This window comes from Haemophilus haemolyticus (assembly GCF_003352385.1).
Lineage (GTDB): Bacteria > Pseudomonadota > Gammaproteobacteria > Enterobacterales > Pasteurellaceae > Haemophilus > Haemophilus haemolyticus_I.
Genome location: NZ_CP031243.1, coordinates 816,201 through 931,543, shown reverse-complemented (window position 1 = coordinate 931,543; position 115,343 = coordinate 816,201). Strand labels below are relative to the sequence as shown.

At 38.3% G+C, this 115,343-nt stretch carries 93 protein-coding genes, 9 tRNA genes, 3 rRNA genes, 1 pseudogene and 1 other annotated feature (2 of these 107 cut by a window edge); of the genes and pseudogenes, 42 read left to right on the top strand and 64 right to left on the bottom strand.

All coding sequences use genetic code 11. The features are described from left to right. The 3 genes from purF to yfbV form a co-directional block, all read right to left on the bottom strand. Positions 1-1,481 carry the 5' portion of an amidophosphoribosyltransferase gene (purF, locus tag DV428_RS04710; protein ID WP_114908857.1) on the bottom strand. Its footprint begins 37 nt before the window's first position, so only the first 1,481 of its 1,518 coding nucleotides appear in the window; its start codon is at positions 1,479-1,481; its stop codon lies off the left edge, out of view. A gap of 10 nt (positions 1,482-1,491) precedes the next feature. Continuing rightward, positions 1,492-1,983 carry a CvpA family protein gene (locus tag DV428_RS04705; RefSeq protein WP_114908856.1) on the bottom strand — a complete coding sequence of 164 codons (492 nt, stop codon included), beginning with the start codon at positions 1,981-1,983 and terminating at the stop codon, positions 1,492-1,494. A gap of 86 nt (positions 1,984-2,069) precedes the next feature. After that, positions 2,070-2,513, bottom strand: a complete 444-nt coding sequence (gene yfbV / locus DV428_RS04700) for a terminus macrodomain insulation protein YfbV (RefSeq protein ID WP_114908855.1) — start codon at positions 2,511-2,513, stop codon at positions 2,070-2,072. Between the two features lie 220 nt (positions 2,514-2,733). Between yfbV and DV428_RS04695 the strand changes: the two genes are divergently transcribed. Together DV428_RS04695 and pta are read left to right on the top strand one after the other, a co-directional pair. Then, entirely contained in the window at positions 2,734-3,939 is a 1,206-nt protein-coding gene (locus DV428_RS04695; RefSeq protein WP_114908854.1) for an acetate kinase, read from the top strand. A gap of 67 nt (positions 3,940-4,006) precedes the next feature. Then, positions 4,007-6,142: a phosphate acetyltransferase gene (gene pta / locus DV428_RS04690; RefSeq protein ID WP_114908853.1), complete on the top strand. Its 2,136-nt coding sequence runs from the start codon at positions 4,007-4,009 to the stop codon at positions 6,140-6,142. A 90-nt stretch (positions 6,143-6,232) separates the two neighbouring features. On the opposite strand, the gene smrB is transcribed toward pta, so the two are convergent. Beyond that, complete coding sequence (smrB, locus tag DV428_RS04685) at positions 6,233-6,736, bottom strand: endonuclease SmrB (RefSeq protein WP_114908852.1); 504 nt, start codon at positions 6,734-6,736, stop codon at positions 6,233-6,235. Positions 6,737-6,865: 129 nt separating this feature from the next. Between smrB and prmB the strand changes: the two genes are divergently transcribed. The 3 genes from prmB (at position 6,866) to DV428_RS04670 (ending at position 9,483) form a co-directional block, all read left to right on the top strand. Further along, positions 6,866-7,810: a 50S ribosomal protein L3 N(5)-glutamine methyltransferase gene (gene prmB / locus DV428_RS04680; protein WP_065249751.1), complete on the top strand. Its 945-nt coding sequence runs from the start codon at positions 6,866-6,868 to the stop codon at positions 7,808-7,810. A gap of 103 nt (positions 7,811-7,913) precedes the next feature. Next, entirely contained in the window at positions 7,914-8,978 is a 1,065-nt protein-coding gene (locus tag DV428_RS04675) for an MFS transporter (RefSeq protein ID WP_114908851.1), read from the top strand. A gap of 112 nt (positions 8,979-9,090) precedes the next feature. Continuing rightward, positions 9,091-9,483, top strand: a complete 393-nt coding sequence (locus DV428_RS04670; protein ID WP_053465326.1) for a hypothetical protein — start codon at positions 9,091-9,093, stop codon at positions 9,481-9,483. 56 nt (positions 9,484-9,539) lie between these two features. Here the strand turns inward: DV428_RS04670 and cysB are convergent, their stop codons facing one another. From cysB to DV428_RS04635, 7 genes are all read right to left on the bottom strand, one after another. Next, positions 9,540-10,511, bottom strand: coding sequence for an HTH-type transcriptional regulator CysB (gene cysB / locus DV428_RS04665; RefSeq protein ID WP_114908850.1), 972 nt, complete (start codon positions 10,509-10,511; stop codon positions 9,540-9,542). A gap of 10 nt (positions 10,512-10,521) precedes the next feature. After that, positions 10,522-11,595 carry a 23S rRNA pseudouridine(2605) synthase RluB gene (gene rluB / locus DV428_RS04660; protein WP_005626292.1) on the bottom strand — a complete coding sequence of 358 codons (1,074 nt, stop codon included), beginning with the start codon at positions 11,593-11,595 and terminating at the stop codon, positions 10,522-10,524. Positions 11,596-11,642: 47 nt separating this feature from the next. After that, positions 11,643-12,266, bottom strand: coding sequence for an L-threonylcarbamoyladenylate synthase (locus DV428_RS04655; protein WP_005638700.1), 624 nt, complete (start codon positions 12,264-12,266; stop codon positions 11,643-11,645). A 120-nt stretch (positions 12,267-12,386) separates the two neighbouring features. Further along, positions 12,387-13,268 (bottom strand): succinate--CoA ligase subunit alpha, encoded by an 882-nt coding sequence (sucD, locus tag DV428_RS04650; RefSeq protein WP_053465323.1) that lies wholly within the window; start codon positions 13,266-13,268, stop codon positions 12,387-12,389. Next, positions 13,268-14,437 (bottom strand): ADP-forming succinate--CoA ligase subunit beta, encoded by a 1,170-nt coding sequence (gene sucC / locus DV428_RS04645; protein WP_114908849.1) that lies wholly within the window; start codon positions 14,435-14,437, stop codon positions 13,268-13,270. Before sucC ends, sucD begins: the two co-directional genes overlap by 1 nt. Before the next feature lie 35 nt (positions 14,438-14,472). Then, the gene (rlmM, locus tag DV428_RS04640; protein ID WP_114908848.1) at positions 14,473-15,564 is read right to left on the bottom strand and encodes a 23S rRNA (cytidine(2498)-2'-O)-methyltransferase RlmM; all 1,092 of its coding nucleotides are present in this window, start codon (positions 15,562-15,564) and stop codon (positions 14,473-14,475) included. Beyond that, complete coding sequence (locus tag DV428_RS04635; RefSeq protein WP_114908847.1) at positions 15,557-16,450, bottom strand: transcriptional regulator GcvA; 894 nt, start codon at positions 16,448-16,450, stop codon at positions 15,557-15,559. The genes rlmM and DV428_RS04635 overlap by 8 nt, the downstream gene beginning before the upstream one ends. Before the next feature lie 475 nt (positions 16,451-16,925). On the opposite strand from DV428_RS04635, the gene DV428_RS04630 reads away from it, so the two are divergent. Next, positions 16,926-17,957, top strand: coding sequence for a branched-chain amino acid aminotransferase (locus tag DV428_RS04630; RefSeq protein ID WP_114908846.1), 1,032 nt, complete (start codon positions 16,926-16,928; stop codon positions 17,955-17,957). Between the two features lie 79 nt (positions 17,958-18,036). On the opposite strand, the gene DV428_RS04625 is transcribed toward DV428_RS04630, so the two are convergent. Beyond that, the gene (locus tag DV428_RS04625; RefSeq protein WP_114908845.1) at positions 18,037-20,994 is read right to left on the bottom strand and encodes an autotransporter outer membrane beta-barrel domain-containing protein; all 2,958 of its coding nucleotides are present in this window, start codon (positions 20,992-20,994) and stop codon (positions 18,037-18,039) included. 193 nt (positions 20,995-21,187) lie between these two features. Here DV428_RS04625 and DV428_RS04620 point away from each other — a divergent pair, with 193 nt between their 5' ends. Then, positions 21,188-21,571 carry a helix-turn-helix domain-containing protein gene (locus DV428_RS04620; RefSeq protein WP_053465319.1) on the top strand — a complete coding sequence of 128 codons (384 nt, stop codon included), beginning with the start codon at positions 21,188-21,190 and terminating at the stop codon, positions 21,569-21,571. 105 nt (positions 21,572-21,676) lie between these two features. Here the strand turns inward: DV428_RS04620 and DV428_RS09630 are convergent, their stop codons facing one another. After that, positions 21,677-21,820: a hypothetical protein gene (locus DV428_RS09630; RefSeq protein WP_005630689.1), complete on the bottom strand. Its 144-nt coding sequence runs from the start codon at positions 21,818-21,820 to the stop codon at positions 21,677-21,679. 375 nt (positions 21,821-22,195) lie between these two features. On the opposite strand from DV428_RS09630, the gene DV428_RS04610 reads away from it, so the two are divergent. Next, on the top strand, positions 22,196-22,951 hold the full coding sequence (locus tag DV428_RS04610) for a Nif3-like dinuclear metal center hexameric protein (RefSeq protein ID WP_114908844.1): 756 nt from the start codon (positions 22,196-22,198) through the stop codon (positions 22,949-22,951). 55 nt (positions 22,952-23,006) lie between these two features. Here the strand turns inward: DV428_RS04610 and ffh are convergent, their stop codons facing one another. Next, positions 23,007-24,386, bottom strand: coding sequence for a signal recognition particle protein (gene ffh / locus DV428_RS04605; RefSeq protein ID WP_114908843.1), 1,380 nt, complete (start codon positions 24,384-24,386; stop codon positions 23,007-23,009). A gap of 280 nt (positions 24,387-24,666) precedes the next feature. Here ffh and DV428_RS04600 point away from each other — a divergent pair, with 280 nt between their 5' ends. After that, a complete protein-coding gene (locus DV428_RS04600) occupies positions 24,667-25,929 on the top strand; it encodes an HlyC/CorC family transporter (RefSeq protein WP_114908842.1) in 1,263 nt (420 codons plus the stop codon). Positions 25,930-25,995: 66 nt separating this feature from the next. Here the strand turns inward: DV428_RS04600 and DV428_RS04595 are convergent, their stop codons facing one another. From DV428_RS04595 to DV428_RS04585, 3 genes are all read right to left on the bottom strand, one after another. Continuing rightward, positions 25,996-27,435, bottom strand: coding sequence for a porin family protein (locus DV428_RS04595; protein WP_114908841.1), 1,440 nt, complete (start codon positions 27,433-27,435; stop codon positions 25,996-25,998). Positions 27,436-27,489: 54 nt separating this feature from the next. Further along, positions 27,490-28,308, bottom strand: coding sequence for a Slam-dependent surface lipoprotein (locus DV428_RS04590; protein WP_053465314.1), 819 nt, complete (start codon positions 28,306-28,308; stop codon positions 27,490-27,492). A 99-nt stretch (positions 28,309-28,407) separates the two neighbouring features. Further along, on the bottom strand, positions 28,408-31,641 hold the full coding sequence (locus DV428_RS04585; RefSeq protein WP_239991105.1) for a TonB-dependent receptor domain-containing protein: 3,234 nt from the start codon (positions 31,639-31,641) through the stop codon (positions 28,408-28,410). Between the two features lie 218 nt (positions 31,642-31,859). On the opposite strand from DV428_RS04585, the gene DV428_RS04580 reads away from it, so the two are divergent. Further along, positions 31,860-32,630, top strand: coding sequence for a threonine/serine exporter family protein (locus tag DV428_RS04580; protein WP_053465313.1), 771 nt, complete (start codon positions 31,860-31,862; stop codon positions 32,628-32,630). Position 32,631: 1 nt separating this feature from the next. Beyond that, positions 32,632-33,111 carry a threonine/serine exporter family protein gene (locus DV428_RS04575; protein ID WP_005628250.1) on the top strand — a complete coding sequence of 160 codons (480 nt, stop codon included), beginning with the start codon at positions 32,632-32,634 and terminating at the stop codon, positions 33,109-33,111. Between the two features lie 44 nt (positions 33,112-33,155). Here the strand turns inward: DV428_RS04575 and DV428_RS04570 are convergent, their stop codons facing one another. Further along, positions 33,156-33,374, bottom strand: a complete 219-nt coding sequence (locus DV428_RS04570; protein ID WP_005628252.1) for an HP1242/YdcH family protein — start codon at positions 33,372-33,374, stop codon at positions 33,156-33,158. A 114-nt stretch (positions 33,375-33,488) separates the two neighbouring features. Continuing rightward, complete coding sequence (locus DV428_RS04565; protein ID WP_114908839.1) at positions 33,489-34,253, bottom strand: hypothetical protein; 765 nt, start codon at positions 34,251-34,253, stop codon at positions 33,489-33,491. Positions 34,254-34,424: 171 nt separating this feature from the next. On the opposite strand from DV428_RS04565, the gene serS reads away from it, so the two are divergent. The 6 genes from serS (at position 34,425) to DV428_RS04530 (ending at position 41,777) form a co-directional block, all read left to right on the top strand. Further along, positions 34,425-35,714, top strand: coding sequence for a serine--tRNA ligase (serS, locus tag DV428_RS04560; protein ID WP_114908838.1), 1,290 nt, complete (start codon positions 34,425-34,427; stop codon positions 35,712-35,714). A gap of 256 nt (positions 35,715-35,970) precedes the next feature. Beyond that, positions 35,971-36,636 carry a fimbrial protein gene (locus DV428_RS04550; RefSeq protein WP_114908836.1) on the top strand — a complete coding sequence of 222 codons (666 nt, stop codon included), beginning with the start codon at positions 35,971-35,973 and terminating at the stop codon, positions 36,634-36,636. 117 nt (positions 36,637-36,753) lie between these two features. Continuing rightward, positions 36,754-37,452, top strand: coding sequence for a fimbria/pilus periplasmic chaperone (locus tag DV428_RS04545; RefSeq protein ID WP_114908835.1), 699 nt, complete (start codon positions 36,754-36,756; stop codon positions 37,450-37,452). A gap of 12 nt (positions 37,453-37,464) precedes the next feature. Then, positions 37,465-39,993, top strand: coding sequence for a fimbria/pilus outer membrane usher protein (locus DV428_RS04540; RefSeq protein WP_114908834.1), 2,529 nt, complete (start codon positions 37,465-37,467; stop codon positions 39,991-39,993). A gap of 11 nt (positions 39,994-40,004) precedes the next feature. Continuing rightward, positions 40,005-40,559: a fimbrial protein gene (locus DV428_RS04535; RefSeq protein WP_114908833.1), complete on the top strand. Its 555-nt coding sequence runs from the start codon at positions 40,005-40,007 to the stop codon at positions 40,557-40,559. 24 nt (positions 40,560-40,583) lie between these two features. After that, a complete protein-coding gene (locus tag DV428_RS04530; RefSeq protein ID WP_114908832.1) occupies positions 40,584-41,777 on the top strand; it encodes a fimbrial protein in 1,194 nt (397 codons plus the stop codon). Between the two features lie 105 nt (positions 41,778-41,882). Here the strand turns inward: DV428_RS04530 and selD are convergent, their stop codons facing one another. The 3 genes from selD to cuyB form a co-directional block, all read right to left on the bottom strand. Then, positions 41,883-42,926 carry a selenide, water dikinase SelD gene (selD, locus tag DV428_RS04525; RefSeq protein WP_114908831.1) on the bottom strand — a complete coding sequence of 348 codons (1,044 nt, stop codon included), beginning with the start codon at positions 42,924-42,926 and terminating at the stop codon, positions 41,883-41,885. Between the two features lie 135 nt (positions 42,927-43,061). Then, on the bottom strand, positions 43,062-44,366 hold the full coding sequence (locus DV428_RS04520; protein ID WP_114908830.1) for an anaerobic C4-dicarboxylate transporter: 1,305 nt from the start codon (positions 44,364-44,366) through the stop codon (positions 43,062-43,064). Positions 44,367-44,380: 14 nt separating this feature from the next. Next, positions 44,381-45,073 carry a cysteate racemase gene (cuyB, locus tag DV428_RS04515; protein ID WP_114908829.1) on the bottom strand — a complete coding sequence of 231 codons (693 nt, stop codon included), beginning with the start codon at positions 45,071-45,073 and terminating at the stop codon, positions 44,381-44,383. Positions 45,074-45,302: 229 nt separating this feature from the next. On the opposite strand from cuyB, the gene hypT reads away from it, so the two are divergent. Further along, positions 45,303-46,190: a hypochlorite stress DNA-binding transcriptional regulator HypT gene (hypT, locus tag DV428_RS04510; protein ID WP_114908828.1), complete on the top strand. Its 888-nt coding sequence runs from the start codon at positions 45,303-45,305 to the stop codon at positions 46,188-46,190. A 1-nt stretch (position 46,191) separates the two neighbouring features. Here hypT and lpxM read toward each other — a convergent pair whose 3' ends face one another. From lpxM to seqA, 7 genes are all read right to left on the bottom strand, one after another. Continuing rightward, positions 46,192-47,148: a lauroyl-Kdo(2)-lipid IV(A) myristoyltransferase gene (lpxM, locus tag DV428_RS04505; RefSeq protein ID WP_114908827.1), complete on the bottom strand. Its 957-nt coding sequence runs from the start codon at positions 47,146-47,148 to the stop codon at positions 46,192-46,194. Between the two features lie 46 nt (positions 47,149-47,194). Then, on the bottom strand, positions 47,195-47,962 hold the full coding sequence (locus DV428_RS04500) for a TSUP family transporter (RefSeq protein WP_114908826.1): 768 nt from the start codon (positions 47,960-47,962) through the stop codon (positions 47,195-47,197). A gap of 17 nt (positions 47,963-47,979) precedes the next feature. Further along, complete coding sequence (gene mepA / locus DV428_RS04495; protein WP_114908825.1) at positions 47,980-48,840, bottom strand: penicillin-insensitive murein endopeptidase; 861 nt, start codon at positions 48,838-48,840, stop codon at positions 47,980-47,982. 334 nt (positions 48,841-49,174) lie between these two features. After that, positions 49,175-50,248, bottom strand: a complete 1,074-nt coding sequence (gene aroC / locus DV428_RS04490) for a chorismate synthase (RefSeq protein WP_114908824.1) — start codon at positions 50,246-50,248, stop codon at positions 49,175-49,177. Positions 50,249-50,258: 10 nt separating this feature from the next. Further along, positions 50,259-53,585 (bottom strand): mechanosensitive channel MscK, encoded by a 3,327-nt coding sequence (gene mscK, locus DV428_RS04485; protein WP_114908823.1) that lies wholly within the window; start codon positions 53,583-53,585, stop codon positions 50,259-50,261. 16 nt (positions 53,586-53,601) lie between these two features. Then, complete coding sequence (gene menE, locus DV428_RS04480; RefSeq protein WP_114909576.1) at positions 53,602-54,963, bottom strand: o-succinylbenzoate--CoA ligase; 1,362 nt, start codon at positions 54,961-54,963, stop codon at positions 53,602-53,604. Between the two features lie 2 nt (positions 54,964-54,965). Continuing rightward, the gene (gene seqA, locus DV428_RS04475; protein WP_005635399.1) at positions 54,966-55,577 is read right to left on the bottom strand and encodes a replication initiation negative regulator SeqA; all 612 of its coding nucleotides are present in this window, start codon (positions 55,575-55,577) and stop codon (positions 54,966-54,968) included. 69 nt (positions 55,578-55,646) lie between these two features. Here seqA and DV428_RS04470 point away from each other — a divergent pair, with 69 nt between their 5' ends. The 3 genes from DV428_RS04470 to fur all read left to right on the top strand — a co-directional run bounded on the left by DV428_RS04470 (position 55,647) and on the right by fur (position 57,530). Further along, on the top strand, positions 55,647-56,429 hold the full coding sequence (locus DV428_RS04470; protein WP_114908822.1) for an alpha/beta fold hydrolase: 783 nt from the start codon (positions 55,647-55,649) through the stop codon (positions 56,427-56,429). A 103-nt stretch (positions 56,430-56,532) separates the two neighbouring features. Further along, on the top strand, positions 56,533-57,057 hold the full coding sequence (fldA, locus tag DV428_RS04465; protein ID WP_053466168.1) for a flavodoxin FldA: 525 nt from the start codon (positions 56,533-56,535) through the stop codon (positions 57,055-57,057). Between the two features lie 29 nt (positions 57,058-57,086). Beyond that, positions 57,087-57,530: a ferric iron uptake transcriptional regulator gene (fur, locus tag DV428_RS04460; protein WP_053466167.1), complete on the top strand. Its 444-nt coding sequence runs from the start codon at positions 57,087-57,089 to the stop codon at positions 57,528-57,530. Positions 57,531-57,636: 106 nt separating this feature from the next. On the opposite strand, the gene gdhA is transcribed toward fur, so the two are convergent. The 7 genes from gdhA to DV428_RS04425 all read right to left on the bottom strand — a co-directional run bounded on the left by gdhA (position 57,637) and on the right by DV428_RS04425 (position 64,430). Next, entirely contained in the window at positions 57,637-58,986 is a 1,350-nt protein-coding gene (gene gdhA, locus DV428_RS04455) for an NADP-specific glutamate dehydrogenase (RefSeq protein ID WP_114908821.1), read from the bottom strand. Positions 58,987-59,341: 355 nt separating this feature from the next. After that, complete coding sequence (tatC, locus tag DV428_RS04450; protein WP_114908820.1) at positions 59,342-60,130, bottom strand: twin-arginine translocase subunit TatC; 789 nt, start codon at positions 60,128-60,130, stop codon at positions 59,342-59,344. Positions 60,131-60,139: 9 nt separating this feature from the next. Next, entirely contained in the window at positions 60,140-60,700 is a 561-nt protein-coding gene (gene tatB, locus DV428_RS04445; RefSeq protein WP_114908819.1) for a Sec-independent protein translocase protein TatB, read from the bottom strand. A 3-nt stretch (positions 60,701-60,703) separates the two neighbouring features. Next, a complete protein-coding gene (tatA, locus tag DV428_RS04440) occupies positions 60,704-60,931 on the bottom strand; it encodes a twin-arginine translocase TatA/TatE family subunit (RefSeq protein WP_005629124.1) in 228 nt (75 codons plus the stop codon). Positions 60,932-61,103: 172 nt separating this feature from the next. Continuing rightward, the gene (locus tag DV428_RS04435; RefSeq protein ID WP_162790773.1) at positions 61,104-62,543 is read right to left on the bottom strand and encodes an alanine/glycine:cation symporter family protein; all 1,440 of its coding nucleotides are present in this window, start codon (positions 62,541-62,543) and stop codon (positions 61,104-61,106) included. A gap of 183 nt (positions 62,544-62,726) precedes the next feature. Continuing rightward, the gene (gene nagK, locus DV428_RS04430) at positions 62,727-63,641 is read right to left on the bottom strand and encodes an N-acetylglucosamine kinase (RefSeq protein WP_053466162.1); all 915 of its coding nucleotides are present in this window, start codon (positions 63,639-63,641) and stop codon (positions 62,727-62,729) included. Positions 63,642-63,704: 63 nt separating this feature from the next. Then, a complete protein-coding gene (locus DV428_RS04425; RefSeq protein WP_114908817.1) occupies positions 63,705-64,430 on the bottom strand; it encodes a phosphatase PAP2 family protein in 726 nt (241 codons plus the stop codon). 69 nt (positions 64,431-64,499) lie between these two features. Here DV428_RS04425 and ribA point away from each other — a divergent pair, with 69 nt between their 5' ends. Next, the gene (gene ribA, locus DV428_RS04420) at positions 64,500-65,150 is read left to right on the top strand and encodes a GTP cyclohydrolase II (RefSeq protein WP_114908816.1); all 651 of its coding nucleotides are present in this window, start codon (positions 64,500-64,502) and stop codon (positions 65,148-65,150) included. Positions 65,151-65,470: 320 nt separating this feature from the next. Here ribA and DV428_RS04415 read toward each other — a convergent pair whose 3' ends face one another. Together DV428_RS04415 and DV428_RS04410 are read right to left on the bottom strand one after the other, a co-directional pair. Further along, complete coding sequence (locus DV428_RS04415) at positions 65,471-67,012, bottom strand: peptide ABC transporter substrate-binding protein (protein ID WP_114908815.1); 1,542 nt, start codon at positions 67,010-67,012, stop codon at positions 65,471-65,473. Continuing rightward, positions 67,005-67,367: a YbaN family protein gene (locus tag DV428_RS04410; RefSeq protein ID WP_114908814.1), complete on the bottom strand. Its 363-nt coding sequence runs from the start codon at positions 67,365-67,367 to the stop codon at positions 67,005-67,007. Before DV428_RS04410 ends, DV428_RS04415 begins: the two co-directional genes overlap by 8 nt. 122 nt (positions 67,368-67,489) lie before the next feature. Here DV428_RS04410 and prlC point away from each other — a divergent pair, with 122 nt between their 5' ends. The 5 genes and pseudogenes from prlC to DV428_RS04385 all read left to right on the top strand — a co-directional run bounded on the left by prlC (position 67,490) and on the right by DV428_RS04385 (position 75,879). After that, a complete protein-coding gene (gene prlC / locus DV428_RS04405) occupies positions 67,490-69,529 on the top strand; it encodes an oligopeptidase A (RefSeq protein WP_114909575.1) in 2,040 nt (679 codons plus the stop codon). 242 nt (positions 69,530-69,771) lie between these two features. Further along, positions 69,772-71,319, top strand: a complete 1,548-nt coding sequence (locus DV428_RS04400) for a type I restriction-modification system subunit M (protein WP_114908813.1) — start codon at positions 69,772-69,774, stop codon at positions 71,317-71,319. Positions 71,320-71,325: 6 nt separating this feature from the next. Next, positions 71,326-72,438, top strand: a complete 1,113-nt coding sequence (locus tag DV428_RS04395; protein WP_114908812.1) for a restriction endonuclease subunit S — start codon at positions 71,326-71,328, stop codon at positions 72,436-72,438. A gap of 33 nt (positions 72,439-72,471) precedes the next feature. Next, positions 72,472-72,710 (top strand): annotated as a pseudogene (locus tag DV428_RS04390) (virulence RhuM family protein); the annotation flags it as partial. A gap of 73 nt (positions 72,711-72,783) precedes the next feature. Continuing rightward, on the top strand, positions 72,784-75,879 hold the full coding sequence (locus DV428_RS04385) for a type I restriction endonuclease subunit R (RefSeq protein ID WP_114908810.1): 3,096 nt from the start codon (positions 72,784-72,786) through the stop codon (positions 75,877-75,879). Positions 75,880-75,953: 74 nt separating this feature from the next. Here DV428_RS04385 and DV428_RS04380 read toward each other — a convergent pair whose 3' ends face one another. The 12 genes from DV428_RS04380 to DV428_RS04325 form a co-directional block, all read right to left on the bottom strand. Further along, a complete protein-coding gene (locus DV428_RS04380) occupies positions 75,954-77,753 on the bottom strand; it encodes an ATP-binding protein (RefSeq protein WP_114908809.1) in 1,800 nt (599 codons plus the stop codon). 112 nt (positions 77,754-77,865) lie between these two features. After that, on the bottom strand, positions 77,866-78,453 hold the full coding sequence (locus DV428_RS04375) for a uracil-DNA glycosylase family protein (RefSeq protein WP_114908808.1): 588 nt from the start codon (positions 78,451-78,453) through the stop codon (positions 77,866-77,868). Between the two features lie 166 nt (positions 78,454-78,619). Further along, positions 78,620-78,735: ribosomal RNA gene (gene rrf, locus DV428_RS04370) — 5S ribosomal RNA — on the bottom strand. 118 nt (positions 78,736-78,853) lie between these two features. After that, positions 78,854-81,863 (bottom strand): 23S ribosomal RNA (locus DV428_RS04365). Between the two features lie 306 nt (positions 81,864-82,169). Then, positions 82,170-82,245, bottom strand: a tRNA-Ala gene (locus DV428_RS04360). Between the two features lie 85 nt (positions 82,246-82,330). After that, positions 82,331-82,407, bottom strand: a tRNA-Ile gene (locus DV428_RS04355). Between the two features lie 79 nt (positions 82,408-82,486). After that, positions 82,487-84,026 (bottom strand): 16S ribosomal RNA (locus DV428_RS04350). The 16S, 23S and 5S rRNA genes sit together here with 5 tRNA genes alongside, the layout of an rRNA operon. 177 nt (positions 84,027-84,203) lie before the next feature. Further along, positions 84,204-84,280 (bottom strand) — tRNA-Pro (locus tag DV428_RS04345). 21 nt (positions 84,281-84,301) lie between these two features. Beyond that, a tRNA-His gene (locus DV428_RS04340) sits at positions 84,302-84,377 on the bottom strand. 26 nt (positions 84,378-84,403) lie between these two features. Beyond that, positions 84,404-84,480 (bottom strand) — tRNA-Arg (locus DV428_RS04335). A 148-nt stretch (positions 84,481-84,628) separates the two neighbouring features. Continuing rightward, positions 84,629-86,764 (bottom strand): bifunctional 23S rRNA (guanine(2069)-N(7))-methyltransferase RlmK/23S rRNA (guanine(2445)-N(2))-methyltransferase RlmL, encoded by a 2,136-nt coding sequence (gene rlmKL, locus DV428_RS04330; RefSeq protein WP_114908807.1) that lies wholly within the window; start codon positions 86,762-86,764, stop codon positions 84,629-84,631. 130 nt (positions 86,765-86,894) lie between these two features. Beyond that, positions 86,895-86,971: transfer RNA gene (locus tag DV428_RS04325), tRNA-Met, on the bottom strand. A 186-nt stretch (positions 86,972-87,157) separates the two neighbouring features. On the opposite strand from DV428_RS04325, the gene mltA reads away from it, so the two are divergent. From mltA to znuA, 3 genes are all read left to right on the top strand, one after another. Next, a complete protein-coding gene (gene mltA / locus DV428_RS04320) occupies positions 87,158-88,270 on the top strand; it encodes a murein transglycosylase A (RefSeq protein ID WP_114908806.1) in 1,113 nt (370 codons plus the stop codon). Further along, the gene (gene tcdA, locus DV428_RS04315) at positions 88,270-89,040 is read left to right on the top strand and encodes a tRNA cyclic N6-threonylcarbamoyladenosine(37) synthase TcdA (protein WP_162790772.1); all 771 of its coding nucleotides are present in this window, start codon (positions 88,270-88,272) and stop codon (positions 89,038-89,040) included. The genes mltA and tcdA overlap by 1 nt, the downstream gene beginning before the upstream one ends. Positions 89,041-89,217: 177 nt before the next feature. Then, complete coding sequence (gene znuA, locus DV428_RS04310; RefSeq protein ID WP_114908804.1) at positions 89,218-90,243, top strand: zinc ABC transporter substrate-binding protein ZnuA; 1,026 nt, start codon at positions 89,218-89,220, stop codon at positions 90,241-90,243. 50 nt (positions 90,244-90,293) lie between these two features. Here the strand turns inward: znuA and DV428_RS04305 are convergent, their stop codons facing one another. Both DV428_RS04305 and mpl read right to left on the bottom strand, forming a co-directional pair. Continuing rightward, complete coding sequence (locus DV428_RS04305; RefSeq protein ID WP_114908803.1) at positions 90,294-90,800, bottom strand: DUF2301 domain-containing membrane protein; 507 nt, start codon at positions 90,798-90,800, stop codon at positions 90,294-90,296. Between the two features lie 107 nt (positions 90,801-90,907). After that, the gene (gene mpl / locus DV428_RS04300; protein ID WP_114908802.1) at positions 90,908-92,269 is read right to left on the bottom strand and encodes a UDP-N-acetylmuramate:L-alanyl-gamma-D-glutamyl-meso-diaminopimelate ligase; all 1,362 of its coding nucleotides are present in this window, start codon (positions 92,267-92,269) and stop codon (positions 90,908-90,910) included. A gap of 146 nt (positions 92,270-92,415) precedes the next feature. Between mpl and DV428_RS04295 the strand changes: the two genes are divergently transcribed. Beyond that, positions 92,416-92,967, top strand: coding sequence for a hypothetical protein (locus DV428_RS04295; protein WP_114908801.1), 552 nt, complete (start codon positions 92,416-92,418; stop codon positions 92,965-92,967). Between the two features lie 48 nt (positions 92,968-93,015). Here the strand turns inward: DV428_RS04295 and metC are convergent, their stop codons facing one another. After that, on the bottom strand, positions 93,016-94,203 hold the full coding sequence (metC, locus tag DV428_RS04290; protein ID WP_114908800.1) for a cystathionine beta-lyase: 1,188 nt from the start codon (positions 94,201-94,203) through the stop codon (positions 93,016-93,018). Positions 94,204-94,340: 137 nt separating this feature from the next. On the opposite strand from metC, the gene DV428_RS04285 reads away from it, so the two are divergent. The 5 genes from DV428_RS04285 (at position 94,341) to DV428_RS04265 (ending at position 96,048) form a co-directional block, all read left to right on the top strand. Further along, complete coding sequence (locus tag DV428_RS04285) at positions 94,341-94,943, top strand: peroxiredoxin C (protein WP_114908799.1); 603 nt, start codon at positions 94,341-94,343, stop codon at positions 94,941-94,943. A 100-nt stretch (positions 94,944-95,043) separates the two neighbouring features. Continuing rightward, complete coding sequence (pgsA, locus tag DV428_RS04280) at positions 95,044-95,601, top strand: CDP-diacylglycerol--glycerol-3-phosphate 3-phosphatidyltransferase (protein ID WP_114908798.1); 558 nt, start codon at positions 95,044-95,046, stop codon at positions 95,599-95,601. Between the two features lie 154 nt (positions 95,602-95,755). Beyond that, positions 95,756-95,831 (top strand) — tRNA-Gly (locus DV428_RS04275). A gap of 4 nt (positions 95,832-95,835) precedes the next feature. Beyond that, positions 95,836-95,922 (top strand) — tRNA-Leu (locus DV428_RS04270). A 50-nt stretch (positions 95,923-95,972) separates the two neighbouring features. After that, positions 95,973-96,048, top strand: a tRNA-Lys gene (locus DV428_RS04265). A gap of 210 nt (positions 96,049-96,258) precedes the next feature. Here the strand turns inward: DV428_RS04265 and thrC are convergent. The 3 genes from thrC to thrA are packed head-to-tail and all read right to left on the bottom strand — an operon-like array spanning position 96,259 to position 100,980. After that, on the bottom strand, positions 96,259-97,533 hold the full coding sequence (gene thrC, locus DV428_RS04260) for a threonine synthase (protein ID WP_114908797.1): 1,275 nt from the start codon (positions 97,531-97,533) through the stop codon (positions 96,259-96,261). Positions 97,534-97,575: 42 nt separating this feature from the next. Beyond that, positions 97,576-98,520: a homoserine kinase gene (thrB, locus tag DV428_RS04255; RefSeq protein ID WP_114908796.1), complete on the bottom strand. Its 945-nt coding sequence runs from the start codon at positions 98,518-98,520 to the stop codon at positions 97,576-97,578. A gap of 12 nt (positions 98,521-98,532) precedes the next feature. Then, the gene (thrA, locus tag DV428_RS04250; protein ID WP_114908795.1) at positions 98,533-100,980 is read right to left on the bottom strand and encodes a bifunctional aspartate kinase/homoserine dehydrogenase I; all 2,448 of its coding nucleotides are present in this window, start codon (positions 100,978-100,980) and stop codon (positions 98,533-98,535) included. 35 nt (positions 100,981-101,015) lie between these two features. Further along, positions 101,016-101,134, bottom strand: a sequence feature (Thr leader region). Positions 101,135-101,304: 170 nt separating this feature from the next. Here thrA and DV428_RS04245 point away from each other — a divergent pair. Next, a complete protein-coding gene (locus tag DV428_RS04245; protein ID WP_114908794.1) occupies positions 101,305-102,006 on the top strand; it encodes a YggS family pyridoxal phosphate-dependent enzyme in 702 nt (233 codons plus the stop codon). Positions 102,007-102,068: 62 nt separating this feature from the next. On the opposite strand, the gene DV428_RS04240 is transcribed toward DV428_RS04245, so the two are convergent. From DV428_RS04240 to DV428_RS04210, 7 genes are all read right to left on the bottom strand, one after another. Beyond that, positions 102,069-102,824 carry a class I SAM-dependent methyltransferase gene (locus tag DV428_RS04240; RefSeq protein ID WP_114908793.1) on the bottom strand — a complete coding sequence of 252 codons (756 nt, stop codon included), beginning with the start codon at positions 102,822-102,824 and terminating at the stop codon, positions 102,069-102,071. A gap of 132 nt (positions 102,825-102,956) precedes the next feature. Next, positions 102,957-104,102, bottom strand: coding sequence for an N-acetylglucosamine-6-phosphate deacetylase (gene nagA, locus DV428_RS04235; protein WP_114908792.1), 1,146 nt, complete (start codon positions 104,100-104,102; stop codon positions 102,957-102,959). Between the two features lie 57 nt (positions 104,103-104,159). Then, positions 104,160-104,963: a glucosamine-6-phosphate deaminase gene (gene nagB, locus DV428_RS04230; RefSeq protein ID WP_009500377.1), complete on the bottom strand. Its 804-nt coding sequence runs from the start codon at positions 104,961-104,963 to the stop codon at positions 104,160-104,162. Positions 104,964-105,141: 178 nt separating this feature from the next. Then, positions 105,142-106,020: an N-acetylneuraminate lyase gene (gene nanA / locus DV428_RS04225; protein WP_114908791.1), complete on the bottom strand. Its 879-nt coding sequence runs from the start codon at positions 106,018-106,020 to the stop codon at positions 105,142-105,144. A gap of 10 nt (positions 106,021-106,030) precedes the next feature. Continuing rightward, a complete protein-coding gene (locus tag DV428_RS04220; protein WP_005625613.1) occupies positions 106,031-106,897 on the bottom strand; it encodes a MurR/RpiR family transcriptional regulator in 867 nt (288 codons plus the stop codon). Continuing rightward, on the bottom strand, positions 106,890-107,792 hold the full coding sequence (locus DV428_RS04215; RefSeq protein WP_114908790.1) for an N-acetylmannosamine kinase: 903 nt from the start codon (positions 107,790-107,792) through the stop codon (positions 106,890-106,892). The genes DV428_RS04220 and DV428_RS04215 overlap by 8 nt, the downstream gene beginning before the upstream one ends. Positions 107,793-107,836: 44 nt before the next feature. Then, the gene (locus tag DV428_RS04210; RefSeq protein ID WP_005646238.1) at positions 107,837-108,523 is read right to left on the bottom strand and encodes a putative N-acetylmannosamine-6-phosphate 2-epimerase; all 687 of its coding nucleotides are present in this window, start codon (positions 108,521-108,523) and stop codon (positions 107,837-107,839) included. Between the two features lie 358 nt (positions 108,524-108,881). On the opposite strand from DV428_RS04210, the gene DV428_RS04205 reads away from it, so the two are divergent. The 5 genes from DV428_RS04205 to DV428_RS04185 all read left to right on the top strand — a co-directional run bounded on the left by DV428_RS04205 (position 108,882) and on the right by DV428_RS04185 (position 115,090). Beyond that, the gene (locus tag DV428_RS04205; protein ID WP_114908789.1) at positions 108,882-109,868 is read left to right on the top strand and encodes a sialic acid TRAP transporter substrate-binding protein SiaP; all 987 of its coding nucleotides are present in this window, start codon (positions 108,882-108,884) and stop codon (positions 109,866-109,868) included. Between the two features lie 71 nt (positions 109,869-109,939). Further along, entirely contained in the window at positions 109,940-111,790 is a 1,851-nt protein-coding gene (locus DV428_RS04200) for a TRAP transporter large permease subunit (RefSeq protein WP_114908788.1), read from the top strand. A 123-nt stretch (positions 111,791-111,913) separates the two neighbouring features. Next, positions 111,914-113,041: an N-acetylneuraminate epimerase gene (locus tag DV428_RS04195; protein WP_053466063.1), complete on the top strand. Its 1,128-nt coding sequence runs from the start codon at positions 111,914-111,916 to the stop codon at positions 113,039-113,041. An 87-nt stretch (positions 113,042-113,128) separates the two neighbouring features. After that, positions 113,129-114,592 carry an N-acetylglucosamine-specific PTS transporter subunit IIBC gene (gene nagE / locus DV428_RS04190; protein WP_114908787.1) on the top strand — a complete coding sequence of 488 codons (1,464 nt, stop codon included), beginning with the start codon at positions 113,129-113,131 and terminating at the stop codon, positions 114,590-114,592. A gap of 63 nt (positions 114,593-114,655) precedes the next feature. Further along, the gene (locus DV428_RS04185; protein ID WP_114908786.1) at positions 114,656-115,090 is read left to right on the top strand and encodes a methyltransferase family protein; all 435 of its coding nucleotides are present in this window, start codon (positions 114,656-114,658) and stop codon (positions 115,088-115,090) included. A gap of 42 nt (positions 115,091-115,132) precedes the next feature. Here the strand turns inward: DV428_RS04185 and hflC are convergent, their stop codons facing one another. Then, positions 115,133-115,343: the end of a protease modulator HflC gene (hflC, locus tag DV428_RS04180; RefSeq protein ID WP_005639909.1), read on the bottom strand. Its footprint extends 677 nt past the window's final position; only the last 211 of its 888 coding nucleotides appear in the window; its start codon lies beyond the right edge, outside the window — the gene reads right to left on this strand; it ends in the stop codon at positions 115,133-115,135.

Here is a 115,343-nt window from a genome sequence, read left to right as displayed (position 1 = left end):
TTTTCACGTTTTTTCTTTGCACTATCGTTCCGTTGACTTGCGATTTTCTCTAAATATTCTGGCGTAATGTCACCTGTAATGTATTCGCCTGTGAACACTGAACAATCAAACCCTCGAATAGCTGGATTTTCTAATTGAACAGATTCGGTAAGTGCGGTCAAATCTTGGAAAATTAGTTTATCAACGCCAATCAAATGCGCAATTTCATCAACATTTCGACCGTAAGCGATCAATTCATCGCGGCTCGGCATATCAATACCATATACATTCGGATAACGAATTTCTGGGGCTGCAGAGGCAAAGTAAATTTTCTTCGCGCCAGCTGAGCGAGTCATTTCAACAATTTGCTCAGAGGTTGTACCGCGAACGATAGAATCGTCCACCAATAAGACGTTTTTATCTTTAAATTCAGCTTTGATGGTATTCAATTTGCGACGAACAGAACTAATACGCTGTGCTTGTCCAGGCATAATAAACGTACGACCAACATAGCGATTTTTCACAAATCCTTGGCGATAAGGTTTCCCTAGTACACGAGCTATTTGTAACGCAATATCTGTGGAAGTTTCAGGAACAGGAATCACCACATCAATATTATCAATTTCATCTGCCCATTCTTTTGCAATTTTTTGTCCGAGTTTTTCGCCCATGTGAACACGTGCAGCATAAACAGAGACGCCATCAATTGTTGAATCTGGGCGTGCGAAATAAACATACTCAAAAATACAAGGATTTAACACCGCACTTTCGGCACATTGTTGCGAATAAAGCTCGCCATCAAACGTCACATAAACGGCTTCACCTGGGGCAATATCGCGAACAAAATCAAAACCCACAATATCTAAGGCTACTGTTTCAGAGGCAAACATATACTCGGTTTTGCCATTTTCTTCACGTTTACCCAACACCAAAGGACGAATACCCAAAGGATCACGAAACGCAACCATACCATGCCCAATAATCATCGCTAAGCAAGCATAAGCACCACGAACATCGTTATGAGTTTTACGAACGGCATAGAAAATATCTTGTGGGTCAAGGTAAGCTTGAGAAATATGATCGAGATGGTTGGCGAGAATATTAAGAAGAAGTTCGGAATCTGAATTCGTGTTTACATGGCGACGAGCTGTTTTAAAGACTTTTTCTTTTAACTCCACTGAGTTGGTTAAATTGCCGTTATGCACCAAAGTGACACCATAGGGAGAATTCACATAAAAAGGCTGCGCCTCTGAGACGCTAGAACTCCCCGCTGTAGGATAGCGAACATGCCCTAATCCAGCATTTCCTTGCAACCGTAGCATATGCTCTTGACGGAACACATCACTCACTAAACCATTAGCTTTACGTAAGCGGAAACGATTTTCATCGTCAAGCGTCACAATGCCCGCAGCATCTTGCCCACGATGTTGCAAAAGAGTTAATGCTGCATAAATAGATTCATTAACCGGACTTTGGCTAACAATACCGACAATACCACACATTTTGTGTTCCTTATTGATTAAGCGTTGAATTTAAAAAACTTGAACTCGCCTGAAGTTGTTGAAAGAACCATTCAATAATAAAACCAAAGTGCGGTATTAATTGAGATTCTTTCCACCAATCAGTTTGTTCAAAATTGGTGAAGGTATCCATGAAAAATAATAACGCAGCCACAATCAGTGCACCGCGCACTAAACCAAAAGCCGCACCTAACACACGATCTGTGCCACTTAAACCCGTCTTATCTACTAATTGACTAACCACATAATTTACTATGGCACCCACGATTAAAGTCAGTACAAATAAAATCCCGATTGCGGTTCCATTACGAATATACATTGATTCAATTTGCGTAAGATAAGCGGCAAGATAAGGATAGAACTGACTTGCTACAATAAATGCTACAACCCAGCTACCGAGTGAAAGCACTTCGCGCACAAAACCGCGTAATAAACTGACAAGAATGGAAAAAGCGATAATGCCAATAATAATGTAATCGATCATTAAAAAATCTCTCAATGAAAAACGGCCGTTTAAAACGACCGAGGTATTCTACAAAAATAAAGCTAAAAAGAAAACGTTTGCGTAAACTAAATTTCCTGCCAAAAAGCACGTTCAAATTTGCTTTGAGCTTTCTTTAAGACTTCTGCTAAATGTTGGTATGTCGGTTGATCTTGCACAAAAGGCAAGGGTTCATGTCGTTGTTTTAAGCGTTCGCAAATATCATAAAACCATACCGCACTTTGATTTTCTAATGGCGAATTCGCACGCTTGCCAAGCCAATAAAGACCTTGAAAAGGAATAAGCAAGGCAAAAAGTGCGGTCAAAATTGCAATAGAAAAGGCCATCAAATCATTTTTTGCATAAATCTGTTGCCACACCACTGCAAATACAGCAACAAAGGGCATGAATTTTTGTGCAAAATTCGTGGCTTTCATAATGCGGTTTTCAGGGAAAATAACCCCTAACTTAGCCTCCTGCGGCCAAGTATTAAGATAAATCTGTCCCTGTTTTAAAATGGAAAAAAATGCCATAAAAACACCTTTAAAAAACAACCGCACTTATCATACCCCAGTTTGCCTGAAATTGTCACCTTACTGAAAAAGTTTAATTTTTCAAAAAGTTCCATAAATCGTTGTCTTTTTATGCTCGGATGAATTTATTTTGTTTAGCAAAAGGTGTATCCTATGCCAGATTTTTTCAGTCTATCTACAAGATGGATTTCCATTAACTTTAATCAAATATAGGGTTCCCATGTCAAAACTTGTTCTTATCCTTAACTGTGGTAGTTCTTCACTAAAATTTGCAATTCTTGATCCTGCAACAGGTGAAGAAAAATTATCCGGCTTAGCGGAAGCATTTTTCTTACCAGAAGCTCGTATCAAATGGAAACTCAATGGTGAGAAAGGTAACGCAGATTTAGGTGCAGGCGCAGCTCATACAGAAGCACTTAACTTTATCGCGTCTAATATCATGACAGATGAGCTTAAAAACTCTATCGCGGCAATTGGTCACCGTATCGTACATGGTGGTGAAAAATACACCCAATCAGTTATCGTAACGGATGAAGTCGTTAAAGGTATTGAAGATGCTGCACAATTTGCGCCACTTCACAATCCAGCACACTTAATCGGTATTCGCGAAGCATTCAACGCATTCCCACACTTAAAAGATAAAAACGTGGTAGTTTTTGATACGGCATTCCACCAAACCATGCCTGAAGAAGCATTCCTTTATGCCCTTCCATACTCTTTATATAAAGAACATGGCGTTCGTCGCTACGGTGCACACGGTACTAGCCACTACTTCGTTTCTCGTGAAGTCGCTGAATATGTAGGTAAACCTGCAGACCAAGTCAATACGATTATTTGTCACTTAGGTAATGGTGGTTCTGTTTCTGTTGTGCGTAACGGTAAATGTATCGATACATCAATGGGCTTAACTCCGTTAGAAGGTTTAGTCATGGGCACTCGTTGTGGTGATATCGACCCTGCAATCGTATTCTACCTATACAAAACTTTAGGTATGTCTATGGAACAAATCGAAGAGACTTTAGTGAAAAAATCTGGTCTTTTAGGTTTAACTGAAGTAACAAGCGACTGCCGTTATGCTGAAGATAACTACGATGACACATCTAAACCAGAAGCAAAACGCGCTTTAGATGTATACAGCTATCGTTTAGCGAAATATATCGGTGCTTATATGGCTGTATTAGGTGATGATCACTTAGATGCGATTGCTTTCACTGGTGGCATTGGTGAGAACTCAGCACACGTTCGTGAATTGGCATTAAATCACTTGAAATTATTTGGTATTAAAGTGGATCACGACCGCAATCTTGCGGCACGCTTCGGTAAAGATGGCGTAATCACCACTGATGATTCAGCATTTAAAGCGATTGTTCTTCCAACTAACGAAGAATTAGTTATCGCACAAGATACCGCGAAACTTTGTTTCTAATTTAACAACAAGCTGCCGAATTTTTCGGCAGTTTTTATTTATAACATATATACATTAAGGTTTAACTATGTCTCGCACGATTATCCTTATCCCTGTAAGCACAGGCGTGGGTTTAACTAGCATTAGTCTGGGATTAATCCATTCTCTTGAACAAAAAGGCGCAAAAGTTGGTTTTATGAAACCTGTTTCTCAACCAAGCACAGGTGAAGATAAACTGGATCGTACAACCTCTATCATTCGCACCAGCACTACCCTTGAAACTTCTGAACCGTTTATGTTAAGCGTTGCTGAATCATTAATCGGTCAAAATCAATCAGATGTGTTGTTAGAAAAAATTGTGGCAAATCACCAACAATTAACTAAAAACAACGATATTGTTGTGGTTGAAGGCTTAATTCCAACAAGAAAACACGGTTACGCAAATAGCATCAACTATGAAATTGCACAAGCATTAGATGCTGAAATCGTATTAGTTGCAGCACCTGCAACTGAAACCCCAACCGAATTAAAAGATCGTGTAGAAGCTGCAGCCTCTCTATTTGGTGGTAAAAACAATCCAAATCTTTTAGGCGTAGTTGTAAACAAATTTAATGCACCCGTTGATGAATCTGGTCGTACACGCCCTGATCTTGCTGAAATTTTTGATTCATTCCAACATAGCCATGCATGTGAAGCAGAAGTGAGCAAATTATTTGCAAATAGCTCAATCAAATTATTAGCTTGTGTGCCTTGGTCTGCAGATTTAATCGCAACACGTGCGATCGATTTAGTGAAATACTTAGGTGCATCCATTATCACTGAAGGAGATATTAACCGTCGTATCCGTGGTATCACTTTCTGCGCAAGAAGTTTACCAAATATGGTTGAGCATTTCCGTGCAGGTAGCTTATTAGTCGCTTCAGCAGATCGTCCAGATGTACTTGTGGCAGCCGCTCTTGCAGCGTCAAATGGTATTGAAATCGGTGGCCTTTTATTAACTGGTGGTTACAAAATTGATGCTCAAATCAATAAACTTTGCCAACCGGCTTTTGAAAAAGCAAAATTACCAATCTTCCGTATTGAAGGTAACACCTGGCAAACAGCATTAAATTTACAAAACTTCAATCTTGAAGTACCCGTTGATGATAAAGAGCGTATTGAAAACATCAAACAATACACTAGCCAACACTTTAATGCTGACTTTATCAATAACTTAGTTGCGGATTCTACTCGTTTACGTCGTTTATCCCCGCCAGCATTCCGTTTCCAATTGACCGAACTTGCTCGTGCTGCGAAAAAACGCATTGTGCTTCCTGAAGGTGATGAACCTCGTACCATCAAAGCTGCCGTACTTTGTGCAGAACGTGGCATTGCGGAATGTGTGCTTTTAGCAGATCCAGCATCCGTTCAACGTGTTGCAGAAGCACAAGGTGTTAAATTAGGTAAAGGCATTACAATCATTAACCCAGCAGATGTTCGTGAAAACTATGTTGCTCGTTTAGTTGAATTACGTAAAGCTAAAGGTATGACTGAAACTGCTGCTCGTGAACAATTGGAAGATACCGTCGTGCTTGGTACCATGATGTTAGAAGCAAATGAAGTGGATGGTTTAGTATCTGGGGCCGTTCACACGACTGCAAACACCATTCGCCCACCAATGCAAATCATCAAAACTGCACCAGGTAGTTCAATTGTTTCTTCTATCTTCTTTATGTTATTACCAGATCAAGTACTTGTTTATGGTGACTGTGCGGTAAACCCAGATCCAACTGCAGAACAACTTGCTGAAATCGCAATTCAATCTGCGGATTCAGCGAAAGCATTTGGTATTGATCCAAAAGTCGCGATGATTTCTTACTCAACGGGTACATCTGGTAGCGGTGCTGATGTAGAAAAAGTGAAAGAAGCAACTCGTATTGCGAAAGAAAAACGCCCTGATTTATTAATCGACGGCCCATTACAATACGATGCGGCTGTGATGGAAGATGTAGCTCGCTCTAAAGCACCAAATTCACCAGTAGCAGGTAAAGCAACAGTATTCGTATTCCCTGACTTAAATACTGGTAACACCACTTACAAAGCAGTACAACGTTCTGCAGATTTAGTGTCTATTGGCCCAATGCTTCAAGGTATGCGCAAACCAGTCAATGACTTATCTCGCGGTGCCTTAGTTGATGATATTGTGTACACAATTGCCTTAACCGCAATTCAAGCGACACAATAGTTCAAGTAAAAACATAAAAGAAAATACTGCACTTTGCCACTGGCAGTAAAAGTGCGGTATTTTTTTATAACGTTTTTTTATAACGTTTTTTTACAAATCAACCAAAATCAAAATTGCGGCTTCACCGCCCCATTCTCTTGGCGCTTGATGTAATGCCCGCACTTTAGGATGTTGTACTAGCCAACGTGGAATTTGTTTTTTCAATGTAAAGGTGCCATAGCCCGTCATTATACTGGCACAATCAACATGCTCATTTTCACAAGCCAGTAAAAGTGCGGCTAATTCTTGCTTAGCTTGTTCACGGGTTAAACCATGTAAATCTAAAAACAATTCTGGCGAAAAATCTCCACGACGAAGTTGTTTTAATAAATGGGAATCTTCCCCATCACGTAAATATTTCACAACGCCATCATGCTCATTCAGTAACGGCTCATATTCATCAGAAAAATAGAACAATGTATCTTCTTTCGCTCGTAATTCTTTCAATTCTATTTTTTTCTGATCACGTTTTTGACGAGGGGTAACAAAAGTATCTTGTTTAATTGGCTTAATGCCTTTGGTTTCCGCACGGAATAAATCAAATTCGTCTTGCATTTTTTCTCATTAATTTCAAATTTTGCGTATCATATCATAGTTCTACATTCTCATCTGTGGTATAACTACGCCAAATTTTCATACCGAATTTTATGCTAACTTTTCTACTCACTTTTATGGAGAAATGCGATGGAAACCTCACATAACCAAGAATTAGTTGCAACTATCTTGGAAGATAATGTTGCAAACGAACTGCAAACCATCCAAGATTTTCTGCGTTGGACGTATAGCATTCTCAATCGATCCGATATTTACTTCGGGCAAGGGCACGATAATCCTTGGGATGAAAGCCTGCAACTCGTTTTAAGTGGCTTACATTTACCGATTGATTTACCTACCGAATTATTTAACAGTCGATTAACCCCATCTGAAAAAGAAACCTTAGTTCAACTTGTATTAACCCGAATCGAACAACGCGTACCGGTGGCATATTTAACAAATAGTGCTTGGTTCTGCGGTCACGAATTTTATGTCGATGAACGAACCATTATTCCGCGTTCTCCAATTAGTGCTTTAATTCAAGATCGCTTTGAAGATTTAATTTCACAAGAGCCGAATCATATTCTCGATCTATGCACAGGCAGTGGCTGTATTGCCATTGCTTGTGCTTATGCTTTCCCAAATGCGGAAGTAGATGCTGTCGATTTATCAGTTGATGCACTTAATGTCGCTGAGATCAATATTTCACGCCATCAATTAGAACATCGCGTATTCCCGATTCAATCAAACTTATTTGAAAATATTTTGGGACAAAAATACGATCTTATCGTGACCAATCCACCTTATGTGGACGAAGAAGATCTCGCCGATATGCCAGAAGAATTCCATTTTGAACCAGAGTTAGCCTTAGGTTCTGGTCATGATGGCTTAAACATAACCAAACAAATTTTAAAACAAGCGCCAGATTACTTAACTGAAAATGGCGTGTTGGTGTGTGAAGTGGGCAATAGCATGGTGAGCTTAATTGAGCAATATCCAGATGTACCATTTGAATGGGTAGAGCTTAAAAATGGCGGACTAGGCGTATTTGCTATTCAGCGTAAAGATTTAGTGAAATATCACGATCTGTTTTAATCTTTCAAGTGCGGTAAAATTTTAATATCAATTTCAACCGCACTTATAAAATTCACGGCGCGCGTTATTCAACGCGTGCTTTTCTTTTTTATCATTTGACTCTATGAATTTACAAAAACTTTTACTTACTCGGCGTTTCTTTTCCACCCTTGCATTTTTTTCTGTGCAAACGGTATTTCTGATTTATCTACAAAGTAAAGGATTGAGCAACAGCGAAATTGCCTTTTCCTTATCACTACTCTTTTTCTCAAACCAAGCCCTTTCCATTCTTGCCGGTATTTGGGGCGATCGTTATGGTTTAGCCAAAATGATGTTGCTCGGCTGTTTTTTAGATGTAATAGCTTATATTTTCTTTCTCGCAGCAGATAATTATTTATTGCTCCTTATTGCGACCACTTGTTTTGGTTTAGGTAGTTGCTTATTTGGAACCAATGCCAAAGCCTGCTTACTTGTGCTGGCTGGGGATGAATACAAAGAAAAAACGCGCTTGCAAGGGAAATATCTAAAAGTGACCTCCATGTCATCTATGTTTGCGCCGCTTTTAGTCATTCCATTTATTAAATACGAACATATCGACTTACTCATTTGGGTCTGTTTTTCAATGGAAGCCATATTATTTGCCTTAATGGTGAAGCCTTTCTATCAAATTCAAACCTTACAAACGTTGGTAAAATTTCGCTTTACACAAATCAAAGAAATTATTACAAAAGAATTTCTCATGGTGCATTTAATGCTCTTTTTACCTCTTGCCATTGCGAGCTCTTTCTTTGTCATTTTTCCTTTTTTATTTAACAATAAACTTGGCATGCCTGAACATTCGCCGATAGCACTATTTGGCAACGGCTTACTCACCGTGCTATTACAAAGCTATTTTTCCAGAAAAATTAATTTAACGATCAGACAAGCAGCATGGGTTGCCCCTCTGTTGGCTATTGGAATTATCGTACCTTGGTTTATCACTTTACGTTATCTTTCCGTATTTTCCGCCTATGCCTATCTTGTCATTTTTACAGTCATTGAAGTGTATGCCCTCACGGCGATGGCAAACTTATTAGTGAAATTTGATAATGGCACTAATCGTGGTTTTATTTTTGGCGCATCAAGATTATTACTTTCTATCGCGACAGTGATCGTCATGAACTTGGTACCACATTTATTTTTATTGTAACAAGTGCATTAATCAAATATGCACAATACACCTTTATACATAAATAAATTGCACTTATTTACGATGTAAGTTAGACTGAGGGAGACTATAAATTCAAGAATAAGGAGATACCATGTCATTTTTGTCTAAGACACTTGGTGGATTATCAAAAGCTTACTATACTCGACAATTTCTATTTGGTTTAATATTCTTTATATTTATAGTTGCTATAAGCTATAACGGATATAATCACACTGGGAAAATATCTATTCTTGTAACAAATGCAATCCTAGGATTAATCTGCTTATTATTATATCCTTATTCTAGATTCGTTTATGAAAGTATTATCGAATATATTTTAGGTGATAATGTTTTTTTCGTTAATGCACCTTTAATGCTTGTAACAAAACTAATCACAATGGCGATTTGTTTTATATTCTCAATTTTTATTGCACCAATTGGTTTAATATATCTTTATTTTTATCATTCAAAACAAGAAAAACTTCAAAATCAGAATGAACAATAAGAGTAAGAAAGGACGTTTAACGTCCTTTTCTCTATCACTTAATTTCAACAATTAATTTATCTAACGTCTAATTTCACGTTATCAAATAATTTTTTCACTGAATTGTTATCACGCAAACGCTCGGCTTTTTCCACGACACTACGAGTTAAGTGCGGTGAAAAATATTCCATGAAATCGTACATATAATTACGTAAGAACGTGCTATGTTTAAATGCAATATTCGTCATACTCGGGCGGAACAAATGACTCGCATCAATTGCCACAAGATCTGTATCTGATGGCGTATGAGCCATAGATGCCATAATGCCCACTCCTAAGCCTAAGCGCACATAAGTTTTAATAACATCAGCATCGGTAGCCGTAAAGACTATATTCGGCAAAATTCCTGCGCTATTAAATGCGTAATCTAAGTCAGAAACACCTGTAAAACCAAAAGTGTAGGTCACAAGCGGATATTTACCTAATTCCTCAATCGTCAATTCTTTCACTTTGGCAAGCGGATGCTCGGGCGTAACAATCACTGCACGATTCCACCAATAGCATGGAATCTGAACCAAATCATCAAATAAATAAGGCGCTTCGGTAGTAATCGCCAAATCCACTTCACCTGACATTAATGCATCATGAATTTGTGTTGGCGAACCTTGGTGAATATGCAAACTCACATCAGGATATTTTTTAGAAAAACGTTCAATCACACTTGGCAGCATATAACGTGCCTGAGTATTTGTCGTCGCAATACGTAATACACCATGATTTGGCTGAGTATATTCATCGGCAACGGCACGGATACCTTGCGCTTTAACAAGTAACTCGCGTGCAATCGAAATAATCTTTTTCCCTGCTGGCGTAATTGATTTTATATGCTTGCCATGACGCTCAAAAATTTCTAGACCTAATTCATCCTCCAGCAACCGCACTTGCTTACTAATTCCAGGCTGTGATGTATAAAGCGCATTAGCCGCCTCAGTTACATTTAAATTATGGTTAGCGATTTCAACAATATAGCGCAGTTGCTGCATTTTCATAAAAAAGTCCTTATTTTTTATAACGTTTGCTCAGTTCAGAATAACGTTTTACCGCTTTACGAATTTGTCCTGATTTTGGACGACGACGTGGCTGTGTAACATCTAATTTCGTTTCGGTTTCAGCTGGTAATCCCACAAGTTCACGCAAGTAATTGACGTTTTCAAGATCCATTTCTTCCCAGCCACCACGAGGCAAACCTTTCATCAGTTTAATATTTCCGTAACGAATACGAATCAAGCGGCTGACTTGGATCCCTTGTGATTCCCACAAACGGCGAACCTCACGGTTACGTCCTTCCATCAAGGTTACGTCATACCATTGGTTAATACCCACACCGCCTGTAAATTTAATTTCTTTAAAATTAGCAGGGCCATCTTCAAGCTGAACGCCTTTACGTAAACGCGCTAACATTGCATCATCAACTTGACCAAATACACGCACAGAATATTCACGTTCCACTTCACGACTTGGGTGCATTAGGCGATTTGCCAGCTCACCATCAGTAGTGAAAAGTAATAAACCCGATGTATTAATATCTAAACGCCCCACCGCAATCCAACGAGAGCCTGTTAAACGCGGCAAACGATCAAACACAGTGGCTCGCCCTTCTGGGTCGCTACGCGTACAAAGTTCGCCTTCAGGTTTGTAATACATTAACACGCGGCAAATTTCTTTTTGTGCGTGGCTAAGATTAATGATTTGGCCATCAATACGCACTTTCACGCCAGAATGTACGTCAATACGATCGCCTAAAGTCGCAATTTTACCCTCTACACTCACTCGGCCTGCGGCAATCATCGTTTCAATTTCACGACGAGAGCCTTGTCCAGCACGCGCTAAAACTTTCTGTAATTTTTCGCCCTCTGCTTTAGGTTGATTAGAGGCTTTTACAACAGGTTTCGCTTTTGGCTTAGATAAAAATTTGTTGTCAGAATTAACCGCACTTTTTTTCGTATTTGTCGTTTCTACGCGAGCAGTACGAGATACTGAACGTCTATCATTTTTAGCTGAAAAATCACTTTTCTTTGCTGAATCTTTGGAAAAGTGCGGTTGTCTTTGGGTTTGTTTTTGACTAGGTTTCATTGTTTTCCTTAAATAATGGAAAGGTCGCTTTCACAAGCGTCTATAAGTTAAATAAAAGGAGCAGTACTTCCACTTCCTTCGCGCAAAATCACTGGTGATTCTTCCGTTAAATCCACCACTGTTGTAGGCTCTTGCCCTAAATATCCACCATGAATAATTAAATCGACTTGGTGTTCCAAACGATCTCGAATTTCCTCAGGATCAGATTGCGTAGTATGTTCTTCACCTGGCAACATTAACGAACAAGATAAAATCGGCTCACCTAAGGCTGAAAGTAAATCTAAAGCGATCTTATTATCTGGTACGCGTAAACCTATGGTTTTACGTTTTGATGTCATTAAACGACGCGGTAATTCTTTCGTTGCAGTAAGAATAAAAGTATAACGCCCTGGCGTATTATTTTTAATCAAACGATAAGCGGTATTGCTCACTGTTGCGTAAGTTGAAAGTTCCGACAAATCACTACACACCAACGTAAAATTATGTCCTTCAGGCAATTTACGAATCGCTACAATACGATCCATTGCATGTTTATCGCCCATCATACAGCCTAAGGCATATCCCGAATCCGTCGGATACACAATCACACCGCCTTTTTGTAAAATCTCTACGGCTTGATTAATCAAGCGCGCTTGTGGATTTTCAGGATGGATATAGAAAAATTGGCTCATGTGTTTCTTCCTTAAAAAGTGTGCGCTGATTATAGCAGTTTTGCGCTCACTTTATAATGGCGAGCATATAAAAATAAAGGCGTAGAGAGTCAATCTACGCCTTGTCAAACTAAAGTGCGGTTAATTTTTAGATGATTTTAATACCTTTCTCAAGGCTGCACCAATTTCAGCGAGACTTTTTACACAGGTCACACCTGCGGCCTCAAGCGCTGCAATTTTTTCTGCGGCAGTGCCTTTTCCCCCACTAATAATGGCCCCCGCATGTCCCATCCGTTTACCTTTTGGCGCAGTGATACCCGCAATATAGGCAACTACTGGTTTAGTGACGTTATCTTTTATGAAGGTTGCCGCTTCTTCCTCTGCGGAACCGCCGATCTCGCCAATCATCACAATGGCTTCAGTTTCGGGATCTTGCTGAAATCTTTCGAGAATATCAATAAAACTAGAGCCTGGAATGGGGTCTCCACCAATACCCACACAAGTCGATTGTCCAAAGCCTTCATCGGTGGTTTGTTTTACCGCTTCATACGTTAAAGTACCAGAACGAGAAACAATCCCCACTTTGCCTTTTTTATGTATGTGTCCCGGCATGATACCGATTTTACATTCATCAGGTGTAATTACTCCCGGGCAATTTGGCCCAATCATCACAACGCCTGTTTCATTTAATTTTTGTTTCACCTTAAGCATATCCAATGTAGGGATGCCCTCAGTTATGCAGACAATTAACTGAATCCCTGCATCAATGGCTTCAATTATGGCATCTTTACAAAATGGTGCTGGCACATAAATGACTGTCGCCGTAGCCCCCGTATTTTCGACAGCTTCACGAACCGTATTAAATACAGGCAAACCAAGATGCGTGGTTCCACCTTTATTTGGTGATACGCCACCGACTAATTGCGTTCCGTAGGCTAATGCTTGTTCAGAATGAAAAGTCCCTTGTCCACCAGTAAAACCTTGGCAAATCACTTTGGTATTTTTATCAATTAAAATCGCCATTAGTGTTCTCCTTTTGCTGCATTCACGGCTAATTCTGCGGCTTGTTGTAAGCTGTGTGCGGTAAGAATATTAACGTCGCTTTCCGCTAAAATTTGGCGACCGATTTCAGCATTGGTACCTTCTAATCGCACAACCACTGGCACTCCCACGCCCACTTCATTTACTGCAGCAATCACGCCTTCAGCAATCAAATCACAACGAACAATGCCCCCAAAAATATTCACTAAAATCACTTTAACGGAAGGATCGGTTAAAATGATTTTGAACGCTTCAGCAACCCGTTCTTTCGTTGCACCACCACCCACATCAAGAAAATTCGCAGGCTTCCCACCATAGAGTTTCACAATATCCATGGTGCCCATTGCCAGCCCCGCCCCATTTACCATACAACCAATATCGCCCTCTAAAGCCACATAGTTTAACTGGAATTTTTCAGCTTCTGCTTCACGAGCATCATTTTGAGTTAAATCTTGCAGTGCTAAGAGATCTTTATGGCGAAATAAAGCGTTATCATCAACAGATATTTTGGCGTCTAGACAAACCAAATTGCCTTGTTTAGTTAGAACAAGTGGATTGACTTCCACTAAAGATAAATCTTTTTCTAAAAACAAACGAGATAAGCCCATAAAGATATCGGTAAACTGTTTGTTTTGCGCACCACTTAACCCTAATTTAAACGCCAATTCACGGCCTTGATAAGGCAATCCTCCAAATAAAGGATCAATGGTTACTTTATGGAGTAAGTGCGGTGAATTTTGCGCAACTTCTTCAATATTCATTCCACCAGCAGGAGAAGCAATAAACACCACTTTTTGAGAGGCGCGATCAACAACCGCACTTAAATAAAATTCTTTATCAATATCGCAAGTTTCTTCAAAATAAATCTGGTTTACTGGCTGACCCGATTTATCCGTTTGAAAAGTGACTAAACGTTGCCCTAGCCATTTTTCTGCAAAAGAGCTTGCTTCCTTTACATCGCGCACTAATTTAACGCCACCTGCTTTACCACGCCCACCAGCATGAACTTGGCATTTCGCCGCCCACTTATCGCCTGAAAGTTGAGCAAGTACCAAATCTACTTCATCAATAGATTGACAGACCGCCCCATTTTTTACGGGTAATCCATGATGCTCAAATAGTTGTTTTGCTTGGTATTCGTGTAAATTCATTCGCGACGTCCTTTTTGGTTATGAAAACAATTCACTCAAGATTTTAATGCTATATGTACCGTAATTTCTTCACGATCGTGATATAAATGCTTTGCTTGAATATCAAAATTAAAATTCTGCTCCGCCAACATAACAGCCAAGTTTTCTAAACATAATATCACTTCTTGATAACGTTTTTTCATGGGTAATTTTAAATTGAAGATGGTTTCTCGGCACCAACCATTCAACAACCATTTGCCAATCAATAACGAAATACGGCTTGGTTGTTCCACCATATCACAGACTAACCAATCCACTGTTTTCCTTTTTGGGGGTTGAAATTTAAAACCATCTTCCGCGCAATGTTCAATGCGCCCCGTATCATGCAAACTCGCCGCCATTTTTCCGTGATCAACTGCATAAACAAATAAACCGCGTTTGACCAATTGATACGTCCAACCACCAGGGCAAGCCCCTAAATCAACGCCAATCATATTTTCATTTAAACGTTTATTCTCTTCTTTACGCGGAATAAAAGTCAAAATAGCTTCTTCTAGTTTTAACGTAGATCGACTCGGCGCATCTGCTGGAAATTTTAAACGAGGGATTCCCATAAAATGGGGAGAATGATTATCCACATAAGAATATCCCACATAGCAGCAATTCGGTTTTACAAAAAAACAATGTAAAAATTGACCGCTCTTTTGAGTCGCTTTTGCCGAAAGCCAGCCTTGTTTTTTCAATGCCTGACGTAAAGGCACGGTAAATTTACGACAAAAAGTGGAAAGCTCCTTCGCTTCATTTGTATCTGCAGTTTCTACAAAAAGCTCGCTAGATTGAGCAAAATTAATTTGTTGTGATAATTCTTCAAACGCCGCCACGATGGGACTAATACGATCAGCAGGATCTAAATCTTCCAATAAATCGGAAATAACTATCATCTGACGAGCAAAAATCAAACGGTTAAAAGGAATGTCTCGAGCAAGGCGATCAGCTTCATCAGGTTGATAACATTCAAAAATGACATAGCCCGAATTATCTTGTACTCGTGCAAAACCAAATACACCTAAATTACTTGCTTGATCGGTGATCTCGGCAGCAACTTCTTTCTCAAAACCTGGGCGACAATATAATGCGAGTTTATTCATTTTCTTCTTGTTTAATTGAGTTAATAATCCACTGACGGAATGCTTGAATTTTTTGATCATCTAGGCGATCAAGATGATTGACCACATAAAATGATTTTGGATCAGGTAAATTGGTTGGCAATACCACTTTTAATGAGCCATTTTCAATTTCTTGCAAAGCTAATAAGCGATTCGCTAATACAATACCTTGCCCATGAATTGCTGCCTGTAACGCCATAAATGTATGGCTAAATAACGGCCCTTGCTGAATATTCAAATCATCTAACTGTAAATGATTTGCCATCGCTTGCCAATTATCACGTGTATGAATGTGAATTAATGTATGTTTTTTTAAATCTTCAGGCTGAATAATTGGATTTTCGGCTAACAATTCGGGCGAGGCTAAAATCAATAAATTTTCTTCACCAAGACGATCCACTTGAAGATTCTGCCAATTTCCCAAGCCATAATAAATAGCAAGATCAATTTCTTTATTTAACAAACCTTCATCTTGATCCACGCCTGTTAAACGAACCTCAATTTGCGGATAAAGCTGATTAAATTCACTTAAATGTGGAACTAGCCATTGAATACCAAAAGTTTGTGGCACGCTAATATTTAAATGAGGATCCGTTTTTAACGTTAACAATCGCTCTGTTGATTCATTTAAACGACGTAGAATTTTATTAATATCAACAAAATAAGCTTTTCCAAGCTCTGTTAATTCTAAAGAACGATTCTTTCGCTTAAATAATTCAATTCCTAAGAACTCTTCTAATAATTTAATTTGATGACTAACTGCCGCTTGTGTGACACAAAGCTCATCCGCCGCTTTAGTAAAACTTAAATGTCGAGCAGCCGACTCAAAAGATTTTAGCGAATTCAATGGTGGCAAACGTTTATACATAGGTATTTCCATTTATGAAATTTTCGTCTATAATAGGCAAGATTTAATTCGGATTAGTTTTTCTAATACCTCAAATAAAAAAACGTCATTTGTCCTTTCTAACCCTTTTTCTTAAAATATCGCCATACTTAATGATTGGTAATTCCTTACTAGTTAATGAGTTTCGGACTTAAGTATGATGTTGTGTTTGCATATAGTTCGGGTAACCGAACTTGAGTAACAAATGTGTTACTCATTTACTTCCTGTATATTATTAAACCGATTTGGTTAAACGCTGCTTTCATTGAGTGGCGTTTTTTTCATCCCGATTTTAGCATAACTATATCTTTATTTCCTGCCCTGTTTCCAAAATTTCATTATTCCTTTTTAATTGACTAAAAATTGCATAATTTCGAGAATTTATTATTTAAATCACTTCTGGAATGGTGTAGATTAAACAGCATTTCATTCAAAAAAATAATATTAAGGAAGTAAAATGAAAGATTTAGACTGGAATAACCTTGGTTTTAGTTATATTAAAACAGATTACCGTTTCATTGCGCACTGGAAAGATGGTAAATGGGACGAAGGCAAACTCACCACAGACAATACCTTACATATTCACGAAGGTTCTACCGCACTTCACTACGGTCAACAATGCTTTGAAGGCTTAAAAGCTTACCGTTGCAAAGACGGTTCAATCAACTTATTCCGCCCACAAGAAAATGCAAAACGCATGCAACATACTTCGGATCGTTTACTCATGCCACAAGTGCCTACTGAATTATTTATCCGTGCATGTAAAGAAGTGGTGAAAGCGAACGAAGAATGGGTCGGACCTTACGGCTCTGGCGCAACCTTATACTTACGTCCATTTTTAATTGGTGTGGGTGAAAATATCGGTGTGAAAGCTGCGCCAGAATTTATTTTCTCGGTATTCTGCTGCCCAGTTGGTGCCTATTTCAAAGGTGGTTTGACACCATCTAACTTCATTACCACCGAATACGATCGTGCAGCACCTATGGGAACCGGTGGCGTAAAAGTGGGTGGTAACTACGCTGCAAGCCTTCTGCCACATGTATTAGCGGCAGGACAAGGTACGCCAGAACGTAAATTCGCTGATGCCATTTATTTAGATCCAAAAACTCACACTAAAATTGAAGAAGTCGGTGCGGCAAACTTCTTTGGGATCACAAAAGATAATAAATTCATCACACCAAAATCAGAATCTATTTTACCAAGTATCACCAAATACTCTCTTTTACATATCGCAAAAGAGCGTTTAGGTATGGAAGCAATTGAGGGCGATGTTTATATCGATCAACTAGATCAATTTGCTGAAGCGGGTGCTTGTGGTACTGCAGCGGTAATTTCACCTGTTGGCGGAATCCAGCATAAAGGCAAATTCCACGTGTTCTATTCTGAAACTGAAGTTGGCCCAGTAACACGTCGCCTTTATGAAGAACTCACAGGCATCCAATTCGGTGATGTCGAAGCCCCTGAAGGCTGGATTGTGAAAGTAGAATAATTTTTCCTGAAATAAAAAAGCGATAACTCTCCTAAAAGTTATCGCTCTATTTTTATGGAACGTAAATATGAAACATTAATTAGAACAAGTATCTTACACCAAGATGAGCTTGCCAATTTTGTTTAAAGTTATGCGTTGAAGAACGTTGTGCCTCGAAATAGAGTTGCGTATTTTTCGCTTTATTCATATAAGAGAGCCCAAAACCATAAACCCACCAACTCCCTTTATTACTGAATCTCTCAACTGCAACTTCATTAAATGTGTGTTGCATTTCACCTAAAAATTCTCTTTCATACATTAGCTTGACATAAGGATGTAGATTTTTTTCTTTGAAATAATCTATCCCCGCACGAAAACCAATTCTCCCCACTAAACTACGCATTCTTTCTGTTTTAACGCTTGCATCATGTGAGGTTTTAAATGAATAGCCATTCGTAGCGTGATAACTTAATTGTGCTTCTGGTTGGAAATAAATAACACGTTCAGCATTTTGGCTTAGGTTAAAACGTTTCCCCATTTCAGAAGAAAAAATGTATGTAGACGCCATGATGTTTGGAGATGTAATGTCTTTATTTGAATAATTAATTACATTATAGCCACCACGATATCTAATAGCTTTTGCCCAAAAATCCAAATACAGATCGTTTTCTTTGTTTAGCCAAGCAGAATATAAACCTAACTCTTTACCATAAATATGAATTTTTCCACCAAATGTGTTCAATCGTGCAGTTGAATTGATGTATCCAAATGAGAGCCCGTTGTAATTAATCCAATTTCCTCTTGCTTTAATCCAATCATAACCTGCTTTTAATCCACGATAACGATTTGTGTATCCTCTCACTTTCACAGTTTCTGTTCCGACATATTCGCCACCAAGAGATTTAACCCAAACATTTTGTTGTTTAACAATCTCTTTATTGAAATGAACCTCTCCCAAACGTTGATGTAAACTTTCAGTTAAAGTTAAATTAGATTGATAGATTAAATCATTCAACACCACTGCAGCCTGAGCCCATGAACTCAAAGTGGCTGGATAAAGATAGAAATCGTATTTATTGTCAGCCTTAATATCGACTATTTTAGAATCTGTAGATTCGCCTATGGAAAAACAGTAAGCCCCTTGTTCGGTACAGCGGACATTCAGTTTATAAATCGCTTTGTTATCTTTTTTATCGCCTCTATTTTCAACAAGTTTAAGGTATTCCTTTCCTGTTGTTTTCGCAGTCGCTTTATCTTTATCTTCATATTCAATAATATGCGTTCCTTCGCTGCCTTTCCGGGTAATCAGCTTGTCCGATTCGCCTTTGACGATGTCGCCGTACATTTTGAACACGCCGCCGTCGCCCTTGAGCTTGCTCACGGACACTTTGACGAATTTGTTGCTGTCGCTAAATTCAACCTGCGCGCCTTCCGACAAATCCAACTCTTTCAGCATCGAATCATTGGTAACCGTCCAGCGCGCGCCGTTGCTCATTTTGAGGTTGACGGTGTTTTTTGTTTTGTCGTCGATAACGCTGTCTTTAATCCAACCGTTTTCATCGAAGAACTCTTCAGATCTTTTGATTTCTTCTTCGAGTACCGCAACCCTTTCTATGTCTTCTTTTAGACGTTCTATTTGCCTTTTTTTGCTCTGAATTTTGTACTCTAACGATTTTACTTTTTTTTCTAGTTCTTTTCTCTTTTCATTTTCACCTGATTCAGCCAATTCTTTATTTAGTTCAGCCAATTCTTTATTTTCTTCATCCAATTTTTTATTTACGTTATCCAAAGTTTTTTTTCTGCTTGGCAATACTTTCTGCTTAGCATTCAGCTCTTTCTTTTTCTTTTCAATCGAATTTGTATCGGGGGCTAATTCATATCCGTCCGCATCCACGGTTAAGGCGAACATATCTTTCCCTTTGGCAAAGCTCCTTTTCCCGATATGGGCTTCCCCTTCAAAATAAGAATCTTTGTTGGCGAGGTTCACGCTCACGCTGCCGCCGTTGTAGGCGAAAATATCGCCTTTGATTTTGACAACCTTGTCTTCCCCGCCGATAACCTCGACTTTGCTGTTTTTCCCGTCAATCGCAAACGCGCTGCCTATGCTTTTGGGCCTGCCTTGCTCGTCATAAACCGGCGTTGCAACGATATCGACATTTCCACGGAAAATCGCTTCCATTTTGGAGCCTTCCGGAATCTGCTTCTTATTGCCTAGTCTGCGGCTTGAATAGAAGCCAAAACCGTTTGCTTCCGCCTCTTCCTGTCCGTTCCTATCGATTTTAATGTTTACATCGCCCTTGAACTCCATCGTGGTGATGCTTGGAGAAGCGTTGTTGAGGTTGATGCCTGAGTTACCATAGTGGTTGGCGGTAATGCCTTGTCCTCTATCTTTTCCTGATTTGATGTTGATATTCAGCGTCGAGCCTTCTTCGGAAACAAGACGATATTCCCCCACTTTTTCACCATTATTAAGCAATGTAATACCTTCGACCCCGGGATTGGCATTCGGGTCCGCGTCTGCATTGATGGTATTGCGCCCTTTAAAGGTAAGCGTCGCCGGCGCCAAGCTTTCGGATTTTTGCGTATTGATTCTGTCATAAGACAAAATGCCGTAAGGCGCGTTATGGGCGGCTATGGTTACGTTTTCAAAAGTGATGTTGTTTTTACCCTCATAGCTTTGATCCGCCAACATCACCGCGCCGCCCCTATGATATCCCGGTCTGTACGTTTCGTGTAATGTGTACGAATAACCGTTTGTGTTTATATTTCTTTCAATCGATTTATTGTCAATCGTCGGCGAGGCATCGGCAGAGCCGTCTGCCAATTTGCCTTTTATCGTAATGTTATTCGTACCGCCGTTGGCGGCAATAATGAGGGAATTTAAGGGTTTGTCTTTGGTAGCGGCATCGTAGGTATATTCTATTGTATCCCCTGTTTGTGAATGTACTAAGGTATAGCCCGACTCTTCAATGACTTTTCCTTGTGCAACTAAAGGAATTAAAAGAATAAATAAGATTTTTCGATTTCTCATAAGAAGGGAATTTTTACAATGTTTCATTATTTTTTACTTAAAGATGAAATTTTTTCAGGTGGAATAGAATTACCTTACCCTGATTATTAATCATCAAAGACTCCATAAAATTTTGGATAAAAATTGTCTAAATGATATACTTCAAGGAAATTTTTACCATAAACAAGTAATATTAAAAACTAACCTAACAATGTGTAAAACCGCACTTTAAGGAAATAAAATGGAAGTCTACGATAAAATTCGCGTAATGAGAGAAATCAATCAATGGTCGCAAGAAGAAATGGCGGAGAAGCTTTCAATGTCACCGAATGGATATGCCAAAATTGAGCGTGGACAAAGCAGCATTAATTTAGATAAATTACAGCAAATTGCGAATGTGTTTAATATTGATATGGGCGAGTTGATTACTGCCCAAGATAAATCATTTTTCTTTAGTATTGGTGATCACACAAATAATAATAGTTATTTTGGTGTAAGTAATATTCTTGCAGCAGAAAATAAAAAATTAAATAGTTTACTGGCAATGAAAGATACCTTATTAGCTCAAAAAGACGATGAAATTAAGGCATTAAAAGAGATTATTGAGCTATTAAAATCAAAATAAAATTATGAAATTTTATTGATAGCCGCAATAAGTGCGAAAACTAAAAAATCTAAATAATAAAAGCCTATCTACAATGTAAAATAGGCTTCTTTATAACCGCACTTTTTATTGATTTAGTCCCCATTGACGAGAATCTTTATCAAATTTAACACCTGAATGAGAGCCTTCCGCTCCGTTAAAATACACGTCTTTATTTGCACAAGCTGAAATAATCAACGCGCCTGCAATAATGAATAACCATTTTTTCATAAGTAAACCTTTTTGTTAAATTAAAAAACCCGCGAATTGTAGCACAACGATGCCACATCCCAACGAAATATTTTACTTTACTTGCTATCATTAACACCTCTCACCAAAGCCAAGCTTCCCTTCTTTGCTGACAAATTTGGCTTATTGAACTATTAAAAACACAAGAAATTTAAACTGCACTTTAAATAAAATAAAAAATTTCTTATTTCCTCTTGATCGCTATAAATTTATGTATATAATGAATCCTGTTTTAGATACTAGATAGTAATTTAATAGTAATGAAACTTGGCTAGTGCATTCCCCCACTCCTTCGCACTAGCCATTTTTTTTGGAATTTTGTACCATATCCCAACTTTTTCCAATCAACGATCCATTATGAATAATCTCGAACTTGAACAACTCATTAATCAAAAACTTTCTTCCGATAAAATCAATGACTATGCGCCCAACGGCTTACAAGTCGAAGGTAAAACAGAAATCAAAAAAATCATTACTGGCGTAACGGCGAGTCAGGCTTTGATTGATTACGCAATCAGACAAAATGCCGATGCGATTTTGGTTCATCACGGCTATTTTTGGAAAAGTGAAACCCCTTGTATTCGAGGAATGAAAGGCAAGCGAATTAAAGCGCTTTTAGTGAACGACATTAATTTATATGGCTATCATTTACCATTAGATGTGCACCCAGAATTAGGCAACAACGCACAATTAGCCAAACTGCTCGACATTGAAAATTTACAACCATTAGAAAAAGGCGCTGTGAGTATTCCTGTTTGGGGCGAATTAAAAGAACCGATGACAGGTAAAGACTTTGCAGAAAAAATAGAAAAAGTGTTAAATCGAAAACCGTTAATTTGCATTGAAAACGGACCGCACTTAATCCGAAAAATTGGTATCTGCACTGGTGGCGGACAAGGTTATATTGATCTTGCGGCAGAACAAGGCTGCGATGCGTTTATTACTGGTGAAGTGTCAGAACAAACAATCCATTCTGCCCGTGAGCAAGGATTACATTTCTTCTCTGCAGGCCATCACGCAACAGAACGATATGGCATCAAGGCATTAGGCGAATGGTTAGCGAAAGAATATGGTTTTGATGTAGAATTTAAAGATATAGATAATCCAGCGTGAAATGCAAAAGTGCGGTAAAAATATTTCTTTTTTACCGCACTTTTATCTTCTGAAATTATCGTTTAAACATTCCGCCAAGCCCGCCTAAGCCTCCGCCCATTAAGCCTTGCATTCCACGCATCATTTTAGCCATGCCACCTTTACGCATTTTCTTCATCATGCGTTGCATTTCATCGAATTGTTTAAGTAATTTATTAACATCTTGCACTTGAGTACCAGAACCTAATGCAATACGACGACGGCGAGATCCTTTGATAATATCTGGGTCTGCACGTTCTTTTAAGGTCATGGAGTTAATAATCGCTTCCATTTTGACAAACATTTTGTCATCCACTTGATTTTTAACGTGCTCAGGCAAATTTTTTGCACCCGGTAATTTCTCAAGCATAGACATCATGCCGCCCATTTTTTTCATCTCGATAAGCTGCTCGCGGAAATCATCTAAAGTGAAATCATCGCCTTTCTTGAATTTCTGCGCCATTTTTTCTGCTTTTTCACGATCAACAGAACGTTCAAGATCTTCGATAAGGGAAAGTACATCGCCCATGCCCAAAATACGGGAAGCGACACGATCAGGATGGAAAGGCTCAAGCGCTTCTGTTTTCTCGCCCACACCCAAGAATTTGATTGGTTTACCTGTGATTTGACGAATTGATAACGCTGCACCACCACGCGCATCACCGTCCACTTTCGTCAAAATAACACCGGTAAGCGGCAATGCTTCATTAAAGGCTTTTGCCGTATTGGCCGCATCTTGACCTGTCATCGCATCAACAGTGAAAAGAGTTTCGATTGGATTTAATGCTGCATGGACTTGCTTGATTTCGTCCATCATTTCTGTATCAACGTGCAAACGACCTGCTGTATCCACAATCAACACATCGTAGAATTTCAGTTTTGCATCAGCAAGTGCCGCTTTAGCAATATCAACGGGGTTTTGTTTGACATCCGATGGGAAAAAATCCACGCCAACGGATTGAGCCAAGGTTTCAAGTTGCTTAATCGCAGCAGGGCGATATACGTCAGCAGACACCACTAACACTTTCTTTTTATGGCGTTCACGCAAGAATTTTGCCAATTTACCCACGCTGGTAGTTTTACCCGCACCTTGTAAACCTGCCATTAAGATAACCGCTGGTGGTTGGGTTGCAAGATTTAAACTCTCATTGGCTTCGCCCATGGCTTTTTCAAGCTCACGCTGAACGATTTTTAAGAACTCTTGCCCCGGCGTTAAGCTTTTATTGACTTCTTCCCCAAGCGCGCTTTCTTTTACTTTTGCGATAAATTCACGCACTACAGGCAAGGCAACATCAGCCTCAAGTAATGCCATACGCACTTCGCGCAAGGTTTCTTTAATATTATCTTCCGTTAAACGACCTTTTCCTGTGATATTACGTAAAGTTTTGGAAAGGCGATCCGATAAATTCTCAAACATGGCTAACAATCCTGTTTTTCTTAAAAAATTGCGCTGATTATACCGAAATTTAGGCGTTTTTCATCATTTCAAATGAAAATGGCTTTTTGAGTAGGCGATTTCATAAAGAAAGCATAGGAGATAAGGAAAAAGAATGATTATTTAGCCAATTTCGGGTATCATTCTGCCCACTCTTGGCTATTTGAGTAGCCATTTGATTTAGCAAAATCAAATAACAGGTAAAAAGTGCGGTGAAAAATGACCGCACTTTTTGTTGATTAACGAACAAAAGGATTTTCCCTTGGACAGTATTCCCCTTAGTACTTTATTTATTATTCTCATTATCTGTTTAGTGTTATCTGCCTATTTTTCCGGCTCAGAAACCGGACTACTCTCTCTCAATAAATATCGTCTTCGTTTTCTATCCGAACAAGGCAATAAAGGCGCACAAAAAGCAGAAAAACTGCTCGAAAAGCCTGATACCTTGTTAAGCTTTATTCTTATTTTTAATAACCTTGTGAATATCAGTGCATCGGCAATTGCGACCATGATTGGTATGCGTTTATACGGTGATGCCGGCGTGGCGATTGCAACGGGTTTGCTCACTTTCGTGATGCTTGTCTTTTCTGAAATTTTCCCCAAAACTGTGGCAGCGATGCACGCAGAAAAAGTCGGTTTCATTTCCAGCCATATTTTGACAGTATTACTTAAAATCTTCTATCCGCTAGTTTGGCTGATGAATATTTTTACCAAATCATTAATGCATTTGGTGGGATTAAAACCCGATATGCAAAAACAAGTAATTAGCCGTGAAGAACTTCGTAGTATCGTATCAGAAGCGGGCGAAGCGACGCCTGATGAACAACATCCACAAATGTTGCTTTCTATTTTAGATATGGAAACCGTCACCGTTGATGACATTATGGTTCCACGTAACGAAATTGGTGGCATTGATATTGATGATGACTGGAAAGCCATTATGCGCCAGCTCAATCATGCAGCACATAACCGCGTGGTGCTTTACAAAGGCAGCCTTGATGAACAAGTGCTTGGTATTTTGCGCGTGCGTGAAGCATTCCGCTTACTGCTGGAAAAAAATGAATTTACCAAAGAAACCTTAATTCGTGCCGCAGATGAAGTGTATTTCATTCCTGAAAGCACGCCATTAAAAACGCAACTTGCAAATTTCCGTACAAATAAAGAGCGAATTGGCTTAGTTGTAGATGAATACGGTGATATTAAAGGCCTTGTGACGTTGGAAGATATTTTGGAAGAAATCGTTGGTGATTTTACCACTTCCACCGCCCCAAGCATTGACGAGGAAGTAACGCAACAATCCGATGGTTCCATGATTATTGATGGCTCTGCCAACCTACGCGATCTCAACAAAATGTTTAACTGGGAATTGGATACAGAAGATGCCCGAACCTTTAATGGTTTAATCCTCGAACACTTAGAGGAAATTCCCGATGAAGGCACGGTTTGCGAAATTGATGGCTTGCAAATTACCATTCTTGAAGTGGGCGATAATATGATAAAACAGGCGAAAGTCGTCAAACTTTAATCATAAAAAACTCCGCTAAATTGAACCGCACTTAGAGTTAAATATCTCTCAAAGTGCGGTTTGTTTTTAAAAGTTTTTTTCAAATTTCAATACCACTTCATTCTGTTTATAGCGATATAACATTTCTACGTTACTCTGATGATTTGTATGAATAAAATTGATACTAGGCACAATATCGTAAAATTTGAATTTAGGAATGGCAAAGGTAAACAAATATTTTTGTTCATTGTCTTTTCTTGTTTTTCCTAAAAGGGCATTATAATCTTGATAATCTATTTTTCTAAAAATACCTTGCGCAGTAATATCAATTCCGCTTTCAAAACTTTTATTAATACCTATTCTTAACCCCTTTCTAGTATATTGATCAATTTTTGATTCTGTTGAAAACTTTTTCGCATAATCCAATCCACCAAATAAAATCCAATCATTTGGTAAGCTATAAACTAAAGTAGAAAAGAAAGAGAGAATTTTTCCATCTTGATAAGATAAATTACGATCTTGATATTTTTCCCATTTATATTCTGTTTGCAAAGAAAAGTATAAATTCGGATTTAAAATCGTTGAATAAGAAATATTAAACCCTTTTCTTTCGCTATACCAATGATGATAGGCTCTTGTTTTTTCAATTAAAGGATAAAGATCTAATTGATTTTTTTGATCTTTAAAACGGTATCCTAATCCAAGTGAAATATTATGTTCAGTAAATTCTGATTTTTTCGGATAAAACTCACCATAAGCTAATCCTTTAAAAATAATACCTTGATTATTTAATATTTCAGTATATTTATTTAATACCGCTTCATAACTAAATCCTGTGCTTTTTTGAATAGTTGGTCTAGTTCGTGTAAATTCTAATGTACCAAGATAAGGATTTTCGACAATTTCTTTACTAGTTTCATTACCAGATTGATTTAAATTAGAATTATAAATTGTGCCAAAAGAAAAAGATCCTTGCCACGATTGGCGATAATCAAGTTGTGATAAATATTGGTTTACACGTGCCATTACATTTGGTTGTTGCGGCAATGCTATCTGATTAAAAAGAATTTTAGATTGATTGTTTTGCCAGTTTAGAAAATAGAGTTTAGCTAAATCTAATTTTCCGCGTGTGAAATCAGGTTCTTGTTGAACAAGTTGCTCGTAAAGTTGAATGGCTTTTTTGGTATTTCCTTGATTAAATGCAATATTCGCTTCTGCAAATAAAATCATTCCTCGTTCTGCTTGTGGAAATTGTTTATAACGGATTAATAAATGTTCAATATCATTCGTTTGTTTGTGATTAATCGCGAGAAAAAGAGCGGTCATTATTTCTTCTATATTATCACTCACCTTAAATTCTTGGTTGTTTATTGTTAATGTAGTAAAGAATTTATCTTGTTGAATAAATTGTTGTTCTTGTCGTTGTTGATTTAATTGAGATTGTTGCTGTAAGCGGAAATCTTTTTCTTGATTTTCGGCAAGAACCAAAAAAGGAATAAAAAGAAAAATAAAAGGGAATTTCGACATAAAACATCCTGTTTACAATAAGGCTTGCTTTCGCAAGCCTTTTGTTTATTAAACTTAATTTTTAGTACCGCCAAAGGCTGTGTTGTATTCAGGTTTTGAAGCAAAGGTTGCCATACCTGCCAAGCCTTCAGCTTTAGCACCATAGAAACGACCTTCTGATTTACCAGTGATACCTTCTGCTGTAGCTTCACCCTCAAAAGTGGCTTTAGATTTATTGATTTGGCTTTGAATAGAGAGTTTTAAATCAGGTTTAGATAGAGAACCCTCAATAGTTCCAGCATCAAAATCAACATTGAATTTACCTGTCATTAGTGCCCTATTGAAGTCATTATATTGATTAATACCTTTAACTTGATAAACAGCTTTACCTTTTGGTAAACGTTTTGTCGGATTAGAACCAGCATAATAAACACTGACATTTTTTTCTTGGGTAGTTTGACCACTCACATTTTCCCATTCACCATAGTAGGTATCTAGATTACCAACTTGTTTAAAGGACAATCTTCCTAACCCAGTATGATCTGGCATAATTAAAGTCAATTTAGGCATTTTGTATAATTTTGCCACAACTACGCCATTGGAATCTTTTTTAGCAACGCCAGTAATATGCGAAATCCATTTGTCTGCACGCTCAGCCATTAAAGCCATTGATTGACCTTTATTATTTGCTGTTTTACTTAAGACAGCGGGATCATTAGGAATACTACTGTCATATATTTCAACGCCAGCCTTTCCATCTTTTTCTCCTGCCTTGATTTTTATATATCGAGTTTGATTTGTATCAGTTGATACATTTCCCACTACCTGCGCTTGTGTAAAACCAACAACCCCACAAGCCATTACTGCTACTGCAATTTTACTTAGTTTTTTCATAATAATTTCCTTATTATAGAAGGTTTATAAAATCAAGACATTAATCGTCTTGAGCCAAAGTCATCATATCACAAAAACGAATATGATAATTATTTTCATTTAAAATTTTGCGGTGAAACCTAATTTGATCGTTCTTCCTGGTGCAGGCATACTAGAACGTGTGAGTGGATCAAGATAATAACGATCAGTAATATTTGTTCCCACCAATTCTAATTGAAGGTTTTCATTTACTTTATAGGAAGCATAAGCATCAACCACTAATACTGGATTCCAGCGATTGGTTTCAGAGCTTCCTAAGAAGCCCGCATCTCTTAATGATTTTGCACGGCTGTCTTTTACTTGAGAATGATAAAGCCAGCGAGTACCTAATTCTAAGCGCTCATCAAATGCTCGAATACCTAAATTTGCAGTAATAGAATATTTTGGTGCAATTGTATGTTTTAAATATCCATTATTATTACCACCATTTACACATTCAGGAAATGCTCTAGTTCTTTTTCCTGTAAGTCCGTTATAATCCCAACCTCCTCTATCTAAAATAGTAGAGTTTTTATCACAAAATTTATTTTTTAGATTATAAACTACACCTAAATTAGCAAAGAAATTTCCTTGATCATAACGAGCTTGTAATTCCAACCCAGATAAAATTCGTTTGTCAAATTGTTTTAGTTCATAATTTATATCTCGATCAAATACATTTTTAGTTAAATTATGAAAATAATTTAAACGAATATCTGCACGACGAGCGTTAGATAATAAGTTGCGTAAATCTTGTACATAACCTACTTCAATATTTTTACTATGTTCTGGTTTTCGCTTATAGAATGGATGGAGTTCTATAATTGAATAGCCAATTGTATCTTCAAAAATACTTGGCATTCTTTTAGTCTCAGTATAACGAGCATATAAACGAATATTATCTTTCACTAAAATAGTTATCCCCAAAGATGGAGACCAAGCATGAGCACTTCGTTTTGCCTTTTTCATTCTTTCCCATTGTTCAGGTGTTGGATTTTTCTTAACCAAAGTTGATGAAAGAGTAATATTTTTTATAACTTTTTCCATTTTTCCTGTATCTTTATTATATATTTCTTCATCAAGTTTATCTTTTGGGAAATACTTGTTTATAGTAGATTCATTAAAGTTAAAGTTTCCATATTCATCTCTCTCAAAGAATATACTTCTGTATATAGGCTCAGAATTTCTTACTGCTTTATCGATCGCATGATCTTCTTCTGTAGGTCTATGTAAATTCTCTTTTTCTAATTTTTTATCAACATATTTTTCCATTTCATTAAGCCAATTGTCATAAGCACTGTCATCATCAGGTGGTGGATTCTTTGCTTCAAATTCATCTTCATATTCTAGTTTCTTATTGCTTGCTATTTTATAAGTATTTAGTCTCTTTCTTATCTCATCGTCTAATTTCACAAAACCATAATAACTTAATTCTAAAGCGGCAGGATAAAATACTTCTTCCCTTTGTTTATCTTGAATTTGTTTTCTTAATCCATCATCACGAGATTTATAATGAGTATATTTCGCGCCTGCATCTAACACTAACCAATCCACAGGGCTATATTGGAAATTAAAGCCTACATTTAATTCTTTACGTTTTCCGTGACGTTCGCCACTCATATAATAATCCCAACTAGGGCAATATATTTTACTGTTCTTCTTACCGCCACCAACCCAGCCACCACATACCTCGTTTGCAAGTGGCGTGTTTTTAGTAAATTCATTTTCAGAATTTAGATTCTCCCATTTGTAATTACTCATTACATCAAAATTTAATTTTGGAGTAACTTCAAAACGGTTGCTGGCATAAACACCATAGTGATTATCTTTTGACCATTGTGCTTGCGCTTCTTTGGTATCAAAAACCCCCTTAATATTTGGTGTTTTATCATTGGAATTAGCGTATTCTTTCCATTTTTTACGCATTTGTTTTATATATTCGGCTTTATCTATTAAATATTTTTCATAACCTTCTTCCCCTGGTTGTTTAATTTCAGGTGCAACAAGATCAGTTCCTACAGAATTAAATCCCATATCATCAAAAATAATATCGGAAGGGCTTCCGCCTGAAGTATTGGTTTTGGCATGATTAAATACAGCATAGGCTCCAAGGCGCAAATTCACCCATTTATTATTTTCAGGGTTATATTCAAAATCTGTATTCACTGCGGTTTGTTTTACATTGGCAAGCGGCCATTGTAGAACTGTGCCTTGTTGATAGCTGGTTTGCCATAAACGAGAAGGCATTATCTCACCATAATGCATATCGCTATGGCGCAAACCAAATTTCCATTTTGTATGATCATTAAATTTAATTGTGGCTTTGCCTAAATAGGACTCGGATTCAAAAGACGTATTTGGGACTTCTTTTTTCGGATGATAAACAATCGCTATCCAGGGAATATAAGGATCATCACTTCGATAATAATCAGGATTAATATCATGGGCCTTTGCGTATTCATCTAAAGTTTTTCCCTCACCATAATTATGACCACCCTTTCCACCAGAAAAATAATTGCCTTTGTTACGATAAGCATAAGCAAATAATCCTTCAAAATGCTCATCTTTTGTTGCTATAGCTAGTCGATAGGCATTATCATTAAAAAATTTATTGCGTCCTTTGGCACGCGCAGGATAACGATCGGATGTTCTAAAATAAGCTGAAATAGCACCTAACCCCATATCTTCAGGATGATCGAGTTTTCGGAAATCTTGACCAACAGGAATAGGATAACCACGTTGCTTAATAGAATTGTTAGCTGTTTCAGCTTTAAATTCGATACCAAATTTTTCACCTTTTTTAATAATGTCATCAGGTTCTAATGTGCTTAAACGAATAGTGCCCGCTGCGCCACTATCTAAAGTGCGGTTTAAATTTGGGCCTTTTTCAACAGTGACACTGCTAATTAAAAATGGATCAAGATAGTTACGGTTGCTCACCCCCGCAAAACCACGCCAAACAGTGATCGCTTGTTCTGTGCCATCAACTAAAACGGGAATTCGACCTTGTCCCTGTACTCCACGAATATTAGGATCCAATGCACCGCTATTGCGTGCATCACCACTATATACGCCCGTTGTGCCTGTTAATAAATCCGCTACAGAATGACCTTTGTAAGTTTCAATTTCTTTTTTGCTTTTATATTCAGTTACTTGGTTTTCTGAAAACATTTTATCTTTACCTGCTTCGGCTTTACTTTCAGAAGTACCCAAAACAGAGATCGTATCAAGCTGATTTATTTGTGGGGAAGCATAGATAGTTTGATGAATAAGCAAGGCGAGAGGGCATAGTATAAAGGAAAATTTATTTTTCATTTTTTTAATCTCCATATTTAACGATAACAATTATCATTTAAATACTAGTCCTATTTTTTTATATCAGCAAAGAAAAATTGTTTATTTTGTGATCGATGTAACAAAATTTTTCACTAAAAAGTTTTGACTTAAATCACAAGTGCGGTTCTTTTTTGCGCATTTTTCAGAAAACATTTTTATAATTCTTTCTAGGTATATTTTGATAGAAGAAGAAAGATATGGAACACGAATATCAACGTGAGGTGACTCGCGTGTGCGTACAAACGGCACTGCTCTTGTTACAACATGGGGCAGAAAGCACTGTGGTAGTGCAAATGGCGCAGCGTTTAGGCGTAGCACTTGGTGTAGAAAGCGTGGAATGTGCGCTCACGGCAAATGCAGTGGTGCTGACGACCTTATCAGATAATCATTGCATCACCACCGCACGAAAAAATACAGATAAAGGCATTAATATGCAAATGGTCACTGATGTTCAGCGCATTGTGATTGCCGTTGAACACCATTTGTATGACTTAGAAATCGCACAAAAAAAACTGGATCAATTAAAACCGCTTAAATACAACCGATGGTTAGTGGTGTTTATGATTGGCTTATCTTGTGCAGCATTCGCCCATTTATCTGGCGGAGACGGGGTGATTTGTGGCATCACCTTTGTGGCGGCAGCCATCGCCATGTTTGTGCGACAAGAATTTTCTAAACGGCACTATAATCCCCTTATCGTCTTTTCCATCACCTCTTTTGTCGCCTCGCTGATTTCTGGCGTGAGCTTAAAATATAACTTAGGTAACGATCCTCAAATTGCCTTAGCATCTAGTGTTTTATTACTTGTGCCAGGGTTTCCTCTAATTAATTCTTTGGCGGATATATTAAAAGGTTATGTGAATATGGGATTAGGCCGTTGGACGATTGCGACTATTCTCACTTTTGGCGCATGTCTTGGCATTGTATTCGCATTAAGCCTATTACATATTACAACTTGGGGGCATTAAAATGTTATTAGATATCACAATATTTATATTGAAATTACTTGATGATATGTTATTTGCCGCAATTCCAGCTGTGGGCTTTGCTTTAGTATTTAATGTGCCGCCAAAAGCCTTAAAATATTGCGCAATTTTAGCCGCACTTGGGCATGTGACACGCACATTATTACTGCATATTAATATGCCTATTGTATTTGCCACCTTCTTTGCAACTTGCGTGATTGGATTTTTAGGCGTACATCTTTCCCATCGTTATTTAGCCCATCCCAAAGCCTTCACCGTTGCCGCTATTATCCCCATGATCCCCGGTGTTCATGCCTATAAAGCAATGATTTCAATGGTGCAAATTCATCATTTTGGCTTTTCTGATGCATTATTTGAACAGATGATTAGTTCCTTTATTAATACCAGTTTTATCCTAGGCGCAATAGTATTTGGATTGGCTTTACCGGGCCTATTGTTTTATCGACAAAAACCTGTTGTGTAACCTAAAACAGTGCAACAAAAAAACCGACATTTGTCGGCTTTCTACTATTCTTGTGATTTTTTCTTGAGGTATTCATAAAGCTCATCTTTAATCCGTAATTTTTCTTTTTTCAAAGCCTCAATTTCCATATGAGTAGCGAGCTGAATGTTTTCCTGCATATTCTTAATTTCATGATCTAATTCGTTATGCTTTTCAAAAAGACGATCGAAATAAGCATCATTACTTTTAAGTTTGGTGATTAATTCCCTGTATTCTGGAAACATAAAATCGCTCCTGTGTTAGTTAAAATCGATCTTGAGTTTACGCTTTTCTTTACAAAGAAACAAAATTCAATCTTAAAAATTTGACCGCGATCACAAAAATTTATTCTGAACGAATTATTTTTGCTCATTTACCTTTTTATTTCTTCCAGCACCTAAAATCAGCATGGCTAACAAACTAAGAATAATTCCAAAGCCAGCACCAATACCCGTTGAGATAACATAAGGTTTCTCAGCCATTACGAGATTAGGCTGTTGAATAAAATGGAATGCCACCAAATTATTATCTAACGGTTGAACAGATTGCATCATTTTCAATTTGTTTTCCCAAGAAACGTCAATTTTGGCGTCCGCCGCATTTTTCACTTGTTCAAATAACGATTTCCATTTTGTAATCAATTCATTATTTAACGTTTGACGCGCTTGATTATTCACGTAACGAATGTATTCCACAAAAAGTTGATCCACTTCTTCACGATCAAAAGAAGACAGGATGAATTGATCAAGATTATTTTCTTGGGAAAATTTAAAATGTGAGGCGATTTGCTGAATGGTTTGATTTTCAACTTTAGCTCTAGCTTTCACAAAATCAGATTGATTTAAAAAAGCCATTAATTGAGCGGGAGAACTCAGAATTTTTGTAAATTCATGATACGCAGAATCTGTCGCCTTACGCTCAATTTTTACCATATCAACGGCATCAGCATCACCGCTAACTAAACTGTATGTAGAAAAAAGAGAAAAATAATTACCCAATTCATTCATTTTTGGCGCTTCAAATTGCGCGCTAACCTGCCATTTTGTCGGGTGAAAATGCACCCCCGCAAAACCAAGTCCACCACCGATAAGCATAAACAGAAAAGAAAGAATAAATTTTCTCATAATTTACCTAAAATTCAGACTAAACGAAGTGTGGATTCTAACACAAAGTGCGGTTTATTTTTGCTTTATTTTCAGAATCTCGCTTTTCCCTTGGCTTTTAACTGGTTTATTTGAATAAAGCACGCTAGAATAAAGTCATTTTCATTTCAACGAAAAAAGTAAGGAAATTCTATGATCGATCCAAATTTGCTCCGTAATAATTTAACGGAAGTCGCAGAAAAATTAAAAGTAAAACGTAACTTTATTCTTGATACAGAAAAACTCATCTCATTAGAAGAACAACGCAAGAACTTACAAGTCACCACCGAAAATTTACAAGCGGAACGTAATACTCGTTCAAAAGCTATTGGTGCTGCGAAAGCACGTGGTGAAAATATCGAACCATTATTGGCTGAAGTGGATAATATGGGCAATCAATTGACTGAAGCAAAAGCACAATTAGATGCGGTACTTGCGGAAATCAATCAAATTGCATTAACTATTCCAAATCTACCCGCAGACGAAGTGCCATTAGGCAAAGATGACACCGAAAATAAAGAAATCTTACGTTGGGGCACTCCGCGTACATTTGATTTTGAAGTGAAAGATCATGTCACTTTAGGTGAGGAAGCAAATGGCTTAGATTTTGCCGCAGGGGCTAAATTAGCTGGTGCTCGTTTCGCCGTAATGAAAGGTCAAATCGCAAAAATGCACCGTGCATTGGCGCAATTCATGTTAGATCTTCATACTGAACAACATGGCTATTTAGAAACCTATGTGCCTTATTTAGTCAACCACGCCACACTTTATGGCACAGGTCAATTACCAAAATTTGGGGAAGATTTATTCCATACTTTAGCCTTAGAAGGCGAACAACCTTACGCATTAATTCCAACCGCAGAAGTGCCCGTCACTAATTTAGTGCGTGACGTGATTATTGATGAAACAGAATTACCAATAAAAATGACCGCACATACGCCATGTTTCCGTTCTGAAGCTGGCTCTTACGGTCGTGATACTCGCGGTTTAATTCGTATGCACCAATTTGATAAAGTGGAAATGGTACAAATCGTTGATTCAGATAAATCAATGGAAGCACTTGAAGAATTAACCGGTCATGCAGAAAAAGTATTGCAATTATTAAATTTACCATACCGTAAAGTTTTACTTTGCACAGGCGATATGGGCTTTGGTTCTTGCAAAACTTACGACTTAGAAGTGTGGGTGCCTGCACAAAATACTTATCGCGAGATTTCTTCTTGCTCAAATATGTGGGATTTCCAAGCTCGCCGTATGCAAGCACGTTGTAAAGCGAAAGGTGATAAGAAAACGCGCTTAGTGCACACATTAAATGGTTCTGGCTTGGCTGTTGGTCGTACTTTAGTGGCTGTGCTTGAAAACTATCAAAATGCTGATGGTTCAATCACCGTGCCAGAAGTGCTACGTCCATATATGGGCGGATTAGAAGTTATCGGCAAATAATCCTTCTATAAAATAAAAAAGCGTGGATTTTAAAATTTCCACGCTTTTTTTTATGGAAAATATAGGGCGTTAAGTCATTATTGTGGTTTAAAACACGCCATTTTGCTGCCAAATTTTTTTCTTCGGCATCTTGTATTTTTTTTTTTTTTTTAGAATGGGGAAGTTTTTGCGCTGTTAAAAATGGCAAAAACATCAATATTGGAGAAATCCATTATTTGTCGTCATTTTTTATTAAACATTTAAAAAAGGAAAATATATGAAAAAATTAGTATTGGCAACAGCATTAGTTGCGGCATTCTCAAGCCAAGTTATGGCAGCATCTACATCTACTGTAGGTGGTACTGTAGCAGGAAAAGCAACTGATGGTTCTACACCAGGTGCAAACAGCGGTATTGTTCGTTTTAAAGGTAAAGTGGTCGATCAAACCTGTACTATTGATGGCAATAGCCAAGATCAAATTGTGGTGTTAGATACGGTTTCAAAAAATCGTTTTACCGCTACAGAAAAGACAGCAATGCCAACACCATTTGAGATTAAATTAAGTGGTTGTACCCTACCTACAGCTACAAACGGCAAAGCACCAAAGGTGAAAGCGCGTTTTGCTTCTGTGGCGAATGTAGATACAGCTAACAACTACACTTTAAAAAATACTAAAGCTGTTGCCGCAGGAGGTGCTGCTAACGTTAATATTCAATTATTTAATGAAGATGGCACTACAGCTATTTCTCCTATGAAACGAGTAACAACTCCTGCTACAACAACTACTCCAGTTACACATAAATCAGATGATGGTGCAATCTTCAAAGATATTACTGCAGAAAATCAAACGCTTCGTTATGTAGCTAAATATTATGCTACTACAGCAAGCGTTGGCGTAGGTGAAGTTGAATCTGCGGTTGATTTTGAATTAACTTATGAATAATTCTTTTGGCTAATATTATTAGCTTTTATTTCACCGCATTGTTAAGACAATTTTAGCAATGCGGTTTTAATTATTTGGTGGTATCACCTTATTTATGAATAAAGTTGAGAAAAAATGATGTTTAAGAAAATTGTATTCGGATTAACCGCACTTTTTACCTTTTCTGCCCAAGCGAACGTCGTCATTATCGGCACCAGAGTAATTTACCCTCAAGATCAAAAAAATATTATCGTGAAATTAGAAAATAACGGTAAAAATGCGGCATTAGTGCAGGCTTGGTTAGATACGGGCGATCAAAATGCCGATCCTAAAAATATTAAAACGCCTTTTATCATTACTCCGCCAGTAAGCCGTGTTGAGGCAAAATCTGGTCAGAGTTTACGTATTACTTATACAGGCAGCCAATCTTTGCCACAAGATCGAGAAAGCCTCTATTATTTTAATTTACTTGATATTCCGCCTAAACCAAGTGCGGAGCGTTTAGCTGAAAGTCCAAACTTTTTACAATTGGCTATCCGTTCCCGTTTAAAATTCTTTTACCGCCCAAGCAATCTCCCTATAACAGTAACAGATGCCTATCAAGCGGTAAAATGGATTGCGACGCCAGATGGCATTAAGGTTAGCAATCAAACGCCTTATTATATGAGTTATGTTTCAGCTCAAATCAATAAAACTTCAGTTAAAGACGCTCGTATGGTTGCGCCTTTTAGTGAGGAAGTTTTCCATGTTTCAGGCGCCCGTGCTGGCAGCAAGGTAACTTGGAATCTCATTAATGACTTTGGTGGCGACACAATTGGTGAATCTATTTTACAATAATGGGGAGTGTTTATGCGTATTCAAAAAACATTATCCCATTTTAACCGCTCTTCTCTTGCTATTTTATGTGCTTTAGGGCTTTATGGTAACCACGCTTATAGCGATGAATTTGATGCCTCCCTTTGGGGCGGTAGTTCTGTTTTAGGCGTAGATTTTGCCCGTTTTAATCAGGCAAATGCGGTATTACCTGGGGAGTATCGAGCAGATATTTGGGTAAATAATCAATTAAAAGGTCACGAAACATTACGTTTTGTTGATAATTCGGAAGGTCGAGCTGAACTTTGTTTAACGCCAGAACTACAAGATGTATTAGATCTAAAATCTGCGGCGATTATCAAACAAGGAAGTGATGAAGATTGCGTATTTGTTAAAGATGCAATACCAGAGAGCACCTTTGTTTATAAAACTGGCGAACTAAAACTAGATTTTGAAATACCGCAAGCTTTAACTGTTCAACGACCTCGTGGATACATTTCGCCAAAACGTTGGCAAAGTGGGACGACGGCGACCTTTTTAAATTATGATTTAAATTACTATCGCTATCAAACAGAAAGCACTATAAGTGACAGCCTTTATGGCAATGTGAGAGCGGGCTTGAATATCGGTTCTTTAGCTTTCCGCCACACTGGTTTTTATAACCAAGTTAATAGCCGAAGCAAAGAAAATTCTTTCCGTTATACCTATTCTAAATATCAGCCAAGTGAGACCTATGTTCAGCGCGATTTTGAACTATTGCGAGGAAATGTCACCTTAGGTGATTTTTATACTAGCGCACAGGTTGGGGAAAGTTTTGGTATGCGTGGAGTGCGCATTGCTTCTGATGATCGTATGCTAAGCCCTTCACAACGTGGATTTGCGCCTGTTGTACGAGGTGTGGCAAACAGTAATGCCAATGTCACTATTAAGCAAAATGGCAACATTATTTATCAACTTTCTGTGCCTGCAGGGCCTTTTGTTATTTCTGATTTATACCCAAGTGGATATAACGGTGATCTTCTAGTAGAGATCCAAGAAAGTGATGGTTCTGTCCGCACTTTTACGGTGCCATTTTCTAATGTCGCTCCTTTGATCCGTGTTGGGCAATATCGCTATCAAATTGCATCAGGTCGTTATCGCCATTGGAATAACGAATACGTCGATCCAATTACTCAAGCCACTCTACAATATGGTTTGTTTAATAATTTGACCTTAAATGGTGGCGTAATTTACAGTAAAAATTATCGTGCTGCTTTATTTGGTTTTGGTTTAAATACGCCGATTGGTGCTTTTTCTGCAGATTCTACTTGGTCACATGCCATTTTCCCAGAAGAAAAGGAAAATAAAAAAGGTTATAGTTTACACGGAACTTACAGTATTAATTTTAATAGCACAGGTACTAATATTACGTTGGCAGCCTATCGCTATTCATCCCGTCATTTCTATACTTTACGAGACACCTTGGCAATTAACCATCGTGATTATATTTACGATGAATTTATTAATGTACGCACTCAACGTCCAAAAAGCCAATATCAATTCTCTATCAATCAAACCTTAGGGGATTACGGCGATTTGTATTTGGTCGGGCAGACTTATAATTATTGGGGCGAAAATGGAACAAATAATGAATACCAGATTGCCTATGCGAATAGTTACAAAAAATTGAACTATAACATTACGTTATCCCAAACGACTAATAGCGAAAGTAGCAAACGAGATACTGCTATTTATATCAATCTAAGTTTACCACTCGGCGAAGGTAAACATACAGTTAGCTCTTCTTATTCTCGTAATAATTCTGGATACAGCTACAATCGAATTGGTGTTAGTGGCACGATGGGAGAGCAGAATCAATGGCATTATGGTGTAAATGCATCTAAAAATAATCAGCAATATAGAGCTATTGGAGCCAATGCTGGCTATACGGGGCGTTTTGGTAGCTACCGTATGAACATTTCGCAAGAAAAGAACCATAACCGTCAAATAGGATTAGGCGCAAGCGGTTCTATTGTTGCTCATAAATATGGCGTGACATTAGGGCAACAAGTGGGAGATAGCTTTGCTATTGTACGAGCCAAAGATGCATCTGGCGCGTTAATTCAAGGCAATAATCAACGTATTGATTATTTTGGCAATGGTATTATTCCTTACACTATGCCTTATTCAATCAACTATGTTCGCATTGATCCGAAAGATATTTCTGGCAACATTGAATTTAATGCTACTGAACAACAAATCATTCCACGTGCTAATGCGATTAATTTAGTAGAGTTTAGCACTCATAAAAATGTGATGGTGTTGTTTAATTTAACTCAATCCAACGGTGAAAATGTGCCAATGGCAGCGACTGCACAAGATGATAAAGGCAATTTTGTGGGGTATGTGGTGCAAGGCGGTATGTTATTTGCTGGTCAATTACAACAAGAAAAAGGAAGACTTACAGTCAATTGGGGACCAAATCATAATGAGCAATGCTATTTTGATTACCAAGTTAATTTAGAAAATCTTGATAGCTTAGAAGCTCAAACATATGACGCAATGTGTTTACCCATAAAAAAATAAAGGAATTTATCATGAAACAAAGAATCAGCTCTTATTTAGTGCTGTTTACCATGTTACTGGCAAGTACTACTTGCAGTCATGCCTCTTCTACTGGAACGATTTCTTTTACAGGATTGGTAAAAGATGATGGCACCTGTAAAGTAGAAATTGGTAGCGACGATCAATTAGTGGTACTTCCCACTGTGGCGACTAACCGTTTAGCTGTTGCAGGGCAAACTGCAGGTAAAACTAAATTTACTATCAAACTTAAAGAATGTAATGCTGAAGATAATGGCAGAGCACAGATTAAGTTTAAGAATGCAAATGCCACAAATGGATTATTAAATAATCTTACTACAGCGGGCGCACAACATGTCTCGATTCAATTAATTAATGCAACCAGTAATCAAATTATGCCACTTAATGGTACAACTGCCGATTCTGCAAAAACTGCAAATACAGGTATTCAGCTTGGGGGAAAAATCATTCAGCCCCAATTTGATTATTATGCTCAATATTATGCAACAGGGAGTGCTACTGCTGGCGAGGTTACCGCTCGAGCAGAATTTGAAATTAGTTACCCTTAAGATTAAATAAATAAGGAAATAAGAATGAATAAATCCGTTTATAAAATAGCCACAACTATTTTACTGATGCTAGGGATGCGGGAAACATTTGCTTGTATTCAAGTAGACGCTCCTAGAAGATATGGTAATAGCATGACATACGAGATTAGAGGTAATAATGGTTCAAATTTAAATTTAACAACTCAATATTTTAGAAAAGATCAAGATGAATTTATTTCTGACTGGTTCTCAACACCAGAAACAGGCACCGCTTGCTTTGATTTAAGTCAGCTCACCAATGAAAGAGGAACAGATGTCTTAGATCCGTTTACCATTACGATGAAATTAGTTATGCAAAGTAACCTCACATCAACTGGAAGAACTTATGATGGTTATACAATATACAAATTAAATAGTAATCCTAACCTAGGCTTGATCTTTGATGCCAGAATGAGAAGTAATTTATGGTCTCTTTCTCCTGTTAAAGTGAATGATCGAGAAACAGTTATTGGCCAAAATCAAATTCGATTTAGTCGAAGTACTGGCTCATTTGGAGCCGTCGTCAGAGCGCGTTATATACTATTGAATAAACCAGCTAGCGGTACAAGTTACACAATTCCAGTAATAAATGAGCCTATTTTTCAAATAAAAACGGAATCTAATACAACACGATTAAAAAAACCACCCTATACGACGTTTAAGTTAGATGACAGATCAAATGCATTGGTTAATCTCTCAACAAATGGACTCGTAATTTCAAACCCTATTAAATCTTGCTTAATAAATGGTAGCTCAGATCAAAATATCCCGTTAAGAGAGATTTATAAGAAAGAGATTGACCCCACCGCAAGCGGGAGTACTGGTAGTTTAGAAGCTCTGGGCAAGGATTTTACCCTAGATGTAGATTGTACTGGAGAAAATAATAAAGAAGGAAGTCAGCTTAAGCCCCCAAAAGTATTTGTTACTTTCACAGGACTAAATGGCACGACTAACGATGGTAATAATGATTTATTAAACATTCAAACAGGTACAGGAAAAGCGCAAGGGGTTTCCTTACGCTTAAAACAACACGATAATAACACTTCAATTAAATTTGGTAAGAAATTCCAAATGGCAGATGCCACAGGAAGCGGTCATTCTATAAACAATTTCGACGTATATTATGTTAATAATCAGAGTGTTCCCGTTGCAGGCGGTGAAGTAAAAGCCGCAACGACGTTTACACTATATTATCAATAAACTCACTAAAATGAGAAGAATGTAAAATATTCCCAAAATAAGGAAACCAAAGGCTAACTTTCAAAAGTTAGCCTTTTCATTGGACTTTTAAAACTTACATAATCCCTAATAAATATCAATCAAAACCGTTTTTTCTACTTTTTTAGGCTTTAATTCACCCACTTCATATAAATCAATACCCGCATCTTTGGCTATTTCAATGACCGTTTGAACGCTATTAGGTTCAACTGCCACTAATAAACCGCCTGATGTTTGAGGATCACACAAAATCGCTTTTTGTTCTTCGTTTAATAGACCCACTTTATGCCCATAACTTTCAAAATTACGCCCTGTTCCACCTGGGACGCAACCTTGTGCAATATAATCTTTTACGCCCTCCAAGGTTTTAATTTTGTCAGAAAAAACTACCGCACTTAGATTTGAACCTTCACAGATTTCAATTAAATGCCCGAGTAAACCAAATCCTGTGACATCCGTCATTGCGGTGACGCCCTCCACTTGGGAAAATTGACTGCCAATGGAATTCATTTGGCACATAGCAGCAGTGGCTAAACCTTGATGTTCTGGTTTTAGTTTTCCCTTTTTCTCCGCCGTCGTCAAAATACCGATACCAAGCGGTTTTGTCATATAAAGCCTACAACCTGATTTTGCAGACGCATTACGTTTCACTTTTTCAGTGTCAATTACGCCTGTCACGGCTAACCCAAAAATAGGTTCAGGCGAGTCAATGGAATGTCCTCCCGCCAAAGCAATACCCGCTTGATGGCAAGCAAAACGCCCACCATCAACAATTTTCTGTGCAACTTCTGCAGGTAATACATTAGTTGGAAAACCTAAAATGGCGATGCCCATAATCGGCTTGCCACCCATAGCAAAAATATCACTGATGGCATTGGTTGCGGCAATTCGTCCAAAATCAAAAGGATCATCTACAATCGGCATGAAAAAGTCGGTGGTACTGATAATTGCAGTTCCATTACCAAGATCATACACCGCTGCATCGTCAGCAGTTTCATTGCCAACGAGCAGATTTGGATCATAAAATTTTTCCAGTTCTGAATGTAAAATTGTCCCTAACACCTTAGGCGAAATTTTACAACCTCAACCTGCACCATGGCTGTATTGCGTCAGCCGAATTTTTTCTTCCATTTCTTATTTACCTTATTGAATATCTGTTTTTGAGAATCTGCTCTTATATTTACCTGAGATATTATAAGACCTTCTATTATATTTTATCCAAAATAAAATAGGGAGGCTAACCTCCCTACCTAAAATTGGGTTACTTTATTTAACGATTATTGGTGCCCAAACAAATCCAAATGCAACACCAGCTATAACACCTAATAATGCAGGCAACATAAATGGATGATTTAAAATATATTTACCAACTCTAGTAGTTCCTGTCGTATCCATTTCCATAGCTGCCAATGAAGTAGGATAAGTTGGTAAAAGAAAAATACCAGTAACTGCAACGAAAGATCCTAAAATAGCCCAATTAGGTACTCCTAGTGCAACTGCAAGAGGTATAATTAATGGGGTTGTAGAACCTTGGGAGTATAATAGTGCACAAGTAAAAAACAATACTGGTGCAAGTAGCATTGGATATGTATGTAATACATCTCCTGCAATTTCTTTAATATTTCCTAAATGAGCATCAACAAATGTAATACCTAATGTGACGATCCCCAAAATAACCGCTACGGAGCTCATTCCTGATCTAAATGTTGAATTTGTAACAACGGCTTCGGGTTTCGTTTTACTTGTTACTAGCATCAAACAAGCCGAAGTGAGCATAACTACAACGATAATATCTCTTGTTCCCATAGCTTTACCACTTTCATACACAGGTCTTAAAGATGGTAGTGTTGCAAATAATACAATAACAACTGTAGCCAATAAGAAAATTAGTACTGAGATCTTAGCTGATTTAGGTGTATCACTTGTTTTATATTCTGTCTTAGAAACTAATCCATCTTGTAAACGTTGTAAATACACAGGATCATCTTTTAACTCACAACCTTGTTTAGAAGCTACAAATGCAGCTACCATTGAAGCTACAAAAGATACAGGTAAACAAACGGCCATAACTTGGAAAAATGTAACAGAATTATTTTCCATAATAGTGATCATTGCTGCCATTGCTGCACTAATTGGTGAGCCTGCAACAGCTAACTGAGATGATACAACCGCTCCCGATAAAACTCTGGATGGTCTAATTCCAGATTCTTTTGCAACTTCAGCAATGACAGGTAATGTAGAAAAAACAATAAATCCAGTACCTGCAAAAATGGTCATTAACCAAGTAATCATTGGTGCAATAAAATTTATATGTTTGGGATTTTTACGCATCAATCTTTCTGCATAATTAACTAAGAATGCCATTCCCCCTGTAGCTTGCAATGTTGCTGCTGAAAGAGATACAGACATTATGATCAAAATAACATCTATTGGAACAGATCCTATTGGTAGTCTTAAACCCAACGTTAAGATAGCAAGTCCAAGACCACCAAATAAACCAATGGCAATACCTCCAAATCTAAGGCCAAGTACAATAGAGGCTAGAACAACAAAAATTTCAACCCAGACCATAATCATCTCCTTAATCAATGAGTTTGATACCAACGAATAGCGGCTCTAACTAATGCTGCTGTAGAATCCTCATAAAGTGTAGGTTGCTCTCTCATTGCATTTTTTAGGATCAATGGGATTTCCGTACACCCTAGAATAATTACTTCTGCACCGTGACGAATAAGTTCATCACGTTGTATTAACATTAATTCTTCAGCTTTTTGAATCTCTCCGCTCTTATATAAATAAATACTTTCCATGACCGATTTTTGATGTTCTTCATTGGGAAGAAGACAAATTAATCCATATTTTTCTAATGTTTTCTGATATAGCTTTGTTGCTAAAGTAGCATCAGTAGCAAGAATACCAATCTTTGTTTTACCCATTTGTAGAACTTCATTAATTGTTGAATCAATAATATTTAACATATCAACATGACATTTCTCTTTTAGTTCATCATACCAATAATGCGCAGTATTACAGGCAATTAGGATACATTTAGCACCCGCATTTTCTAACCCATAAATGCGTTCCTCCATTGCAAGTAGTGGTGATTCTCCTCCATACAAAATGGAAGTTGTACGATCAGGAATATCAGGAATAGACGAAATAACAAGAGGAATATGTTCTTGATCACAATGAGCTGGTGTAAATTGAATAAATTTCTGAAACATATCTGCCGTTGCTGCTGGTCCCATTCCACCTAAAATACCAATAATGTTCTTCATAAGAAAAATTCTCCTATTTATCTTTGGGTTATTTATTTTTAACAAAATCTAATGAAACAAGAGAAATGCAACAAATCGCACACCAATGCAAATATTGCATAACACAAATTATGCACATTACAAATGCACAAAATAATGATTTAAATCAATATGATAAAAAACATAGAGTGATAAACTATTACATATTTAAGAATAAGGTATGCAAAATTAGCATAAGGAGAAATAATAAATGAAAAATATTGAAACAAAATGGTTAGAAGATTTTTTAATACTAGAAGATACACGTAACTTTTCACAGGCAGCAGAACATAGAAATTTATCACAGTCAGCTTTTAGCCGAAGAATAATTTCTCTTGAAGAATCTATTGGTGTAAAACTCTTCGATAGATCCTCTGTCCCACTTCAACTTACAGAAGAAGGAAAATTATTTCATTCGCAAGCTAGAAACCTTTTAAAACAGTTACAGTATAATCTTGATGAATTATTAGGGCAGAATACACAAAAAAAACCGAATATAACTTTTGCAGCTGCGCATTCCCTATCTTTATCTGTAATGCCAAAGTTAATTCATGATATTGGTCAATCACATCAGAACTTTATTTATTCCGTTGAAGCAATTGATGTTGATCAAACAGTAAAAACTTTGGTTGAAGGAAAAAGTGATTTTATTTTTTCATTTTATGATGATCTATTACGTCAAGAACCTTTTTTATCAAAAGAAATATTAGAATCAAATCTATATCCTGTAAGTGCATTAAATAAAGATAAAGAACCTGAATTTTCTTTTTCTAAAGAAGAGACCCCGTTACTTAATTATACAAAAAATTCTTATATGGGAAGATTAGTAAATAGAAAACTAAATCTCTACTCACATCTTAATTTTAGAACGATTTTTGTTTCTTCTATGAGTGAATTATTAAAAAATATGGTTTTAAACAAGCAAGGAATAGCTTGGTTACCAGAGTACTCAATAAAAGAGGAACTGAGACAGAATAAACTAGTTATTCTTGACGATAATGAACTGATTATTCCAATAAAGGCATATATCTATCGAATAAATACAAGATTAAATATGTATGCCGAGCAATTTTGGAAATCTCTAGATAATAGAAAATAATCTAATCGTAAAGATCCTCACCATCTTTCCTTGTGCGCAATAATTGCAAAATCCAAACATATTGCTCTGGTGCTGGCGTAACAAAAGATTCTATTTCTTCGTTCATTGCTCGGGCTGATTGTTCAGGATCATCACTTAAATTCATTGCTGGATGAATTTCTATTTCATATTTGCCCGTTTCAGCGTTATAACGAGGAAACATTGGAATAACAACGGCTTTAGAAAGTTTTGCCATTTTATTTAATCCCGGCAATGTCGCTTTATAAGTTCCAAAGAAATCAACAAATACGCTTTGCTCCACACCAAAATCTTCATCTGGTAAGTAATAACCCATTTCGCCTTTACGAACATGATTTAAAAAAGGTTTAATGCCATTTTGGCGAGCATGCATTTTTCCGCCGAAACGTTGGCGTGTAATCGTCCAAAGCCAATCCACCAATGGATTACGGTGTGGATTGTACATAGAAGTCATTGGCATGCCTTGAGTATGCAAAATAATGCCCGATGCATCAATCGCCCAGCCATGTGGCACCATAAGAATAATATTCTTGCCTTCAGCTTTTGCCTGTTCGATATGTTCAAGACCGATAAATTCGCTACGTTTTTGCAAATGTTTCTTTGAACGGATAGCAATCTCACCAATGCCAAACATAACTTGTGCAACAACCGCAAACATTTTATCAATGACTTGCTCACGTTGTTGTTCAGTCCAATGAGGGAAACAATATTGCAAGTTAGTTTGTGCACGCGTACGCTGTTTCTTTGCTTTATGCCCAATCCAAATACCTAATTTTCCCGCCAATTTATCGCGCAGACGAAAAGGCACAAATGCTAACAACAATAAAAAGAAAATACCTAGCCAAATTCCCCAATATTGAGGCTTTAAATACGACCATGAAAAGTGCGCTTCATAGCCCACTCTCGCCGTCAAACGTAAATTTTGTTGATTATCCGACATAATAAAATGAAATTAATTTTAACCACACTTTTGCACGCTTTCCGAATTAAAAATGAAACCAACCCTGATCGTAAACCATTTTAGCCGTCATCATGAAAGATATAATAACAACCATTGGGCGAATCAAGGTTTTACCTTTCGTCATCACCATTTTGGCACCTAAGTTTGCGCCTAAAATACTCCCAGCCATCATCACTAAACCTACCTTCCAAAGAATTTGCCCGCCAAATAAGAAAAATATAAAAGCAGCGAAGTTAGAAGTAAAATTCATCACTTTGGCATGCGCCGTTGCTTTCTGAAGATTAAAACCTAGCAAAGTGACGCAAGCTAAACTCATAATTGACCCAGCACCAGGACCAAAGAAACCATCATAAAAACCTAAAAATGGGCTAACTAAAAGACCAAATAACAGATAACTTAATCGTTGTTTCCGATCTTCATCACCTAATTTAGGGGTAAATAAAAAATATAGACCAATGGCTAAAATCAGAAAAGGCAGAATTTTTTTGAAAATCGCCACGTCAATTGATTGAATTAATAATGTACCTAGGGCAGAACCTAAGAAAACCCAAATCAAAATAAACCAAATATCGCGTAAATTGACCGCTCTTTTTCGCAGAAAATAAAAGCTTGCAGATAATGCCCCTCCCACAGCTTGCAATTTATTGGTGCCTAACGCCATTGCAGGAGGCATACCTGTCATAAGCAACGCTGGAATAGTGATTAATCCACCACCGCCAGCAATCGCATCGATAAATGATGCAACAAAACCAACACAAAACAATATTGCTAAAAGATCAATTCCGATATCCATATTGATTTACCTCAATGCTATTCTAACCATTCACTCCGATTCGGTGAGTTCAAAATTTGTTGGCACAAAAACGGCTCTGGTGGTGTAACTTTAGGTTTACTCACTGAAGTGCCTGGTTTTGGTGGTTCAAACCAAGAATATAATTCGTCTCCACAACCATCACCGGCAGGCACAGGTGCTTGATTTTCACAATAAGATGCATCTGCTGGGCAAGTTAAACGAACATGAAAATGGGAGTCGTGTCCATACCAAGGACGAACTTTGTGTAGCCAACCGCGATCATTGCCAGCGGTCTGGCATAATTTTACCTTAATCGCGGGATTAACAAAAATACGTGTCACACTTGGATCTTGCGCGGCTAACTTGATTAACGTCGCATGATTGCTATTCCATACGCGTTCATCCACTCGTTGCGCCTTTCTATCCACAACTAATAAACCTTTACCATCAGAATTCAGCGCATCGGCATCTGACATTTCGCCCATTCTTAACCAAATATCCGCATCTAATCCCATCTGATGGCTAGCATGACCAGTTAAAAATCGCCCGCCACCTGGCATGGCAATATCGCCTACTAACATCGTTGGCAACCCAGCAGCTTTAGCGCGTTGTCCCAAACGTTCAAGATACTGAATCATATTTGGATGACCATAATAGCGATTGCGATTCATGCGAATCACTTGGTAACCTTCTCCTTTCGGCGGTAATGCTTGCGCTCCAATAATACACCCATTGGTATAACTACCTATAGGTTTTGCTTTCCCATCATCACTTGGAATGGGACGTTTCACTTTTTGCCAATCGAGAGGAGACGCAACAACATTCAGAGAGAAAAGTGCGGTAAAAATTATGGTTGTTTTTAATAAAATTTTATTCATTCTAAGGTTTTACCTTGAGTAAGCATATCCTCGGTCTTACCGTGGGTAAGTATATCCTAGGTTTTGCTATGGGTAAGCATATCCTAGGTCTTGCCGTGGGTAAGTATACCCACGGTTAGAAAAATAGTTCCCCTTTGGGGAACTTTACACCTACCCCAAAGGGGTAGCATCAAACTAACCTAGGGTATACCTACCCTAGGCACAGACTCACATATAGGTACACCTACCCTAAGTTCAGCCCCATTGAAGAACTTTACACCTACCCCAAAGGGGTAACATCAAGCTAACCTAGGGTATACCTACCCTAGGCACAGACTCACATCTCATACTAAGATTATTTACACTGTGCCTTAAAACGTAATAGATGATCTAATAAGACAATCGCCATCATGGCTTCTGCGATGGGTACAGCACGAATACCCACGCAAGGATCGTGACGACCTTTTGTTACAACCTCTACGGGTTCTCCATTAAGATTGATTGAACGACCAGGAATCGTAATACTTGAAGTTGGTTTTAGCGCAATTGTGGCGATAATCGGTTGACCAGAACTAATTCCGCCTAAAATGCCGCCTGCATGATTACTTTCAAAGCCATTAGGGGTCATTTCATCACGATGTTCCGAACCACGTTGCTCAACCACCGCAAAACCATCACCAATTTCGACGCCTTTCACTGCATTAATCCCCATTAATGCATGGGCAAGATCAGCATCTAAACGGTCAAATACTGGCTCGCCTAATCCTACTGGAACATTTTCTGCAATAACGGTAAGTTTTGCGCCAATAGAATCTCCTTCTTTTTTAAGTTCACGGATCAATTCATCAAATTTTTCTACCGCACTTTCATCAGGACAAAAGAATGGATTGCTGTTTACCTTTTCCCAATCAATGTCTCCGATGGTCTGCGGCGCAATTTTCACATGACCGATTTGACTTAAAAAACCGCGGACTTCAATACCAAAATGTTCGCGTAAATATTTTTTTGCAATTGCTCCCGCTGCAACTCGCATCGCTGTTTCACGCGCTGATGAACGCCCACCACCACGGTAATCGCGGATGCCATACTTTTGCTGATAGGTAAAATCAGCATGTCCTGGGCGAAAACGATCTTTAATCTCGCCATAATCTTGCGAACGCTGATCACCATTTTTAATGATCATCCCAACACTTGTGCCTGTCGTTTTTCCTTCAAATACACCAGATAAAATTTGAACTTCATCGTCTTCACGACGCGGCGTGGTATATCGAGATGTCCCAGGTTTACGACGATCTAAATCTGGCTGAATATCGTTCTCTGATAATTCAAGATTTGGCGGTATCCCATCAACGATACAGCCTAATGCAATACCATGTGACTCTCCAAAAGTTGTCACACGAAAAAGTTGTCCGATTGTGTTACCAGCCATAATTTCTCACTTATTTTTTTACGTCAATAAAAGGCATTTCTTCGCCAGTATCATTATTTTTGATAAAAACATCAAGTTGGTTAAATGCAATATCAATATTGTTTTCTGCAAAGAGCTCATTAATACGGCGATTAAGTGCATCAATCGTATTTGTACGTTCAGCAAGTTGAGCAACATAAACGCGCAATTCGTGATCCAAGGTGCTGGCACCAAAACTCAAGAAATAGGCTCTTGGTTCAGGATCCTTTAATACTGTTGTCTGCTCATTTGCGGCTTGTAGCAATAATTTCTTCACTAATTCAAGATTAGAACCATAAGCGACACCAACATTGATCACTAAACGCGTCATAGTGTTAGAAAGTGCCCAGTTAATTACCTGCCCTGTTACAAAAGATTTATTTGGCACAATCACTTCTTTACGATCAAAATCAATCAACGTAATTGCACGAATACGAATTTTCGCAACGGTCCCGCTAATGCCATTAATTGTAACGGTATCGCCTACTCGAATTGGGCGTTCAAATAACAAAATAATACCAGAAACAAAGTTAGCAAAAATCTCTTGCATACCAAAACCAAGGCCAACAGAAAGTGCGGCAAATAACCATTGTAATTTTGACCAAGACATACCCAAGGTTGCAAATGCCCACGCGCCACCAATAGCGATAAAAATATAAGTGAGCAACGTCGTAATGGTATAGGGCGTACCTTGTGAAAGATTCACGCGAGAGAAAATCAATACTTCTAAAATACCCGAAATGTTACGTACCAATACATAAGTAATCCCTACGATAACTAAGGCAACAAGAAGATTAAATAAAGTAATGCTTTCTGTCACTGTACCTGCTTCAGTAGTTGTTGTTTGCTGCCATAAGGTCACTTCACGCAAATAACTTGCCACCGTGACAAGATCTGACCAAACGTAATAGAAAATTCCAATCAACGCAGTCCAAATAAAGAGATCAGCAAAACGTAATAATTGACTACGCACTTCATTTAACGCTAAACCTTCTTCTTTTTCATTCAGAACAACAACATCATCGGATGTCAAACCATCATTAAAGCCTGCTTGTTTTTGACGGAGTTTTTCTTCTAAACGACGATGAGCCAAGCGACGAGATGATACAGTAATACCACGATAAATTACTTGGCGAATTAACCACCACACACACCAGGCTATATAAGAATTAATCAGATGCTGTATTAAATTCAACGCAGTGTAATAGTATCCCAATGCGACTAATAGCACTAAGCCAACAGGAATAATCTGTAAACCAAATTGAACAATTTTGACGATAATGTGGTTATGGTTTTTTTTCTCATCTTCGTAAGAACGTAGCACATTCTTGAAACGTGGTGCGATGATAATAATGCAAAACAGCAATGAAACAATCGTATTTACTTGTCCAATCACATCATTTGCTAAACCATAATCAGTTACGTTACTAAATACTGATGTATTCAGTAATAAAACAACCGCTACAACAATACGTTTAATGACACTTTGAAAACGCACCGCACTTTGTTGAGAAAATTCAAAGTGACGGACAAAAATTCCATTCGGGCGAAATAAAGAAAGCCAAAACGTGAAGAACCACCAATAGCCCGCCATACTAAACGACCAATCCCAAAACTCAGTTGGATTTTTCATAAAGAAAAAGCCAAGCATTTGACAAATGGCTAAAAACCATAAAGTTCCTGAAAGCGTTAAAAATGCAGTAAGCAATAAGGCTTGTGGAGTATTCCACTGATTATCATATTTTAATCGGTTAATTTCGCCGTTAATTTTTGACAGACGTTGTTTGATGCGATCTTTAAATTTAAAAATAGCACCACCCACGACAAACAAGCCCAAGCAGTACATCAATAAGTAAGGCAAGTTACTGTAATTTGTGGGTAAACCAATTTTTTTCAAAATACCATCGACTTGCGCTATAAATGCCCTCGGCAATTCAGCAAACCAATCCAAATTTATAGGGCTATTGCTTTTAACCCAGAAACTCTGTTGATCTAGTTTTAATTGAATTTGATCACTTATCTGAGTAATTTGCTGTTGTGTGAGTTCTAAAGAAATGGCTAAATTAAGCTGATTATTCAATGACTTAATTAAGTCAGAACTCATTTTACGACGCTCAGTCAATAAATTAGTTAATTGTATTTTTTCGGCGTTAGTAAATTTTTCACCTTCATCTGATTCGACTTTAGCAATATACGCGTCTAAATCATAAAGCTCATTACGTTTTTGAGTAATATCGAAAATTTGTACTCGTAAATCCGCAATTTGTTTTGATAAACCTTGAATATTTAAGTTAGTCGGTAATTTTTGTTTTTGTTGCTGGATAATACGAGAAAGCACCAACGTACCTTGTAATGCGCTAATTTGCTCCTCGATGGTATGTTGAGTTTGAGTTAGGCTATCAAACACATTACGCATTCTTAAATCATCTTGCGTCAAGATGTTCGTCTTTTCCGTTTGTTGCAACAAATATTGACTCAACTCTGCATTACGTGCCAATTCTTTCTGAATATAAGCATTTTTCGCACTATTTTGTTGCTGTTGCTGAGCTTGTTCGACTTGGTTTTGAGTTTGCGCCAAGTTTTTCTGATTAATCACTTCTTGGATCGCCACAATTTGTTGTTGTAGCAGTTGCAAACGAGCATTCAACAAATCATAACGGCTTTGATAAAGCAATGTCAGCTGATCGCTATTTTTCAATAAATCTTGGTTGTAAGCGTTTTTTAAATCAATCAACTGTAATTCTATTTGATTTTTTTGACGTAAAGTTTTTGTAAGATTGCTATCGGCTAATTGTTGATTAATTTCTTGTGTGCGTTTCAAATTCTCAGTAAGACTGGTTTGTGCACGCTCAGATACAGAACTTTGCCCCGCTAATTGAATATTAGCCTTGCTTAACGCAGTTTGAGTTTCTTGCTGTTGAGCATTAAGTTTGCTTAATGTAGCCTGTAAATCTGCTAAATTTTGAGCTTGATAATCAACTGATTTAGATTGTTCTAACTGCTTCTTAAACACCAATAAATCTGCATTATTTTTCTTAATTTCACTATCAGCATGGGCTAAAACATCATGTAAATCTTCATTATTTTTTTGTTGAGTTTGAATGAGTTGCAATAAATCTAAAGAGGTTTGCAATTCATTCATAAGCGCAGTTTTTACATCACCGTCAGCCATTTTTTGTGCATCGGCTAAATCAGTAGTGAGTTCTTGCTCCGTAGGTAATAATATTTTGCTTTTATTTGCAGCCAATGTTGGATTCACCGTTGCCCAACCAATTAAAGCTGTAGCTAAAAGTGCGGTGAAAAAACGTGATGTTTTCATAAGTTACCTGTATTTTTTATTGTTCGTTTATTTGTTTTGCTAACCAATCGGCAAGCACTTTACGTGATATTTTTATTGCGCCAGCAGATAAATCTACTGGTAATTCATAATAAGCTATTGGCTGTTTAAAGCGAGCCAATTTATCTTGTAAAAATTCAGTGAGTTTTTCGACCGCACTTTGATTAAAGGGTTCATTCAAAGCAACAATCGCAACTGGGCGATAGCCAAATTCATGATCGGCTTTGGGCAAAACAAAAACTTGTTTCACCATAGCATTTTTCAGCATCACTTGCTCTATTTCTTCTGGCTGAATATTTTCACCGCCCGAAATAAACATATTATCAAGTCGTCCGATAATAACCAGTTCGCCCTCTTGCAAAATGCCTTTATCTTTTGTCTGAAACCAGCCATCTCCATTCGTTAATGGAAAAATTTGTCGATCTTTCCAATAACCCATCGCCAAACCTGCACCTTTTAGCCAAATTTCATCATTCATCAAACGATATTCTCGACCTAATAAAGGTAGCCCTACGCCTTGTTTTTCATCAGATTGTTTAGCAAAAACCGTAGACGCCATTTCCGTCATGCCGTAGCCAGAATAGGTTTCGATACCATATTTCACCATTTTTTGTGTAAGTTCTGTGGGAATATGCGCACCGCCCAGTAAAATATGACGTGTAGAAAATGAAATGCTCGGATTTTTCTGTAAATAATCTAATAAACGCTGTAATTGCGTTGGCACAAGAGAAACGTGAGTCGCCTCCAATAATGAAGCGTAAAAATCCGTTTTCGGAAAATGCAATTCAGCACCACAACTCAACCAACGCCAGACAATACCTTGTCCTGAAACATGATATAAGGGCAAAGAAAGTAGCCAAGAATGTTCACTATCGAACTTCATCAACTCGCATACGCCCTTCGCATTATCTAAATGCGCTTGAACATTATGCACTATCGCTTTTGGCAAACCTGTCGAGCCAGACGTGAGCGTCATTGTAGCTGGGCGAAAGAAATCAGCTTTTTGTATAACTACATCAGCTTTTGGAAAATCCCTCAAATCTTCATCATAAAAACAAAAATCGATGTGATGAACATTACACAATTCTGTCATTTTTTCTTGAGGAAACGCCGGATTAATACCTAGAATTTTTGCACCAAGTTGGATTGTAGCAAGATATAAAAATAAAATGTTTTCTGTATTTTTTCCTACAAAAGCAACCGCACTTTCAGGATTTACACCTTTATTTTGTAAGAAGGAAACCATTTGATCCACTTTCTCGGCTACTTGTGCCCAATTAAAAATATCGCCCTGTGCAGTGCGCAAGGCGATTTTATGAGAAAACTTAGGGTGGATAGCAAAGGCTTGCCAAGGATACATCATTAATTTACCGTGAAATATGCCCGCACTTCGTCAATTAAACTTTCAGGCAAATCCATTGATTGCATTGCGCCTTCCAACATCAGCATTTTACGACCACTGTTTGTGTTTGTGATAACCCAATAAGGCGTATCTGGAATTTGTTTTGGTTTTGTATGATTGCCAGTCATTAACAATGTTGCTTCATCGCGCGCAAAATAAACTCGAGTACGGCCTTGTAAAGATTCTGTGGCTTGCGCAAAACTCTCAGGATTGGTGCGATAAAGCACGCGTAGAATTGCTAAGAAACGTGTAACAGCTTTGCCTTCTTCTTGAAATTCTGTCGAGTTCAACAACGTTTGAACTTTTTCTACGATCTGATTAATTGCAGTTATCGGCTGTTTTTTCGTCGGTTTTACACTTTCTGACTTAGCAGGTTCAGTCTGTACTTCTACTTTTGATTCTGTTTTTTCGTTATTTTCAGCCGGAGCAAATGTTAAGTCATCGGCGAAAACACTCGCATGTGCCGGTAAATTAAGCAAACGGCGTAAAATATCCGAAGCACTTTCCCCAATAGAGCGGGTTTGGCTCGCAATGTATTGGTATAATTCTTCATCAACTTCAATGATCTTCATTTTTTTCTCTCTGTTTGCTAGAATTTTTTTAATTATAGCGACTTCTTTACAAATTCTCACGCAAAAATTATGGCAAATTCATTGCTCAATTATCAATTTCATCAAGTAAAACAAACGATTAATTCTCCAACTTTGGTTTTTATTCATGGTTTGTTCGGGGATATGAATAACCTTGGCATTATCGCCAGAGCTTTTAGCGAGAATTACAATATTTTACGCGTGGATCTGCGCAATCACGGTCATAGTTTTCATTCGGAAAAAATGAATTATCAACTTATGGCTGAAGATGTTATCGCAGTAATCCGCCACTTGAATTTACCTAAAGTGATATTAATTGGTCATTCTATGGGGGGGAAAACTGCCATGGAAATCACCGCACTTTGCCCCGAATTAGTCGAAAAATTAATTGTAATTGATATATCTCCCCTGCCTTACGAAGGATTTGGACATCAAGATGTGTTTAATGGCTTGTTCGCTGTCAAAAATGCAGCCCCTAAAACTCGTCAAGAAGCGAAACCGCTCTTAGAAAAGGAAATTGATGATCAGGATGTCGTGCAATTTATGCTGAAATCTTTTGAACCCAATTCACCTGATTATTTTCGCTTTAATCTCACCGCACTTTTCAACAATTACGCTAACATTATGGATTGGGAAAAGGTGCATGTACTCACGCCGACGCTGTTTATCAAAGGTGGAAATTCTTCTTATATAAAAATAGAGAATAGCGAAAAAATTTTAGAACAATTTCCTCATGCGACGTCTTTTACTATTAGTGGTTGTGGGCATTGGGTCCATGCTGAAAAACCTGAATTTGTTATACGTGCGATAGAGCGATTTGTAAATAAGAATTAATTAATTTAAATGAGAATACTTTTGTAGTATACTCCCACACAATTTAGGGAATATCCCCTATTTATAATCAATATGTTAAATTTTAATTTAAAAGGAAAGAAAAATGGCAGTTGTTGGTCTATTTTATGGCAGTGACACAGGCAATACCGAAAACATCGCGAAAATGATCCAAAAACAATTAGGTAACGACTTAATCGATATTCGTGATATTGCAAAAAGTAGCAAAGAAGATATTGAAGCATACGATTTCTTACTTTTCGGTATTCCGACTTGGTATTACGGCGAAGCACAAGCAGACTGGGATGATTTTTTCCCAACGTTAGAAGAAATCGATTTTACAGATAAACTCGTAGGTATTTTCGGCTGTGGCGATCAAGAAGACTATGCTGATTATTTCTGCGATGCTATCGGCACCGTGCGCGACATCGTAGAACCGCGCGGCGCAATCATTGTGGGTAACTGGCCAACTGAAGGCTATACTTTTGAAGCTTCAAAAGCATTATTAGAAGATGGAACTTTCATTGGGTTGTGTATTGATGAAGATCGACAACCTGAACTTACTGCAGAACGTGTGGAAAAATGGTGTAAACAAATTTACGATGAAATGTGTTTGACCGAGCTTGCTTAGCATTTCTCACACAATAAGAAGGGAACGTTATGTCTGAAGAAAACATTAAATTACTCAAAAAAGCTGGATTAAAAATTACCGAACCACGTTTAACGATTCTTAGCTTAATGCAAGAACACAAAAATGAACATTTCTCAGCAGAAGATGTATACAAAATCCTGCTAGAGCAAGGGAGTGAAATTGGCTTAGCGACTGTTTACAGAGTATTAAATCAATTTGACGAGGCTCATATTCTAATTCGTCACAATTTTGAAGGGAACAAATCTGTATTTGAGCTAGCACCCACTGAACACCATGATCATATTATCTGTGAAGATTGCGGAAAAGTATTTGAATTTACTGACAATATTATTGAACAACGCCAACGTGAAATTAGCGAAAAATATGGCATTAAATTAAAAGCGCATAGTTTATATCTTTACGGGAAATGTAGTGATATTAATCATTGTGATGAAAACAATTCAAATAAATAACATCTCTAAGGCGACAAAATGTCGCCTTTCTTATATTCAAATTTCATCCTAAAAAAATAACCGCACTTTATTATAGTGCGGTTATTTGATTTGGCTTTTTTAGATGTTAATAAACACCTTGTGCCAACATAGCATCAGCGACTTTGACAAAACCTGCTACGTTTGCTCCTACCACATAGTTGATATTTTCTTGTCCTTCAATCGTGCCGTATTTTTTACAGTTTGCGTGAATATCTAACATAATTCGATGCAATTTTGCATCCACTTCTTCTGCAGTCCAATACAAACGTTGTGAGCTTTGCGCCATTTCTAAACCAGAAGTCGCTACGCCACCAGCATTAGCCGCTTTACCAGGTCCAAATAATACACCAGCAGCCTGTAACGCTTCTGTTGCTTCAATGGTAGTTGGCATATTGGCGCCTTCAGCAACCAATCTCACGCCATTTTTAATTAAAAGTTGAGCATCTGAAAGTTCTAATTCATTTTGAGTTGCACAAGGAAGCGCAATATCAACTTTCACTTCCCAAGGGCGTTTACCTTCAAAATATTGCAAACCAAATTGTTCTGCATAATCTTTCACTCGACCACGTTTTACATTTTTAATTTCTAAAAGTGCGGCTAATTTTTCAGTAGTAAATCCCTCAGCATCATAAACATATCCTGATGAGTCAGAGCAAGTCACCACTTTTGCGCCAAGAGATAATGCTTTTTCAATAGCATATTGCGCTACATTGCCAGAACCTGAAACCGATACGACTTTCCCCGTAAAACTATCGCCTTTTTCAGCCAACATGGCTTGAGCAAAATAAACTAAGCCATACCCTGTTGCTTCTGGACGAATTAAGCTACCACCAAAAGATAATCCACGCCCAGTAAAGACGCATGCTGCTTGGTTGGATAATTTTTTCATATAGCCAGCTAAATAACCAACTTCGCGCCCACCAACACCAATATCACCCGCAGGCACATCAGTATCCGCCCCTACATGGCGATAAAGTTCAGCCATCAATGCTTGGCAAAAACGCATGACTTCAGCATCTGATTTCCCTTTTGGATCAAAGTCTGAACCACCTTTTGCTCCGCCCATAGGCAATGTAGTTAAAGCATTTTTAAAAATTTGCTCAAAACCTAAAAATTTTAAAATAGATAAGTTTACTGATGGATGGAATCGCATACCGCCCTTAAATGGACCAATTGCACTGTTAAATTGCACGCGGAATGCACGATTGACTTGCACCTGGCCATTATCATCGGTCCAAGCTACGCGGAATTGAAATGCACGTTCAGGCTCGACTAAACGTTCTAATAATCCCTCTGAACGATATTTAGGATTAGCTTCTAAAAAAGGCCAAATAGAAGTAAACACTTCTCTAACCGCTTGTAAAAACTCAGGTTGATGACCATCACGTTGAGCGACTTTTGCTAAGAATGCATCTAAGGAAGCAACTGTTGACATAATGAATTTCCTTCTTTGTTGTTGATATTGTGTGTATTGTGTTTTTATTATGTTCGCCTCATAGGGCGCAATGACAATATGCAATGAGCGATTTAACGTTGCAATAATTTTTATGAAGTAAATTTAAAGAAAAAGAAAACAGAAAGAAATTATCTAAAAAATCACCCAATTTATTAAATAGAAAATAAAAATAAAGATAATAACCTAATAAAATGATGATGTTTTAGGTGAAAATACGAAACTTTTACTCAGCTATAAATCACATTTAGTCGCGAATAAACCAAAAGATATTGTTTTATGAAAAAACAACGCGACGATGTCATCAATGCAATAAAAAAGGGGCTAAGCCCCCATTTTATATATTAATTGATTCATTCTTCTGTTTTTCTGATTCATCGTTATTTTCAACCGCACTTTCATCATCTTTGGGTTGATAAAAACGAGCTACTAATAGGCCAAGTTCAAAGAGCAAACACATCGGCACCGCGAGTAAAGTTTGTGAAAAAACGTCAGGAGGAGTTAAAAGCATGCCGATAAAAAATGCCCCCACGATAATATAAGGACGTTTTCCTGAAAGTGCTTTTACTGTTGTTACGCCAGTCCAGCAAAGTAGAATGATAGCTATCGGTACTTCAAAACAAACACCAAAGGCTAAAAACAACGCTAAAGCAAAATCTAAATAACTGCTGATATCTGTTGCAATAGCAACACCTTCCGGTGCAGTTTGTGTAAAGAAACTAAATACAAAGGGGAAAACAACGTAATAAGCAAAAGACACGCCACAATAAAATAAAATCGTACTTGAAAATAGCAACGGATAAATCATCCGTTTTTCATGTTGGTACAATGCTGGCGCAACAAAAGCCCAAATTTGATAAAGCAAATAAGGGACAGAAATAAAAACAGCAACAATCGCCGTCAATTTAATTGGCGTAAAGAAAGGCGTTTGAATATTGGTTGCGATCATCGTCGCACCTTTTGGCATAACCGTTGTTAAAGGTGCAGCAACGAAATGATAAATATCATTGGAAAAATACACCAATGCGACAAAAACCAATACCACACAAATCACACAGCGTAATAAACGGTTTCTTAGCTCAACAAGGTGTGTAATTAGAGGTTGAGATTCATCCACATTACTCATAAAAACTCGCTATGATTCAGTTTTTGAAGATTGAGATTTTGGTGCTGGCGCGATTTCAATATCATCCGGCGGATAATAATCAGATAAACGCTCGGTCAATTCTGCTTGCTCGTGGGCTTCAAGTGCGGTTAAATCTGCAGGTGTTTTTTCTACTTCAGGTAAAGTTTCTGTCGAATCCTCTGTTAATGCCACATTTTGAGGTTTTTCTGCATTTTCAGCCGCACTTTTAATTTCTTTAATTTGCTCTTCCACTGTTGTACCAGCTTGAGCTGCTTTATCTTCTAGCTCGGCTTTCATTTTATCTGCTTGAGCTTTTAATTCTTCCACCGTTTTACTCAATTCTGGTGAAAGGGTTTGCAAGTTTAAAGATTCAGCTTTTTTGATACTATCCTGTAATTCTTGCAATTTTAGTTCTTGTTTCAACTCATTTTGCACATTGGCAGCTAAACCACGAATCGTTTTCACCCAGCCCATCACTGTGCGAATAGCGACAGGTAAACGCTTCGGCCCTAGCACAACTAGGCCAACCACCATTAACAAAACAAGTTCTGAAAAACCAATATCAAACACGGATTAAGCCTGTTCTTTCTCTTTTGTAGTTTCAGTTTTTGCAGATGTTGCATTATTGTCAATAGACTTAAATTCTGCATCTTTTGCTTTTTCATCATCTTGCATTGCTTTCTTAAAGCCTTTCACTGCAGCGCCAAGATCTGAACCCGCATTTCTTAATTTTTTCGTACCGAAAACCAATAAAATGACTACTAATAAGATAATCATTTGAGCAGGGGATAAACCAAACATAATAAACTCCGTTCTGTAAAAAAGAAAAAATTTGGGTCGGAATATACCCTTTTTACCCACTTAGAACAATAGCTATCGGGGATTATTTTCAATTTATCACGATATTAATGATAAAACGCAATATATGAATAAACTAAAAATGGCTAAAAATTTCTTTCTAGCCATTTTATCTTTATTTCCAAATGCGGGAATCTAATATTTTCTTACGTAATTCAGGGTGTTCGTCAATCTTAAACTCTGGTGTTTTACCTTCTTTAAGCTGGCGTTGATAATCCTTCATCAATTTCCATACGATTGGAGACAACATCAAAATTGCGATCAAGTTAATGATTGCCATGACTGCCATTACCGTATCTGCGAAATTCCACACCACATTGCCTGAACGAACCGAACCAAAATACACGAAGAATAGCACCATTAAACGGAACAAAAATACAAACCAAGGTTTATTCTTGATAAAACGGATATTGCTTTCCGCATAAGCATAGTTACCAATAATAGAAGAATAAGCGAATAACAATAAGATAAACGCCAGGAAATGTACCCCAAATTCACCTACATGATATTGCAAGGCATTTTGCGTAAGTGAGATACTTTTTAGCGTTTCACTACCATAATTATTTGAAAGCAAAATAATTACCGCAGTACAAGAACAAACAATCATAGTATCAACAAAAACACCGAGCATTTGCACTAAACCTTGGCTAACTGGATGCTTCACGTGTGCTGCTGCAGCCGAATTAGGCGCAGAACCCATCCCCGCCTCGTTAGAGAATAGTCCGCGTTTAATCCCCATCATCATTGCTTTTGATACCAATGCACCAAACATTCCGCCAGCGGCAGCATCAAAACTAAATGCACTTTGAATGATACGATGAATCACGGAAGGGATCATATCAATATGCATGCCAAGAATAATCACTGCCATAATCAAATAGAAAAGTGCCATCATTGGCACAAGACTACTCGAAATAACCGCAATACGCTTAACGCCACCGAAAATAATAAGTGCGGTCAAAATTACTAATGAAATACCGACATATTCCCCTTTCCAATTCCACGCATTGCTCGTCGCTTCAACAATGGAGTTTGCCTGTACAGAATTAAAGGCAAAACCAAATGTAAAAATTAATGCAAGCGCAAAAGCCACTGCCATACAACGTGATTTTAAACCTTGCACAATATAATAAGCAGGGCCGCCACGGAATGATCCATCTTTATCTTGAATTTTAAATAATTGAGCAAGAGTAGATTCAGCGAAAGCACTCGACATACCAATAAATGCGGTTACCCACATCCAAAACACTGCACCTTCGCCTCCTAATGCGATTGCCGTTGCAACCCCACCAATGTTACCCACACCAACGCGGCTCGCAAGACCTGTCGTAAACGCTTGGAAAGGCGTTAATGAACTTCCCTCCACTGCACGACCAAACCACATTTCACGAAGGCTTGCTGGGAATAAACGGAACTGCACAAATCCTGTTGTAATAGTAAAAAATAGACCCGTCCCAAGCAAAATAATAATTGTTGCATCCCATAAAGGTCCATCAAGGTGTGCGACTATCCAAGTTAGCACTTCTTCTAACATTTTTGAAAATTCAAATTCCATAATCATCCCTCAAGCGATAAATAATTTGATTGTATGGTTTTTCAATGAAAAGGCGAGATTTTTTAATGATTTCTCTAAAGAAAGTAAACACAGACAAGAAAAAATCTAATAAATTTAGAATATTCTAAATATTTTCTAAAACAAAGGGCGTATTATTTGAATACGCCCCACTAGTTTGTTGAATTATTTGGTTAAAAACAACGCTGCCGCACCACGCACACCACCAGAATCGCCGTGTTTTGCTTTTTTAATTGGCGGAACTTTTGCTGTCCGCATCAAATGAGGCGGTAATGCTTTTGGTAAAGCCTCATAAAGGTAATCAAAATTAGATAATCCACCACCTAACACAATCATATGCGGATCAAATGCCGTAATGATATTGCCAATAGAAATCGCCGCTAATTCAACAAAAAGATTCACAAAATCTACCGCACTTTCATTGCCTTGATAGAACAAATCGATAATTTCACGAGCAGATAATGTTTCGCCTTTCAAATCTCGATAAAGCATTTCAAAACCGCGACCAGATAGATAATTATCCAAACAAGCCTTGTTGCCACAACCGCATTGATAAATTGGGGCTTTATCCCATCCTAATAATTTCAAGGCATGATAATTTAGTTGTAAATGACCAAGCTCTCCCGCCATTCCAACTTGACCTGAATGAACTTTACCGTTTAAGACAAAGCCACCACCAAAACCAGTCCCAAGAATTAAACCAAGTACAGTCGGATATTGTTGATTTTCTTCGTCCCACGCTTCAGATAACGCAAAACAATTTGCGTCATTTTCTGCCCGCACTTCACGGCCTAAACGCGCAGACAAATCGCGTAAAATTGGTTTATTATCTGCCACACGAATATTGGTAATTTCTGCTAATCCAGTTTGTTGATTAACAAAACCAGGTACGCCCAAACCTACCGTACCGACTTCACCAAACTTTTCATCAGCACGATTCACTAAATCCACAATTGTGTTAAGCCATTCTTCATAGTCGGTTTTAGGTGTTGGCACCCGTTCAGAATATAATTTTTCTAATTTCTCATTGAATACGGCAAGCTCTATTTTCGTGCCACCAATATCTAAACCATAATACATAATCTGCTCCTTTATAAAGAAGTGCGGTTAAAATTAACCAAAATTTTAACCACACTTAAATCATTATTTTATGACGAAGATCGCCTTTTTCTTTAAAAAGACAAAAATAATGCAATTAATCAACCATGCCAGCAATGTCGCCACCAATAAATCAATTGGGTAATGCATGCCTAATCGCACACGGCTAATCAACATCAGCAAGCCCCACACTGCAATACCCGCCACCAGCAATTTTGCTTTAAAAGAACGATTACCCAATAATTGGGTAAAGCCAACAGCAAGCATAAGCCAAGTTGCCGCAAAAATCGTATGCCCAGAAGGGAACGAATACCCCGTTTCATTTTCATAATGATGAACTAACCAAGCTGGCGTGATGGCATCCATCGAATAAAAATCCTTAGCGATTTCTGCACGCAAAGTGCGGTCATTTTTATAAAAGTTTTCAGGCGTTGAATGAGTTTGCTCAGCTAGATACACGGTGAAGGGACGAGGTTCTTCAAACAATGCTTTTGCCCCCGTTTTTGCCGCTTGAGTGGCAATAACTGAAATCCCCATCACAATTACGCCTAATATCCATTGTTTTGGATTTTTAAATAAAAACGCGAACAAAAGCGTAAACAACACACAGGTGATCAAAGCATAAGGTACGCTACCCGTTTCAGTGAGCAAATAAAGCCAATAATCAGCTTCAGTTAATTGGCTATTGCCATGCCACTGATAGGAAATACCCCAAATAAAAAATGGTACAAGACAAAGTAATAACGTATATAATGACAGTCTTTTAAACATGCTCGCCCCTTAATAATAAAAAATAACGCGCGCATTCTAACAGAAATGACTACGAATAAGGATCACTTTATGGCAAAAATTCAGCTAGTTGCGCAAGCCAATTTACCTACTGAATATGGTATTTTCAGAATGGTGGGGTTTGAATTTCCAGATACCAAAAAAGAACATGTAGCCTTAGTAATGGGCGATATTTCTAATGCTGATGAACCTGTGTTAGCACGCATCCATTCTGAATGTTTAACTGGCGATGCGCTTCACAGCTTAAAATGCGATTGTGGGTTCCAACTGGCGACAGCGTTGAAACAAATTAAAGAAGAAGGTCGCGGTGTCTTAATTTATCATCGTGAAGAAGGCCGTGGCATTGGTTTGATTAATAAAATCCGTGCTTATTCTTTACAAGATAAAGGAATGGATACCATTGAAGCCAATCTTGCTTTAGGTTTCAAAGCGGATGAACGCAACTTTGAAGTCTGTGCCGATATGTTTGAGCTACTTGGTGTAAAAAAAGTTCGCTTGATGACCAACAACCCAGAAAAAGTAGAAACCATGAAAAAAGCAGGTATCAACGTGGTTGAACGAGTACCTCTTAATGTTGGCGAAAACCGCTACAACACAAAATATCTTGATACTAAAGCGAAAAAAATGGGCCATTACATTGTGCATAACAATAATGAACAACATTTAATGACCTGTCCACATTGCCAAGAAGAAATAATTTAATAAAATAATACATGTTAAAAAAGCCATACTGTTGTATTGAACAGTATGGCTTTTTTATTTAAACTTTATGCCATGGAATAATCAAAAGATTTTTTAGCATATTGCTAAAAACGAGAAACCCCGTCTCGTATTCCAAAGATCGGGGCTTATCAGGAGTAAGTAAAATGAAAAAAATGACCTTTTTCATTTTCTTGATTATCTGTTGTTTAGTTAGCTGTTCTGGTACAGTTATCTAAGATAATCGCTACGGGGACGATGTAGGAGTTGTCCCCAATGCCCCCAATCTTAAAGAATTCTCTCCTTAATTGCAAGTGCGATTACTAATTTTTAACCTTTCGCCATAAATCTTTACTATAAATAGTACCAACAGAATTTACTTGCGCCCCCATTATACTTGGCGCGAGATAAACTGGCGTACTATATTGAAAAATGGGTAATACTAAATATTCTTGTTGAACTATCCCTTTTAATTTCGCGTAATTTTCTAACCGCACTTTTTCGGATGTCGTCGTCATTGCACTTTCAAATAAACGATCAAATTCTGCATTTTTATAGCCATTTTTGTTATCAGGGCTTTTGGAATAGAACAAATTTAAGAAAGCGATGGGATCATTAAAATCAGCGCACCAACCTGATCGAATTAATTGAAAATCGCCTTTTGTGCGAGCCGTTTGCAATTCTTGCCAACTCATCCCTTGATTTTCAACTCGTAATAAATCTGATTGCGATAACTGACGATTTAATTGCATTGCAATGGTTTGATTCAGAGACGAATCATCATAACGAATACGTAATTTCAACGGGTGAGTTTCATTAATGTGGTTTTGGGAAAGAAGCTGTTCTGCAACAACAGGCTCCCAAACAGATTCTTGCTCACCTAGCATAGATTTTGGCAAAAAAGTATTACTAGGATGAAGATGAGCAATATCAGCAACCAAATTTTTCGTAGAAACCATCGAAGCAATCGCTTTTCTTACCGCACTTTTTTGCAACATAGGATCGACAAGATTAAACTCATAGAAATAAGTACAAAGTTGCGGATAATCTTGGATATTTTGAACTGTTTTTTTCGGATTCAATACAACATCAAAATCAGACAAATCTGCATTTTCTGTAATTTTTTGATACTTCACTTGCTCAAATATCACTTTTTCTTTCGCCCAATAATAAGGATTGGCAGTTAAAATGTGCTGATTTTCAGCCTGACTTTGTAATTGATAGGCGCCATTGCTGATAAACGTTTCAGTCGATTTCGTATAACGAGGCAAAAGGCTGACGTGCGCCAACATAGAAGGTAAATATGGCGATGCTTTATCTAATTCAATGCGTAAAGTGCGGTCATTTTCGGCAAATAATCCGAGCGATTCCACAGCTAGTATTTTTTCCAATACTGCCTTCGCATTTTTCACATTCATGAAAGCCAAATAATTTTTAAGTGGACTTTCAGATTGAGAAAGTGCTTGCCAAGATTGCACAAAATCAGAGGCTGTTACTGATTCACCATTCGACCATTTGACATTTTCACGCAAAGTGAAAATCCATGTTTTATTATCCTTAGTTTGCCAGCTTTCTGCTGCGGCAGGAATAAGATTACCTTGCACATCATAAGCTGTTAAGCCTTCAAAAAGATCGCGTAATAATTGCGTTTGTTCTTCGTTTTGTGCTTGCCAAGGTTGCAAAGTCAAATCGCTATAAACACCACGTTTTAATTCAACTCGGTTAGATTCCAATTGAGTATTTTTCGGTGCCTCAACTCGTGGCGAAACAGACTTGGGGTTATCCAATTTATCACAAGCCACTACCGTAAAAACAATGGAAAAAATAACCGCACTTCGCTGGCACAAAGCGAGAAAATTATTCATTTTCAGTTTTAACCCAAAATAAGAAGAACCAAAACTTAATACAAATCAACGCCGCAATAACACTACGCCCTATTACGCTTGGCGTGAAATAAAAACCAATAAGCAACATTGTGGTCGAAAAACTCAAAATATAAATTTTGGTATTTTTCTTTAATGATCGATTTTCATTAAAAGACTTAAGATGTTTTTGATAAATACTTGTGCTTAAAAACCATTGTTCTAAGCGTTTTGAACCTTTTGCAAAGAAAAATAAAGTAAGTAATAAAAACGGCGTGGTCGGTAAAATAGGAAGGAAAATTCCAATGATGCCAAGTGCAAGAGAAAGAAAACCTAAAACAATGTAAATAAACTTCATAATGTTCCTAATAAAAAGAAAATGCGAACCATTATTACTGATTTTTTAGATTTTTCAACCTTGATATTATAGAATTTGCCGTCACATAAAAAGCAGTTTTCAAAAAAGGAACATTTATGTCTATGTCAAATCCATTACTTAACATTCAAGGCTTACCGCCATTTTCACAAATCAAGCCAGAACATATTCAACCGGCTGTTGAAAAATTAATTCAAGATTGTCGCGATACGATAGAACAAGTGTTAAAACAACCGCACTTTACTTGGGAAAATTTCATTTTGCCTTTAACGGAAACCAATGATCATTTAAATCGTGCTTGGTCACCCGTTTCTCATCTCAATTCAGTAAAAAACAGCACTGAATTACGTGAAGCCTATCAAGCGTGCCTGCCTTTACTTTCTGAATACAGCACTTGGGTTGGTCAGCATAAAGGGCTTTATAATGCCTATTTAGCGTTAAAAAATAGTTCTGAATTTGCGGACTATTCTATTGCACAAAAGAAAGCCATTGAAAATTCACTGCGTGATTTTGAACTTTCAGGTATCGGGCTTTCAGAAGATAAACAACAACGTTATGGCGAAATTGTGGCGCGCTTATCGGAATTAAATTCACAATTTAGCAATAACGTATTAGATGCCACCATGGGTTGGGAAAAACTCATTGAAAACGAAGCAGAACTTGCAGGCTTACCTGAATCCGCACTACAAGCTGCACAACAATCTGCCGAAAGTAAAGGATTAAAAGGCTATCGTTTTACGTTAGAAATCCCAAGTTATTTGCCTGTGATGACTTACTGTGAAAATCGTGCATTGCGTGAAGAAATGTACCGTGCTTATGCAACACGCGCCTCAGAACAAGGTCCTAATGCTGGCAAATGGGACAACAGTAAAGTTATGGAAGAAATTCTTACATTACGCGTGGAATTGGCGAAATTACTCGGTTTTAATACTTACACCGAACTTTCACTTGCCACCAAAATGGCAGAAAACCCACAACAAGTGCTTGATTTTTTAGATCATCTTGCCGAACGAGCTAAACCACAAGGCGAAAAAGAACTGCAAGAATTGAAAGATTACTGTGAAAAAGAATTTGGTGTCACTGAACTTGCACCTTGGGATATTGGTTTTTACAGCGAAAAACAAAAACAACATTTATACACCATTAATGATGAAGAACTTCGCCCATATTTTCCTGAAAATCGCGTGATTTCGGGATTGTTTGAATTGATTAAACGTATTTTCAATATTCGTGCAGTTGAACGCAAAGGCGTGGATACTTGGCATAAAGATGTGCGCTTCTTTGATTTAATTGATGAAAACGATCAACTCCGTGGCAGTTTCTATCTTGATTTATATGCGCGTGAACACAAACGTGGCGGGGCTTGGATGGATGATTGTATCGGACGTAAGCGTAAACTGGATGGCAGCATTCAAACTCCTGTGGCTTATTTAACTTGCAACTTCAACGCACCGATAGGGAATAAGCCAGCGTTATTTACGCACGATGAAGTCACCACGCTATTCCACGAATTTGGTCACGGCATTCATCATATGCTCACACAAATTGATGTCTCCGATGTAGCGGGTATTAACGGCGTGCCTTGGGATGCTGTGGAATTACCAAGTCAATTTATGGAAAACTGGTGCTGGGAAGAAGAAGCTTTGGCGTTTATTTCAGGACATTACGAAACAGGTGATCCGTTGCCAAAAGAAAAACTTACGCAATTGTTAAAAGCGAAAAATTTCCAAGCAACGATGTTTATCTTGCGTCAGCTTGAATTTGGTATTTTTGATTTCCGTTTGCACCACACCTTTGATGCGGAAAAAAACAATCAAATATTAGAGACTCTTAAAGCGGTGAAATCACAAGTTGCCGTCATAAAAGGTGTAGACTGGGCAAGAACTCCGCACAGCTTCAGCCATATTTTTGCAGGGGGCTACGCCGCAGGTTATTACAGCTATTTATGGGCTGAAGTATTATCAGCTGATGCTTATTCACGCTTTGAAGAAGAAGGTATTTTCAACCCAATCACCGGCAAATCATTCTTAGATGAAATTCTCACGCGTGGTGGCTCAGAAGAACCAATGGAACTCTTCAAACGCTTCCGTGGACGAGAACCGCAATTAGATGCGTTGTTAAGACATAAAGGAATTATGAACTAATACGTCAAACTATAGGGCATGCACAACATGCCCTTTCTCAAATATTTTCCTCTAAAAAAGCCCTTCATAAAAACATTGCAAATTTCAACCGCACTTTATCTAGACAAAACCTGCAAACGAGACATTATTTTTACAAATAGCCGTAAGACAAACTCATAGAAATTCACGCAGAATAGACTAATTTCCTGTATAATTTTTCACATATTTATCCAACTCATTACACAAAATATTCTGAGGATTTTATGACAATAGCAATGCAACAACGTGCAGAACTTCAACGCCGTATTTGGCAAATCGCTAATGATGTACGTGGTTCCGTCGATGGTTGGGATTTTAAACAGTATGTTTTAGGTACACTTTTCTATCGTTTTATCAGTGAAAATTTTGCCAACTATATTAAAGGTGGCGATGATAGCGTTGATTATTCTGCATTTAATGACGATGATCCTATTATTGCGGCAATCAAAGAAGACACCATCAAAGCAAAAGGCTATTTTATTTACCCAAGCCAATTATTTAAAAATGTCGTGGCGACAGCCAATACTAATCCGAATTTAAATACAGATCTGAAAAGCATTTTTACTGATATCGAAAACTCCGCCATAGGCTACCCTTCCGAACAGGATATCAAAGGCTTATTTGCTGATTTTGATACTACCAGCAATCGCTTGGGTAATACCGTTGCCGATAAAAACAGCCATCTAGCTGCAGTATTAAAAGGCGTTGCCGAATTAGATTTTGGTGACTTTGAAGATAATCATATTGATTTATTCGGTGATGCTTACGAGTTTTTAATTTCCAACTATGCTGCTAATGCCGGTAAATCGGGTGGCGAGTTCTTTACGCCACAATGCATTTCCAAGCTGATTGCTCGACTGGCTTTATATGGACAAGACAAGGTCAATAAAATTTATGACCCTGCGGCCGGTTCGGGTTCTTTATTATTGCAAGCGAAAAAACAATTTGACGAACACATTATTGAAGAAGGGTTCTTCGGGCAGGAAATTAATCACACCACTTACAACCTCGCCAGAATGAATATGTTTTTGCATAACATCAACTACGACAAGTTTGATATCGCTCTTGGCAACACCTTAATGAATCCGCAATTTGGCGATGATAAACCTTTCGATGCTATCGTTTCTAATCCGCCTTACTCCGTAAAATGGATTGGCTCAGACGATCCAACGCTAATTAACGATGAACGCTTTGCCCCTGCTGGCGTGCTTGCACCAAAATCCAAAGCGGACTTTGCCTTTATTTTACATGCGTTAAGTTATCTTTCAGCAAAAGGCCGCGCGGCGATTGTCTCCTTCCCTGGCATTTTTTATCGCGGCGGTGCCGAGCAAAAAATTCGTCAATATTTGGTGGATAATAACTATGTGGAAACGGTGATCGCCTTAGCGCCCAATCTCTTTTTCGGCACCAGTATTGCGGTGAATATTTTGGTGCTTTCCAAACACAAACCTAATACCCAAACCCAATTTATTGATGCCAGCGGTTTATTTAAACCCGCCACCAATAACAACATTTTAGAACCGGAACATATTGAGCAAATTCTCAAACTCTTTGCCGATAAAGAAGATGTGCCACATTTGGCTAAATCCGTGTCCTTTGAAGATATCGTTAAAAATGACTACAACCTTGCGGTGAGTTCTTATGTGGAGCAAAAAGACACCCGAGAAGTGATCGATATCGATAAACTCAACGCTGAAATTAAACAAACTGTTGCCAATATTGACCGCTTGCGTGCGGAAATCGACAAGATTGTGGCGGAAATTGAGGGGTAAAACACCATGAAAAACAACCGCACTTTTTTAGAAAAATTATTAGATGGGGCTGAGGTTGACTGGAAGCCACTATCTTTAGTTACAGAAATGCAACGCGGAAAAACAATAACTGCAAAATCTGCAAATGAAGGAAAGATCCCTGTCATTAGTGGGGGGCAAAAACCTGCTTATTATCATAGTGAATCTAACCGTGATGGGAAAACTATTACTGTAGCAGGTAGTGGCGCTTATGCAGGTTATATCATGTACTGGGAAGAGCCTATTTTTGTTAGCGATGCTTTTTCAATTAAAACAGATGAATCTTTATTACAAATAAAATATGTTTACCATTTTTTATTACAAAACCAACAAAAAATTCATGCAATGAAGAAAGGTTCTGGTGTTCCTCACGTTTATCCAAAAGATATAGGAACATTAATGATCCCCATCCCCCCACTCCCCGTCCAAACCGAAATCGTTCGAATTTTGGACGCATTGACAGCGCTTACCAGCGAGCTTACCAGCGAGCTTACACTACGCCGTAAGCAGTATGAATACTATCGGGAAAAATTGTTAAGTGAAGAAGAGCTTGAAAAGGTTGGGTTTGAGTGGAAAACTTTAGATCAAATTTCAGAAAATCTAGATTCTAAAAGAAAACCTATTACAAGTGGCTTACGTACTTCAGGTAAAATTCCTTATTATGGAGCTTCTGGTATTGTTGATTATGTAGAGGATTACATATTTGATGGAAATTTTTTACTTATTTCTGAAGATGGAGCTAATTTATTAGCTAGAAATACGCCTATTGCATTTAGTGCTACTGGGAAAATATGGGTAAATAATCATGCACATATTCTACAATTTAGCTCTTACGAAGAACGTCGATTTATTGAATTTTATTTAAACAAAATAGATTTAACTCCTTATATTTCAGGTGCTGCGCAACCTAAATTAAATAAAAAAAATTTAAATAGTATTAAATTCCCGATTCCTAGTATTCCAGAACAACAACACATCGTTTCAATCTTAGACAAATTTGAAACCTTAACCAATTCCATCACCGAAGGCTTACCTTTAGCGATTGAGCAAAGCCAAAAACGGTATGAATATTACAGAGAATTGTTATTAAATTTTTCATAGCTCAGTAGCAACTGTAATTTTATGGAATAACTAATGAACGACTTAATCATCTACAACACCGATGACGGCAAATCTCACGTTGCTTTATTGGTTGTCGAAAATGAGGCTTGGTTGACTCAAAATCAGCTTGCGGAACTTTTTGACACCTCTGTACAAAATATAACCACCCATATAAAAACATATTACAAGACAAAGAGTTAGATGAGTTTTCAGTTATTAAAAATTACTTAATAACTGCTCAAGATGGTAAACAATATCAAGTAAAAGATTTTAGATAAAACACTGAAGATTTAGAAAATGCAAAAAGATCTGAAAAAGCAAAAAATCATAATTAAGGAGCCACTCATGACCCAATACAAAACTATCGCTGAATCCAATAATTTTATCGTTTTAGATCAATATAATAAATTTGTGGAAGAACCTAATGCTGGTTATCAAACAGAAGGGAGCCTTGAGCGTGAGTTTATTCGTGATTTACAGGCTCAAGGCTATGAGTATTTACAATGGCTTAATAATCACGATGAACTGATTAAAAACTTACGGTTTCAATTGCAGCGCTTAAATAACGTGGTTTTCTCTGATGCGGAATGGCGACGTTTTTTAGAGGAATATTTGGATAAACCGAGCGATAGTCTGATTGAGAAAACCCGTAAAATTCATGATGACTATATTTATGATTTTGTGTTTGATAATGGTCGAATTCAGAATATCTATCTGCTAGATAAGAAAAATCTTGCTAATAACGCCGTGCAAGTTATCAATCAATTTGAGCAAACCGGCATCTATGACAATCGTTATGATGTGACGATTTTGGTGAATGGTTTACCACTTGTGCATATCGAACTGAAAAAACGTGGCGTGGCCATTCGTGAAGCCTTTAATCAAATTCACCGCTACAGCAAAGAAAGCTTCAATAAAGAAAATTCTCTCTTTAAATATATTCAAATTTTTGTCATTTCTAATGGCACAGATACCCGCTATTTTGCCAATACCACCAAACGCGATAAGAATAGCTATGACTTCACAATGAATTGGGCAACGGCAAAAAATACCTTAATTAAAGATTTAAAAGATTTTACAGCGACCTTCTTGCAAAAGCATACCCTGCTCAATGTATTGGTGAATTACTGCGTGTTTGATGTTTCCGATACCCTATTGATTATGCGCCCATATCAAATAGCCGCCACCGAGCGTATTTTATGGAAAATTAAAAGTTCATATCAGGCGAAAAATTGGCGCAATAAAGAAAGTGGAGGCTATATTTGGCACACCACCGGCTCAGGCAAAACGCTCACCAGCTTTAAAGTTTCACGTCTTGCAACGGAATTAGACTTTATTGAAAAAGTATTCTTCGTAGTAGATAGAAAAGATTTGGACTATCAAACTATGAAAGAATACCAGCGTTTTTCACCGGATAGCGTGAATGGTTCGGAAAGTACGGCTGGGCTAAAACACAATATCGAAAAAGACGATAATAAAATCATTGTCACCACCATTCAAAAACTCAATAACCTAATGAAATCGGAAGATAAATTACCGATTTACGATAAACAGGTCGTTTTTATCTTTGATGAATGCCATCGTTCTCAATTTGGTGAAGCGCAAAAAAATCTAACAAGAAAATTTAAAAAATACTATCAATTTGGGTTTACCGGCACACCGATTTTCCCAAGTAACGCATTAGGTGCGGAAACCACGGCGAGTGTTTTTGGCGTTGAACTTCATTCTTACATTATCACCGATGCGATTCGTGATGAAAAAGTGTTGAAATTTAAAGTGGATTACAATGATGTACGGCCACAATTTAAGAGCATTGAAACCGAAAAAAATCTTGAAAAACTGACCGCACTTGAGAAGAAACAAGCCTTTTTACAGCCCAAACGTATCGAGCAAATTGCCCAATATGTTTTAGATAATTTCAAACAAAAGACTCATCGTTTTAACGCGGGTAATCATGGCTTTAATGCTATGTTTGCAGTAAGCAGTGTCGACGCAGCTAAAATCTATTACGAAACGTTCAAACGGTTACAAAGTGCGGTCAAAAATCCACTTAAAATTGCAACAATTTTTTCCTTTGCCGCCAATGAAGAGCAAGACGCAATAGGAGATATTGCCGATGAAAGTTTTGAAGTGGAGGCGATGAACTCCTCTGCGAAGGAGTTTTTAAAATCTGCCATTGACGATTACAACAACTATTTTGCGACAAATTACGATGTGGATGGTAAATCTTTCCAAAACTACTATCGTGATTTAGCCAAACGCGTAAAAAATAAAGACGTCGATTTATTGATTGTCGTTGGAATGTTTTTAACTGGTTTTGATGCCCCAACCTTAAACACGTTATTTGTAGATAAAAACTTACGTTACCATGGTTTGATTCAAGCTTATTCTCGTACAAACCGTATTTACAACAGCACCAAAAGTTTCGGCAATATCGTCACTTTCCGTGATTTGGAACAAGATACCATTGATGCGATTACCCTTTTCGGTAAATCCAATACGCGCAATGTCGTTTTGGAAAAAAGTTACCAAGAATATATGGAAGGCTTTACCGATGCGGGTGTTGCCCGTCGAGGGTATTTAGAGGTTATTGCTGAATTGCAAGAACGCTTCCCTGATCCAGATGAAATTCAAACTGAAAAAGACAAGAAAGACTTTGTAAAATTATTTGGTGAATATTTGCGGGTTGAAAACATTCTGCAAAACTATGATGAGTTCGCTGCTTTACAAGCATTTCAATCGCTCGATACTAGTGATGCCAAAGCCGTTGAAGCCTTTAAAGAAAAATATTATTTAACGGATGAAGCTTTTGCTGAAATGCAGCCTATTGATATGCCAAGCGAACGCCACATTCAGAATTACCGTTCAACTTACAACGATATTCGGGATTGGCTCCGCCGTCAAAAAGATGGCGAGGAAAAAGCCAAATCGACTATTGATTGGGACGATGTGGTGTTTGAAGTAGATTTATTAAAATCTCAAGAAATCAATCTAGATTACATCTTAGAATTAATTTTTGAACACAATAAGAAAACGAAAAATAAATCTGAACTCATTGATGAAATTCGATCTATCATCCGAGCAAGCCTAGGAAACCGCGCAAAAGAAAGTTTGATTGTGGATTTTATTAATCAAACTGACTTGGATAACATTGTCGACAAAGCTGGCATTATTGAGTCATTCTTCCAATTTGCCCAAAAAGAGCAACAACAAGAAGCCAATGAATTAATAAGTACCGAAGGACTTAATATTGCAGATGCCAAACGTTATATTAACGTGTCATTACAACGTGGATATGCAAGTGAACAAGGTACGGATTTAAATGAGGCTCTCCCTAAAATGAGCCCACTTAATCCACAATACCTCACTAAAAAGCAGAATGTTTTTCAAAAAATATCAGCGTTTGTTGAAAAATTTAAAGGCATTGGTGGAAAAGTTTAATATATCAACAATTACATCCAGTAGATTGCTCCTAAAAACTGCTGGATGTAATGATTATTTGTCCATAATAAAATTTATTGGTATTCACAAAATTTAGCTAAGTCTTCTACATTTTCTAACCAATGATTCCCCATTTCATCAATCAATTCTCCACAATTAAAAATATCAGAATTTTTAGCCGCACTTTCTAAAGTATCCGCTAATTGACGTAAATGATTTAATCCTACCGATGCCGCTGCGCCTTTAATTTTATGGGCGGTATCTTCTGTTTCTTTCATATTATCTTTTGATAATTGAGCAAGATAATTTGGCATAGTTTGTTTGAATAAAGATAAATTTTCTAAAATTTGGGATTTTCCAAGGGTTTCAATCAGCGCTAAATCAAATTGTTCTGAAAGCTCATTATCATCATTCATGTCTATAATCGATTCGCTTTCATCCGCAAAAAATTGCTGCAGACAATGGTGTAAATCCTTAATTGAAATGGGTTTACGTAATACGCCATCCATGCCCATTTCTAAATATTCTTGCTCGCTTTGCATAACATTGGCGGTAAAAGCAATCATTGGTGGTAAAAAATCATAAATACCGTCCTCATAGTTCTCTCGCAAATATTGGGCGATTTCAAAACCACTCATATCTGGTAATTTAATATCTAGCAATAAAATATCGTAAACATTTTTCTCAAATAAAGTGATCGCCTGCTTGCCATTTGTCGCAACATCAACATGATGCCCAAGTTTTTCCAAAATAGTTTTCGCAACCATAATATTGAGGTCAACATCCTCCACTAAAAGAATGTTCAAGGATGGAATATTTTTCTTAACGGATTCTTTTTCAGAAATTTCCTGAGCATGGAGAGTAAGATGGAACGTAGCGCCTTTTCCTCGCTCACTTTCAACTGTTAAATCCCCTTCCATTAACTGAGCGAGATTTTTAGAAATAGCCAACCCAATACCGCTACCCGCACTTTGCTGGCGACTTTCTTTCACTTGATAATACATTTCAAAAATATGTTTTTGTTCTTCAGGTGAAATCCCCATTCCTGTATCTTTCACAATAAAATGGTAACAATCCTGATTTCTGATAATTTTCAGAATAATATTTCCCTGATCTGTAAACTTCACCGCGTTACTAATTAAGTTCCACAAAATTTGGCTTAAGCGAACACGATCAAGATTCAACCAATTAGGCAAATTAGGCTCAAGCTCTAAAGAAAAAATGAGATTTTTTTGTTTGGCAAGGAAACTAGCAAAATTATAAATATCGTTTAATAAGGCGGGGAAATCTGTTGGCTGGCGATTTAATTCAATTCGGCTGGCATCGATTTTTTCCAAATCAATAATATCGCTAAAAATATAGCCTAAACTGACCGCACTTATGTTGATAGTTTTTAAATAATTACGCTGGCGATCATCTAATTCGTCATCAAGTAAAATCTGGCTAAGCCCCACAATCCCATTCAATGGCGTGCGTAATTCATGGCTTATTGTGGCAAGTAAGGTACTTTTATCACTGCTATTTTTTTCCAACTTTTCCAATGCTTGGGATAATTTTTTCTGAGCAGCAATTCGCTCGGCAACCTCATTTTCCAATCGATTAACCGAGCTAGAAAGATCAAGACGAGAATGTTCAAGTTTTTCGACCAATAAAGTGAAAAAATAAATAACAAAAGGCGCAGTGAGTAAGCCAAAAGTTACCGAACGAAAAATATCTACCCAAGAAATCTGATGAACAATAAATAAACTAAATAAAATCTGAGTACAAAGTGCTAAAATCGCGAGAATCATCACACCTAAAAGAGAAAAACGAAGGCGCCCAAGACGAATAACCCAATCCACATAACTCTGAGCAAAATATTTGAAATTTTTCATCAAATCTCCTAAAACATTATTATCGTTATAAAAAACCTATGCATATAGACTTTATTATATCCATAAAGTAAAAGAGATTGTTATTACTATGTGTGAGTAAGAAATGAAAAACTTAGTCTTTATTAATTATCTGTTTGACTAAAATTTGTAATTCAGGAATAACTTGTTCTTCAAACCAAGGATTCTTTGTTATCCAAAGCTGATTACGTGGGGAAGGATGCACGAGAGACATAAAGTGCGGTAAGAATTGACGATAATTTTTAACAGTATCAGTTACATTATCTTTGTTTTCAGGTAAATAATATTTCTGTGCGTATTGCCCAATAAGAATAGTGAGCTGAATATTAGGTAAATGCTCTAAAATCATTGGATGCCATTTTTCGGCAAAACCTTGACGAGGTGGTAAGTCACCCGATTTACCTTTTCCGGGATAATAAAAATCCATAGGAAGAACCGCAAACATCCCAGAATTATAAAAATAATCGTAATCTACTCCCAACCATTCACGTAAACGCTCACCGCTTTTATCATTCCAATATAAACGAGTTTGCTCAGCTTTTAACCCTGGAGCTTGACCAACAATATTAATTCGGGCTGTTTTAGGAGCTGAAAATAAAGGAAAAATCCCACGTTCGGTAAAATTTTTATTTTGAGGGTCTGCGATAATACCTGAGGTTATTTCATCTAAATTTTTAAGCATAATGGATGAGATTAGAAATGAGTATATAAAGTCTATTTGAAAAATATGAAAAATCAAAACTCTAAATGATATAAATAGATATATTTATTAAAAACAAAACCCCAGTAGTTCAACTGGGGTTCTTATCTTTTATTCTACTCTGCTTTATTCTATTTATGTATTTGTAACCTGGCGGTGCCCTACTCTCACATGGGGATGCCCCACACTACCATCGGCATTACAGCGTTTCACTTCTGAGTTCGGTATGGTGTCAGGTGGTTCCACCGCACTATCGCCGCCAGGATAATTCTTTGATAACGTTTATTTCAAATTCTATCTATGTTCTTCATTGGCCACAAGCTGAACGTTTAGTTAATTTCTTTTCCTTTTACTCTGTTTTCCAAAAACACTTGAGCGTTGTATAGTTAAGCCTCTCGGGCAATTAGTACAGGTTAGCTCAATGACTCACATCACTTACACACCCTGCCTATCTACGTCTTAGTCTTAAACAACCCTTACACACTTGATGTGTGGGAGAACTCATCTCTTGGCAAGTTTCGTGCTTAGATGCTTTCAGCACTTATCTCTTCCGCACTTAGCTACCCGGCAATGCGTCTGGCGACACAACCGGAACACCAGTGGTGCGTCCACTCCGGTCCTCTCGTACTAGGAGCAGCCCCAACCAATTCTCCAACGCCCACGGCAGATAGGGACCGAACTGTCTCACGACGTTCTAAACCCAGCTCGCGTACCACTTTAAATGGCGAACAGCCATACCCTTGGGACCTACTTCAGCCCCAGGATGTGATGAGCCGACATCGAGGTGCCAAACACCGCCGTCGATATGAACTCTTGGGCGGTATCAGCCTGTTATCCCCGGAGTACCTTTTATCCGTTGAGCGATGGCCCTTCCATTCAGAACCACCGGATCACTATGACCTACTTTCGTACCTGCTCGACTTGTCTGTCTCGCAGTTAAGCTTGCTTATACCATTGCACTAACCTCACGATGTCCGACCGTGATTAGCAAACCTTCGTGCTCCTCCGTTACTCTTTGGGAGGAGACCGCCCCAGTCAAACTACCCACCAGACACTGTCCGAGACCACGTTTCGTAATCTTCGTTAGAACATCAAACGTTAAAGGGTGGTATTTCAAGGACGACTCCAACAATACTGGCGTATCATCTTCATAGTCTCCCACCTATCCTACACATCAAAATTCAATGTTCAGTGTCAAGCTATAGTAAAGGTTCACGGGGTCTTTCCGTCTAGCCGCGGGTACACCGCATCTTCACGGCGATTTCAATTTCACTGAGTCTCGGGTGGAGACAGCCTGGCCATCATTATGCCATTCGTGCAGGTCGGAACTTACCCGACAAGGAATTTCGCTACCTTAGGACCGTTATAGTTACGGCCGCCGTTTACTGGGGCTTCGATCAGGAGCTTCTCTTTCGATTACACCATCAATTAACCTTCCAGCACCGGGCAGGCATCACACCCTATACGTCCACTTTCGTGTTTGCAGAGTGCTGTGTTTTTAATAAACAGTTGCAGCCAGCTGGTATCTTCGACCGGTTCAACCTTCAGGGGCTAGCCCTTACAATCTACGCCGGCGCACCTTCTCCCGAAGTTACGGTGCTATTTTGCCTAGTTCCTTCACCCGAGTTCTCTCAAGCGCCTGAGTATTCTCTACCTGACCACCTGTGTCGGTTTTCAGTACGGTTTAGTAAAGCCTTTCGCTTAGTGGCTTTTCCTGGAAGTGTGGTATCAGTTACTTCAGCTCCGTAGAGCCTCGTCATCATCTCTCAGTGTTAAGGAAGTCCGGATTTGCCTAAACTTCCCACCTACCAACTTAAACGCACATATCCAACAGTGCGATAACCTAACCTACTCCGTCCCCACATCGCAGCTTTACCAAGTACAGGAATATTAACCTGTTTCCCATCGACTACGCTCTTCAGCCTCGCCTTAGGGGCCGACTCACCCTGCCCCGATTAACGTTGGACAGGAACCCTTGGTCTTCCGGCGAACGGGTTTTTCACCCGTTTTATCGTTACTTATGTCAGCATTCGCACTTCTGATACGTCCAGCTAACCTCTCGATTAACCTTCATCCGCTTACAGAACGCTCCCCTACCCAACAGACGTATCACTAATAATCCTCACTCAAAGATGCCCGACTCAACGTTCGGGTTGCTTGAACAACATTTCATGTCGCTTCGCGTCATTCCATGTTGTTAATCGTAAGGCGTATTAGTGATACGCCTGATGCCGCAGCTTCGGTGCTATATTTCAGCCCCGTTACATCTTCCGCGCAGGCCGACTCGACTAGTGAGCTATTACGCTTTCTTTAAATGATGGCTGCTTCTAAGCCAACATCCTAGCTGTCTAAGCCTTCCCACTTCGTTTCCCACTTAATATAGACTTGGGGACCTTAGCTGGCGGTCTGGGTTGTTTCCCTCTCCACGACGGACGTTAGCACCCGCCGTGTGTCTCCTGAGTATCACTCTTTGGTATTCGTAGTTTGCATCGGGTTGGTAATCCGGGATGGACCCCTAGCCGAAACAGTGCTCTACCCCCAAAGGTGTCCGCTCAAGGCTCTACCTAAATAGATTTCGGGGAGAACCAGCTATCTCCCGGTTTGATTGGCCTTTCACCCCCAGCCACAAGTCATCCGCTAATTTTTCAACATTAGTCGGTTCGGTCCTCCAGTTAGTGTTACCCAACCTTCAACCTGCCCATGGCTAGATCACCGGGTTTCGGGTCTATACCTTGCAACTATTCGCCCAGTTAAGACTCGGTTTCCCTTCGGCTCCCCTATTCGGTTAACCTCGCTACAAAATATAAGTCGCTGACCCATTATACAAAAGGTACGCAGTCACCCTTTCAGGCTCCCACTGCTTGTACGTACAAGGTTTCAGGTTCTATTTCACTCCCCTCACCGGGGTTCTTTTCGCCTTTCCTTCACAGTACTGGTTCACTATCGGTCAATCAGGAGTATTTAGCCTTGGAGGATGGTCCCCCCATCTTCAAACAGGATATCACGTGTCCCGCCCTACTTATCGTTAGCTTAGTACCATGACCTGGACTTCGAGTACGGGGCTATCACCCTGTGTCGCTAAGCTTCCCAGCTTGTTCCTCTGTCTCTGTCATTATCACTAACAGGCTCCTTCGCGTTCGCTCGCCGCTACTAACGAAATCTCGGTTGATTTCTTTTCCTCGGGGTACTTAGATGTTTCAGTTCTCCCGGTTTGCCTCAACAAACTATGTATTCACTTGTTGATAGTAGATTCTTCATCTACTGGGTTTCCCCATTCGGATATCTTGGATTAAACGCCTCTTATCGACTCATCCAAGCTTTTCGCAGATTAGCACGTCCTTCTTCGCCTCTGATTGCCAAGGCATCCACCTTGTACGCTTAGTCACTTAACTATACAACCTCAAATGTTTTCAATCACTTTACGTTTTCACTTCAAAGTACGGTCAATTTGATGCGTATGTTCATTCAACTAAACACTTGATTGCTTTTGTTCAATCAAGATTTTATGCAAAACAGGTTTGCTTTCAGAGTTTCCTTCTCAGTTCCCTCTTTCACTTTCCTGCCTTGCCTACTCAGACTTTCTCTCGAAAATCTCTTGTTTTCAGCTTGTTTCCAATTTTTTAAAGAACAGTTGATAAAACTTTTCAGTTATCATCGTTAAATAAACTAAATGAATAAATTTACTTAACGATGATAAGTGGTGGAGATAAGCGGGATCGAACCGCTGACCTCCTGCGTGCAAGGCAGGCGCTCTCCCAGCTGAGCTATATCCCCATTTCATCATAATTTAATAACTAATCATTTATGTTTTAGTTATTATTTATTTACACTACACCTTTCGCTTCACTCACTCTCAGAGTGGTGGGTCTGAGTGGACTTGAACCACCGACCTCACCCTTATCAGGGGTGCGCTCTAACCACCTGAGCTACAGACCCAAGGGTAATGCTTTCTTCTGCTCATTTGTCTACAACTATCAGGCAATCTGTGTGAGCACTCGCTGTCTCTCGTCTTTGGTAAGGAGGTGATCCAACCGCAGGTTCCCCTACGGTTACCTTGTTACGACTTCACCCCAGTCATGAATCATACCGTGGTAAACGCCCTCCAAAAGGTTAAGCTATCTACTTCTGGTACAACCCACTCCCATGGTGTGACGGGCGGTGTGTACAAGGCCCGGGAACGTATTCACCGCGACATTCTGATTCGCGATTACTAGCGATTCCGACTTCATGGAGTCGAGTTGCAGACTCCAATCCGGACTTAGACGTACTTTCTGAGATTCGCTCCACCTCGCAGCTTCGCCACCCTCTGTATACGCCATTGTAGCACGTGTGTAGCCCTACTCGTAAGGGCCATGATGACTTGACGTCATCCCCACCTTCCTCCGGTTTATCACCGGCAGTCTCCTTTGAGTTCCCGACCGTATCGCTGGCAACAAAGGATAAGGGTTGCGCTCGTTGCGGGACTTAACCCAACATTTCACAACACGAGCTGACGACAGCCATGCAGCACCTGTCTCAACGTTCCCGAAGGCACTCCAATATCTCTATCGGATTCGTTGGATGTCAAGAGTAGGTAAGGTTCTTCGCGTTGCATCGAATTAAACCACATGCTCCACCGCTTGTGCGGGCCCCCGTCAATTCATTTGAGTTTTAACCTTGCGGCCGTACTCCCCAGGCGGTCGATTTATCACGTTAGCTACGGGCACCAAGCTTTAAGCCCAATCCCCAAATCGACAGCGTTTACAGCGTGGACTACCAGGGTATCTAATCCTGTTTGCTCCCCACGCTTTCGCACATGAGCGTCAGTACATTCCCAAGGGGCTGCCTTCGCCTTCGGTATTCCTCCACATCTCTACGCATTTCACCGCTACACGTGGAATTCTACCCCTCCCTAAAGTACTCTAGTTACCCAGTCTGAAATGCAATTCCCAGGTTAAGCCCGGGGCTTTCACACCTCACTTAAATAACCGCCTGCGTGCCCTTTACGCCCAGTTATTCCGATTAACGCTCGCACCCTCCGTATTACCGCGGCTGCTGGCACGGAGTTAGCCGGTGCTTCTTCTGTATTTAACGTCAATTTGATGTACTATTAACACATCAACCTTCCTCAATACCGAAAGAACTTTACAACCCGAAGGCCTTCTTCATTCACGCGGCATGGCTGCGTCAGGGTTCCCCCCATTGCGCAATATTCCCCACTGCTGCCTCCCGTAGGAGTCTGGACCGTGTCTCAGTTCCAGTGTGGCTGGTCATCCTCTCAGACCAGCTAGAGATCGCAGGCTTGGTAGGCCTTTACCCCACCAACTACCTAATCCCACTTGGGCTCATCTCATGGCATGCGGCCTTGCGGTCCCGCACTTTCGTCTCTCGACACTACGCGGTATTAGCGACAGTTTCCCATCGTTATCCCCCTCCATAAGCCAGATTCCCAAGCATTACTCACCCGTCCGCCACTCGTCAGCAAGAAAGCAAGCTTTCTCCTGTTACCGTTCGACTTGCATGTGTTAAGCCTGCCGCCAGCGTTCAATCTGAGCCATGATCAAACTCTTCAATTCAAGTTCAATCGCTCAATAAACTGCTTAGCTATAAATAAAAACACTACTTAAAAAAGTAATGATGAATTTTCAGTTAAGCACCTATTAAGACTTCAAAATTAAAAATATTTTTAAAACGAGTCAATCAACAAGTGCCCACACAGATTGTCTGATACATTGTTAAAGAGCAAAATAAAGTGGTCGGCGAGATAGGATTTGAACCTACGACCCACTGGTCCCAAACCAGTTGCGCTACCAAGCTGCGCTACTCGCCGTTAGATCTTATAAAGATAAGATGGGGTGGCTAATGGGATTCGAACCCACGACAACTGGAATCACAATCCAGGGCTCTACCAACTGAGCTATAGCCACCACTAAAAGTTGTTATTGCACTGACCTGGCGCGCTCGACAAGATTCGAACTTGCGACCTTTGGCTCCGGAGGCCAACGCTCTATCCAACTGAGCTACGAACGCGTTACTGCGTCGTTGCGGAGGCGTATATTAATGATTTAATAAAACCTTGTCTAGCACTTTTTGAAAAAAAATGTTCGAGCGATAGTTTTTTATTCAGTTTGTTTAAAATTCACTATTTTTTCGACTATTTTTACAACTTAGCAAATCATTATATATGTTGAATCATCCAACAATTATGAATTTGTTTATTACGTTCAAAATCTAGCGGTAACGTTTTATGCGAAATTTCTACCGCACTTAAACCTAATTCTTCCAATGCAACTAAATTCATTTTGAATCCACGTTTATTATTCGAGAAAACAATTGTGCCATTATTCGACAAAACTCGTTTTAAATTGCTTAGCAATTTCACATGATCTCGTTGAACATCCCAACTCTCTTCCATACGTTTAGAATTCGAAAACGTCGGAGGATCCACAAATATCAAATCAAATTGACGATCACATTTTTCTAACCATTGAAGGCAATCTGCTTGAATTAATTTATGCTGTTTTCCTTCAATATCATTCAAAATAAGATTTTGCTCCGCCCAATTAAGATAAGTATTGGACATATCAACGGTGGTTGTCGATTTAGCACCACCAAGTGCAGCATGAACAGTTGCTGAGCCAGTATAAGCAAATAAGTTTAAGAAATCTTTACCTTTTGCCAACTCACCAATCATTCTTCTTGTTAAACGATGATCTAAGAATAAGCCAGTGTCTAAATAATCTGTCAAATTTACCCAAAGTTGCGCGCCATATTCATTCACATAAAAGTATTCACCTTTATTGGCTAATTTCTCATATTGGTTGGTACCTTTTTGTTTTTGACGAACTTTGAGGATCAACTTATTCGTTTCGACACCTGTAACGTGCAAAGTTGCAGTAACAGCATCCAATAAACGTTGACGCGCTTTATTTTCATCAATATTTTTCGGCGCTGCATACTCTTGCACAACAATGTAATCTGCATAACGATCGACGGCTAAATTATATTCAGGCAAATCGGCATCATATAAACGATAAGCGTCTAATCCTTGTTGCTTTGCCCATTTGCTAATTTTCTTAATATTTTTTTGTAATCGATTAGCAAAATCGGTTGCCACCTCCAAAGTGCGGTTAAATTTTAGTTCCTTTTCATCTGTAATTGCGTCAGATTTTCGTTCTGAAACTTGATAATTCTTCTGCACACAATCTAGTGGGCCATTTTTTGTTTTAAACTGTCGGCTGGCACGCATTCTCAAACAATCAAGCAATGTGAATTCGCTACTAAAAACAGAAACATTCCAACTGCAAAATTCTTTTTTAAGTCTTTGCCCAAATACAGAATAGAGCGCGATTAAAGCTGGGGTTGTGCCTAAACGTTCCCCATAAGGTGGATTACAGATAATCGTACCGACTTCATTTAAACTAGGATTTTTCAACGCTGCAACATCACCTTGTTGCCATTTAATTAAATGTGAAACACCTGCATTTTGTGCATTCTTCTGCGCCTTTTTTAATACGCGGTGATCGAGGTCAAATCCATAAAAGTGCGGTTGAATTTCACTTTGTTTTTCTTCTGCTAATTCAATCGCTTCATTTTTTACTTTTTCCCAAGCCGATTGATTATGCGCTTTCCAAAAATCAAATCCCCAATGTAAACGATAAAGTTGCGGTGCAATTTTGGCTTCCATTTGTGCCGCTTCAATTAAAAGCGTGCCAGAACCACACATTGGATCTACTAATGGAGAACCCGCTAGCCAACCTGAACGCATAACAATTGCCGCCGCTAGAGTTTCACGTAAAGGCGCTTGACCGGCATCCTCACGATAGCCTCGCAAATGTAGAGCCTCCCCGCTTAAATCTAAAGAAATCACTAAATTTTCACGATTCAAATAAGCATGGATACGTACGTCCGGCTGAATTTTATCTACATCAGGGCGAGTTTTACCTTGACGCTCAAAGTAATCGACAATTCCATCTTTAACGCGCATCGCACCAAATTGAGTATGACGAATTTCTTGGTTGGTTCCATTAAAATCTACAAAGAAGGTAACTCGTTCATCAAATTGCGCTAACCAATTAAAGCCAGAAACAGCCGCATAAAGATCCAAATCACTGTAAATTTTAGTTTCAATCAAAGGAAATAAAATGCGTGAAGCAAGGCGTGGCCAAAGCAAAGTGCGGTATAAAGTTTCATCATCTGCTTGATAATGAACGCCCCCTTGAACCACTTTTGCCTCTTGCGCGCCAAGTTCAGTGAGTTCAACTTTTAATAATTCTTCAAAGCCACGAGAAGTCGTTGCAAATAATTGTTTCATTTAGGTACCGATTTTGAAAATTTTGAGGGATTATAGCATAGAAAAAGATGATCTAATTGAGATCATCATAGCGAGTTAAACTGTAAAAAGAAAAGCCCTGATTTTCTCAAATCAGGGCTTTAGAATTTGTTGGTTGCGGGGGCCGGATTTGAACCGACGGCCTTCGGGTTATGAGCCCGACGAGCTACCAAGCTGCTCCACCCCGCGTCTGATGTGGTGCACTATACGCTATTAATATTTTTTTGCAAGAATTAAACAAAAGTTTATGTTTCATTTGTTAATAAAATGTTCAATGTGCGTTTTTATTAATCAGCTTGACTAAATAACACTGGTCGTTTTGAAGGATTTTTGATAGCGTATGCAGCCTTATTTAAGCTTACTTTGGGATTAAAAATGTCAGTTCGAAAATTTTTCTCATTAAAAACATTTTCTATTGCAGTGACAACCGCACTTTTAGTTGCCTGTGGTTCTTCTAATACAACAAAAACTCAAATTCCAACCACCTCAAATGGCAGCGATCCTCAACAATTTGGTGCGAAATATTCGGGTCGTAATTATCAACAAGCTGTGTTTATGCCAGTTTCTCAAGTTGAAAACCAAAGTGCGGTCATTAATCAGGGCGATTTTTTAACGCAACTTTCAAATGTACAAAGTTATTCAAGCAAACTATCTGATCGTTTCTATGGCAACTATGAAAAAATTACGAATTGGGTACTTTCTGGCGCCAATGTCAGTGAGCTTTCTAAATTTGGCATTAACCCGCAAATTATGCGTGGGTTCGATGGATATCAAAATGTTTTGATGACAGGCTACTACTCTCCTGTCCTTCATGCACGCCGTTCACCGCAAGGTCAATTCCAAAATCCAATTTATCGTATGCCGGCAAATAAACGTTTTAGCCGTGCGCAAATCTATGCCGGTGCATTAGCGGGTCAAGGATTAGAATTAGCGTATAGTGATTCCATGTTAGAGAACTTTTTACTTGGGGTACAAGGCAGCGGCTATGTAGATTTTGGTGATGGCAACCTTAATTACTTCGCTTATGCAGGACAAAATGGCTTTCCTTATACTGCTGTTGGGCGTTTATTAGTAGAAGATGGTGAAGTGCCAAAAGAGAAAATGTCTATCCAAGCAATTCGTGAATGGGGCAATCGCAATCCCTCTCGCGTACAAAGTTTGTTAGAACGTAATTCTTCTTATGTATTCTTTAAAAATGATCCGAGTGGCAAAGTGAAAGGTTCTGCAGGCGTACCACTTGTACCAATGGCATCAGTAGCATCAGATCGTAGCGTTGTACCATCTGGTACTGTTCTTTTAGTCGAAGTGCCTGACATTGATAATAACGAAAACTGGCTTGGCACACACAAATTACATTTAATGGTTGCACTTGATGTGGGCGGTGCGGTGAAAGGCCACCACTTTGACTTATATCGCGGCATTGGTGATCAAGCAGGCCATATTGCAGGATTATCAAAACACTATGGCCGAGTATGGGTGCTACAATAATGGCGCCAGTGGACAATTATGAACAGCGATTTGGCGGTATCGGTCGACTTTATACACCTGATGGACTCGCGCGCTTACGCCAAACCCATATTTGCGTAATAGGCATTGGAGGCGTGGGTTCTTGGGTCGTAGAGGCCTTAGCACGTTCAGGCGTTGGTGAGCTAACATTAATTGATATGGATGATATTTGCGTCACGAATATCAATCGCCAACTTCCTGCGATGAGCGGCACAATCGGCAAATTAAAAACTGAAGTGATGTCAGAACGAGTAAAGCTGATTAATCCTGAATGTACTGTCAATATTATTGATGATTTTATCTCGCCAGAGAATCAATCGGATTATCTCAACCGAGGATATGACTATGTCATTGATGCCATTGACAATGTGAAAACTAAAGCATCGCTGATTGCTTATTGTAAACGTAACAAAATTAACGTGATTACTATTGGTGGTGCTGGCGGTCAAACTGATCCAACCCAAATTCAAATTGCCGATCTCAGTAAAACCATTCAAGATCCACTACTTGCCAAAGTGCGGTCAGTTTTACGCAAGGATTACAATTTCAGCCAAAATCCAAAGCGTAAATTTAGTATCGACGCAGTATTTTCGACACAGCCTCTAATATTCCCACAAATGACTGAAGGCTGTTCTATTTCTGCCACAATGAATTGCGCAAACGGATTTGGTGCAGCCACGATGATTACGGCAACTTTTGGTTTTTTTGCCGTTTCTCGTGTAATAGATAAATTACTAAAGAAAAAATCTTAATCACCTCTTGAAAATGCACATTGACCATAAATGTGCATTTTTTATCGAATGAAACCTATTTACTTTGAAAATGAAAAATTTTCCCTCGCGTTCCCTATAAAATCGTTGCAATTTATATAAAAAGGCGTACTCTCTTTCCCTTTGAGAATTATTACCAACAAGTAAGGAAACAGAAATATGAAAAAACTTTTAAAAATTAGCGCCATTTCTGCCGCACTTTTAAGTGCGCCAATGATGGCGAATGCCGATGTATTGGCATCAGTAAAACCTTTAGGCTTTATTGTTTCATCTATTACAGATGGCGTAACTGGTACACAAGTCCTTGTTCCTGCAGGCGCCTCTCCGCATGACTACAATTTGAAATTATCTGATATTCAAAAAGTAAAATCTGCAGATTTAGTTGTATGGATTGGAGAAGATGTTGATTCATTTTTAGACAAGCCAATTAGCCAAATTGAACGTAAAAAAGTGATTACCATTGCAGATCTTGCGGATGTTGAACCTTTATTAAGTAAAGCTCACCACGAGCATTTCCATGAAGATGGCGATCACGATCATAAACATGAACATGAGCACAAACACGAACATGAACACGGCCATGATCATAAGCACGAGCATGAACATCATGACCACGCTCATGAACATCACGACCATGACCACGATCACCATGATCATGACGAAGGTTTAACAACAAACTGGCACGTTTGGTATTCTCCCGCTATCAGCAAAATTGTTGCACAAAAAGTAGCGGATAAATTAACTGCACAATTCCCAGATAAAAAAGATTTAATTGCTCAAAATCTTTCAGATTTTAACCGCACTTTGGCAGAACAAGGTGAAAAAATCACAGCACAACTTGCGAACGTTAAAGATAAAGGTTTCTACGTTTTCCACGATGCTTATGGTTATTTCAACGATGCTTATGGTTTAAAACAAACGGGTTACTTCACCATCAATCCATTAGTGGCACCGGGCGCAAAAACTTTAGCGCACATTAAAGAAGAAATCGCAGAACATAAAGTAAATTGCTTATTCGCAGAACCACAATTTACGCCGAAAGTGATTGAGTCGTTAGCACAAAATACTAAAGTCAATGTAGGACAACTCGATCCAATTGGCGATAAAGTCAATTTAGACAAAAATTCTTATGCAACATTCTTGCAATCTACTGCTGATAGTTACATGGAATGTTTAGCTAAATAAACCTTTCTAAAAAACAATGACCGCACATAAAAGTGCGGTCATTTCCTTTCTTAAATTTGATATTTAGTTTTATCTCCAATATCAAAATGTAAAGGCATTCGCCATTTTTGTATCGCTAAAACGAAAAGTAATAAGCCAGAAATAATAGAAAAAATACGTAATGCGATAAGATTATTTAACACCCATGAAAACCACAAGCAAGCCACAAATATAGGTTGTAAATTTAGCAAAGGTACGCGGAAACAAAAATATTCTTTAAAACACAAACCACCTAAAGTAAGTAACGCACCGCCAAGGGCCAAAGCGGGATAATGATTAATATAAAAAAGTAATCCTATCCAAGTAGCAAATTGAAAAAGCAATCGGAAAGATTTCAGATAAATATGTAACGAAGAGGCACAGCAAGTTGCCGCAATTAATATAAAGGTGAGTGATAAATCTGGATACCAACTCATGGCAAGAATAGCCAACGCCGCTATCACAAAGCCAGAGCGATAAATAATGACAGTTAGATTATCTAAAAAATCCATCGGGGATTTAATATGTGGATCAGCCATTCTACAAAGATTCCTTTTATAAATTACAAATTAAAAATAGATGTTAAGCCAACTCAATAAAAAGTGCGGTCAACCTAAAAACATTTTCTAAATTAACCGCACTTTGATTATTTCTGTTTAAGCTTATCAAGAATTTTTTGATGAATGCCACCAAAACTGCCATTAGACATCACCAAAATGTGATCTGTAGGTTGGGCCTCAGCGACAATCATATCGACTAATCGATCTAAATTTGCATTCCAATAGGCAGGTTGTACACATTGGTTTGCAATATCTGCCACTTCCCAAGGAAGTTGTTCTGGTTGAAGCATAAACACTTCATCAGCTCGGCCAAGTGCTGGCGCAATTTCATCTTTATGAACACCCATTTTCATTGTGTTAGAACGAGGCTCAAGCACTGCTAAAATTCGCACACCACCACCTACTTTATCTCGTAAAGCGGTTAGCGTAGCAAGAATAGCTTCTGGATGATGGGCAAAATCATCATAAACGGTGATGCCATTAACTTCACCTTTCACTTCTAAACGACGTTTAGCATTTACAAAAGATCCCAATGCTTTACAAGCATCTTCGATAGCCACACCCGCATGATGAGCAGCAGCGATCGCCATTAAAGCGTTATGCATATTATGTTGTCCCACTACATTCCATTTTACTTCTGCCACTTTTTCACCATGATGGAAGACCGCAAAATGTGAAGCATCATTTGTAATACGCTCAGCAAACCACTCATTATCTTTGCCTAAAAATTGTTGTTGTGACCAACATCCCAATGCTAGCGTTTCTTTTGCACTTTGTTCACTCGCCGAACTTAATACCAAGCCACTTGCTGGAATGGTTCGAATCATATGATGAAATTGGCGTTGGATCGCTTTAAGATCATCAAAAATATCTGCATGGTCAAAACTAATGTTATTTACGATAAGTGTACGCGGATTGTAATGGACAAATTTTGAACGTTTATCAAAGAAAGCTGTATCATATTCATCAGCTTCAATAACAAAATAAGGACTGTCTCCTAAACGAGCTGAAATGCCAAAATTACCGGCAATTCCGCCGATTAAAAATCCTGGTTTTAAGCCATTTTGTTCTAAGATCCACGTTAGCATACCTGTTGTCGTTGTTTTTCCATGCGTACCTGAAACCGCCAATACCCAACGATCGCGCAATAAATGATCATGTAACCATTGAGGACCAGATGTGTATTTCAAATTATTTTCCAACACATATTCTACACAAGGATTACCGCGCTTCATCGCATTACCAACAATTACCATATCAGGCGCAGATTGTAATTGTGCAACATCATAATTTGGAATAATCTCGATGCCTTGCTCTTCTAAAAAAGTGCTCATTGGAGGGTAAACATTAGTATCGGAACCCGTCACGTGATAGCCCATTTGTTTAGCAATCATCGCCACGCCACCCATAAAGGTGCCACAAATACCTAAGATATGAATATGTTTCATTGTGCTTCTCTGTTGATTAAGGAAAACGAAAAATATGATAAAACAACTTCTATGAACTTTCAAAAGAAAAGACTGTCATACCAAACTATATGATCTATAATTAACACCACTGAACCATTATTTAACCACTTCAATGGGAATAAACAATGAAATTTAATAAGTCTTTTCTTTTCGCAACTATCATCGCAAGCTCTATTGCCTTAACCGCTTGTAACGATAAAGAAGAAAATGTAGCAGAAAAACCTGCAGCAACAGAAACTACTCAACCGGCTCAACAAGCAGTACAACAACCTCAAGTAAAAACGGATGATTTAGTCACTCAAGCAAATGCAGAGTTTCTAAAAGTTGCGAATGTAAAAGTAACAAATGTTTCTGTAACAGATGATTTAAAATCGTTTTCTATCACTTATGAAATTACAAACTTAAGTGATAAAGCTATTTTAGAAGCGCAATGGTTAACTGTTTATAAAGAAAATAACCTACCATTCTATGTAGCAAATCTTCCAGCATTACAATTTGGAAAAACTATTGCACCAAAAGCTAGCGAAACAGTAACATTATCAACAACTGAAGAAGCAGTGCTTTCTCAAATTCGTCCTCACTTACAACAAGGAAAAAATATCCAAGTAGATATTATCGGGACTTCAGTACATTTTGCTGACGGTTCAAAAATTGGCTTAGTGTCAGAGCAAAAATAATCCTATAAAAAATGCCTGTATAAAACAGGCATTTTTTTATCCGCACTTTTAGGCAATTCGCTCAAATCCAGCTTTTAAATCTGCAATCAATTCATCTACATCTTCAAAGCCAATATGCACACGAATTAATGAACCTGTAAGGTTACGTTTAATATTTGAACGAATATGTGCAATTTCTTCTGGCTGATTACAAAGAATTAAAGACTCAAATCCTCCCCATGAATAAGCCATAGTGAACAGTTGAAAATGATCCATGAAATTTGAGACTTGTTTCGATGTCAATCGCTTAGTTAATTCAAAAGAAAATAAGCCACTACTACCACTAAAGTCTCGTAAAAAGAATTCATGACCAGGGCAACTTGGTAAGGCTGGATGGTACACAGTTTTTACTTCTGGTTGCTCATTCAACCATTTTGCTACTTTAATACTGCTTTCCTGATGTTGTTTTAATCGTACACCCAATGTACGGATACCACGAGCAGTCGTATAAGCAGAATCCGCATCCACCATCTGCCCCATTAAATAGGAATGTTCTCTAAGTTGATCCCAAGTTCGCGCATTCGCAACAGCAGTACCAATCATAATATCTGAATGACCCACTAAATATTTCGTACCCGCTTGAATAGAAATATCAATATCATGCTCTAACGCTTTAAATAGAACACCTGCCGACCAAGTATTATCAATCATAATCACAATATTAGGATTCACCGTTCTTGCAGCTTTCACAATAGTCGGAATATCGGGAATTTCCATTGTGATAGAACTCGGAGCCTCCAAAAAAAGTACTTTTGTATTCGGTTGAATAAGCGTTGCAATATCAGCACCAATAAGAGGATCGTAATAAGTTGTATCGATCTGCATTTTTTTCAGCACAATATTACAGAAATCTTGGGTTGGCTCGTAAGCTGCACCACTCATTAACACATGGTCGCCAGTTTTTACAAAAGAAAGAATCGAATTAGTGACAGCAGCTGCACCACAAGGATAAAGATAACAACCGGCCCCTCCCTCCATTTCGCACATTAAATCTTGTAACGCAAAATGTGTTAGCGTCCCTCTTCTGCCATAAAATAATTCGCCTTTTGCTCTATGTTGAGTAGCGTGTTTTTTATCTTCAATACTGTCAAATACTAATGAAGAAGCTCGCTGTAAAACGGGGTTTACAGAGCCTTGTGAAAAACGTTTTTTACGCCCTGCATGGACAAATGTTGTTGATAGATTGTGTTGTTGCATATTTCCACCTTATTTTAGATAAGATTAATTGCTTTAATAGATAAAATCGAGTATAAAAATATTGGCGTTTCAAATAGAATCGCGCCGCTGTTTTATGTGGCAAAACTTCAACTTAACTTTATATAGGAATTATGACTATGGTATTAGTAACCCGTCAAGCACCAGATTTTACTTCATCTGCTGTATTAGGCAATGGCGAAATCGTTGATAACTTCAACTTTAAAAAACACATTGCTGGAAAAACTGCAGTAATCTTTTTCTACCCATTAGACTTTACCTTTGTTTGCCCTTCTGAGTTAATCGCATTTGACCACCGTTATGAAGAATTCAAGAAACGTGGCGTAGAAGTAGTTGGTGTTTCTATCGACTCTCAATTCACTCACAATGCATGGCGTAACACCCCAACTGAAAATGGTGGTATCGGCCAAGTTAAATATGCATTAGCAGCAGACGTAAAACACGAAATTGCTCAAGCATACGGTATTGAACATCCAGAAGCAGGCGTTGCATTACGCGCTTCATTCTTAATCGACAAAAATGGCGTCGTTCGTCACCAAGTAGTAAACGATCTTCCATTAGGTCGTAACATTGATGAAATGTTACGTATGGTTGATGCATTACAATTCCATGAAGAACACGGTGATGTATGCCCAGCACAATGGGAAAAAGGTAAAGAAGGGATGAAAGATAACCCTGAAGGCGTTGCAAAATACTTAAAACAAAACGCTGATAAACTTTAATCCGTAATTATTTACAAGAAAGCCACATAATGTGGCTTTTTTTATATTCTTAGATACTTTAGAATAGATGCATCCCTAACCCCAAGAGCGGTTCATTTCTATGAAATTTAATATTCCTATTTTCCTAACGGTGTTTCGCGTAATTCTGATTCCGTTTTTCGTGATTGCATTTTATTTACCTATCGAATCTTCCCCTTTTATTACTACATTCATATTCTTTATTGCTGGCGTTACTGATTGGCTTGATGGTTATTTAGCCCGTAAATGGAAACAAACTACAAGATTTGGCGCGTTTTTAGATCCTGTTGCTGATAAAGTAATGGTTGTTGCAGCCTTGGTTCTCATCGTTGAATATCAACACTCTCTTTGGATTACGATTCCTGCGATTATTATGATTTCTCGGGAAATTATAATTTCTGCATTACGTGAATGGATGGCTGAACTTGGAGAACGTAATAAAGTTGCAGTATCTTGGTGGGGGAAATGGAAAACAACAGCACAAATGTTAGCCCTAGGCGGACTATTATGGCGTTACAATAACTATATGGAAATTGCCGCTATTATCTTGCTTTATATCGCAGCTATTTTAACTGTATGGTCAATGCTCCAATATTTAAAGGCTGCAAAAGGTAGTCTACTAGATGACCTCAAACTCTAATTCTCGATAAAGTGCGGTATTTTCTACCGTACTTTTATTATTTTGTCTTATTTTTAATCAAACAAAGTTTTTTTTTATTTTTTCATTTGACACAAGACTATAAAACCGTAGAATACGCCCCGTTGTCACGCAGCAATGCTGATTAGTGATAAATGCGGGAATAGCTCAGTTGGTAGAGCACGACCTTGCCAAGGTCGGGGTCGCGAGTTCGAGCCTCGTTTCCCGCTCCAATTTGCCCGAGTGGTGGAATCGGTAGACACAAGGGATTTAAAATCCCTCGCCTTTCGAGGCGTGCCAGTTCAAGTCTGGCTTCGGGCACCATTTAAACACCAATTCAAAGATTTTTAAATTTACTTTAAAATCACCTAATTGGGTCGTTAGCTCAGTCGGTAGAGCAGCGGACTTTTAATCCGTTGGTCGAAGGTTCGAATCCTTCACGACCCACCACTTTAAAATAAAGTAAGCACTGAAAGGTGTTTTTTTTATTGCCTAAATCTGGTACTACCTTTCAAATTACTGGCTTATTGAAAAATAGCTATTCTCTCTATCCAATCTAAAATAATTAATATATTTTATTGCTACGTATATTTTCTAAAATAAAATAGCGCCTGAAAATCAAGCGCTATCCAAAATACAATAAAAATTTACCGCATTTTATTACTTTAATAAGTAAGCCCGTAGTTGTGCAAAATCATTATCCATTTCATCAGAAAGCAATGGTAGCTGATTATGTTTATCCAGTGCTTCAGGTAATGAAAGCTGAATACCAAGAATACGCTCTACGGATTCTTTAAATTTCGCAGGATGCGCCGTACACAGGAAGATTCCTGTTTCACCCGCTTTAAGTTGATCTTTCAACACTTGGTAAGCTATTGCACCGTGAGGTTCACATAAATAACCTTTCGCCTGCATCGCTTTTAAGGTATCTTCTGTTTCGCTATCACTTAGCATCCCCGAACCTAAATCAGTTAAATTCCAACCATTTCGTTTAAACAATTCCTCCACTCTCGGCCAGTTATTTGGGCGACTAACATCCATTGCGTTAGAAAGAGTTGCAACTGTCGTTTTAGGATCCCAATTTCCCGACTTCAAATAACGTGGCACAGTATCATTTGCGTTTGTTGAGGCAACAAAGCGTTTTATTGGCAAGCCTAAGGTTTTTGCAATTAATCCCGCAGTTAAGTTACCAAAATTACCACTTGGCACAGAAACCACAACATTATCACGTTTTTCTTTTGGCAATTGTGCTACAGCCTCAAAGTAATAACAAACTTGAGCTAATAATCGGCTAATATTAATAGAATTTGCAGAGTTAAGTCCGATAGCTTGGCGCAATTCAGCATCATCAAAGGCTTGCTTAACTAAAGCCTGACATGCATCGAAATCAGCGTTAATCGCAACAGTACGAATATTCCCACCTAAAGTACAGAATAGCTTTTCTTGTAATGGGCTGATTTTACCTTTTGGATAAAGGATAACTACATTAATATTTTCTAATCCATAAAACGCATGTGCTACAGCCGCCCCAGTATCGCCAGACGTTGCCGTTAAAATAGTAATTTTGCCATCACCACGAACTGCTGCAAGCGCCTGAGCCATAAAACGCCCACCAAAGTCTTTAAATGCTAATGTAGGCCCATGAAATAATTCAAGTGCATAAATATTATCTTCCACTTTTTCTAACGGTGCAGTGAAAGTAAACGCATTTTTTACCATTGCATCTAACGTTGCTTGTGGTAACTCGCCATCAATTAATGCACCTAGAATTTTTTGACTACGCTCAACAAGAGGCAATTCAAGTAATTCATTAATGTTATTAAGTTGAGGAATAACTTCTGGAAAGAATAAACCTTGATCCCGTCCAAGTCCTTGACGAACAGCCTGAGAAAAAGTGACTTGTTCTTCGGGATGTTTGATATTGTATAAATTCATATTTAATCCGTTTTCAATTTAATTTTATCTATTTAAATTAACTTATTTAATTTCTCTTGCGCCTTCGTTATCAACCTTGCATACATGCACAAAACCTTCATTATTTTGTAAATAATGATTCTCTAAATAAGTTGAAAGTTTAATTGCGGTTTGTAAGTCTGGAGCAATAGAGAAAATCGTTGGGCCTGAGCCTGAAATACCAGTGGCAAGAGCACCTAAGTCTCGCGTAGCCTGTTTTACTTCAGCAAAATTAGGTAGCAGAGATTCACGATAAGGCTCGGCAATGACGTCTTTCATCATAATCGCCGCAAGGTTTTCCTGATGGGTATGGCAAGCATGTACAAAGCCACCCAAATGACGACCATGGGCAATCACGTCTTGTCGAGTATAGCTTTTCGGTAAAATTGCACGCGCTTCAGCAGTAGAAACTTCAATTCCAGGATATGCTAACACCCAATACCAATTATCAAAAAATGGAAGCTTTTGACAAATATTGCCGAGCGATTGCACCATAAATTGCACACCGCCAAGATAGCAAGGTGCGACATTATCATAATGGATTGAACCAGAAATACGGCCTTCCAATTCTCCCATCATTTCAAGCAATTCCATTTTCGAAAAAGGGCCATCATGAAACTGATTTAATGCCACTAATGCAGCAACAATAGAACAAGCACTAGAGCCTAAACCAGAGCCAATAGGCATATTTTTTTCGAGCGTTAAACGCAAAGGCTTCAGATTTCCTCCACGTAATTTTAATTGCTCACTAAATAGCACATAAGCTTGGTAAACAATATTTTTTTGTGGTTCTTTCGGCAATTTGCGAACAAAATAGCCCGCACTTTCTAACTCAAAACCACTTGAAATAGATTCTATTTGAACCACATCACCTAACAATGAACCATCAATAGGAGAGATCGCGGCGCCTAAAGTATCGAAACCTACGCTAATATTCGCGCTAGATGCAGGGGCGTAAATTCTTAACATTGGGAATCCTTATTAATGTTGTAATGTTCTTAAAATATCTGCAAAGATACCTGCCGCAGTAACTGCATTGCCTGCGCCATAACCACGTAATAAAAGTGGGATAGGTTGGTAATAACGAGTATAAAATGCCAAAGCATTTTCACCGTCTTTTACTTTATAGAGTGGGTTATTCTGATCGACTGCAACAATAGATACTTTACATTTACCTTCGCAAATTTTTCCAACATAACGCAATACTTTGCCTTCAGCTTTAGCGGTGGAAACTCGAGTTTTAAACTCTTCATCAAGCTGTGGCAACATTACCATAAATTCATCTGCAGATTTTCCTTCAGAGAAGCCTTTCGGCAATACACCTTCAACTTCAACATCTGAAAGTTCAAGCTCAATTCCAGCTTCACGAGCAAGAATTAATAATTTGCGCGCTACATCTTGTCCAGAAAGGTCATCTCGAGGATCTGGCTCAGTAAAGCCTTTTTCTCGGGCAAGTGCGGTGACTTCTGAAAGAGAAAGTCCCTCTTCCAATTTACCAAAAATAAAGGAAAGCGAGCCAGATAAAATGCCTTCAAAATATTCAAGTTCATCACCCGCAGCAAGTAAGTTTTGAAGATTTTCAATTACTGGCAAACCAGCGCCTACATTCGTTTCATATAAGAATTTATGTTGGCTTGCTTGAGCGTTTTGACGTAACTCATTGTAATAAGCTAATTCTCGTGTATTCGCTTTTTTATTTGGCGTGACCACATGGAAACCTTCTTTTAACGCTCGAGCATAAAGCCCTGCTACAGATTCGGCTGAGGTACAATCTACAAATACTGGATTCACCACATGATGTAATTTAATGAAAGAAAGCAATACATCAAAATCTGATGGCTGAGTCGCATTTTCTAAATCGGTTTTCCAATCGTCTAAACACAATCCATTTTCATCTAGCAACATGCGGTTGGAATTCGCAATAGCACAAACTCGAATTTCAACATTCTTCTTTGCTAGATACTCCTTTTGACGCTTTACCTGCTCAATTAATTCTCCGCCTACTCCACCAACGCCCACTAAAAACATATCCACTACTTTTTTATTATTGAAAAGCGCCTGATGGGTGGCTTTCACCGCTTCAATCGCTTTATTTTGCGGCACAACTGCAGAAATTGAACGTTCACTAGAACCCTGTGCAATCGCTACAATGCTAATATTTGCCTGTGCTAATGCCGAGAAGAAACGAGCAGCAATGCCTTTCGCTTGCTTCATTCCATCGCCGACTACAGAAATAATGGATAAATCTTTAATCACTTCAATTGGTTCTAATTGATGTTCATTTAATTCATTAGCAAACTCAGTTTCTAGTACGGTTTTCGCTACGTCTGCAGATTTCACGGGCACGCAGAAACTAATACTGTATTCAGATGAAGACTGGGTAATTAAGATGACTGAAATGCCTGCACCTGACATAGCTGAAAATACGCGAGATGCCATGCCTACCATGCCTTGCATACCAGGGCCTGATACATTAAACATCGCCAAGTTATCTAAGTTAGTGATACCTTTGACTTGTAAACCTTCTGATTTCACATTACCATCAATAATCGAACCCGGCGCAGAAGGATTTCCTGTATTTTTAATGACACAAGGAATATTTTGTGGCAACAATGGGCCAATCGTACGAGGATGAATCACTTTCGCACCGAAATAAGAAAGTTCCATTGCTTCACGATAAGAAAGAGTTGGTAATAAACGAGCATCAGGCACTAAACGTGGATCGCAAGTATAAACGCCATCCACATCGGTCCAAATTTCGCATACGCTTGCGCCTAAACAAGCGGCTAAACAGGCTGCAGAATAATCTGAGCCATTACGACCGAGCAGCACCAACTCACCTTTTTCATTACCCGCAGTAAAGCCAGCCATAAGCACCACTTTATCTTTTGCAATACTTGCTGCATCAACACGTTTTGTTGATTCTTCAATTTCAACAGACGATTCAAGATAACCGCCTTTTGCTAATAATTGTTTGACCGGATCCACAATATGTACGCTATAGCCACGCGCTTCAAACCAAGCTTTCATCATCGCGATAGAAAGTTTTTCACCACGGCAATCAATCGTCGCTTTAACTGCATCTTCTACTTTTCCTGCCTGACGAATTTCTTCTAATAATCCTTTGATTTGAGCAAATTCAGCATCAATAAGCGCCTTCGTGCCATTTAAGTCGAATTGATTATTTTCGGCATGTAAGCCATTGATGATGTTATAGAAAATTTCGATTGCTTCGTTGAAATGCGTATCGGTTGGTTGATTTAGTGCAGCTTTTTCAGAAAGGGAGACAAGATGATTAGTTATTTTTGCTGGTGCTGATAAAACACCTGCTGCCTGCTCTTCTAAATGAGCTTGCTCGATCAATTTCGCTGCTTGGGAAAAACGTTCCGGATTTGCAAGCGAAGTGCCGCCAAATTTAAGTACGCGCATGATTGGTTCTCCTAGAGATATTGTGTTTTTAAATTTATAAAAAAACCCGCTATTCAGTTGAATCGCGGGTTTTCTGTATCCTGTTTTTTGGTGCACTAACCCGCGCCATTAATCATAGTAATGGTCATCATAATGGTGGTAATCGTGCTAATGATTACGGATAAAGTGCGGTTATTTTTCATTGTGTTTTATCTTGAAAAATGAATGCGTAAAGAAATACCGAAATTTCCCGAGCTTGTCAAACAGAAAGTAACAAATTTTTCAGAAATTTTCTCAGTAAATAAATTTCGTGTAAACTAATCGCACTTTTATAAAGGAGAACCTATGGATATCCAACATAATCTCAACCTAATTCATCAAAAAATTGAAACAGCTTGCGAAGAAGCTAAACGCAATCAAAATACCGTAAAACTACTTGCCGTATCTAAGACCAAACCTATCTCCGCTATTCTTTCGGCTTATCAAGCTGGACAAATAGCCTTTGGGGAAAATTATGTGCAAGAAGGTGTAGAAAAGATCCAATATTTTGAATCTCAAGGTATTAACCTTGAATGGCATTTTATCGGCCCATTACAATCGAATAAAACCCGTCTCGTTGCAGAATATTTTGATTGGATGCAAACACTTGATCGAGCAAAAATTGCTGATCGTTTAAATGAACAACGACCAACTAACAAAGCACCGTTAAATGTCTTAATTCAGATTAATATCAGCGATGAAGAAAGTAAATCAGGTATTCGACTAGAGGAAATGTTAATTCTAGCAAAACACATCGAAAATTTACCGCACTTATGCCTACGTGGCTTAATGGCAATACCCGCGCCAACCGATAATATCTCTGAGCAAGAAGCCGTGTTCAGAAAAATGTCTGATTTATTTGAACAACTTAAACAAGCCTTACCCAATCAACAAATAGATACGCTTTCTATGGGAATGACGGACGATATGCCTAGCGCAATAAAATGCGGTTCTACTATGGTACGCATTGGTACTGCAATTTTCGGTGCAAGAGATTATTCAAAATAAATTGAAAAAATTATCGTAAGAAAAAGAGAACCGCACATAAAAGTGCGGTTCGTTTTTTCATGTTATTTTTGACTACATACAGCAATAAAATGTAATTTATGTTCAGGATCATTAAAGGTTTTAAACATTCTTTTAAATTGCTCACGATTTTCCGCTTTCATGGCATTACGGATGATTTTTAACGTCCCCAGAATACCCTCATCATAAATCATTCCTTTTGGTGAAAGTAAGGTCATCTCACCAGAGAAAGTATCAACATTTCTAAAGCCACTTTCTTGGAATATTCCTTTCCATCCATCTTTCGTTAATGGTGTTACCGTCACGTTAATCGCTTTGCGCATATTTTCTAGAATGGTTTGATGATCATTCCCCACCAGCATAACATCGTGAGTAAGCAATAAGCCATTGGGTTTTAATACTCGAAAATATTCTGCAATGGCTTTTTTCTTAGCTTCCACGGGTAACATCGTCAGCATCGCTTCATTGATGACAATATCAAAACTTTCATTCTCGAAAGGTAACTTCATCGCATTCGCTCGCTGCACATGAATTTTGTCTTGCAAGCCATTTGTTTCGATATTTACTTGTGCTTTTTCTAACGCATGTTCGTCTAAATCAACACCTTCAATATGGCAACCAAATTGTTTCGCCAATCCAATGGCTGTCGTTCCCATATTACAGGCAACCTCTAACACTTTTTTATCTTGGCTAAAATCGCCATTGGCAATTAACCAATCTGTCGCTTTTTTACCACCTGGACGCAAACGAGTTTTACCTAAACGTGCAAGAAAATTATGCCCTACTTCATCTTTTGCCATATCTATCTCCTAGTAATTAACTTGGTTTTCGTATTATAGATGAAAATTATTCTTATTAAAGTAGTAAAGCAAAAAATAACCCAACCGATTGGTTGGGCTATAAAAGATCAGGAAAATTTACCGCACTTTAAATCAATTAGGTTTCCATTCACCATTGAGCACGGTTGCTGTCACTTTATAATCTGACGTAAACACAGCTAAATTCGCAATTTTTCCTTTTTCTACCGAACCTAAACGATCATCCACACCAATTGCTCGTGCAGGATAAAGGTTACTCATTCGAATTGCTTCAGCAAGCGGAATTTCTACAAACTCCACTGCATTCTTAATAGATTCGATCATGGTAATTGATGCGCCAGCAATCGTACCGTTCGCATCAAAACAGCGGCCATCTCGGATATAAATAGTTTTACCTACAAAGGTGAAGGTTTCCAATTCAGGTGGCGCACCTGCTGCAGCAAGAGAGTCAGTCACAATACAGAGTTTGTCGCCTTTGATTTTTTTATCAATGCGAACATTGCCGTAATTGATATGCACACCATCCACGATAATACCAGTGTAAACATCTGAATCGAGTACCGCACCTACTACGCCCATAGCACGACCAGAACTAATTGGCGACATTGCATTATGCAAGTGAGTCGCAAAAGTTGCGCCTTTGTGGAATGCGGCTTTAGCGACTTCATAAGTCGCATTAGAATGTCCTACAGAGACAATAATGCCCGCTTTCACAAAATCAGGCGTATAGTTAATGGTTGGGTTTTCTGCGGCAATGGTAATTTTTGTAATAACATCACCATTTTCACAGAGGAAATCTTTCATTTCAGGCGTAATTTCACGAATATATTCGGGACGGTGTACCCCTTTTTTCTCAACGCTGATAAACGGTCCTTCAATATGTAAACCAAGTGCTTGGTTTTTATGCTTGTTTAAATATTCACGCATAATTTTCACCGCACTTTTTATGTTTTCATCTGGTGCCGTGATAAAAGTTGGAAGGAAACTTGTACAACCTGATTTCAAGTTAGTTTCCTGCATAATTTCCAAGGTTTCAACGCTAGTTTGATCGTTAAACATCACGCCGCCACAGCCATTTAATTGCAGATCAATAAAACCAGCAGTTAAATTATTACCTTGTAAATCAATAGTTTTGATACCTGTTTCTAATTCAGCTTGTAGAACTATCGCTTCAATAATTTCACCGTTAATAATTACAGCAAAATCACGTAAAACATCATATTTTGTGTAAATCACACAATTCGTTAATGCATATCTCATTTTTTGTCCTTAAATAAAATAATCAGAAAAATTACCGCTCTTTTGAGCGGTAGGTGCTTATAACACGCTATGAATGGCGCGTTGTTCTAATTCAGTAAAATATTTAACCGTTTTTACTTTCAATTCTTGTTGTGCTGGCTCATCACAAACTAACACAAAATGGCGATGTAGCTGAAGTGCACTCACTGTCCACATATGGTTCACACCACCTTCTACAGCAGCTTGAACTGCAAGCGCCTTATGATGGCCAGTCGCAAGGATCATCACTTCTTCAGCATCTAATAATGTGCCTACACCAATAGTCAAAGCATATTTCGGCACTTTATTCACATCATTATCAAAGAAGCGTGAATTTGCGATCAGCGTGTCTTGAGTTAACGTTTTAATACGAGTACGGGAACTTAATGATGATGCTGGTTCATTAAAGGCTATATGACCATCATTGCCTACTCCGCCCATAAATAAATTAATTTTTCCGTAAGATTTAATTTTTTCTTCATAACGGCGACATTCCGCATCATGATCATCCGTGTTGCCATTAAGAATATTGATATTTTCTGGCTGAATATCGATATGATTGAAGAAATTGTTATACATAAAACTATGATAACTTTCAGGATGTTCCTCTGGTAAACCCACATATTCGTCCATATTGAATGTTACTACATGCTTAAAGCTCACCTCTCCCGCTTTACAAAGTGCGATTAATTCTTGGTAAGTTTTTAATGGCGTGCCACCAGTTGGTAAACCTAGAACAAAAGGGCGTTCAGCCGTAGGATTAAAATGATTGATACGATCAACAATATGGCGGGCAGCCCAACGACTCACCTGTTGTTCGTTGTGTAGAGGGATAAGACGCATACTATACTTCCTTTATTTTCAATACCGTGAATAAACAAACCAACGGTTAAACATAATGGTTCCCCACTACGAAATAGAAAAACTGAGAAGCAGGAAACGAGAATTGCTACCCCAATAGGGATAAATTATGAGTAACCTAGGGAAATCACTCCCCTAGGTTCTCACGATATTCCATTAATTATAAAAATTTTGCTTTCAACTCTTTTGCTTTTGCAAGCTGAGCATCTGTTGCTTTTGCTGTCATTGGCTCACGGCAATAACCCGCATCCACACCTTCTAATTTAAGCAATTCTTTAATGGTTAAATATAAACCATTCGCTAAAATGCCTTCGATTAAATCATTGGTTACGTGTTGAATGTCTAACGCTTCGGCTAATTTACCCGCTTTGGTTAATTCAAAAATTTGACGAGCACGAACACCGTTTACGTTGAAAGTCGAACCGATTGCACCATCCACACCAAGTGCAGCCGCAGGTAACATCATTTCATCGAAACCAGCCCAAATTAAGTGGTTTGGATAAGCTTTTTTCAAACGTTCTAATAAATAGAAGTCACCTGCTGTGAATTTTACCCCTAATACTTTCGGGTTTTTGTAAAGTTCACCAAATTGTTCAATTCCCATATTCACGCCAGTTAAGAACGGGATAGAGTACACGATCATATTATTGCCCGTTTCTGCAATAATGGTGTCGTAATAATGTTTGATTTCAGGGAAACTAAATTTATAGTAGAACGGAGTAACTGCAGATAAGCTATCGTAGCCTAATTCTGTTGCATATTTACCTAATTCAACGGCTTCTTTTAAGTTTACGCTGCCCACTTGAGCAATTAGCGTGATTTGATCTTTCGCTTCATCTTTTGCAATACGGAAAATTTCTTTTTTCTCTTCAGTTGAAAGCATAAAGTTTTCGCCTGTTGAACCACCCACATATAAACCATCAACTTTCATCTTGTCGATATTGTGGCGAATAATTTGACGTAAACCTTTTTCATTAATTGTGCCATCTTCATTAAATGACACTAATAATGCACTGAAAATACCTTTTAAATCACGCATAAGTTTTCTCCTATTTTATACGTTGTTCAAGAATCACATTGAGAGTTTTTTGCTTGGTTTGAGCTGCAAGTTCTTCTTCGCCCTGCACTAACAAAGCATAAATTAAATCTAATACAAAAAGCTGTGCAATTTTGGTACCAATGGAATCACCTTGTAATTTCCCTTGTTTATTACCATTTACCAAAACATAATCAGCATATTCTGTAACGGGTGAACGCAAACTGTGAGTTAATGCCACTGTCGTGGCGCCATTTTGTTTAGCAATTTTGAGAGTGTGTGCTGTTTCGGCGGAATAGCCGGAATGACTTAAACCAATTGCCACATCAGAAGACGTAAGTAATGCTGCCTGCATATACATAAAATGATTATTGCCTGTTGCATCCACTTGGAAACCGATGCGCATCAATTTATTTTTCGCATCTTCAGCTGTCACACCAGATGATCCCACGCCGAATAAAAAGATACGACGTGCTTTTTTAATGGCTTTAACAACTTGTTCAAGCTGTTTTAAATCTAATAAATTAACCGTTTCTTCCATTACATTAGAAACTGCCGCTTGCAACTTTTGTGCAATCGTTAAAGAATCATCGCTCGGCATAATTTCTGTTTCGAGCACAGTTTCATCATTGTTATCTTTTGTGGCAAGCTCAATGGACAGTTCTAATTTAAAATCGCTGAAGCCTTTAAAACCAATGGTTCGACAAAAACGGACAAGTGTGGCTTCTCCAACTTCCAAATGCTTAGCGATTTCTGAAAGGGGGCATTGAGACACCAAATCAGGGGAACGCAAAATCGTATCGGCAATCTTTTTCTCTGATTTGGTTAGGCTGTGGTAAAGCGAACTGATGGTGTTTAACACATTTCCGGATTTAGCCATAAATTGTTCCTTGTGGTTTATCAAGCAGAACATCTTTCACCCAATAAGCTGCGCCCACTAATCCTGCATCTTGACCAAATTTAGCAGATTCAATATCACAACTATATACAGCAGGCATAGCCTGTAAGAAACGTTTGACTAATGGTAAATAACCTTCAGCCAACCCGACACTACCGCCTATAACGACTTTTTGCACATCCAATCCAATCACTAAATCCGCCACTAAATTAGCAATGGCTTGGGCTGAACGTTCTATAAGTGCGGTAGCTTTTTCATCATTTTTTCTAAAACATTCAAAAACTTCTTTTGGCTCACAAGGCTCATCCCATTGGGAAGACACTGCTTCAATTGCACGCCCTGCTGCAACGGCTTCTACACAACCTCGACGACCACAACCACACATTGGGCCATTTGGATCCGCTAATGTATGTCCGATATGTCCTGCGATTCCCTTTGGACCAGTTTGTAATTGTTGGTTTAAGATGACACCACCACCCACGCCAGTAGAAACTGTAATAAAAACAAAGTTTGATACTTTCTCTGGATCTTGAAGTTGATATTCCGCATAAGTCGCGGCTTGTGCATCATTTAATAAACCAATTGGTTTATCCGTGTGTTTAGCAATACTTTCTTTTAGTGGAAATTGATTCAAACCACCTAAATTTTTAGGATTAAGTGCGGTTAAAACACCGTCATTTATAATGCCTGTTGAAGCCACCGCCACATAATCAAATTGCCCCACATAATGAGTAAGAAGTTGTTCCAATGCTTGATGCATTCCTTCTACCACATTTTCACGCGGCGTATGAATTTGTTGGCGTTGTTCAACTTCGCCATTTTTTACGATAGCCGCTGCGATTTTTGTACCGCCAATGTCTAGAGCTAAACAACGCATAACTTATCCTTATAGTATGAAGTATTTTCTCACATGTCTTACGACTATCTTGCAGATTTCACAGAATTAGCGAACCAACTCACGATATGCTCAAGGCGAGTTAAGGCTGAACCAACAGTGACACAATCTGCGCCAATTTCAATGGCCACTTTTGCCAATTCAGGCGTGTTATAGCGACCTTCTGCCATCACAAAACAACCTGCAGCTTTTAAATCTTTCACTAATTGATAATCAGGTTCTTCGGGAACTGGACCACCTGTATAACCAGACATTGTGCTTCCCACGATATCAAAACCGAGTTTTTGACAATACAAGCCTTCTTCTAAATTAGAGCAATCTGCCATTGCCAAGCAGCCCATTTCATGAATTTTTTTCACCGCACTTTCAATATCAACTGGGCGAGGACGGCTAGTACCATCTACCGCAATAATATCAGCCCCAGCATTGGCAAGATCTTCAATATCTTGCAGAAATGGCGTAATACGAATCGGACTATCAGGTAAGTCGCGTTTTACAATACCGATAATTGGAATGTTTACAAAAGGACGTGTCGCTTTAAGGTTATCTACACCTTCAATACGTAAACCTGATGCGCCACCAGCCACAGAAGCTTGGGCCATAGCAGAAACAATTTCTGGTTTATCCATTGGGCCATCATCAACAGGTTGGCAAGAAGCAATGAGACCATATTGAATTTGAGAAAGCACATCTTGATGAGATAATTTCGACATAATATCACTCCTAAATATATTGAGGCCGATAATGCTCAAATGCTTTATTACAAGCCATCTAGGCGTTAGCATTATTTAGGCTCAATCATCCTCAAAAATATAACTGAGCCCCCATTTTCGTCAGTGCTTGGCATTATATAAAAACATAACTCCATTTTAAAAGTTTTTTTGAAGTATTTTTTTGCAAATGTGATCAACCTCTCAATTTTGAAATAAAACTTCAAAGATTAGTTCAAAAAGTATTTTTTTACTTTAGAATAACGTCCGAGTCGTTTTTTGATGTCTAAAACATCAAGTATTCACTTTTAAGCTGAGCCAATAATGGCTTATATCAACATAGGTTCACACAGGAGCGAACATTATGAAATTTACTAAACTTTTCCTTGCAACTGCTATCACATTAGGCGTTTCTTCAGCCGTTTTTGCCGCAGATTATGACTTAAAATTTGGTATGAATGCGGGTACTTCATCTAATGAGTACAAAGCAGCAGAAATGTTTGCAAAAGAAGTAAAAGAAAAATCACATGGTAAAATTGAAGTTTCACTTTATCCAAGTTCACAACTTGGTGATGACCGTGCAATGTTAAAACAATTAAAAGACGGTTCTCTTGACTTTACTTTTGCTGAATCAGCTCGTTTCCAATTATTCTATCCTGAAGCAGCAGTGTTCGCGTTACCCTATGTCATCACCGACTACAACGTTGCACAAAAAGCCTTATTTGACACCGCATTTGGTAAAGATTTAATTAAGAAAATGGATAAAGATCTTGGTGTTACTCTACTTTCTCAAGCTTATAATGGTACACGTCAAACAACTTCAAATAGAGCAATCAACAGCATTGCAGATATGAAAGGTTTAAAACTTCGTGTACCAAATGCTGCAACTAACTTGGCGTACGCAAAATATGTAGGCGCATCTCCAACACCTATGGCATTCTCTGAAGTATATCTTGCACTTCAAACTAACTCTGTAGATGGTCAAGAAAACCCATTAGCAACAGTACAAGCGCAAAAATTCTATGAAGTGCAAAAATTCTTGGCGATGACTAATCACATTTTGAATGACCAACTTTATTTAGTGAGTAACGAAACTTATAAAGAATTACCTGAAGATCTTCAAAAAGTTGTAAAAGATGCCGCAGAAAATGCAGCAAAATACCACACTAAATTATTCGTAGATGGCGAAAAAGATTTAGTGACATTCTTTGAAAAACAAGGTGTTAAAGTGACTCACCCTGATTTAACGCCATTCAAAGATGCGATGAAACCATTCTATGCTGAGTTTATAAAACAAACTGGTGAGAAAGGTGAAAAAGCATTAAAAGAAATCCAAGCTCTTAAATAATCTCTATCACGTGCGCCAGCAATTTGGTTGGCGCACTCATTTTCGTTCTCCACAATCTCTCGGAGTGAAGTATGAAATTTTTTAACAAACTTGAAGAATGGATTGGTGGCGCACTGTTCCTTGTCATCTTCGGTATTCTTGTAGCCCAAATTCTATTCCGTCAAGCTTTCCACTCGCCGTTAATTTGGAGTGAAGAACTCGCTAAACTATTGTTTGTTTATGTAGGAATGCTCGGTATTAGCGTGGCAATTCGCAAACAAGAACACGTTTACATTGATTTCTTAACCAATTTAATGCCACCTTCAGTTAAAAAAGTCGCAAACTCTTTTGTACAGCTAGTGATTTTCCTTGGTATTGTTTTCTTTATTCATTTTGGTATCAAAACTTTCCTTGGCTCTAGTTTCCCGATTGATGCATTAGGTGGAATTTCAGAAAAATGGATTTACGCTTCTTTACCGATCATTTCTATCCTAATGTTAGTGCGCTTCTTCCAAGCACAAGCAGACAATTTTAAAGAAGATAAAAGCTATTTACCTGCAACCTTCTTTATTCTAAGTGCGGTCATTTTACTAGGCATTTTGTTTACTTTCCCAGAGTGGTACAAAGTATTACGCATTACAGAATATGTGAAATTTGGTTCTAACTCTGTATACGTTGCCCTAATATTCTGGCTAGTTATTATGTTCCTTGGTGTTCCAGTAGGTTGGTCATTATTTATCACCACATTACTCTATTTCTCAATGACCAGATGGAACGTGGTAAACGCAGCAGCCGAAAAACTAACCATGAGTTTAGATAGTTTCTCATTACTTGCTGTGCCGTTTTATATCCTAACGGGTATTTTAATGAATACTGGCGGTATCACAGAACGTATCTTTAATTTTGCGAAAGCCTTACTCGGTCACTACACTGGTGGTATGGGGCATGTAAATATTGGCGCAAGTTTATTGTTCTCAGGTATGTCTGGTTCTGCACTTGCTGATGCGGGTGGCTTAGGTCAATTAGAAATCAAGGCTATGCGTGATGCAGGTTATGATGATGATATTTGTGGTGGTATCACTGCAGCTTCTTGTATCATCGGTCCATTAGTTCCACCAAGTATCGCCATGATTATTTACGGAGTAATCGCTAACGAATCCATTGCAAAACTCTTCGTTGCAGGTTTTGTACCAGGCGTACTCGTTACGATTGCCTTGATGATCATGAACTACTACGTATCTAAAAAACGTGGTTATCCAAGAACACCAAAAGCAACTCGAGAAGAACTTTGCACATCATTCAAAAAAGCATTCTGGGCAATTTTAACCCCATTACTCATTATCGGTGGTATCTTCTCTGGCTTATTTAGCCCAACAGAATCTGCTGTTGTTGCCGCAACTTATTCCGTCATCATTGGTAAATTCGTTTATAAAGAATTAACCATGAAAATGCTCTTTAATAGCTGTGTTGAAGCTATGGCAATTACTGGTGTGGTTGCATTAATGATTATGACTGTAACCTTCTTCGGAGATATGATCGCACGTGAACAAGTTGCAATGCGTATTGCAGATGTATTCGTTGCCGTAGCTGATTCTCCACTTATGGTATTAGTCATGATCAATGCGCTCTTGCTCTTCTTGGGTATGTTCATTGATGCATTAGCATTGCAATTCTTGGTATTACCAATGTTAATTCCAATCGCAATGCAATTTAATATCGACTTAGTATTCTTCGGTGTAATGACTACCTTGAATATGATGATCGGTATCTTAACCCCACCAATGGGAATGGCTCTCTTTGTGGTGGCGCGTGTGGGTAATATGTCTGTATCTACTGTAGCTAAAGGTATATTGCCGTTCTTAATCCCAATATTCTTAACATTAGTATTAATTACGATTTTCCCACAAATCATTACTTTTGTGCCAAATCTATTGATGTCTTAACACTAAAGTGCGGTTAAAAAAAGCAAGGCTTTTATAACCGCACTTTTTTTATAAAATAAATCCTATTCAATGCGGTTTTATGAATAGCAATCCATAAACATAACTTAATAAATGAGGTTTATTATGAAATTGACAAAAACAGCATTATGCGCCGCACTTTTTGCAACTGTTGCATTTTCAGCTAGCGCACAAGCCTATCCAGATTTACCAGTAGGCATCAAAAGCGGAACGGGCGCACTCATCGGAGATACCGTATATGTAGGCTTAGGTTCTGGTGGCGATAAATTCTATTCTTTAGACTTAAAAGATCCTGCTGCACAATGGAAAGAAATTGCAGCATTCCCTGGTGGTGAACGTAATCAACCTGTTGCAGCAGCCGTAGATGGAAAACTTTATGTATTCGGTGGTTTGCAAAAAAATGAAAAAGGCGAACTCCAACTTGTTAATGATGCTTACAGCTACAATCCAGCTGATAATACTTGGGTGAAACTTCCTACTCGCTCTCCGCGTGGTTTAGTGGGCTCAAGCAGCGCATCTCACGGTGATAAAGTTTATATTTTAGGTGGTTCTAACCTCTCTATATTTAATGGTTTCTTCCAAGACACCGTGGCAGCAGGTGAAGATAAAGCGAAAAAAGATGAAATCGCAGCCGCTTATTTCGATCAACGTCCAGAAGATTATTTCTTCACAACAGAATTATTGAGCTATGAACCATCAACCAATAAATGGCGTAATGAAGGTCGTATTCCATTCTCTGGTCGTGCTGGTGCGGCATTCACCATCCAAGGTAATGACTTAGTAGTGGTCAATGGTGAAGTTAAACCAGGGCTTCGTACCGCAGAAACTCATCAAGGTAAATTCACTGCTAAAGGTGTTCAATGGAAAAACTTACCTGACTTACCTGCGCCAAAAGGTAAATCACAAGATGGTTTAGCCGGTGCACTCGCAGGCTATAGCCATGGCCATTATTTAGTCACGGGTGGAGCAAACTTCCCTGGTTCAATTAAACAATTCAAAGAAGGCAAACTTCATGCGCATAAAGGTTTAACCAAAACATGGCATAACGAAGTTTATACTTTAAATAATGGTAAATGGAGTATCGTTGGTGAATTACCAATGAATATTGGCTATGGTTTCTCTGTGTCTTACAACAATAAAGTATTGCTCATCGGTGGTGAAACTGACGGTGGTAAAGCGTTAACTAGCGTCAAAGCTATTAGCTACGATGGTAAAAAATTGACCGTTGAATAATTTGGCATAGAATAATGTATAAGGCTTGAGGCAAGAATGGGCTCAAGCCTTTTGATTTCATCAAAATATAAAAATTAAGGAGATTATATGAGTGTACTTAGTTACGCACAAAAAATCGGTCAAGCCTTAATGGTGCCTGTGGCAGCCTTACCTGCTGCAGCATTATTAATGGGTATTGGCTATTGGATAGACCCAGATGGTTGGGGGGCAAACAGTCAATTAGCGGCATTATTAATTAAATCTGGTGCAGCAATTATTGACAACATGGGCTTACTCTTTGCAGTGGGGGTTGCTTTTGGGCTTGCAAAAGACAAACATGGTTCCGCCGCACTTTCAGGTCTTGTTGGTTTCTACGTAGTGACCACCCTACTTTCCCCTGCTGGTGTAGCACAATTACAACACATTGATATTAGTGAAGTGCCTGCAGCATTCAAAAAAATCAATAACCAATTTATCGGGATTTTAATTGGTGTGATTTCAGCTGAACTTTATAACCGTTTCTATCAAGTTGAATTACCAAAAGCACTTTCGTTCTTTAGCGGAAAACGCCTCGTCCCAATTTTGGTTTCTTTCGTGATGATCGCTGTATCATTTGCCTTACTCTATATTTGGCCTCATATTTTTAACGCGCTCGTTTCATTTGGTGAATCGATCAAAGATTTAGGTGCGGTAGGTGCGGGCATCTACGGTTTCTTCAACCGCTTATTAATTCCTGTTGGCTTACACCATGCCTTAAACTCCGTATTCTGGTTTGATGTAGCGGGTATCAACGATATTCCAAACTTCTTGGGCGGCGCTAAATCCATTGCTGAAGGCACTGCAACTGTGGGTGTAACTGGTATGTATCAAGCTGGTTTCTTCCCTGTCATGATGTTTGGTTTACCGGGTGCTGCTCTTGCGATTTATCACTGCGCAAAACCAAATCAAAAAGTACAAGTGGCCTCAATTATGCTTGCGGGTGCATTAGCCTCTTTCTTTACAGGGATCACTGAACCGCTTGAATTCTCATTCATGTTCGTTGCGCCTGTACTTTATGTATTGCATGCGTTATTAACAGGTATCTCTGTATTCATTGCAGCCACAATGCACTGGATTGCAGGCTTCGGCTTTAGTGCTGGTTTAGTGGATATGGTACTTTCTAGCCGCAACCCACTTGCCGTTAGTTGGTATATGTTACTTGTACAAGGTATTATATTTTTTGCTATCTATTATTTTGTGTTCCGTTTTGCAATTAATGCCTTTAATCTAAAAACGCTAGGACGTGAAGATAAAGCAGAAACAGCTGCAGCCCCAACACAAAGCAACCAATCTCGCGAAGAAAGAGCAGTGAAATTTATTGCTGCTTTAGGTGGTTCAGAAAACTTCAAAACTGTGGATGCTTGTATCACTCGTTTACGCTTAACTTTAGTTGACCATCACAATATTAATGAAGATCAACTTAAAGCGCTGGGTTCAAAAGGTAATGTAAAATTAGGTAATGATGGATTACAAGTCATTTTAGGGCCTGAAGCTGAACTTGTGGCAGAAGCGATTAAAGCAAAATTAAAATAAATTTTGACCGCACTTTACATGCCGTCTATCACCAGGCGGCATTTTTATTAATGAGATTTAGCGATGTTATTTATTCCACCACCACTACTCTGTTTATTAATTGGCACAGCAATGTATTTTTTGCCAAAAGTTGCTAGTTATTCTGTCCATTTTGCAGTTATTGCCTTTGTCATTACACTTTCATTTTTGATTGCTGGGGGCAGTGTGCTTCAATTTTTTATCCGCAAAACGACCATCAATCCTCATGACTTTAAACACACAACACAATTAGTTTCTACAGGCATATTTCGATTTAGCCGTAATCCAATGTATTTAAGCTTGCTGTTAATGTTAATTGCTTGGTCTCTTTGGTTGGGTAATAGTTTGACTTGGTTAGGTGTGATTGTCTTTATACTAGTTATGAATCGCGTTCAAATAGCCCGAGAAGAAGCCTATTTGGAAAGTAAATTTGGCGATGAATACCGTCATTACAAACAAAAAGTAAGACGCTGGCTATAAAAAAACACCTTCACAAGGAAGGTGTTTTTATCAATTCTAAATCTATTTCTTCGGTGCCTGCATAAAGCGGAAGAAATCACTATCTGGTTTTAAAATCATCATATTGTCAGAATTTGCAAAACTCGCTTCATAGGCTTTTAAGCTACGTACAAAAGTAAAGAATTGTGGCTCTTGTGCAAAAGCATCTGAATATAATTTTGCCGCAGCTGCATCGCCTGAGCCTCGTAATTCTTGTGCAGTTTTATTTGCATTA

Bases quoted from the DNA above. Each gene is read 5' to 3' on its own strand.
- DV428_RS04705 (WP_114908856.1), bottom strand. From the start codon at position 1,983: ATGATCGATTACATTATTATTGGCATTATCGCTTTTTCCATTCTTGTC.
- yfbV (WP_114908855.1), bottom strand. From the start codon at position 2,513: ATGGCATTTTTTTCCATTTTAAAACAGGGACAGATTTATCTTAATACT.
- DV428_RS04695 (WP_114908854.1), top strand. From the start codon at position 2,734: ATGTCAAAACTTGTTCTTATCCTTAACTGTGGTAGTTCTTCACTAAAA.
- pta (WP_114908853.1), top strand. From the start codon at position 4,007: ATGTCTCGCACGATTATCCTTATCCCTGTAAGCACAGGCGTGGGTTTA.
- smrB (WP_114908852.1), bottom strand. From the start codon at position 6,736: ATGCAAGACGAATTTGATTTATTCCGTGCGGAAACCAAAGGCATTAAG.
- prmB (WP_065249751.1), top strand. From the start codon at position 6,866: ATGGAAACCTCACATAACCAAGAATTAGTTGCAACTATCTTGGAAGAT.
- DV428_RS04675 (WP_114908851.1), top strand. From the start codon at position 7,914: ATGAATTTACAAAAACTTTTACTTACTCGGCGTTTCTTTTCCACCCTT.
- DV428_RS04670 (WP_053465326.1), top strand. From the start codon at position 9,091: ATGTCATTTTTGTCTAAGACACTTGGTGGATTATCAAAAGCTTACTAT.
- cysB (WP_114908850.1), bottom strand. From the start codon at position 10,511: ATGAAAATGCAGCAACTGCGCTATATTGTTGAAATCGCTAACCATAAT.
- rluB (WP_005626292.1), bottom strand. From the start codon at position 11,595: ATGAAACCTAGTCAAAAACAAACCCAAAGACAACCGCACTTTTCCAAA.
- DV428_RS04655 (WP_005638700.1), bottom strand. From the start codon at position 12,266: ATGAGCCAATTTTTCTATATCCATCCTGAAAATCCACAAGCGCGCTTG.
- sucD (WP_053465323.1), bottom strand. From the start codon at position 13,268: ATGGCGATTTTAATTGATAAAAATACCAAAGTGATTTGCCAAGGTTTT.
- sucC (WP_114908849.1), bottom strand. From the start codon at position 14,437: ATGAATTTACACGAATACCAAGCAAAACAACTATTTGAGCATCATGGA.
- rlmM (WP_114908848.1), bottom strand. From the start codon at position 15,564: ATGAATAAACTCGCATTATATTGTCGCCCAGGTTTTGAGAAAGAAGTT.
- DV428_RS04635 (WP_114908847.1), bottom strand. From the start codon at position 16,450: ATGTATAAACGTTTGCCACCATTGAATTCGCTAAAATCTTTTGAGTCG.
- DV428_RS04630 (WP_114908846.1), top strand. From the start codon at position 16,926: ATGAAAGATTTAGACTGGAATAACCTTGGTTTTAGTTATATTAAAACA.
- DV428_RS04625 (WP_114908845.1), bottom strand. From the start codon at position 20,994: ATGAAACATTGTAAAAATTCCCTTCTTATGAGAAATCGAAAAATCTTA.
- DV428_RS04620 (WP_053465319.1), top strand. From the start codon at position 21,188: ATGGAAGTCTACGATAAAATTCGCGTAATGAGAGAAATCAATCAATGG.
- DV428_RS09630 (WP_005630689.1), bottom strand. From the start codon at position 21,820: ATGAAAAAATGGTTATTCATTATTGCAGGCGCGTTGATTATTTCAGCT.
- DV428_RS04610 (WP_114908844.1), top strand. From the start codon at position 22,196: ATGAATAATCTCGAACTTGAACAACTCATTAATCAAAAACTTTCTTCC.
- ffh (WP_114908843.1), bottom strand. From the start codon at position 24,386: ATGTTTGAGAATTTATCGGATCGCCTTTCCAAAACTTTACGTAATATC.
- DV428_RS04595 (WP_114908841.1), bottom strand. From the start codon at position 27,435: ATGTCGAAATTCCCTTTTATTTTTCTTTTTATTCCTTTTTTGGTTCTT.
- DV428_RS04590 (WP_053465314.1), bottom strand. From the start codon at position 28,308: ATGAAAAAACTAAGTAAAATTGCAGTAGCAGTAATGGCTTGTGGGGTT.
- DV428_RS04585 (WP_239991105.1), bottom strand. From the start codon at position 31,641: ATGAAAAATAAATTTTCCTTTATACTATGCCCTCTCGCCTTGCTTATT.
- DV428_RS04580 (WP_053465313.1), top strand. From the start codon at position 31,860: ATGGAACACGAATATCAACGTGAGGTGACTCGCGTGTGCGTACAAACG.
- DV428_RS04575 (WP_005628250.1), top strand. From the start codon at position 32,632: ATGTTATTAGATATCACAATATTTATATTGAAATTACTTGATGATATG.
- DV428_RS04570 (WP_005628252.1), bottom strand. From the start codon at position 33,374: ATGTTTCCAGAATACAGGGAATTAATCACCAAACTTAAAAGTAATGAT.
- DV428_RS04565 (WP_114908839.1), bottom strand. From the start codon at position 34,253: ATGAGAAAATTTATTCTTTCTTTTCTGTTTATGCTTATCGGTGGTGGA.
- serS (WP_114908838.1), top strand. From the start codon at position 34,425: ATGATCGATCCAAATTTGCTCCGTAATAATTTAACGGAAGTCGCAGAA.
- DV428_RS04550 (WP_114908836.1), top strand. From the start codon at position 35,971: ATGAAAAAATTAGTATTGGCAACAGCATTAGTTGCGGCATTCTCAAGC.
- DV428_RS04545 (WP_114908835.1), top strand. From the start codon at position 36,754: ATGTTTAAGAAAATTGTATTCGGATTAACCGCACTTTTTACCTTTTCT.
- DV428_RS04540 (WP_114908834.1), top strand. From the start codon at position 37,465: ATGCGTATTCAAAAAACATTATCCCATTTTAACCGCTCTTCTCTTGCT.
- DV428_RS04535 (WP_114908833.1), top strand. From the start codon at position 40,005: ATGAAACAAAGAATCAGCTCTTATTTAGTGCTGTTTACCATGTTACTG.
- DV428_RS04530 (WP_114908832.1), top strand. From the start codon at position 40,584: ATGAATAAATCCGTTTATAAAATAGCCACAACTATTTTACTGATGCTA.
- DV428_RS04520 (WP_114908830.1), bottom strand. From the start codon at position 44,366: ATGGTCTGGGTTGAAATTTTTGTTGTTCTAGCCTCTATTGTACTTGGC.
- cuyB (WP_114908829.1), bottom strand. From the start codon at position 45,073: ATGAAGAACATTATTGGTATTTTAGGTGGAATGGGACCAGCAGCAACG.
- hypT (WP_114908828.1), top strand. From the start codon at position 45,303: ATGAAAAATATTGAAACAAAATGGTTAGAAGATTTTTTAATACTAGAA.
- lpxM (WP_114908827.1), bottom strand. From the start codon at position 47,148: ATGTCGGATAATCAACAAAATTTACGTTTGACGGCGAGAGTGGGCTAT.
- DV428_RS04500 (WP_114908826.1), bottom strand. From the start codon at position 47,962: ATGGATATCGGAATTGATCTTTTAGCAATATTGTTTTGTGTTGGTTTT.
- mepA (WP_114908825.1), bottom strand. From the start codon at position 48,840: ATGAATAAAATTTTATTAAAAACAACCATAATTTTTACCGCACTTTTC.
- aroC (WP_114908824.1), bottom strand. From the start codon at position 50,248: ATGGCTGGTAACACAATCGGACAACTTTTTCGTGTGACAACTTTTGGA.
- mscK (WP_114908823.1), bottom strand. From the start codon at position 53,585: ATGAAAACATCACGTTTTTTCACCGCACTTTTAGCTACAGCTTTAATT.
- menE (WP_114909576.1), bottom strand. From the start codon at position 54,963: ATGTATCCTTGGCAAGCCTTTGCTATCCACCCTAAGTTTTCTCATAAA.
- seqA (WP_005635399.1), bottom strand. From the start codon at position 55,577: ATGAAGATCATTGAAGTTGATGAAGAATTATACCAATACATTGCGAGC.
- DV428_RS04470 (WP_114908822.1), top strand. From the start codon at position 55,647: ATGGCAAATTCATTGCTCAATTATCAATTTCATCAAGTAAAACAAACG.
- fldA (WP_053466168.1), top strand. From the start codon at position 56,533: ATGGCAGTTGTTGGTCTATTTTATGGCAGTGACACAGGCAATACCGAA.
- fur (WP_053466167.1), top strand. From the start codon at position 57,087: ATGTCTGAAGAAAACATTAAATTACTCAAAAAAGCTGGATTAAAAATT.
- gdhA (WP_114908821.1), bottom strand. From the start codon at position 58,986: ATGTCAACAGTTGCTTCCTTAGATGCATTCTTAGCAAAAGTCGCTCAA.
- tatC (WP_114908820.1), bottom strand. From the start codon at position 60,130: ATGAGTAATGTGGATGAATCTCAACCTCTAATTACACACCTTGTTGAG.
- tatA (WP_005629124.1), bottom strand. From the start codon at position 60,931: ATGTTTGGTTTATCCCCTGCTCAAATGATTATCTTATTAGTAGTCATT.
- DV428_RS04435 (WP_162790773.1), bottom strand. From the start codon at position 62,543: ATGGAATTTGAATTTTCAAAAATGTTAGAAGAAGTGCTAACTTGGATA.
- nagK (WP_053466162.1), bottom strand. From the start codon at position 63,641: ATGTATTATGGTTTAGATATTGGTGGCACGAAAATAGAGCTTGCCGTA.
- DV428_RS04425 (WP_114908817.1), bottom strand. From the start codon at position 64,430: ATGTTTAAAAGACTGTCATTATATACGTTATTACTTTGTCTTGTACCA.
- ribA (WP_114908816.1), top strand. From the start codon at position 64,500: ATGGCAAAAATTCAGCTAGTTGCGCAAGCCAATTTACCTACTGAATAT.
- DV428_RS04415 (WP_114908815.1), bottom strand. From the start codon at position 67,012: ATGAATAATTTTCTCGCTTTGTGCCAGCGAAGTGCGGTTATTTTTTCC.
- DV428_RS04410 (WP_114908814.1), bottom strand. From the start codon at position 67,367: ATGAAGTTTATTTACATTGTTTTAGGTTTTCTTTCTCTTGCACTTGGC.
- prlC (WP_114909575.1), top strand. From the start codon at position 67,490: ATGTCAAATCCATTACTTAACATTCAAGGCTTACCGCCATTTTCACAA.
- DV428_RS04400 (WP_114908813.1), top strand. From the start codon at position 69,772: ATGACAATAGCAATGCAACAACGTGCAGAACTTCAACGCCGTATTTGG.
- DV428_RS04395 (WP_114908812.1), top strand. From the start codon at position 71,326: ATGAAAAACAACCGCACTTTTTTAGAAAAATTATTAGATGGGGCTGAG.
- DV428_RS04385 (WP_114908810.1), top strand. From the start codon at position 72,784: ATGACCCAATACAAAACTATCGCTGAATCCAATAATTTTATCGTTTTA.
- DV428_RS04380 (WP_114908809.1), bottom strand. From the start codon at position 77,753: ATGAAAAATTTCAAATATTTTGCTCAGAGTTATGTGGATTGGGTTATT.
- DV428_RS04375 (WP_114908808.1), bottom strand. From the start codon at position 78,453: ATGCTTAAAAATTTAGATGAAATAACCTCAGGTATTATCGCAGACCCT.
- rlmKL (WP_114908807.1), bottom strand. From the start codon at position 86,764: ATGAAACAATTATTTGCAACGACTTCTCGTGGCTTTGAAGAATTATTA.
- mltA (WP_114908806.1), top strand. From the start codon at position 87,158: ATGTCAGTTCGAAAATTTTTCTCATTAAAAACATTTTCTATTGCAGTG.
- tcdA (WP_162790772.1), top strand. From the start codon at position 88,270: ATGGCGCCAGTGGACAATTATGAACAGCGATTTGGCGGTATCGGTCGA.
- znuA (WP_114908804.1), top strand. From the start codon at position 89,218: ATGAAAAAACTTTTAAAAATTAGCGCCATTTCTGCCGCACTTTTAAGT.
- DV428_RS04305 (WP_114908803.1), bottom strand. From the start codon at position 90,800: ATGGCTGATCCACATATTAAATCCCCGATGGATTTTTTAGATAATCTA.
- mpl (WP_114908802.1), bottom strand. From the start codon at position 92,269: ATGAAACATATTCATATCTTAGGTATTTGTGGCACCTTTATGGGTGGC.
- DV428_RS04295 (WP_114908801.1), top strand. From the start codon at position 92,416: ATGAAATTTAATAAGTCTTTTCTTTTCGCAACTATCATCGCAAGCTCT.
- metC (WP_114908800.1), bottom strand. From the start codon at position 94,203: ATGCAACAACACAATCTATCAACAACATTTGTCCATGCAGGGCGTAAA.
- DV428_RS04285 (WP_114908799.1), top strand. From the start codon at position 94,341: ATGGTATTAGTAACCCGTCAAGCACCAGATTTTACTTCATCTGCTGTA.
- pgsA (WP_114908798.1), top strand. From the start codon at position 95,044: ATGAAATTTAATATTCCTATTTTCCTAACGGTGTTTCGCGTAATTCTG.
- thrC (WP_114908797.1), bottom strand. From the start codon at position 97,533: ATGAATTTATACAATATCAAACATCCCGAAGAACAAGTCACTTTTTCT.
- thrB (WP_114908796.1), bottom strand. From the start codon at position 98,520: ATGTTAAGAATTTACGCCCCTGCATCTAGCGCGAATATTAGCGTAGGT.
- thrA (WP_114908795.1), bottom strand. From the start codon at position 100,980: ATGCGCGTACTTAAATTTGGCGGCACTTCGCTTGCAAATCCGGAACGT.
- DV428_RS04245 (WP_114908794.1), top strand. From the start codon at position 101,305: ATGGATATCCAACATAATCTCAACCTAATTCATCAAAAAATTGAAACA.
- DV428_RS04240 (WP_114908793.1), bottom strand. From the start codon at position 102,824: ATGGCAAAAGATGAAGTAGGGCATAATTTTCTTGCACGTTTAGGTAAA.
- nagA (WP_114908792.1), bottom strand. From the start codon at position 104,102: ATGAGATATGCATTAACGAATTGTGTGATTTACACAAAATATGATGTT.
- nagB (WP_009500377.1), bottom strand. From the start codon at position 104,963: ATGCGTCTTATCCCTCTACACAACGAACAACAGGTGAGTCGTTGGGCT.
- nanA (WP_114908791.1), bottom strand. From the start codon at position 106,020: ATGCGTGATTTAAAAGGTATTTTCAGTGCATTATTAGTGTCATTTAAT.
- DV428_RS04220 (WP_005625613.1), bottom strand. From the start codon at position 106,897: ATGGCTAAATCCGGAAATGTGTTAAACACCATCAGTTCGCTTTACCAC.
- DV428_RS04215 (WP_114908790.1), bottom strand. From the start codon at position 107,792: ATGCGTTGTTTAGCTCTAGACATTGGCGGTACAAAAATCGCAGCGGCT.
- DV428_RS04210 (WP_005646238.1), bottom strand. From the start codon at position 108,523: ATGTCGAAATTATCTCATCAAGATGTGCTTTCTCAAATTCAATATGGT.
- DV428_RS04200 (WP_114908788.1), top strand. From the start codon at position 109,940: ATGAAATTTTTTAACAAACTTGAAGAATGGATTGGTGGCGCACTGTTC.
- DV428_RS04195 (WP_053466063.1), top strand. From the start codon at position 111,914: ATGAAATTGACAAAAACAGCATTATGCGCCGCACTTTTTGCAACTGTT.
- nagE (WP_114908787.1), top strand. From the start codon at position 113,129: ATGAGTGTACTTAGTTACGCACAAAAAATCGGTCAAGCCTTAATGGTG.
- DV428_RS04185 (WP_114908786.1), top strand. From the start codon at position 114,656: ATGTTATTTATTCCACCACCACTACTCTGTTTATTAATTGGCACAGCA.